This window comes from Salmonella sp. SAL00670 (assembly GCF_046552235.1).
GTDB classification, from domain to species: Bacteria; Pseudomonadota; Gammaproteobacteria; order Enterobacterales; family Enterobacteriaceae; genus Salmonella; species Salmonella enterica.
Genome location: NZ_JBGDUO010000005.1, coordinates 55,929 through 171,271 on the forward strand (window position 1 = coordinate 55,929; position 115,343 = coordinate 171,271).

The 115,343-nt window shown below is 51.9% G+C and carries 101 protein-coding genes, 1 tRNA gene and 2 pseudogenes (1 of these 104 only partly in view); 47 read left to right on the plus strand and 57 right to left on the minus strand.

Annotated elements, in window-relative coordinates:
• The 3 genes and pseudogenes from misL to ACLJRS_RS16620 form a co-directional block, all read right to left on the minus strand.
• Positions 1–1,698, minus strand: partial view of an intestinal colonization autotransporter adhesin MisL gene (misL, locus tag ACLJRS_RS16610; protein WP_001143038.1) — the 5' portion only. Its footprint begins 1,170 nt before the window's first position; only the first 1,698 of its 2,868 coding nucleotides appear in the window; its start codon is at positions 1,696–1,698; its stop codon lies off the left edge, out of view.
• Between the two features lie 74 nt (positions 1,699–1,772).
• A complete protein-coding gene (locus ACLJRS_RS16615) occupies positions 1,773–2,390 on the minus strand; it encodes a helix-turn-helix transcriptional regulator (RefSeq protein WP_000984807.1) in 618 nt (205 codons plus the stop codon).
• A 722-nt stretch (positions 2,391–3,112) separates the two neighbouring features.
• Positions 3,113–3,256, minus strand: a pseudogene (locus ACLJRS_RS16620) (transposase); the annotation flags it as partial.
• 380 nt (positions 3,257–3,636) lie between these two features.
• Here ACLJRS_RS16620 and ACLJRS_RS16625 point away from each other — a divergent pair.
• Positions 3,637–3,976: pseudogene (locus ACLJRS_RS16625) on the plus strand (transposase); the annotation flags it as partial.
• 35 nt (positions 3,977–4,011) lie between these two features.
• On the opposite strand, the gene ACLJRS_RS16630 reads toward ACLJRS_RS16625, so the two are convergent.
• Positions 4,012–4,106: transfer RNA gene (locus tag ACLJRS_RS16630), tRNA-Sec, on the minus strand.
• Positions 4,107–4,393: 287 nt separating this feature from the next.
• Between ACLJRS_RS16630 and ACLJRS_RS16635 the strand changes: the two genes are divergently transcribed.
• Positions 4,394–5,776, plus strand: a complete 1,383-nt coding sequence (locus ACLJRS_RS16635; protein WP_000834261.1) for a glycoside-pentoside-hexuronide family transporter — start codon at positions 4,394–4,396, stop codon at positions 5,774–5,776.
• 11 nt (positions 5,777–5,787) lie between these two features.
• Positions 5,788–8,106: an alpha-xylosidase gene (gene yicI / locus ACLJRS_RS16640; protein ID WP_000702994.1), complete on the plus strand. Its 2,319-nt coding sequence runs from the start codon at positions 5,788–5,790 to the stop codon at positions 8,104–8,106.
• Positions 8,107–8,208: 102 nt separating this feature from the next.
• On the opposite strand, the gene ACLJRS_RS16645 is transcribed toward yicI, so the two are convergent.
• Both ACLJRS_RS16645 and xanP read right to left on the minus strand, forming a co-directional pair.
• Positions 8,209–9,918 (minus strand): AsmA family protein, encoded by a 1,710-nt coding sequence (locus ACLJRS_RS16645; protein ID WP_000766668.1) that lies wholly within the window; start codon positions 9,916–9,918, stop codon positions 8,209–8,211.
• Between the two features lie 120 nt (positions 9,919–10,038).
• Positions 10,039–11,430, minus strand: a complete 1,392-nt coding sequence (gene xanP, locus ACLJRS_RS16650; protein ID WP_000115428.1) for a xanthine/proton symporter XanP — start codon at positions 11,428–11,430, stop codon at positions 10,039–10,041.
• A gap of 227 nt (positions 11,431–11,657) precedes the next feature.
• Here xanP and gltS point away from each other — a divergent pair, with 227 nt between their 5' ends.
• Positions 11,658–12,863 carry a sodium/glutamate symporter gene (gene gltS, locus ACLJRS_RS16655; protein WP_000462247.1) on the plus strand — a complete coding sequence of 402 codons (1,206 nt, stop codon included), beginning with the start codon at positions 11,658–11,660 and terminating at the stop codon, positions 12,861–12,863.
• Positions 12,864–12,898: 35 nt separating this feature from the next.
• On the opposite strand, the gene recG is transcribed toward gltS, so the two are convergent.
• Genes recG through gmk form a run of 5 tightly spaced genes read right to left on the minus strand, consistent with a single transcriptional unit; the run spans position 12,899 to position 18,763 of the window.
• A complete protein-coding gene (gene recG, locus ACLJRS_RS16660) occupies positions 12,899–14,980 on the minus strand; it encodes an ATP-dependent DNA helicase RecG (RefSeq protein WP_000016748.1) in 2,082 nt (693 codons plus the stop codon).
• A gap of 5 nt (positions 14,981–14,985) precedes the next feature.
• Entirely contained in the window at positions 14,986–15,675 is a 690-nt protein-coding gene (gene trmH / locus ACLJRS_RS16665; protein WP_001068436.1) for a tRNA (guanosine(18)-2'-O)-methyltransferase TrmH, read from the minus strand.
• A gap of 4 nt (positions 15,676–15,679) precedes the next feature.
• On the minus strand, positions 15,680–17,791 hold the full coding sequence (gene spoT, locus ACLJRS_RS16670; RefSeq protein WP_000280481.1) for a bifunctional GTP diphosphokinase/guanosine-3',5'-bis pyrophosphate 3'-pyrophosphohydrolase: 2,112 nt from the start codon (positions 17,789–17,791) through the stop codon (positions 15,680–15,682).
• 18 nt (positions 17,792–17,809) lie between these two features.
• Positions 17,810–18,085, minus strand: coding sequence for a DNA-directed RNA polymerase subunit omega (gene rpoZ / locus ACLJRS_RS16675; protein WP_000135058.1), 276 nt, complete (start codon positions 18,083–18,085; stop codon positions 17,810–17,812).
• Positions 18,086–18,139: 54 nt separating this feature from the next.
• Complete coding sequence (gmk, locus tag ACLJRS_RS16680; RefSeq protein WP_000046966.1) at positions 18,140–18,763, minus strand: guanylate kinase; 624 nt, start codon at positions 18,761–18,763, stop codon at positions 18,140–18,142.
• 256 nt (positions 18,764–19,019) lie between these two features.
• Between gmk and ligB the strand changes: the two genes are divergently transcribed.
• A complete protein-coding gene (gene ligB, locus ACLJRS_RS16685) occupies positions 19,020–20,705 on the plus strand; it encodes an NAD-dependent DNA ligase LigB (protein WP_001241829.1) in 1,686 nt (561 codons plus the stop codon).
• Here ligB and ACLJRS_RS16690 read toward each other — a convergent pair.
• Together ACLJRS_RS16690 and ACLJRS_RS16695 are read right to left on the minus strand one after the other, a co-directional pair.
• Positions 20,702–21,319, minus strand: a complete 618-nt coding sequence (locus ACLJRS_RS16690) for a trimeric intracellular cation channel family protein (protein ID WP_000924334.1) — start codon at positions 21,317–21,319, stop codon at positions 20,702–20,704. The genes ligB and ACLJRS_RS16690 overlap by 4 nt on opposite strands.
• Before the next feature lie 250 nt (positions 21,320–21,569).
• Complete coding sequence (locus ACLJRS_RS16695) at positions 21,570–22,451, minus strand: HARLDQ motif MBL-fold protein (RefSeq protein WP_001082982.1); 882 nt, start codon at positions 22,449–22,451, stop codon at positions 21,570–21,572.
• 73 nt (positions 22,452–22,524) lie between these two features.
• Between ACLJRS_RS16695 and ACLJRS_RS16700 the strand changes: the two genes are divergently transcribed.
• Positions 22,525–23,427, plus strand: coding sequence for a LysR family transcriptional regulator (locus tag ACLJRS_RS16700; RefSeq protein WP_001050861.1), 903 nt, complete (start codon positions 22,525–22,527; stop codon positions 23,425–23,427).
• 49 nt (positions 23,428–23,476) lie between these two features.
• On the opposite strand, the gene ACLJRS_RS16705 is transcribed toward ACLJRS_RS16700, so the two are convergent.
• Complete coding sequence (locus tag ACLJRS_RS16705) at positions 23,477–24,340, minus strand: YicC/YloC family endoribonuclease (protein WP_000621352.1); 864 nt, start codon at positions 24,338–24,340, stop codon at positions 23,477–23,479.
• Between the two features lie 125 nt (positions 24,341–24,465).
• On the opposite strand from ACLJRS_RS16705, the gene rph reads away from it, so the two are divergent.
• Together rph and pyrE are read left to right on the plus strand one after the other, a co-directional pair.
• Complete coding sequence (gene rph, locus ACLJRS_RS16710) at positions 24,466–25,182, plus strand: ribonuclease PH (RefSeq protein WP_001247078.1); 717 nt, start codon at positions 24,466–24,468, stop codon at positions 25,180–25,182.
• Positions 25,183–25,260: 78 nt separating this feature from the next.
• Positions 25,261–25,902: an orotate phosphoribosyltransferase gene (gene pyrE, locus ACLJRS_RS16715; protein ID WP_000806167.1), complete on the plus strand. Its 642-nt coding sequence runs from the start codon at positions 25,261–25,263 to the stop codon at positions 25,900–25,902.
• A gap of 77 nt (positions 25,903–25,979) precedes the next feature.
• On the opposite strand, the gene slmA is transcribed toward pyrE, so the two are convergent.
• The 3 genes from slmA to coaBC all read right to left on the minus strand — a co-directional run bounded on the left by slmA (position 25,980) and on the right by coaBC (position 28,340).
• Complete coding sequence (gene slmA, locus ACLJRS_RS16720; protein ID WP_000818607.1) at positions 25,980–26,576, minus strand: nucleoid occlusion factor SlmA; 597 nt, start codon at positions 26,574–26,576, stop codon at positions 25,980–25,982.
• A 107-nt stretch (positions 26,577–26,683) separates the two neighbouring features.
• Entirely contained in the window at positions 26,684–27,142 is a 459-nt protein-coding gene (gene dut, locus ACLJRS_RS16725; RefSeq protein ID WP_000976078.1) for a dUTP diphosphatase, read from the minus strand.
• Complete coding sequence (gene coaBC, locus ACLJRS_RS16730; protein WP_000050176.1) at positions 27,120–28,340, minus strand: bifunctional phosphopantothenoylcysteine decarboxylase/phosphopantothenate--cysteine ligase CoaBC; 1,221 nt, start codon at positions 28,338–28,340, stop codon at positions 27,120–27,122. The genes dut and coaBC overlap by 23 nt, the downstream gene beginning before the upstream one ends.
• 175 nt (positions 28,341–28,515) lie before the next feature.
• On the opposite strand from coaBC, the gene radC reads away from it, so the two are divergent.
• The 4 genes from radC to mutM all read left to right on the plus strand — a co-directional run bounded on the left by radC (position 28,516) and on the right by mutM (position 30,730).
• The gene (gene radC / locus ACLJRS_RS16735; RefSeq protein ID WP_000380125.1) at positions 28,516–29,181 is read left to right on the plus strand and encodes a RadC family protein; all 666 of its coding nucleotides are present in this window, start codon (positions 28,516–28,518) and stop codon (positions 29,179–29,181) included.
• Between the two features lie 217 nt (positions 29,182–29,398).
• The gene (gene rpmB / locus ACLJRS_RS16740) at positions 29,399–29,635 is read left to right on the plus strand and encodes a 50S ribosomal protein L28 (RefSeq protein ID WP_001519051.1); all 237 of its coding nucleotides are present in this window, start codon (positions 29,399–29,401) and stop codon (positions 29,633–29,635) included.
• A gap of 20 nt (positions 29,636–29,655) precedes the next feature.
• Positions 29,656–29,823 (plus strand): 50S ribosomal protein L33, encoded by a 168-nt coding sequence (gene rpmG / locus ACLJRS_RS16745; protein WP_001051798.1) that lies wholly within the window; start codon positions 29,656–29,658, stop codon positions 29,821–29,823.
• Positions 29,824–29,920: 97 nt separating this feature from the next.
• Positions 29,921–30,730: a bifunctional DNA-formamidopyrimidine glycosylase/DNA-(apurinic or apyrimidinic site) lyase gene (gene mutM, locus ACLJRS_RS16750; RefSeq protein ID WP_001114512.1), complete on the plus strand. Its 810-nt coding sequence runs from the start codon at positions 29,921–29,923 to the stop codon at positions 30,728–30,730.
• Between the two features lie 27 nt (positions 30,731–30,757).
• Here the strand turns inward: mutM and coaD are convergent, their stop codons facing one another.
• Positions 30,758–31,237, minus strand: a complete 480-nt coding sequence (gene coaD / locus ACLJRS_RS16755; protein ID WP_001171884.1) for a pantetheine-phosphate adenylyltransferase — start codon at positions 31,235–31,237, stop codon at positions 30,758–30,760.
• An 8-nt stretch (positions 31,238–31,245) separates the two neighbouring features.
• The gene (waaA, locus tag ACLJRS_RS16760) at positions 31,246–32,523 is read right to left on the minus strand and encodes a lipid IV(A) 3-deoxy-D-manno-octulosonic acid transferase (RefSeq protein WP_000891580.1); all 1,278 of its coding nucleotides are present in this window, start codon (positions 32,521–32,523) and stop codon (positions 31,246–31,248) included.
• A gap of 408 nt (positions 32,524–32,931) precedes the next feature.
• Between waaA and rfaQ the strand changes: the two genes are divergently transcribed.
• The 10 genes from rfaQ to ACLJRS_RS16810 all read left to right on the plus strand — a co-directional run bounded on the left by rfaQ (position 32,932) and on the right by ACLJRS_RS16810 (position 43,017).
• Positions 32,932–34,002 (plus strand): lipopolysaccharide core heptosyltransferase RfaQ, encoded by a 1,071-nt coding sequence (rfaQ, locus tag ACLJRS_RS16765; RefSeq protein ID WP_001526672.1) that lies wholly within the window; start codon positions 32,932–32,934, stop codon positions 34,000–34,002.
• Positions 33,999–35,123 carry a glycosyltransferase family 4 protein gene (locus tag ACLJRS_RS16770; RefSeq protein ID WP_001261577.1) on the plus strand — a complete coding sequence of 375 codons (1,125 nt, stop codon included), beginning with the start codon at positions 33,999–34,001 and terminating at the stop codon, positions 35,121–35,123. Before rfaQ ends, ACLJRS_RS16770 begins: the two co-directional genes overlap by 4 nt.
• A complete protein-coding gene (gene rfaP, locus ACLJRS_RS16775) occupies positions 35,116–35,913 on the plus strand; it encodes a lipopolysaccharide core heptose(I) kinase RfaP (protein WP_000229828.1) in 798 nt (265 codons plus the stop codon). The genes ACLJRS_RS16770 and rfaP overlap by 8 nt, the downstream gene beginning before the upstream one ends.
• A gap of 55 nt (positions 35,914–35,968) precedes the next feature.
• Positions 35,969–36,949, plus strand: a complete 981-nt coding sequence (locus ACLJRS_RS16780; RefSeq protein WP_410957864.1) for a glycosyltransferase — start codon at positions 35,969–35,971, stop codon at positions 36,947–36,949.
• Between the two features lie 13 nt (positions 36,950–36,962).
• Positions 36,963–38,042, plus strand: a complete 1,080-nt coding sequence (waaB, locus tag ACLJRS_RS16785) for a lipopolysaccharide 1,6-galactosyltransferase (RefSeq protein ID WP_000683972.1) — start codon at positions 36,963–36,965, stop codon at positions 38,040–38,042.
• Positions 38,043–38,047: 5 nt separating this feature from the next.
• Positions 38,048–39,061, plus strand: a complete 1,014-nt coding sequence (waaO, locus tag ACLJRS_RS16790) for a lipopolysaccharide 3-alpha-galactosyltransferase (RefSeq protein WP_000088485.1) — start codon at positions 38,048–38,050, stop codon at positions 39,059–39,061.
• A 17-nt stretch (positions 39,062–39,078) separates the two neighbouring features.
• A complete protein-coding gene (gene rfaJ / locus ACLJRS_RS16795) occupies positions 39,079–40,092 on the plus strand; it encodes a lipopolysaccharide 1,2-glucosyltransferase RfaJ (RefSeq protein ID WP_000376855.1) in 1,014 nt (337 codons plus the stop codon).
• A 22-nt stretch (positions 40,093–40,114) separates the two neighbouring features.
• Positions 40,115–40,813 (plus strand): lipopolysaccharide core heptose(II) kinase RfaY, encoded by a 699-nt coding sequence (gene rfaY, locus ACLJRS_RS16800; RefSeq protein WP_000582817.1) that lies wholly within the window; start codon positions 40,115–40,117, stop codon positions 40,811–40,813.
• Positions 40,814–40,962: 149 nt separating this feature from the next.
• The gene (gene waaZ / locus ACLJRS_RS16805) at positions 40,963–41,772 is read left to right on the plus strand and encodes a 3-deoxy-D-manno-oct-2-ulosonate III transferase WaaZ (protein WP_000536017.1); all 810 of its coding nucleotides are present in this window, start codon (positions 40,963–40,965) and stop codon (positions 41,770–41,772) included.
• A gap of 99 nt (positions 41,773–41,871) precedes the next feature.
• A complete protein-coding gene (locus ACLJRS_RS16810; protein WP_000591831.1) occupies positions 41,872–43,017 on the plus strand; it encodes a lipopolysaccharide N-acetylglucosaminyltransferase in 1,146 nt (381 codons plus the stop codon).
• Between the two features lie 56 nt (positions 43,018–43,073).
• Here the strand turns inward: ACLJRS_RS16810 and rfaL are convergent, their stop codons facing one another.
• Genes rfaL through rfaD form a run of 4 tightly spaced genes read right to left on the minus strand, consistent with a single transcriptional unit; the run spans position 43,074 to position 47,262 of the window.
• Positions 43,074–44,288 (minus strand): O-antigen ligase RfaL, encoded by a 1,215-nt coding sequence (gene rfaL, locus ACLJRS_RS16815; protein WP_000958450.1) that lies wholly within the window; start codon positions 44,286–44,288, stop codon positions 43,074–43,076.
• Between the two features lie 39 nt (positions 44,289–44,327).
• Positions 44,328–45,281 carry a lipopolysaccharide heptosyltransferase RfaC gene (gene rfaC, locus ACLJRS_RS16820; RefSeq protein WP_001264621.1) on the minus strand — a complete coding sequence of 318 codons (954 nt, stop codon included), beginning with the start codon at positions 45,279–45,281 and terminating at the stop codon, positions 44,328–44,330.
• Entirely contained in the window at positions 45,281–46,327 is a 1,047-nt protein-coding gene (rfaF, locus tag ACLJRS_RS16825; protein WP_000699192.1) for an ADP-heptose--LPS heptosyltransferase RfaF, read from the minus strand. The genes rfaC and rfaF overlap by 1 nt, the downstream gene beginning before the upstream one ends.
• Positions 46,328–46,329: 2 nt before the next feature.
• A complete protein-coding gene (gene rfaD, locus ACLJRS_RS16830; RefSeq protein ID WP_000587773.1) occupies positions 46,330–47,262 on the minus strand; it encodes an ADP-glyceromanno-heptose 6-epimerase in 933 nt (310 codons plus the stop codon).
• 202 nt (positions 47,263–47,464) lie between these two features.
• On the opposite strand from rfaD, the gene kbl reads away from it, so the two are divergent.
• The 3 genes from kbl (at position 47,465) to ACLJRS_RS16845 (ending at position 51,024) form a co-directional block, all read left to right on the plus strand.
• Positions 47,465–48,661 (plus strand): glycine C-acetyltransferase, encoded by a 1,197-nt coding sequence (kbl, locus tag ACLJRS_RS16835; RefSeq protein ID WP_410957865.1) that lies wholly within the window; start codon positions 47,465–47,467, stop codon positions 48,659–48,661.
• A gap of 9 nt (positions 48,662–48,670) precedes the next feature.
• Entirely contained in the window at positions 48,671–49,696 is a 1,026-nt protein-coding gene (gene tdh / locus ACLJRS_RS16840; protein WP_000645987.1) for an L-threonine 3-dehydrogenase, read from the plus strand.
• Between the two features lie 293 nt (positions 49,697–49,989).
• A complete protein-coding gene (locus tag ACLJRS_RS16845) occupies positions 49,990–51,024 on the plus strand; it encodes a glycosyltransferase (RefSeq protein WP_000798203.1) in 1,035 nt (344 codons plus the stop codon).
• On the opposite strand, the gene ACLJRS_RS16850 is transcribed toward ACLJRS_RS16845, so the two are convergent.
• Genes ACLJRS_RS16850 through gpmM form a run of 3 tightly spaced genes read right to left on the minus strand, consistent with a single transcriptional unit; the run spans position 51,011 to position 54,814 of the window.
• Positions 51,011–51,973: a divergent polysaccharide deacetylase family protein gene (locus ACLJRS_RS16850; protein WP_001135522.1), complete on the minus strand. Its 963-nt coding sequence runs from the start codon at positions 51,971–51,973 to the stop codon at positions 51,011–51,013. The two genes, ACLJRS_RS16845 and ACLJRS_RS16850, sit on opposite strands and share 14 nt — an antisense overlap.
• A gap of 3 nt (positions 51,974–51,976) precedes the next feature.
• Entirely contained in the window at positions 51,977–53,236 is a 1,260-nt protein-coding gene (gene envC / locus ACLJRS_RS16855) for a murein hydrolase activator EnvC (RefSeq protein WP_228770042.1), read from the minus strand.
• 33 nt (positions 53,237–53,269) lie between these two features.
• The gene (gpmM, locus tag ACLJRS_RS16860) at positions 53,270–54,814 is read right to left on the minus strand and encodes a 2,3-bisphosphoglycerate-independent phosphoglycerate mutase (RefSeq protein ID WP_000116576.1); all 1,545 of its coding nucleotides are present in this window, start codon (positions 54,812–54,814) and stop codon (positions 53,270–53,272) included.
• A gap of 247 nt (positions 54,815–55,061) precedes the next feature.
• Here gpmM and ACLJRS_RS16865 point away from each other — a divergent pair, with 247 nt between their 5' ends.
• The 5 genes from ACLJRS_RS16865 to cysE all read left to right on the plus strand — a co-directional run bounded on the left by ACLJRS_RS16865 (position 55,062) and on the right by cysE (position 58,259).
• Positions 55,062–55,493, plus strand: coding sequence for a rhodanese-like domain-containing protein (locus tag ACLJRS_RS16865; protein ID WP_001156179.1), 432 nt, complete (start codon positions 55,062–55,064; stop codon positions 55,491–55,493).
• A gap of 85 nt (positions 55,494–55,578) precedes the next feature.
• Positions 55,579–55,830: a glutaredoxin 3 gene (gene grxC / locus ACLJRS_RS16870; protein WP_001273795.1), complete on the plus strand. Its 252-nt coding sequence runs from the start codon at positions 55,579–55,581 to the stop codon at positions 55,828–55,830.
• A 43-nt stretch (positions 55,831–55,873) separates the two neighbouring features.
• Complete coding sequence (gene secB / locus ACLJRS_RS16875) at positions 55,874–56,341, plus strand: protein-export chaperone SecB (RefSeq protein WP_000003370.1); 468 nt, start codon at positions 55,874–55,876, stop codon at positions 56,339–56,341.
• A complete protein-coding gene (gene gpsA, locus ACLJRS_RS16880) occupies positions 56,341–57,360 on the plus strand; it encodes an NAD(P)H-dependent glycerol-3-phosphate dehydrogenase (protein ID WP_001076596.1) in 1,020 nt (339 codons plus the stop codon). The genes secB and gpsA overlap by 1 nt, the downstream gene beginning before the upstream one ends.
• A gap of 77 nt (positions 57,361–57,437) precedes the next feature.
• On the plus strand, positions 57,438–58,259 hold the full coding sequence (gene cysE / locus ACLJRS_RS16885) for a serine O-acetyltransferase (protein WP_001112113.1): 822 nt from the start codon (positions 57,438–57,440) through the stop codon (positions 58,257–58,259).
• A gap of 82 nt (positions 58,260–58,341) precedes the next feature.
• On the opposite strand, the gene ACLJRS_RS16890 is transcribed toward cysE, so the two are convergent.
• Both ACLJRS_RS16890 and ACLJRS_RS16895 read right to left on the minus strand, forming a co-directional pair.
• Positions 58,342–59,652, minus strand: coding sequence for an MFS transporter (locus ACLJRS_RS16890; RefSeq protein ID WP_001092104.1), 1,311 nt, complete (start codon positions 59,650–59,652; stop codon positions 58,342–58,344).
• A gap of 73 nt (positions 59,653–59,725) precedes the next feature.
• On the minus strand, positions 59,726–60,922 hold the full coding sequence (locus ACLJRS_RS16895; RefSeq protein ID WP_001218249.1) for an L-talarate/galactarate dehydratase: 1,197 nt from the start codon (positions 60,920–60,922) through the stop codon (positions 59,726–59,728).
• Positions 60,923–61,240: 318 nt separating this feature from the next.
• Here ACLJRS_RS16895 and ACLJRS_RS16900 point away from each other — a divergent pair, with 318 nt between their 5' ends.
• Positions 61,241–62,245, plus strand: coding sequence for a LacI family DNA-binding transcriptional regulator (locus ACLJRS_RS16900; protein ID WP_001537635.1), 1,005 nt, complete (start codon positions 61,241–61,243; stop codon positions 62,243–62,245).
• Between the two features lie 67 nt (positions 62,246–62,312).
• On the opposite strand, the gene trmL is transcribed toward ACLJRS_RS16900, so the two are convergent.
• The 7 genes from trmL to ACLJRS_RS16935 all read right to left on the minus strand — a co-directional run bounded on the left by trmL (position 62,313) and on the right by ACLJRS_RS16935 (position 72,676).
• Positions 62,313–62,786 (minus strand): tRNA (uridine(34)/cytosine(34)/5-carboxymethylaminomethyluridine(34)-2'-O)-methyltransferase TrmL, encoded by a 474-nt coding sequence (gene trmL / locus ACLJRS_RS16905; RefSeq protein ID WP_000932335.1) that lies wholly within the window; start codon positions 62,784–62,786, stop codon positions 62,313–62,315.
• A gap of 64 nt (positions 62,787–62,850) precedes the next feature.
• Positions 62,851–64,041, minus strand: a complete 1,191-nt coding sequence (gene lldD, locus ACLJRS_RS16910; protein WP_000586980.1) for an FMN-dependent L-lactate dehydrogenase LldD — start codon at positions 64,039–64,041, stop codon at positions 62,851–62,853.
• Positions 64,038–64,814: a transcriptional regulator LldR gene (gene lldR / locus ACLJRS_RS16915; RefSeq protein WP_000636696.1), complete on the minus strand. Its 777-nt coding sequence runs from the start codon at positions 64,812–64,814 to the stop codon at positions 64,038–64,040. The genes lldD and lldR overlap by 4 nt, the downstream gene beginning before the upstream one ends.
• Positions 64,811–66,466: an L-lactate permease gene (lldP, locus tag ACLJRS_RS16920; protein WP_001055304.1), complete on the minus strand. Its 1,656-nt coding sequence runs from the start codon at positions 66,464–66,466 to the stop codon at positions 64,811–64,813. The genes lldR and lldP overlap by 4 nt, the downstream gene beginning before the upstream one ends.
• A gap of 298 nt (positions 66,467–66,764) precedes the next feature.
• Positions 66,765–71,099 carry a trimeric autotransporter adhesin SadA gene (sadA, locus tag ACLJRS_RS16925; RefSeq protein WP_001750184.1) on the minus strand — a complete coding sequence of 1,445 codons (4,335 nt, stop codon included), beginning with the start codon at positions 71,097–71,099 and terminating at the stop codon, positions 66,765–66,767.
• A gap of 43 nt (positions 71,100–71,142) precedes the next feature.
• Complete coding sequence (locus ACLJRS_RS16930; protein WP_000549457.1) at positions 71,143–71,826, minus strand: DUF3251 domain-containing protein; 684 nt, start codon at positions 71,824–71,826, stop codon at positions 71,143–71,145.
• 487 nt (positions 71,827–72,313) lie between these two features.
• Positions 72,314–72,676 carry a YibL family ribosome-associated protein gene (locus ACLJRS_RS16935; protein ID WP_000665687.1) on the minus strand — a complete coding sequence of 121 codons (363 nt, stop codon included), beginning with the start codon at positions 72,674–72,676 and terminating at the stop codon, positions 72,314–72,316.
• A 289-nt stretch (positions 72,677–72,965) separates the two neighbouring features.
• Here ACLJRS_RS16935 and ACLJRS_RS16940 point away from each other — a divergent pair, with 289 nt between their 5' ends.
• A complete protein-coding gene (locus ACLJRS_RS16940) occupies positions 72,966–73,175 on the plus strand; it encodes a hypothetical protein (protein WP_001062558.1) in 210 nt (69 codons plus the stop codon).
• Positions 73,176–73,184: 9 nt separating this feature from the next.
• Here the strand turns inward: ACLJRS_RS16940 and mtlR are convergent, their stop codons facing one another.
• The 3 genes from mtlR to mtlA all read right to left on the minus strand — a co-directional run bounded on the left by mtlR (position 73,185) and on the right by mtlA (position 77,057).
• The gene (gene mtlR, locus ACLJRS_RS16945) at positions 73,185–73,775 is read right to left on the minus strand and encodes a mannitol operon repressor MtlR (RefSeq protein WP_000193201.1); all 591 of its coding nucleotides are present in this window, start codon (positions 73,773–73,775) and stop codon (positions 73,185–73,187) included.
• Positions 73,772–74,920 carry a mannitol-1-phosphate 5-dehydrogenase gene (gene mtlD / locus ACLJRS_RS16950; RefSeq protein WP_000645391.1) on the minus strand — a complete coding sequence of 383 codons (1,149 nt, stop codon included), beginning with the start codon at positions 74,918–74,920 and terminating at the stop codon, positions 73,772–73,774. The genes mtlR and mtlD overlap by 4 nt, the downstream gene beginning before the upstream one ends.
• 220 nt (positions 74,921–75,140) lie before the next feature.
• Positions 75,141–77,057, minus strand: a complete 1,917-nt coding sequence (gene mtlA, locus ACLJRS_RS16955) for a PTS mannitol transporter subunit IICBA (RefSeq protein WP_000093287.1) — start codon at positions 77,055–77,057, stop codon at positions 75,141–75,143.
• Positions 77,058–77,532: 475 nt separating this feature from the next.
• On the opposite strand from mtlA, the gene ACLJRS_RS16960 reads away from it, so the two are divergent.
• From ACLJRS_RS16960 to selB, 3 genes are all read left to right on the plus strand, one after another.
• Positions 77,533–78,141 carry a glutathione S-transferase gene (locus tag ACLJRS_RS16960; protein ID WP_000766681.1) on the plus strand — a complete coding sequence of 203 codons (609 nt, stop codon included), beginning with the start codon at positions 77,533–77,535 and terminating at the stop codon, positions 78,139–78,141.
• A 98-nt stretch (positions 78,142–78,239) separates the two neighbouring features.
• Positions 78,240–79,631 (plus strand): L-seryl-tRNA(Sec) selenium transferase, encoded by a 1,392-nt coding sequence (gene selA, locus ACLJRS_RS16965; RefSeq protein WP_000200188.1) that lies wholly within the window; start codon positions 78,240–78,242, stop codon positions 79,629–79,631.
• On the plus strand, positions 79,628–81,478 hold the full coding sequence (gene selB / locus ACLJRS_RS16970; RefSeq protein ID WP_000582403.1) for a selenocysteine-specific translation elongation factor: 1,851 nt from the start codon (positions 79,628–79,630) through the stop codon (positions 81,476–81,478). The genes selA and selB overlap by 4 nt, the downstream gene beginning before the upstream one ends.
• 284 nt (positions 81,479–81,762) lie before the next feature.
• On the opposite strand, the gene ACLJRS_RS16975 is transcribed toward selB, so the two are convergent.
• Entirely contained in the window at positions 81,763–82,644 is an 882-nt protein-coding gene (locus tag ACLJRS_RS16975) for an ROK family protein (protein ID WP_001188273.1), read from the minus strand.
• 168 nt (positions 82,645–82,812) lie between these two features.
• Between ACLJRS_RS16975 and aldB the strand changes: the two genes are divergently transcribed.
• Complete coding sequence (gene aldB / locus ACLJRS_RS16980) at positions 82,813–84,351, plus strand: aldehyde dehydrogenase AldB (RefSeq protein WP_000183988.1); 1,539 nt, start codon at positions 82,813–82,815, stop codon at positions 84,349–84,351.
• A gap of 173 nt (positions 84,352–84,524) precedes the next feature.
• Here aldB and ACLJRS_RS16985 read toward each other — a convergent pair whose 3' ends face one another.
• Positions 84,525–86,480, minus strand: coding sequence for a glycoside hydrolase family 127 protein (locus ACLJRS_RS16985; RefSeq protein WP_001101518.1), 1,956 nt, complete (start codon positions 86,478–86,480; stop codon positions 84,525–84,527).
• Positions 86,481–86,743: 263 nt separating this feature from the next.
• On the opposite strand from ACLJRS_RS16985, the gene ACLJRS_RS16990 reads away from it, so the two are divergent.
• Positions 86,744–87,559 carry a helix-turn-helix domain-containing protein gene (locus tag ACLJRS_RS16990; RefSeq protein WP_000891816.1) on the plus strand — a complete coding sequence of 272 codons (816 nt, stop codon included), beginning with the start codon at positions 86,744–86,746 and terminating at the stop codon, positions 87,557–87,559.
• Between the two features lie 160 nt (positions 87,560–87,719).
• Here ACLJRS_RS16990 and araD read toward each other — a convergent pair whose 3' ends face one another.
• From araD to yiaK, 10 genes are all read right to left on the minus strand, one after another.
• Entirely contained in the window at positions 87,720–88,415 is a 696-nt protein-coding gene (gene araD / locus ACLJRS_RS16995) for an L-ribulose-5-phosphate 4-epimerase (RefSeq protein WP_000893332.1), read from the minus strand.
• Positions 88,409–89,269: an L-ribulose-5-phosphate 3-epimerase gene (locus ACLJRS_RS17000; RefSeq protein ID WP_001244044.1), complete on the minus strand. Its 861-nt coding sequence runs from the start codon at positions 89,267–89,269 to the stop codon at positions 88,409–88,411. Before ACLJRS_RS17000 ends, araD begins: the two co-directional genes overlap by 7 nt.
• Positions 89,262–89,924, minus strand: coding sequence for a 3-keto-L-gulonate-6-phosphate decarboxylase UlaD (ulaD, locus tag ACLJRS_RS17005; protein WP_000089522.1), 663 nt, complete (start codon positions 89,922–89,924; stop codon positions 89,262–89,264). The genes ACLJRS_RS17000 and ulaD overlap by 8 nt, the downstream gene beginning before the upstream one ends.
• Complete coding sequence (locus ACLJRS_RS17010) at positions 89,921–91,417, minus strand: FGGY-family carbohydrate kinase (RefSeq protein WP_000074085.1); 1,497 nt, start codon at positions 91,415–91,417, stop codon at positions 89,921–89,923. The genes ulaD and ACLJRS_RS17010 overlap by 4 nt, the downstream gene beginning before the upstream one ends.
• 3 nt (positions 91,418–91,420) lie before the next feature.
• Positions 91,421–92,407 (minus strand): 2,3-diketo-L-gulonate TRAP transporter substrate-binding protein YiaO, encoded by a 987-nt coding sequence (gene yiaO, locus ACLJRS_RS17015; RefSeq protein WP_000766337.1) that lies wholly within the window; start codon positions 92,405–92,407, stop codon positions 91,421–91,423.
• 11 nt (positions 92,408–92,418) lie between these two features.
• Positions 92,419–93,696, minus strand: coding sequence for a 2,3-diketo-L-gulonate TRAP transporter large permease YiaN (gene yiaN, locus ACLJRS_RS17020; RefSeq protein WP_000301818.1), 1,278 nt, complete (start codon positions 93,694–93,696; stop codon positions 92,419–92,421).
• 2 nt (positions 93,697–93,698) lie between these two features.
• The gene (gene yiaM, locus ACLJRS_RS17025; RefSeq protein WP_000832315.1) at positions 93,699–94,172 is read right to left on the minus strand and encodes a 2,3-diketo-L-gulonate TRAP transporter small permease YiaM; all 474 of its coding nucleotides are present in this window, start codon (positions 94,170–94,172) and stop codon (positions 93,699–93,701) included.
• A gap of 128 nt (positions 94,173–94,300) precedes the next feature.
• The gene (locus tag ACLJRS_RS17030; RefSeq protein WP_001750186.1) at positions 94,301–95,242 is read right to left on the minus strand and encodes a DUF4862 family protein; all 942 of its coding nucleotides are present in this window, start codon (positions 95,240–95,242) and stop codon (positions 94,301–94,303) included.
• Positions 95,243–95,265: 23 nt separating this feature from the next.
• Entirely contained in the window at positions 95,266–95,730 is a 465-nt protein-coding gene (locus ACLJRS_RS17035; RefSeq protein ID WP_000576108.1) for a YhcH/YjgK/YiaL family protein, read from the minus strand.
• A gap of 11 nt (positions 95,731–95,741) precedes the next feature.
• Positions 95,742–96,740 (minus strand): 3-dehydro-L-gulonate 2-dehydrogenase, encoded by a 999-nt coding sequence (gene yiaK, locus ACLJRS_RS17040; RefSeq protein WP_000861183.1) that lies wholly within the window; start codon positions 96,738–96,740, stop codon positions 95,742–95,744.
• Between the two features lie 229 nt (positions 96,741–96,969).
• Here yiaK and yiaJ point away from each other — a divergent pair, with 229 nt between their 5' ends.
• Together yiaJ and ACLJRS_RS17050 are read left to right on the plus strand one after the other, a co-directional pair.
• Entirely contained in the window at positions 96,970–97,770 is an 801-nt protein-coding gene (yiaJ, locus tag ACLJRS_RS17045; protein WP_000081341.1) for an IclR family transcriptional regulator YiaJ, read from the plus strand.
• 116 nt (positions 97,771–97,886) lie between these two features.
• Positions 97,887–98,360, plus strand: coding sequence for a 4Fe-4S dicluster domain-containing protein (locus ACLJRS_RS17050; protein WP_001078814.1), 474 nt, complete (start codon positions 97,887–97,889; stop codon positions 98,358–98,360).
• Between the two features lie 36 nt (positions 98,361–98,396).
• On the opposite strand, the gene avtA is transcribed toward ACLJRS_RS17050, so the two are convergent.
• Complete coding sequence (gene avtA / locus ACLJRS_RS17055) at positions 98,397–99,647, minus strand: valine--pyruvate transaminase (protein WP_000144384.1); 1,251 nt, start codon at positions 99,645–99,647, stop codon at positions 98,397–98,399.
• Positions 99,648–99,820: 173 nt separating this feature from the next.
• Positions 99,821–101,848 carry an alpha-amylase gene (locus ACLJRS_RS17060; RefSeq protein WP_410957866.1) on the minus strand — a complete coding sequence of 676 codons (2,028 nt, stop codon included), beginning with the start codon at positions 101,846–101,848 and terminating at the stop codon, positions 99,821–99,823.
• Positions 101,849–102,163: 315 nt separating this feature from the next.
• Here ACLJRS_RS17060 and ACLJRS_RS17065 point away from each other — a divergent pair, with 315 nt between their 5' ends.
• On the plus strand, positions 102,164–102,988 hold the full coding sequence (locus tag ACLJRS_RS17065) for a protein bax (RefSeq protein WP_001575119.1): 825 nt from the start codon (positions 102,164–102,166) through the stop codon (positions 102,986–102,988).
• 60 nt (positions 102,989–103,048) lie between these two features.
• Here ACLJRS_RS17065 and xylR read toward each other — a convergent pair whose 3' ends face one another.
• Positions 103,049–104,227: a D-xylose utilization transcriptional activator XylR gene (xylR, locus tag ACLJRS_RS17070; protein ID WP_000459824.1), complete on the minus strand. Its 1,179-nt coding sequence runs from the start codon at positions 104,225–104,227 to the stop codon at positions 103,049–103,051.
• Positions 104,228–104,589: 362 nt separating this feature from the next.
• Between xylR and xylA the strand changes: the two genes are divergently transcribed.
• The 3 genes from xylA to ACLJRS_RS17085 all read left to right on the plus strand — a co-directional run bounded on the left by xylA (position 104,590) and on the right by ACLJRS_RS17085 (position 107,994).
• Positions 104,590–105,912 carry a xylose isomerase gene (gene xylA, locus ACLJRS_RS17075; RefSeq protein ID WP_001149561.1) on the plus strand — a complete coding sequence of 441 codons (1,323 nt, stop codon included), beginning with the start codon at positions 104,590–104,592 and terminating at the stop codon, positions 105,910–105,912.
• 99 nt (positions 105,913–106,011) lie between these two features.
• On the plus strand, positions 106,012–107,466 hold the full coding sequence (xylB, locus tag ACLJRS_RS17080) for a xylulokinase (protein WP_000275328.1): 1,455 nt from the start codon (positions 106,012–106,014) through the stop codon (positions 107,464–107,466).
• Between the two features lie 174 nt (positions 107,467–107,640).
• Complete coding sequence (locus ACLJRS_RS17085) at positions 107,641–107,994, plus strand: YiaA/YiaB family protein (RefSeq protein WP_000340935.1); 354 nt, start codon at positions 107,641–107,643, stop codon at positions 107,992–107,994.
• A gap of 22 nt (positions 107,995–108,016) precedes the next feature.
• Here the strand turns inward: ACLJRS_RS17085 and ACLJRS_RS17090 are convergent, their stop codons facing one another.
• Positions 108,017–109,012 carry an acyltransferase gene (locus tag ACLJRS_RS17090; protein ID WP_001182577.1) on the minus strand — a complete coding sequence of 332 codons (996 nt, stop codon included), beginning with the start codon at positions 109,010–109,012 and terminating at the stop codon, positions 108,017–108,019.
• A gap of 165 nt (positions 109,013–109,177) precedes the next feature.
• Between ACLJRS_RS17090 and ACLJRS_RS17095 the strand changes: the two genes are divergently transcribed.
• The 3 genes from ACLJRS_RS17095 (at position 109,178) to glyS (ending at position 112,609) form a co-directional block, all read left to right on the plus strand.
• Complete coding sequence (locus tag ACLJRS_RS17095; protein WP_000605592.1) at positions 109,178–109,480, plus strand: YsaB family lipoprotein; 303 nt, start codon at positions 109,178–109,180, stop codon at positions 109,478–109,480.
• A 138-nt stretch (positions 109,481–109,618) separates the two neighbouring features.
• On the plus strand, positions 109,619–110,530 hold the full coding sequence (glyQ, locus tag ACLJRS_RS17100; protein ID WP_001168556.1) for a glycine--tRNA ligase subunit alpha: 912 nt from the start codon (positions 109,619–109,621) through the stop codon (positions 110,528–110,530).
• A 9-nt stretch (positions 110,531–110,539) separates the two neighbouring features.
• A complete protein-coding gene (glyS, locus tag ACLJRS_RS17105; RefSeq protein WP_001291751.1) occupies positions 110,540–112,609 on the plus strand; it encodes a glycine--tRNA ligase subunit beta in 2,070 nt (689 codons plus the stop codon).
• Positions 112,610–112,659: 50 nt separating this feature from the next.
• On the opposite strand, the gene cueP is transcribed toward glyS, so the two are convergent.
• The 3 genes from cueP to ACLJRS_RS17120 form a co-directional block, all read right to left on the minus strand.
• Positions 112,660–113,199: a copper-binding periplasmic metallochaperone CueP gene (cueP, locus tag ACLJRS_RS17110; RefSeq protein ID WP_000047142.1), complete on the minus strand. Its 540-nt coding sequence runs from the start codon at positions 113,197–113,199 to the stop codon at positions 112,660–112,662.
• A 173-nt stretch (positions 113,200–113,372) separates the two neighbouring features.
• Positions 113,373–113,585 (minus strand): RNA chaperone/antiterminator CspA, encoded by a 213-nt coding sequence (gene cspA, locus ACLJRS_RS17115; RefSeq protein WP_000014594.1) that lies wholly within the window; start codon positions 113,583–113,585, stop codon positions 113,373–113,375.
• 287 nt (positions 113,586–113,872) lie between these two features.
• Complete coding sequence (locus tag ACLJRS_RS17120) at positions 113,873–114,163, minus strand: HTH-type transcriptional regulator (RefSeq protein WP_000455790.1); 291 nt, start codon at positions 114,161–114,163, stop codon at positions 113,873–113,875.
• A 438-nt stretch (positions 114,164–114,601) separates the two neighbouring features.
• Between ACLJRS_RS17120 and ACLJRS_RS17125 the strand changes: the two genes are divergently transcribed.
• Positions 114,602–115,312, plus strand: coding sequence for a DUF3053 domain-containing protein (locus ACLJRS_RS17125; RefSeq protein WP_000190524.1), 711 nt, complete (start codon positions 114,602–114,604; stop codon positions 115,310–115,312).
• Positions 115,313–115,343 lie beyond the last annotated feature (31 nt).

Here is a 115,343-nt window from a genome sequence, read left to right on the forward strand (position 1 = left end):
AGGAATAATCGGTTCGTCCGGCTCAATGTAGCTGGTCAGATACCAGTTTTTACCTTTCTGCACCACGTTGTAGTCATAGGCTCCGGCAACAATACGGCTTGCTTTTTCGAAAGTACCGTTGGAATTGCCAGCAACGTTAACAATTTCAATACCTTCAATGGTTTGCGCCCCGGCTCCTCCAATATTATTTACTGCAACAAATGTGTTGCCTGAAGTATTGCCGAGAACCTGCAGCCTGTCCGTTTCGGAATCATCATCGTTGAGCACAGTATTAAAGACCAGCTTACCGCCGTTGCCTACATAATCTTCATTGATGGTGAGCGTTTGCCATGGTTCGCCATCTTCATGGCTGAAGTTAATGGTTGCGCCACTATCCAGCGTCAGGTCAGTGAGCGTTGAGCTGCTGGTCATATTCCAGGTCGCATCGCTCATTTGTACAGAGATAACGCCTGTGCCCGCCGTAGCGCTGGTGATGTACGACGCCCCGTCCCATCGCGAGTTGTCCGTCATATTGAGCTTAATTGTACTGTTCTGCTGCGGTAGCGTACCGCTGGCAGCGGTGGCGCCAGCAGCACGAATATCACCGTCGATGACGAAACGACCTCCTGAAGAACCGTCAACAATGCCGCCAGTCTCCGTGCTGATGGCGTAACTTTCGCTACTGTTATCGCCCGCCATAGTAATAGCCGCACCGCCTGCCAGATTAATGGCGCCTCGGGAGAGGGCGTATAAACCGGCAGGAGCTTTACTATAGGATGCAGCCTTACTGGCGCTGTTAACGCTAATAGTGGCATTCTCTCCCAAATTAACGGTAGCGTTAGTTGCATATACCGCGTGTGCGCTGGCACCGTTCACCGTAATAGTAGCGTTGTTGCCAAGCTCGGTTCTGGAGGAGGATGCTGCGTAAATCCCCGTTGAGGATGCGCCGGAGGTTTCGATGGTTGCATCGTCACCCAGACGAATCAACGAACCGCTTTGTCCGGTACGCAGCCCCTCCGAACTGTCGCCGGTAGTAACAATATGTGCACGATTGCCGACGACAATCGTATTTTTGGCACGTGACGCATCCCGCATGGCGTTAGCTGTAATGCCACGTCCCTGGCTACCGGTCGTTTTGATATACAGATCGTCGCCGACGTAAATATTGGCCGATCCGGTCCAACCCTGGCCCAGTGAGTTATATCCGGCGTTAATACCGTCACCATCCTGACCATCCACGTAGATGTTGGTACGGTCACCGGTAATAATAAATACCGGGTTATCCGGAGTATTTGCGCCGTGAGTACGGATGCCATCGACGTCTCTACCATTATTCGCGGCATTCGCCGACTGCGTCCGAATGGTCAGGTCGTTGCCAAAAATCACGCCCGGACTTCCCGTCCCGCTGTTCTGAATAACCGTGACAGTGTGTTCAAACGCCTCCGCGCCCGGCCCATTAAGCGTGAGGCCATTGCCATAAACCGGGATGGTGCCGGTGTTCCACTGATAAACGTAGTTGGGCATAGTACCGACTTTGGTGAAACCGGTACTGGCCTGAGCGGGAATAATAGCCTGTAATTCCGGCGGCAACTGGCTGACCAGCCCACTGGATGGCAGACTATCAACGTCAACCCAGGCCGCCTGGGAGGGAAATACCATAGAGGCTAACGCTGCTGATACCGCTATGGCGATGAATGAGTAATTTTGGGGAGTTGGCATTCTGCCTCCTGCATTATGGCGTAAAGCGTCTTCCACATCGCAATAATATGGAAATAATAAAAATGGAAACGGATCTATAAAATATTTGATATTATTTTCTGAATGCTATGCCCTAGCTTATTTTCAAGCCGCAGCTTATGCACATAAAGTTTCTTAATATCAATATTGTCAATATTTACAATCTGCTGAATACTTATTCCTGATACAAAGCGCTTCAGTAATATAAATTCCGTATAGTTAAGCGTTCGTCCACGTTTACTGTTGGCGAGCCGACCGGTAAACAAGCGGTGCATCTTTTGCTGTTGCACAATATCATCGTCATCGGAATAAATAATTCCTTGTATTTTATTGCTTTTCAAAATCCAGTAATTGGCCAGCGGAGTTAAACTTCTGTCAGAAATCAGGACAATATGCATGCCACTGTCTGCCAGACTGTCAGCCCATTGCAGATCGGTAAATCGTCGAAGATTCGGGAAAGAAAAATCAACAAAGATAAAACCGCTGGATAAATGGTTGTGTCTATCAAGCAATAACTTTTCAATAAACCCTTTTTTCAGGAAAGCATTACCATCTGGCCAGATGGAAAATGCCGCATTATGACAGTATTGCACCCGTACTGCGCTGTCAGGGAATAATTGACAGGATAAATCGCAACTAATGCAATGGACAATTTGTGAAGGCTTTCTCATCATCCTGAACGACTCCCGTCGATGTTTCTATTAATATTTCATTGGTAAATAAATGTGTCAATCCAGATAATATACTGTGCTACGGCTGTCAAAAGTCGCGAAATATTGTCAGTGTCATAAACTCCTGGAAAGACCTAAAATACAGCTTTAAGGAACCATGACAGATCCGACAGTCGTAATACATCATTTCGGATTTGTATTTCACCCATTGGGATTTTTATACAGTATCTCCAATATCATAAAAAGTCTTAAAACAGCACTATTTGCTAAATCATGAGAGTGATAAATAATGGTTCTCAATACCATCTGTCTGCTGTCTTCGTCACTATCGGGGTGATGTGATGAAATATAAAAGTAATTCCTGTAAACCTGTAATGAATTCTTATTATTAAAACCTAATTTAAGATTTTTTCTTTTATTGCATTGTTATTCAATGACTTAATGGTGACATTTGTGCTCTCATCAACTTCTTATATACAAATTTAAGACTATTTTATAGAGACGCATGTAAACTTTAAGGGGGGTAATGCTAATGCCATGAGAACATTTTGTAACTTAATGCCGGGAGTTATACCTTGCCAATAAGTTGATCTGACTTAATTCTGATCGTGACAGTCTGAGCAACCGACAGACTTATCGGTCGAAACAACTTCAGCTTCTGGCTTCTCTTTTCAATTGCTCATCTGATGAAAACTCTTTCCCGGAGCACATTAGTGAGAAACAGGATGTGGTGAAACCCAATGTCCATAGATATAGTCAGTCACTTCAGAAATATCCGCCTCCTGGCAGATATTTTTAACCGCTCGCCCAGCTTCGACCAACTTAATTACGGCGATGTTCTGATGCTCAGTAAGACGGACTTTACGCATAGAGATTCCTTCGTTAGCAGATCGATGACGTGATCTCTAAATGTGAATAGCACGATTATGTGGAGTAATATGAGCACATGGTATAAGAATGTATACGGATATTTTACTGCTGAAATATAATAATGGGAGGGGTTATGAATAAACAGGACGTATGGGAGAGAAAGGGTATAAAGATAAAATGCTTGCAGTATCTAATAGATAACAATGAAAAATCAGGTAATTGAGAAACTATTCAGTGTTTAGGTTGATGTGATATTAAGTCATTCAGCCGCTACAGCGCATTATCAGGATAATTTCGTCTGGATAAAACGGAGGAGGGAATCGCCACAGGTTTAACAGACACCGCTGAGTCATTTAAGATGACTTAAAGAGAGGAGCCCATGAGCGGTAAATGTTATCCCGAAGCGTTTAAAATTAAAGTGGTAAAACAGGTTATTGAGCGCGGCCATTCTGTTTCCAGCGTCGCAACACGTCTTGATATTACTATCCATAGTCTTTACGCCTGGATAAAGCCGCCACATTCACGACGGCATCATGTTGACCTGAATCTGACGGGGCATACAGGCAGTTCTGGCTGGAATCGGGCTGTGTTTATGGTTATCGCACGATCTGTCTCGATCTGCTGGATATCGGGAACAATGCGGTGTAAACAAAGTCTGGTGGTTGATGCAACGTGTGGAGATAAAGGCTCAGGTCGGATACCGAAGTCCACGGGCGCGTGGCGATTCATTTTATTGAGGTCAGAAGAGGCTAATTGGCGGAAGATCACAGGAGTCGAACCTGCCCGGGACCGCTGGCGACCCCAACTGGATTTGAAGTCCAGCCGCCTCACCGGAGACGACGATCTTCCGCGCCTCGATTGCTACATGGAGGCGCGCGCATTATAGCTACTTCCTGGCGTTTCCACATCCCCTCCCGTGCTTTTTTAACTTCCCTTTCCTTCTGCCATGATCGGTTTCATATAAACCCCCATAAAATCCATTAGTTACATTTCATCACACTTTTTGGCGCTACCCTGATCACAGAAAACAAGAATCGTAATTTGATAACCAAATAACGGAATATTCACGCTCGCAGGGAAGGTTTACAAAAACTGTAACCGGTATCAGTGAGCGTTGTGAGCGTTAAGGATGCGTAATGAAAAGTGAAATTCTCTCCGTTAAGGAGAAGATTGGCTATGGTATGGGCGATGCCGCGAGCCACATCATCTTTGATAACGTCATGTTATATATGATGTTCTTCTATACCGATATTTTCGGCATTCCCGCTGGTTTTGTTGGCACCATGTTTTTACTGGCGCGTGCGCTTGATGCCATCTCCGACCCTTGCATGGGCCTGCTGGCCGACCGTACCCGCTCTCGCTGGGGCAAATTCCGACCCTGGGTGCTGTTTGGCGCGTTGCCGTTTGGTATCGTTTGTGTGCTGGCTTATAGCACGCCGGATCTCAGTCTGAACGGCAAAATGATTTATGCCGCCATCACCTACACGTTGCTCACCCTTCTGTACACTGTGGTCAACATCCCTTACTGCGCGTTGGGGGGTGTAATAACCAATGACCCAACGCAGCGTATCTCCCTGCAATCCTGGCGCTTTGTGCTGGCAACGGCGGGCGGAATGCTTTCTACCGTACTGATGATGCCTCTGGTGAAACTGATTGGCGGCGAGAATAAGGCGCTGGGCTTCCAGGGGGGTATCGCAGCGCTCTCGGTGGTGGCGTTCCTGATGCTGGCGTTCTGCTTCTTTACCACCAAAGAGCGCGTTGAAGCGCCTGCCACCCATACCTCCATGCGTGAAGACCTGCGTGATATCTGGCACAACGACCAGTGGCGCATAGTCGGCCTGCTCACCATCCTGAATATTCTGGCGGTATGCGTGCGCGGCGGGGCGATGATGTATTACGTCACCTGGATATTGGGCAAACCGGGCGTGTTTGTCGCCTTCCTCACCACCTATTGCGTCGGCAACCTGATTGGCTCGGCGCTGGCAAAACCGTTGACCGACTGGAAATGCAAAGTGAGCGTTTTCTGGTGGACCAACGCCTTACTCGCAGTAATCAGCGTGGCGATGTTCTTCGTACCGATGCACGCCACGATCGCTATGTTCGTCTTTATCTTTGTGATTGGCGTATTGCACCAGTTAGTCACGCCTATCCAGTGGGTGATGATGTCTGACACCGTCGACTACGGCGAATGGTGTAACGGCAAACGCCTGACGGGGATCAGTTTTGCCGGCACGTTGTTCGTACTGAAACTGGGTCTTGCCCTCGGCGGGGCGCTGATTGGCTGGATGCTGGCAGGCGGCGGTTACAACGCGGCGGCGAAAACGCAAAACAGCGCCACGATCAGCATCATCATCGCTCTGTTCACTATCGTCCCGGCCATCTGTTATCTGCTGAGCGCCGCGATCGCTAAACGCTACTACACCCTGAAAAGCCCGTTCCTGAAAACCATTCTGGAGCAACTGGCGCAGGGCGCACACCGCAACGAACAAGAATTTACCCATAAAGAATTGCAAAACTAAAGGAACAGACTATGAAAATTAGCGACGGAAACTGGCTGATCCAGCCTGGCCTTAATTTGATTCACCCGGTTCAGGTGTTCGACGTTGAACAGCACGGGAATGAGATGGTGATCTATGCCGCGCCGCGCGATGTCCGCGAACGAACCTGGCAACTGGATACCCCGTTGTTTACCCTGCGCTTTTTCTCGCCGCAGGAAGGAGTGATAGGTGTACGGATGGAACACTTCCAGGGCGCTTTGGATAACGGCCCACATTATCCGCTCAATGTCTTGCAAGATATCAACGTAGAGATGCAGAACAACGCTGAATTTGCCGAACTCAAGAGCGGCAGCCTGAGCGTGCGCGTCACCAAAGGCGAGCTCTGGTCTCTGGATTTTCTGCGTAACGGTGTACGTATCACCGGTAGTCAGTTGAAAAATAACGGCTATGTGCAGGACACCAATAGCGGGCGCAACTACATGTTCGAGCGTCTGGATCTCGGCGTGGGCGAAACCGTCTACGGGCTTGGCGAGCGCTTTACCGCGCTGGTGCGTAACGGTCAGACGGTGGAGACCTGGAACCGCGACGGCGGCACCAGCACCGAGCAATCGTACAAGAATATCCCGTTCTATATCACCAACCGTGGCTACGGTGTGCTGGTGAATCATCCGCAGTGCGTGTCGTTTGAAATTGGCTCCGAGAAAGTCTCCAAAGTCCAGTTCAGCGTTGAGAGCGAGTATCTGGAATACTTCGTCATCGACGGCCCGACCCCGAAAGACGTGCTGAACCGCTATACCCAATTTACGGGTCGTCCGGCGCTGCCGCCCGCCTGGTCGTTTGGCCTGTGGCTGACCACCTCATTCACCACCAACTACGACGAAGCGACCGTTAACAGTTTTATCGACGGTATGGCCGAGCGCAATCTGCCGCTGCACGTCTTCCACTTCGACTGTTTCTGGATGAAAGCTTTTCAGTGGTGCGATTTTGAATGGGACCCGGTGACTTTCCCCGATCCGAAAGGGATGATTCGCCGCCTGAAAGCGAAAGGGCTGAAAGTCTGCGTGTGGATTAACCCCTACATCGGCCAGAAATCCCCGGTCTTCCAGGAGCTGAAAGAGAAAGGATATTTGCTAAAACGCCCGGACGGCTCCTTGTGGCAGTGGGATAAATGGCAGCCGGGACTGGCGATTTACGACTTCACCAACCCGCAAGCCTGCGAATGGTATGCCGACAAGCTGAAGGGCCTGGTGGAGATGGGAGTGGACTGCTTCAAAACTGACTTCGGCGAACGCATTCCAACGGATGTGCAGTGGTTTGATGGTTCAGATCCACAGAAAATGCACAACCATTATGCCTACATCTACAACGAACTGGTGTGGAACGTGCTGAAAGAGACCGTCGGCGTTGAAGAGGCGGTGCTGTTCGCCCGTTCCGCCTCGGTGGGCGCGCAACAGTTCCCGGTGCACTGGGGCGGCGACTGCTACGCCAACTACGAATCGATGGCGGAAAGCCTGCGCGGCGGGCTGTCCATCGGCCTGTCAGGGTTTGGCTTCTGGAGTCATGATATTGGCGGATTCGAGAATACCGCGCCGGCGCATGTCTACAAGCGTTGGTGCGCATTCGGCTTGCTCTCCAGCCACAGCCGCCTGCACGGTAGCAAATCCTACCGGGTTCCGTGGGCCTATGACGACGAGTCCTGTGACGTGGTGCGCTTCTTCACCGAACAGAAGTGCCGGATGATGCCGTATCTGTATCGGGAAGCGGCGCGCGCCAACGAAGCCGGTACACCAATGATGCGGGCGATGATGCTGGAGTTCCCGGACGATCCGGCGTGTGATTATCTTGATCGCCAGTACATGCTGGGAGATGCGGTCATGGTAGCGCCGGTATTTAGTGAAGCGGGCGACGTGGAGTTCTACCTGCCAGAAGGCCGCTGGACGCACCTGTGGCGCAACGATGAAGTGCAGGGCAGCCGCTGGCATAAACAGCAGCATGACTTCCTGAGTCTGCCAGTGTACGTGCGTGACAATACACTACTGGCGCTGGGCAACAATAGCCAGAAGCCCGATTACGCCTGGCATGAGGGTACGGCCTTCCAGTTATTCCATCTGGATGACGGCTGCGAAGCGGTCTGCGAAGTCCCTGCTACGGATGGTTCGACAATCTTTACGCTGCAGGCGAAACGCACAGGCAATACTATTACGGTGAGCGGCGAAGGCAAGGCGCGCAACTGGACGCTGTGTCTGCGTAATATTACGCAGATTAGCGGTACCAAATGCGGCTCATATGCGGGAAGTGAACTGGGCGTAGTGGTCACCCCGCAGGGAAATGAAGTGGTGATTACGCTTTAAATCTGAATCGCCGGATGGCGCCGTGAGCTGCGCTTATCCGGCCTACAAATGAGCAAGAACCGTAAGCCCGGTAAGCGCCATCGCCACCGGGCAAGCCCTCAATTACAGCGTTGGCTCCGTTGACGTAACTTCCCCGCCGGACACCACGCCCGCTTGCATCGTCTGTGTTATCTGCTGCTTTTGTGCGTTGACCGCGTGTAATTGCCCGTTTACCGTCGGTTTCAACGGCGCATCGGCCTGAATATTGCCGCTGGCCGTGAGCTGAATATTGCCATCGCCAGCAATCGGTAATGCCGGCCAGCCCCACTGCTGTAGCACATCCATTGGTACGCCGCGTCCGTTCAGGCTGATTTGCGTCTGACGCTGCGGCAGTTGCGATACGCTGGCAGTGGCTTCCAGTATCCCTTTTCCAGTAAACGCGCTCAGATCGCTGATGTTGACCGTGCTGGCATTAGCCGTCAACGACAGCGACGGGCGGCGCACGTCCACACGGTTAAAGGTTGCCGCTGCGGCGTTGAGGGTCGCATTGCCGCTCCAGACGCCCCATTGATGATGTTGTACCAGCTCCAGGTTTGCGCCGTAGCCGTCCAGAGCGGTGATTTGCCACGGGAAGGCCGGGTCGATATCGATCACCAGATTGCGGCTGGCGCTGAATTTTTTCAGCGTCAGGCTGTTCAACCAGTCGGGCAACGGCTTCATCCATAACTGCTTCCAGTTTTCCGGCAGCGTATACTCCAGCCCGGCGATAGCGGTATCGTCCAGAATCAGCGCTTTGCTCTCGCGTAACCAGGCGCCGGAGGTTCTGACCATACCGCCTTCCCAGCGGGTGGTGAACTGGCGTAGCGCAACGCCCTGTGGTGAAAATTCGGCGTTCAGGATTGGATCGAGCAAGTGCAGTGAGCCGTAAATAAACTCGCTGGCGTTCATCGATAATTTACCTTCCCGACTTTGCCAGTCTTCTTTGCGCAGAGTCAGATTGCGCAAACTCAGGTCAAGATCGGTGACTGCCCAGTCTGGTCCTTGCAGGCTGGAGTCCGTCACTTCAAGACGACCAATCTGCAAAGATGGAACCGTAGTCAGCGGCGCGAAAAACTCGCTCAGGGATTTATCGCTTTGTAACCGAATATCATTCAGCCGCAGATTTTCAACGACCCAACTACCATCAGCGTTACGTCGGGCGACGCCGGTTAACGCTCCGCGCGCCATATCGGCGCCGACGGTGTTTAACATCACCTGATTATGGTCGATACTGCCTTCAATAAGCACATTAGTGGCGGGAACGTCGTTTAACGTCAGCGAACCGGCGCTCAGTTGGATCTGGGCTTTATTGCCCAATACCCGACCGGCTTCGGGGCGCCAGGGCATAACGCCGCCGTTAACGCGCTGGGCGCTCAACCGCCATTCGCTGCCGGGACTATTGAGCGCCATATTGCGAAGTTGCAGGCGGTCGGCCTCAAACGGGAAAGGGGCGGTTTGCACTGAAATATTCAGCGTGCCGTCCTGTAACAGAATCGTGTCGACATGCAGCGGCGCGGTTAACTGGCGAATGCTCAGACCGATATCTACGGTTTTCGCGACCAGGGTAGCAGGCTGACCATCACGACCAAAGGTCACATTCTCCAGTAAAAGATGGGATGGGGCGGAAAAACGATGATCCATCACGTCGAATGTGAGGTGATAGCCGCTGTTCTCTGATACCCAGTTGCTGACATGATCTGCGCCCCAGCGCGTTTGCAGCAGAAAATAAAAGCCGAAAATCACCACTAAACAGGCGATCAGCACGTAGAGAAGCAACCTCCCAATCAATTTCATGGTCTTCCATCCCGTGAAATGTACATAGGGGATTTATGCACGATTTGCGTGCAATCCTCAAGACAGGAATGGTGAAAGAGCGTTACAGCAGCGGCGAATCGTGTCGCCGCCGCAGGGTTTTTACGGTTTTTCCGGCGGGAGAATCAGGTTCAGCACGATAGCCGTGATGCCGCCAGCGGCAATTCCGGATGAGAGCAGATTTTTCACCCATTCCGGCGCGAACTGCAGGATCTGCGGCTGTTGCGAAACGCCAAGACCCACGGCCAGCGACAGGGCGATGATCAGAATCGCGCGGCGGTTCAGCGGCTCACGCGAGACAATACGCACCCCGGAGGCGGCAATGGTGCCGAACATCACTAACGTGGCGCCGCCGAGCACCGGTTCCGGGATATGCTGCACAAAACCGCTTACCGCCGGGAACAGGCCGAGCACAATCAGCATCAGCGCGACGACAAATCCCACATAGCGACTGGCGACGCCGGTCAACTGAATGACGCCGTTGTTCTGACCGAAACAGGAATTAGGGAACGTATTAAATACCGCTGAAACAAATGAGTTCAGGCCGTTAGCCAGTACGCCGCCCTTTAGCCGTTTCATGTACAAGGGGCCGGATACCGGCTGCTCGGAGACATCAGAGGTGGCGGTGATGTCGCCGATGGTCTCCAGCGACGTAATCATAAAGACCAGCATCAACGGCAGTAACAGGTTCCAGTCAATGCCCAGACCATAATACAGCGGGGTCGGCACCATCAGGATGTCCTGTGAGACCGGCGCGTTATTCTCAGGCAACATGCCCATAAACCAGGCCAAAAGATAGCCTGCCGCCATGGCAATAACCAAAGAAGCCACGCGCAGGTAGGGATTACGCTGCCGATTCAGCAGGATAATAATGGCCAGGACGACGCCGGCCAGCAGCAGGTTTTTCGGTGCGCCAAAGGTGTTGTCGCTCATGGCGGCATAGCCGCCGCCGATGGAGGTTAGCCCCACCTGAATCAGCGACAGGCCAATAATCATCACCACTACGCCGGAGACTAACGGCGTGATAATCCGGCGCGCCAGATGTAGAATGCGAGAAAGCACCATCTCGGTGCAGCTTGCCAGCATCAGCGTGCCGAACAGCGCCGCCATCATCGTCGGGACGTCCGCGCCGCCGGTTTTCAGCGCGGTACCGCCCATAATCAGCGGGGCGACAAAGTTAAAACTGGTTCCCTGGATGGATAACAGCCCCGATCCTACCGGCCCCCACGCTTTGATTTGAATAATAGAGGCTACGCCGGAGGCGAACAGCGACATGCTGATAATGTGCTGCGTATCCTGCGCCGGTAAACCCAACGCCTGGCAGATTAACAGCGCTGGCGTGATTACCGCGACAAACATGGCCAGCAGATGCTGACAAGCGGCAAAAAGGGTTTGAGGGAGCGGCGGGCGATCTTCAAGACGGTAAATTAATTCGCTGTTTTGCGTCTGCGCAACCGGTTGCGCATCTGCCGGCTCGATGGCGTTAACGGACATCAGGGACATTCTCGTGGTGGAAAAGCGGTGATTTTATCTGACCAGATGGTAAAAGCAAACGATTGCGAGCGAATATTCTTAATATTTAAAAAAGATAAATGCACCTTTTTATATAACTTTTTGCCTTTTTCTGCTTAAAATCCATGCCGAAGACTCGCAAAGAGCTAAAAAACTGACTCAGGAAATGATTTGTGCGCACGTGTCACAGCGCACTACAGGAGCTTTAAATGTTTGAACTCGATACCTTATCGACCCTTGTCGCCGCCACGCTGGTGCTGCTACTGGGTCGCAAGCTGGTCCAGTCTGTCTCCTTACTGAAGAAATATACGATTCCGGAGCCGGTGGCAGGGGGGTTACTGGTCGCGGTTGCTCTGCTTGTGCTGAAAAAAAGCGTCGGTTGGGAAGTCAACTTTGATATGACCCTGCGCGATCCGTTGATGCTGGCGTTTTTCGCGACGATCGGCCTTAACGCTAACCTTGCCAGCCTGCGCAAGGGGGGACGCGTTGTTGGCGTCTTCCTGGTCGTCGTGGTCGGATTACTGCTGATGCAGAATGCCATCGGTATCGGCATGGCGAGTCTGTTGGGGCTGGACCCGTTAATGGGGCTGATTGCCGGGTCAATTACGCTGTCCGGCGGACACGGTACCGGCGCGGCGTGGAGTAAACTGTTTGTCGAACGTTATGGTTTTGCCAATGCCACCGAAGTTGCGATGGCATGTGCAACCTTTGGCCTGGTGCTGGGCGGGTTGATTGGCGGCCCGGTAGCGCGTTATCTGGTGAAACACTCCACCACGCCGGATGGAATGCCTGACGATCAGGCCGTGCCGACAGCCTTTGAAAAGCCGGATGTGGGCCGTATGATCACCTCTCTGGTGCTAATCGAAACCATCGCCCTGATTGCTATCTGTCTGACCGTGGGCAAAATCGTAGCGCAGCTACTGGCGGGAACGGTGCTTGAACTGCCGGTCTTCGTTTGTGTGCTATTTGTTGGGGTGATCCTCAGCAATGGCCTGGCGCTGTTGGGTTTTTATCGCGTATTTGAGCGTGCTGTTTCGGTGCTGGGGAACGTGAGTCTGTCACTGTTCCTGGCAATGGCGCTGATGAGCCTGAAGCTGTGGGAACTGGCGTCGCTGGCGCTGCCGATGCTGGCGATTCTGGTGGTACAGACCATCTTCATGGCGCTGTACGCGATCTTCGTTACCTGGCGCATGATGGGGAAAAACTACGATGCGGCGGTGCTGGCGGCGGGTCACTGTGGTTTTGGCCTGGGCGCAACGCCGACCGCCATTGCTAATATGCAGGCGATTACCGACCGTTTTGGCCCCTCGCATATGGCGTTCCTGGTGGTGCCAATGGTCGGCGCGTTCTTTATCGATATCGTCAATGCGCTGGTGATTAAGCTGTACCTGATGTTACCGATTTTCGCGCAATAAGGGTTTGTACGGCGGCATTAAAGCCGCCGTGCTCACTAGGCGTTGGAATAACGTTCGGTTTCCGGCATCCAGCGCTCAATCAGCGCTTGTGCCTGCTGCGGATAACGTTCGTGAATATGACGGGCAATACGCTGAACTTCGGGAATCATGGCTTGATCGCGCAGCAAATCAGCTACTTTAAATTCGGCGTTACCCGTCTGGCGCGTGCCCAGTAATTCCCCCGGGCCGCGAATCTCTAAATCTTTTTGTGCAATCACAAAGCCGTCGTTGCTGTCGCGCAATACCTGTAAACGCTTCTGCGCCGTTTTCGACAGCGGCGATTTATAGAGCAGCACGCAGTGCGATGCGACCGCGCCACGGCCAACGCGCCCTCTGAGCTGGTGTAACTGCGCCAGGCCCAGTCGCTCCGGGTTTTCAATAATCATCAGGCTGGCGTTAGGAACATCGACCCCCACCTCAATCACCGTAGTGGCGACCAGCAGATGCAGTTCACCCTGCTTAAAGGCCTGCATCACCGCCTGTTTTTCGGCGGGCTTCATGCGGCCGTGTACCAGGCCGATATTCAACTCCGGTAACGCCAGCTTGAGCTCCTCCCAGGTGGCTTCCGCCGCCTGCGCTTCCAGCAGGTCGGACTCTTCAATCAGCGTACAGACCCAGTAGGCCTGACGGCCTTCGGTTGTGCAGGCGTTGCGCACACGATCAATGATTTCATGGCGACGGGTATCCGGAATAGCAACGGTAGTGACAGGGGTACGGCCCGGCGGTAGCTCGTCAATCACCGAGGTATCGAGATCGGCGTAGGCAGTCATCGCCAGGGTGCGAGGAATGGGCGTTGCGGTCATAATCAACTGATGCGGATGAAAGCCCTGCTGCTGGCCTTTTTCCCACAATGCCAGCCGCTGGTGGACGCCAAAGCGGTGCTGCTCATCGATAATGACCAGCGCCAGCCCGTTAAACTGCACCTGTTCCTGGAAGATAGCGTGGGTGCCGACAATCATCTGCACCTGACCGCTGGCAATAGCCTCTTGCTGCGCCTGACGCGCTTTACCTTTTTGCTTACCGGCCAGCCAACCCACTTCAACGCCCAACGGTTCGAACCAGTTGCGGAAATTATTTGCGTGCTGTTCAGCCAGCAGTTCGGTCGGCGCCATCAACGCCACCTGCTTACCGTGGGCAATAGCGCGCAAGGCGGCAAGCGCCGCAACCAGCGTTTTCCCTGAACCGACGTCGCCCTGAACCAGACGCATCATCGGCACATCCAGCGCCATATCACGTTCGATCTCTGCCACCACCCGCGCCTGCGCGCTGGTGGGTTTAAACGGCAACGACGCCAGCAGCTTGTCTTTCAATATGTTGTTGGTACTTAGCGGCTGAGCGTGATAGCGCTGCGCGCCTGCGCGAAGCGCCAGCATACTGAGATTATGCGCCAGTAGCTCTTCAAGAATAAGCCGCCGCTGCGCCGGGTGTTTGCCGGTTTCTAAATCGGCGAGCTGGAGCGTCGGCGGCGGGCGATGCAAGGTACGTAGCGCCTCCGGCAGGCTCATCATACCCTGCGCCAGTTCCGGCGGCAGTAGTTCGGCAATGGCGCAGGTGTCGAGCAACTCCAGCGCCTGATCGGTAAGCTTGCGCAGTGTCGCTTGCTTCACGCCCTCGGTGGTCGGATAGACGGGGGTGAGCGTTTCCTGAAGTTCCGGCGTGCTGAGATCGCCCTGCAGGCGATATTCCGGATGGATCATCTCTGCGCCATACTTGCCGCGCTTCGCTTCCCCGTAGGCCAGCACACGTCGTCCCGTCGCCAGGCTGTTTTTCATCGCCGCGTTAAAATTGAAAAAGCGCATGGTAAGAATGCCGGAACCGTCGCTAATCTGGCAGGTCATCATCCGACGACCGCCGAAAGTGATATTGCAGTTCAGCACTTCACCTTCAACGGTGGCGTAGATGCCAGGCAGCAGTTCGCCAATAGGGTAGAGATGGGTACGGTCTTCGTAACGCAGAGGGAGGTGGAGCAGGAGGTCCTGCACGGTATGCAGGCCAATTTTCGCCAGTTTACTGCTTTGCGCTGCGCCGACGCCTGTCAGGGAATTGAGCGGAACAGCGTCTAACAAGCGGCCTGACATGGTGATTACCCTGCCGCCTGCATCGTCGCCCACCAGTCAGCATCGGCGTCGATTTCGCCCTGCTGATTGACGCGAGGATAAGGCAGACCTTTACGTTTAGCGACTTTCGCCAGCACCGGATAACCACCCTCAAACAGCAGGCGCTGCTGTTCATCTTCCGGCAACATGCTATTTTCACGCAGATACATGCCCGCGTTCTGACGCTGGCGCTGGGCTTCATAAAGAATGAGCGCGGAGGCGACGGAAACGTTCAGCGACTGTACCATACCGATCATCGGAATGATGATATCCCGATCCGCCAGGTCTAATGCTTCCTGCGTAATACCGGTTTTCTCCTGACCCATCAGAATACAGGTCGGGCGCGTGTAATCAATCTCGCGAAAGTCTACGGCTTTATCAGAAAGATGGGTTGCCAGAATCTGCATTCCCCGTCCTTTCAAATGGGCTACCGCATCGCCAATGGTACGGTGAGTTTTCACCTGTACCCAACTGTTGCTGCCCGCCGCCGCGGAAGCCATGGTGCGCATCCGGCTACCTGGCCAGATAGCATGGACTTCATGGACGCCAACGGCATCTGCGGTACGAATGATTGCAGAAACGTTATGAGGTTTGTGGACTTGCTCCATGCAGACCGTGAGATCAGGCTGACGCCTGGCGAGCATTTCGCATATACGCGCATAACGTTTTGGATTCATAGCGCTAGTTTCGGTTACGGGTGACTTTAATAACGTCTGGCATCACGCGGATTTTGCGCATGATATTCGCCAGATGTACGCGATCGCGTGCGGTAAGGCGAATAAAGGTACTATAGACGCGACCATCTTTCTCTTCAGTATTCAGGCTTTGAATATTGGAGGTGGTGGTATTAATCGCCGCCGTCAGGTTAGCCAGCGCGCCCTGATGGTTAAACATTTCCACCTTGATTTCGGTAATGAATTCCTGCTCCGTCTCTTTGTCCCATTCGACCGCCATAAATTTCTCTGGCTCTTTCTGGTATCCACGGATATTACGGCAGGATTCATGGTGGATCACCAGTCCTTTACCTGGGCTGACGTGAGCGATGATCGGGTCGCCTGGGATCGGACGACAACACTTCGCAAAGGTGATAAGCACACCATCCGCGCCTTTAATCGGCAGGTGGCCGTGATTCGATTGCGCAACGGTCGGCACCACGGCTTCGCCTTGCTGCAGATTTTTCGCGACCACTACGCTCATCGCGTTGCCGAGACCGATTTCTGCCAGCAGATCGTCAAGCGTTGCCAGCTTCATACGATCCAATTCGCGCTGAATATTTTCCTGCGGAATTTCCGCCAGCTTACGACTACCGCCTAAGGCATGGTTAAGCAGACGACGGCCCAGGCTTACGGAGTCATCACGTTTGAGGTTTTTCAGCAACTGACGAATTTTAGCGCGCGCTTTAGAGCTGACGACAAAGTTCAGCCAGGCGGCGTTGGGACGCGCGCCCGGCGCGGTAATAATTTCGACGGTCTGACCGCTGCTAAGCGGCTGCGACAGCGGATAAGGCTGGCGGTCGACACGCGCGCCGACGCAGGCGTGACCGATGTCGGTATGCACTGCATAGGCAAAATCCACCGGCGTAGCGCCAGCGGGCAGTTCGACAATACGCCCTTCCGGGGTGAAAACGTAAATCTCATCCGGGAAGAGATCGGATTTTACGCTTTCGATAAATTCAAACGAACTACCGGCGCTCTGTTGTAGCTCCAGCAGGCTCTGCATCCAGCGCTGGGCGCGGATCTGCGCCGTGGTGCTGGTCTCACCGTGTTCTTTATACGCCCAGTGCGCCGCGACCCCCATTTCCGCCATCTGATCCATGTCTTCGGTACGGATCTGGACTTCAACAGGAACGCCGTGCGGGCCGATCATTGAGGTGTGCAAAGACTGATAGCCGTTCGCTTTGGGAATGGCAATATAGTCTTTCACCCGTCCCGGACGCGGCTTATAGAGACTGTGCATCTGGCCGAGTACGCGATAGCAGGTATCGGAGTCATGAACGATGACGCGGAAAGCGTAAATGTCCATGATCGAGTGAAAACGCTGCTCTTTGAGCACCATTTTGCAGTAGATCGAGTAAAGATGTTTTTCGCGACCGCTAACGCGACACGGAATTCCCGCCTCTTGCAAACGTCCTTCGATTTCAGAGAGGATTTTTTGGATCATCTCCTTACGGTTGCCGCGCGCCGCTTTTACCACTTCTTTGATGACGCGGTAACGATTGGGATACAGCGCTTCAAAGCCCAGCTCTTCCAGCTCGGTTTTGATGTGATGAATACCTAAACGGTGCGCCAGAGGACTGTAGATTTCCAGCGTTTCACGGGCAATACGACGACGTTTATCCGGGCGTAACGAGCCCAGCGTGCGCATGTTATGGGTACGGTCAGCAAGCTTAATGAGGATGACGCGGATATCCTGCACCATCGCCATAATCATTTTGCGAAAGTTTTCGGCCTGCGCCTCTTTCTTATCGCGGAATTTGAGCTTATCAAGTTTCGACACCCCCTCTACCAGCTCGGCAACGCTTTTACCGAAAAGCTGTTCCATGTCCTGATAGGTGGCGGGGGTATCTTCAATCACGTCATGCAGCAGAGCGGCCATCAGCGTTTCGTAGTCGAGTTTCATCTCGGCCAGAATACAGGCCACCGCTACCGGGTGCGTGATATAGGGTTCACCGCTTGAACGTGTCTGGCCCTCGTGAGCGTCACGTGCAACGAGATACGCCTGCCGAAGACGCTTAATCTGGTCTTCCGGCAGGTAGGTTTGAATCAGTTGATTCAGGCTTTCAAACAGATACAAGGGCGACCCGCTTTGTGATTAACGACGACCTTCAGCAATAGCGGTAACGGCTTGTAATTCAGCGGCTTCCTGCTCTTGCTGTTCCTGGCGCTCGCGGACGTCGAGGATCTGGTTGTTAATCAGACCTTCTTCGATTTCGCGCAGCGCGATAACGGTAGTTTTATCGTTTTCTTCCGGTACCAGCGGATCCTTTCCGCCTACCTGCATCTGACGAGCGCGACGCGCGGCGACCAGTACCAGGTCAAAACGGTTACCAATTTTCTCTACAGCGTCCTGAACAGTTACGCGTGCCATACTTAAAATGCTCCACAGGTGAAGAAATGACTGGGCATGATACTGAAAGTGGGTTCAGTCTGCCAACAATTTGCTGATTAAAGCGTCATGACGCTGCTTTTGGCGGCTCATACGCAGACGTTCAGCGCGAATGATGGTTTTCAAGTCGCTTAACGCGGTATCAAAGTCGTCATTCACAATAAGATAATCATATTCGGCGTAATGGCTCATTTCTGCAACCGCTTGCGCCATTCGTTTGGCAATGACTTCTTCGCTATCTTGCCCGCGGCCGCGTAAACGGCGATCCAATTCGATCTTTGATGGCGGCAAAATAAAAATGCTGCGTGCTTGCGGCATCTTTTCGCGAATTTGCTGGGCGCCCTGCCAGTCGATATCCAGAAAAACATCAACGCCAGTTGCCAGCACTTGCTCAATGGTTTCGCGCGAAGTGCCGTAGTAATTGCCAAACACTTCCGCGTGCTCCAGAAACGCCTCCCTGCCAATCATGGTTTTAAACTCATCATGATTTACAAAGAAATAGTGCTCACCGTGCACTTCACCCGGACGCGGCGCGCGCGTGGTATGTGAAACGGAAACCTGAGTGTCGTACAACGGTTGGGTTTTTAATAAAGCCTGAATCAGGCTGGATTTACCCGCGCCACTGGGGGCAGAAACAATATAAAGCGTACCTTGAGCCATGAGTATCTTACGTCTGTGATTATCGAAATAGAGCCTTGATACGGGCTTATTATACACATCGCCGTTATGCGACGTAGTCTTTGTCACACTTTTTGCGCCAGATTATTGCATTTTGCGTCCCTTTTTCCGCTTTTATCGCGTCGTTGCAGCAACCCACCAAAAAATCTGGAAAGCGGCTCGGATGATGCATTTTTACCTGTCGGTTTTTATTCACTAAAGCGCTATACCTGCCGGGCAATGTGCGCAGGAGGTCGTGATGAGATTATGGAAAAGTATGGCGTGGGGAATTTTATTGTGGCATTCGCAGAGTGGGGCGCTTTGCCCGGCCTGGCCGCCAGCAAGGGCCGCTGAAGAAATCGCCCGTTTACAGCAACAGCTCGCTGACTGGAATGACATCTACTGGAAACAAGGTGTTAGCGCGGTTGACGATAGTGTGTACGACCAACTCAGCGCAAGGCTGGTTCAGTGGCAACGCTGTGTTGGTCAGGATGTTTCATCTACTCCGGTTTCACCGCCGTTAAACGGTACAACAATGCACCCTGTTGCGCACACGGGCGTACGTAAACTCGCGGACCGACAGGCGGTAGAACAGTGGATGCGCGGGCGCAGCGAGCTTTGGGTACAACCAAAAGTGGATGGCGTAGCGGTAACGCTGGTTTATCAAAACGGTAAACTGACCAGGGCTATCAGCCGGGGTAACGGACTACAAGGCGAGGACTGGACGCCAAAAATTCGCCTGATCCCCTCTATACCGCAGTCAACACAAGGCGCGCTTGCTAACGCGGTGTTGCAGGGCGAAATCTTTCTACAGCGCGAGGGACATATCCAGCAACGGATGGGCGGGATGAATGCGCGCTCGAAAGTCGCAGGAATGTTAATGCGCCAGGATAACGCCTCCGCGCTAAATTCGTTGGGTATTTTTATTTGGGAGTGGCCGGACGGTCCGGCAAAAATGCCCGAAAGATTAAGCCAACTTGCTAAGGCTGGATTCAGTCTGACGAAGAAATATTCTCTGGCGGTAAACGATGCCAGCGAGGTCGAGCGGGCGCGCCAGTCATGGCTGACGTCAGCATTACCCTTTGTGACGGATGGCGTAGTGATACGCATGGCTAAAGAACCCGCGTCACAATACTGGCGACCCGGGCAGGGCGACTGGCTGGCAGCATGGAAATATCCGCCAGTAGCGCAGGTCGCGCAAGTGAGCGCTATTCAGTTCTCGGTGGGGAAAAGCGGCAAAATTACTGTAGTAGCGTCGCTTGTCCCCGTTATATTGGATGATAAGCGGGTTCAGCGGGTCAATATCGGTTCTGTGAAGCGTTGGGAAGCGTGGGATATCGCGCCGGGCGATCAGATCCTGGTGAGTCTGGCGGGGCAAGGCATTCCCCGGCTTGATGAGGTCGTCTGGCGGAGTCGTGAGCGGAGTAAGCCTGTACCGCCTGATAGCCATTTCAACTCGCTGACCTGCTTTTACGCGTCGGAAACGTGTCAGGAACAGTTTATCTCCAGGCTGGTATGGCTGGGGTCACGGTCGGCGTTGGGTCTGGACGGAATGGGCGAAGCCAGCTGGCGGGCCTTGCATCAGACGCATCGCTTTGAGCATATCTTCTCCTGGCTTGCCCTGACGTCAGCGCAAATAGCCAACACGCCAGGCTTTGCTAAAGGAAAAAGCGAGCAGATATGGCGGCAATTTAACCTGGCGCGCCGGCAGTCGTTTACCCGCTGGATCATGGCGATGGATATCCCCTTAACGCAAGCTGCATTACAGGCCAGCGGCGATCGTTCATGGGAGCAGTTATTAATGCGAACAGAGCAACACTGGCGGCAGTTACCAGCGACGGGCGAGCGTCGTGCCGGGAGAGTCATCGACTGGCGGAATAATCCGCAGATCAAAACGCTGAGCAGATGGCTGGCTGCTCAGCATATTCCCGGATTTGGGTCTTAGTGCCCTTCATGGCGGTAATAAAATACCGGCAGGCCAAGTTTAAGACGTAGCGCTAATAACCTTGCTGTAAAGCCAAACAGTAGCGTAGAGATAACGACGACATCCGGATTCATGACGTAATGTTGCAGCGCAATATAGAGCACCGCCGAGGCGAACGAAATGCCGGCATATAGCTCTTTTTGAAACACCAGTGGAATGCGTTTGCAGAACATATCGCGGAGCACGCCGCCAAAGACGCCGGTAGTGACGGCGGCTACCACGGCGATAATTGGCCCTTCGCCCATATCAAGGGCTATCTGAGCGCCAATAATAGAGAAAACCACCAACCCCAGCGCGTCAAGTACCAGGAAAAGCTTGCGTAAATAGGGCATGACGGGGGCAACAATGGTGGTCAATACAGCGGCAGTCGCCACAATAATGACATATTCGGGATGCTTCACCCAACCCAGCGGATAGTGACCGAGCAGAATGTCGCGAACCGAGCCTCCACCAATGGCGGTGGCGGTAGCAATAATAATTACGCCGAATGTATCCATGCGACGACGACCCGCAGCGAGTGCGCCCGTCATGGCCTCGGCAGTGATGCCAATTAAATAAAGAACGTGCAACAGCATGATTTCCCCCTAATTTACTGGGGGCGAAGATTAACGATTTGTGCGCTGTATCACGATTGAGATTTTCTAAGGCATTACGCGATTAATAAATTTTAGTAATGATTTTAAATTTATGATTAATAATTATTTATTATAAATATCAATAAATTGAGCATCATTTTTGTGGTTTATTGTATGCGAGGTTTTTCTGTTTTGACTTAGATAATTTAAAAGAACGGCGCCCTGGACGCGCCGCCGGTGAGTCATTTCATTATGGCTGCTGTGCGGTAAGTTGTGTGATGAAGCGCTGACGCGAGCGTTCCACATACTGTTGCAACCCATTGGAATCAAAGAATGCGTGTGTATCGCCGTTGCGAAGTTGCTGTCGTTTCTCCAGTAGCCCGAAGCGGTCACCTTTGTTGGCAATAAAGATATCAACATGCTGGGCGGCCAGTGTCTTAAAGCTACTCTGAATATCAGTAACCAGGTCAGGGTAATTTTTGTTGTTAATCAGCAGATAGTCAGGTGTGGCGAGACTATCTGCGTAAATTAGCGTCTTGCCGTTGCGGAGCGTTACGCGCCAGGAAGTTGAGCCGGGCAGATGTCCAGGCGTGAATAGTGCTGTCACGCTTATCCCTCCGAGGCTGATGCTTTCCTGGTTGTGGATAATTTTATCAGTGGTGACGGGCGGGAAGGGGAGCGCATCGCCAAGCGCAAAATCCTCTCGTCCACCCCTCGCCATCTGATCGGCGTTGGGTTGGCTGGCGACCAATTGTGCGCCGCTCCACGCTTTCAAACGTGCCATGCCCCCCGCTTGATCCAGCCGCGCATGGCTATTCAACAGATAGCGCACGTCTGTGAGGCGGAATCCTGCCGCTTCAATATTCTCTTTAATTTGCGGTGCGCTTTCATCCAACCCCGCATCAATAAGAATATGCCCTGCCGGAGTGGTCAGCAGAATAGAAGAGAGATTTTTCGTGCCGACATACCACACGCCTTCTGTGATTTGAAACGGCTTTATAGGCTTAGCCCACGCTTTAAACAGTGATAACGGAGGCGCGGGTGATAACGGTTGTGAAGGATCTAATGCCGCCATGGCAGGAAGTGCTGATGTTGAAAATATACATACAAGGAATAATGCATAGCGATTCATAATGTTCTCCTGATTGAAGCGCCCGCAGTATACTTGGCAGTAATTTAGCCAGGTTCAATAAGAGAGACGTTTAATGAACTTGCTGCAAATGGATATGAACCTGTTAAAAGTACTGTATGTGCTGCTGGAGACGAGCTCTACGGGGAAAACGGCGCAAAAGCTGGCTTTATCGCCTTCTGCGGTAAGTCATGCGTTAATGAGATTGCGCGATGCGCTAAACGACCCGTTGTTTCGACGGGAAGGGAACCGCCAGATTGCTACGCCTTATGCGCAGGCGCTGCGTGACAAATTGGCGCCTGTGTTTGTTTCGCTTAATGAGGAGCTGTTTGGCGATAAAGAGAACGGCTCCCGTTGTTTCCGGGTGGTACTTCCTCCCGCATTGAACGCGCTGCTTACGCCCGTTCTCGCAGAGAAAGGTCATCTTCATCAGGCGGTGATCGAGTGCCTTCCTTTTGCCCGCCGACCCTGGCGTGATGAACTGTTGGATAGCTCGGTTGATTTGGTGCTGGCAATTGGCGACCATCAAAAGCAGGTCAGCGCTCTGCATTACGAGCGGGTGGGGACGACGCGTTTGATCGCGGTTTATGGCGCGCCATTGCGTTCACGTCTGGAGAATGCCGCAGCGTTGAATTTTGCTGATCTGCAGCATTATCAACACATTTACTGTTTGCCGTGGACAAAAGAGAACAACGAACTGGACAGGCAGCAGGCTCGTGCCGGGTTTGAACGTCCGCTGGCGTTTGTTTGTCATGATTACAGTCAACTGGCGCCTGCTGTCCAGTCGGCGCCGCTAATGGCGATTGTACCGCGCCCCTGGTATGAAAATTTATCCGATAAGCGCGGTCTTTTTGTCCTGCCGCTTGCCGGGGAGCAGGCGGAAGGCGCTATTTTTATGCAGTATCGGGCTTCAACGGTAGAGTGGAAGCGGCGCCTTATCGACGCTATTCGCCGGAAATTAAAAACGTACTACCGATAAACGCGAGAGCCCGCATAAGGCGGGCTCTATGACATATTGAGCGCCAGAATTATTCAATATTCTGGATTTGCTCGCGCATTTGCTCGATCAACACTTTTAATTCAATAGCGGAGTTAGTTACATCAGCGTTGATGGATTTGGAGGCCAGGGTGTTCGACTCACGGTTAAATTCTTGCATCATGAAGTCCAGACGGCGACCTACCGCCTCTTTTTTCTTCAGAATGTTGTAAGTCTCTTTGACGTGCGCTTCCAGACGATCCAGCTCTTCCGCCACATCAATGCGCTGCGCCATCATCACCAGCTCTTGCTCCAGACGGTTGTTTTCCAACTGAACCTGAGCATCTTCCAGCTTCGCGACCAGGCGCTCACGCTGCCATTGCAGGATTTCCGGCATATGCGCGCGGACTTTCGCTACTTCGGCGCTGACGCCTTCCAGACGTTGTTCAATCAGCGCTTTCAGCGCCTGGCCTTCCGTTTCGCGCGCGACGATAAAGTCATCCAGGGTACCGTCCAGCGCGGCTAAAATTTCTGCGGCAATCGCGTCCAGATCCTGCTCTTGCGCCGCCATGACACCTGGCCAGCGCAAAATATCAACCGGATTGATTTCCCCTTCGTCGCTCTGCATTTTGACCCAGTTTGCGGCGCTAACTAATTGTTTCGCGAGCTTTTCATTCAGAATAAGCTCGCCTTGCGCGCTGGCATCGGGTTCAAAACGCAGCATACATTCGACTTTGCCACGCGTCAGGCGTGTACGAATGCGTTCGCGCACGACGGGTTCAAGACTACGGAACTGTTCCGGCAGACGAAAGTAAGTTTCCAGATAACGCTGGTTTACCGAGCGCATTTCCCAGGTCGCGCTACCCCATTCACCCTTGATTTCACGCCGGGCGTAGGCGGTCATACTGCGGATCATAGATGTTCCCGTTTTTAAAGGAGAGATGAGGGGATTATAGCTATCCATGCCTTGTCAGGATAGGAATAACCATCGGAAGTCCGTATAATGCGCAGCCACATTCGTTTTAAGCCGGAGATCTCAATATGCGTCCAGCAGGCCGTAGCGCTAATCAGGTGCGTCCCGTAACCCTGACCCGTAACTATACAAAACACGCTGAAGGCTCGGTACTGGTCGAATTTGGAGATACCAAAGTGTTGTGCACCGCCTCCATTGAAGAAGGCGTCCCTCGTTTTCTGAAAGGGCAAGGCCAGGGGTGGATCACCGCAGAGTATGGCATGTTGCCTCGCGCTACCCATACCCGTAATGCGCGTGAAGCGGCAAAGGGTAAGCAGGGCGGCCGTACTATGGAAATTCAGCGTTTGATCGCGCGTGCGCTGCGTGCGGCGGTCGATCTGAAAACGCTCGGCGAATTTACCATTACGCTGGACTGCGATGTAATCCAGGCCGATGGCGGTACGCGTACAGCGTCTATTACCGGTGCCTGCGTGGCGTTGGCGGATGCGCTGAATAAATTGGTTGCCAACGGTAAGCTGAAAACCAATCCGATGAAAGGCATGGTGGCGGCGGTTTCCGTAGGCATCGTTAACGGCGAAGCGATCTGCGATCTGGAATATGTTGAAGATTCCGCCGCAGAAACCGACATGAACGTCGTGATGACTGAAGACGGCCGCATTATTGAAGTACAGGGTACCGCGGAAGGCGAGCCGTTCAGCCATGAAGAACTTCTCACTTTGTTGGCGCTGGCCCGAGGGGGAATTGAATCCATTGTGGCGACGCAGAAGGCGGCGCTAGAAAATTGATTTTAAGGCGACTGAAAAGTCGCCTTTTTTTTGTCCGTAAATTTCGTAAATGATGAAAGTAAGAAAAGGAGCGAATCCATGAAACCGTATCAGCGCCAGTTTATTGAGTTTGCGCTTAACAAGCAGGTACTAAAGTTTGGCGAGTTTACGCTGAAATCCGGGCGCAAAAGCCCCTATTTCTTCAACGCCGGGCTGTTTAATACCGGGCGCGACCTGGCGTTGTTAGGCCGTTTTTATGCCGAAGCGCTGGTGGATTCCGGTATTGAATTTGATCTGCTGTTTGGCCCCGCGTACAAAGGTATTCCGATCGCGACGACGACGGCGGTTGCGCTGGCGGAACATCACGATAAAGACCTGCCGTACTGCTTTAACCGCAAAGAGGCAAAAGATCATGGCGAAGGCGGGAGTCTGGTGGGCAGCGCGCTACAGGGCCGCGTGATGCTGGTGGATGACGTGATTACCGCAGGTACGGCGATTCGCGAGTCGATGGAGATTATTCAGGCGCACGGGGCTACACTGGCTGGCGTACTGATTTCGTTGGATCGTCAGGAACGTGGCCGCGGCGAGATTTCCGCGATTCAGGAAGTGGAGCGCGACTATGGTTGTAAGGTTATCTCCATCATTACGCTGAAAGACCTGATTGCCTATCTGGAAGAAAAACCTGATATGGCTGAGCATCTGGCGGCTGTGCGAGCATACCGGGAAGAATTTGGCGTGTAAGCGAATTGCCCGGTGGCGCTTTACCGGGCTTATGTTTCTGTCGCCTGGATAAGGCGTGAGCCACTATCCAGTCAGCGTTACTGTAGCTGAGCGGCAATGAGCGGCCAGCGGGCGTCGAAATCGTCCGTTGGGCGGTATTTAAATTCGCTACGCACGAACCGTGAAAGCATCCCTTCACAGAAGGCTAACAGCTGGCTTGCCAGCAGATTTTCATCCGTCGTGTAGCCTTCGCCTTCACGCATTCTTTTTTCTCGTAGCACCTGGCGGAGCTGCGCTTCGATGCGTTCAAAAAGCTGATTAATGCGCCCCTGCAGGCGATCCTGTTCAAACATCAGCGCGTGCCCGGTAAGAATGCGCGTCAGGCCAGGGTTGCGTTCGCCAAAACCCAGAATCAGCAACACAATCAGGCGCAAACGCGTGCTGGTGTTTTTTTCATCTTTTAAAATCAGATTGATACGGGTAATCAGACTATCTTCGATAAACTCAATCAGGCTATCGAACATGCGGGTCTTGCTGGGAAAATGGCGGTATAGCGCCGCTTCGGAAACGCCGACCGAGGCCGCCAGTTTTGCCGTCGTGATGCGTTGGCTTCCATCGCTGGATTCAAGCATCAGCGCCAGTGACTGAAGTATTTCTTCGCGACGATTCCTTTTCGCAGTTTGTTTTTCTGCCATGTTACAAAATACCCCTGAAAATAAGCACTTGCCAGGCGAGCACCCACGCTATAACCGCAAACTCAGCGCTTGCGGCAGTATTATGACGTTATGGGGATGCGTAAAATTTACTTACGGCCAGAATGACCGAAGCCGCCCTCGCCACGTTCGGTGGCGTCAAATGCTTCCACCAGATTAAATTCGGCCTGAACGACCGGAACAAACACCATTTGCGCGATACGTTCGCCCGGTTCAATGGTAAAACTGTCCTGACCACGGTTCCAGATCGAAACCATCAGTTGCCCCTGATAATCGGAATCAATCAGCCCGACCAGGTTGCCCAGCACGATACCATGTTTATGGCCCAGGCCCGAACGCGGCAACATGACTGCCGCCAGTGATGGATCGGCGATATGAATGGCCAGTCCGGTAGGTACCAACGTCGTTGCGCCAGGCGCCAGTTCTACGGCGTCGTCGAGACAGGCGCGCAGGTCAAGCCCGGCAGAACCAGAAGTAGCATAAGTCGGCAGCGGAAACTGCTGACCAACACGCGGGTCCAGAATCTTAACGTCGATTTTTTTCATCATAACGGGTCACGATCTCGTCGAGTAATAATTGGCCCAGGAGTTCTTTCCGCTCAAGCGGTAAGACTTTATCTCCATCCTGCCAGAAAAGGTGTAAAGCGTTTTTATCGCTATTAAATCCCTGATTTGAAAGAGAAACATCATTTGCACAAATCAGGTCAAGGTTCTTACGGATACGTTTTTGCCGGGCGTATTCTTCCACATTATTCGTTTCCGCGGCAAACCCAACAACGTAGGGTCGATTGTCACTGAGTGCGGCCACCCCGGCGACAATGTCCGGGTTTTTGACCATTTTTATTAGTAATTCATCACCTTGCGCCGCCTGTTTTTTGATTTTTTCACTGGCGATAGTCTCTGCGCGATAGTCAGCCACGGCGGCGCAGCTAATGAAAATGTGCTGCTGTTGAACGGCGGCCTGAACAGCGGCTTCCATGTCCAGCGCGGTTATGACATCAACCCGTTTTACAAAAGGCGGCGTCGGTAACGAAACGGGACCGGAGACCAGCGTGACATTTGCGCCGCGACGCGCTGCGGCCGCCGCAATAGCGAAGCCCATTTTACCGGAGCTGTGGTTGGAAATATAACGCACCGGGTCGAGCGGTTCGCGCGTCGGACCTGCCGTAATCATGATATTAAGATGTCGCAAATCGTTGACGGCAGCGAAATGCGCGGCGGCCTTATCAACGATAACTAATGGGTCCAGCATTCGGCCTGGGCCTACGTCGCCGCACGCCTGACTGCCGCTATCCGGCCCCCAAATGAACAGGCCGCGAGAGGCGAGCACCTCCAGATTATGTTGCGTGGCGGCAGCGCGGTACATCTGTTGGTTCATGGCCGGAAGAACGGCCACCGGGGCTGGCGTCGCCAGGCAGATGGTGGAGACTAAATCATTGGCCATACCCGATGCTACACGGGCGATCAGATCGGCGGTCGCGGGGGCAAGAATCACCAGGTCGGCCCATTTCCCCAACTCGATATGCCCCATCGCGGCTTCGGCGGCAGGGTCAAGCAGACTGTCGGATACGGGATAACCCGACACTGCCTGTAAGCTCAGGGGGGTAATAAAGGCTTTTGCCGCCTCGGTCATTGCCACGCGCACGTCAGCGCCGCGCTCACGTAAACGGCGCACCAGTTCCGGCGTTTTATACGCAGCGATACCGCCGCTAACGCCGAGAACAATTTTTTTACCGGCCAGGCTCATCATGTCTTTCCTGTTGGGTGACTTTGAAAGGCGGCTATTTTATCACAATCTCTACGGCGTCGTGTCTTTGCCTGCGCTCCACTTTGCGAGGCGCTACGCAAGAGCAAAATCGGGGCGTCGATCTCTCCCAAAGGCTGTGCCACTATGCCGCTTCCTTAAAAAAGGAGGTGCGCGTATGGATACGTTGGACGAATTATTACCGCGTGAAAAAATGCTCAGATCCGGCATTGCTTCCCTCAGCGACGTGGAGCTGCTGGCGCTTTTTTTACGTACCGGCACGCCGGGAAAAGATGTTATGACGTTGGCAAAAGAGATATTGCAGCACTTTGGGTCGCTGTATGGCCTGCTGTCGGCGGACTTTGCGCAGTTTCGCGGCGTAAACGGCATCGGCCTGGCGAAATTCGCGCAGTTGAAAGGCATTGCTGAGCTGGCAAGGCGCTATTACAGCGTGCGCATGAATGAGGAAAGTGCGTTGCTGAGTCCGGAAATGACGCGGGAATTTCTGCAAAGCCAACTGACGTGCGAAGAGCGTGAGATCTTTCTGGTGATCTTCCTTGATGCCCAGCACCGGGTGCTTCAGCACAGCCGCCTGTTTTCCGGCACGCTTAACCACGTAGAGGTGCATCCGCGTGAGATTGTTCGGGAAGCGATTAAACTCAATGCTTCAGCGGTCATTCTGGCGCATAACCACCCTTCAGGCTGCGCAGAGCCAAGTAAAGCAGATAAACTTATCACTGAGCGCGTGATAAAGTGTTGCCAGTTTATGGATATCCGGGTGCTCGATCACCTGATAATTGGGCGCGGAGAGTACGTTTCTTTTGCCGAACGCGGCTGGATTTAAGATTCTTTGCGCGATCCATCGGGATCTTTGTCTGTTCGGGACTTGAGCATATCGCCGGGTCAGCGTATACTACGCCACCTTTGAGAATCTCGGGTTTGGCATTTGGGCCTGGCAATCGAGAGTTCAATAGAACTGCGCGATGACCAGGCTGTAAAGCCTGACGAGGCGCCGATACCCCATACGAAGCTCGAGCTAATTTGATTTTTGGAGAATAGACATGTCCCGAGTCTGCCAAGTTACTGGCAAGCGTCCGGTGACCGGTAACAACCGTTCCCACGCACTGAACGCGACTAAACGCCGTTTCCTGCCTAACCTGCACTCTCACCGTTTCTGGGTTGAGAGCGAGAAGCGTTTTGTCACCCTGCGTGTATCTGCTAAAGGTATGCGTATCATCGATAAAAAAGGCATCGAAACAGTTCTGTCTGAACTGCGTGCCCGTGGCGAAAAGTACTAAGTACTAAGAGGAAATAAATCATGGCTAAAGGTATTCGTGAGAAAATCAAGCTGGTTTCTTCTGCTGGTACTGGTCACTTCTATACCACTACGAAGAACAAACGTACTAAACCGGAAAAACTGGAACTGAAAAAATTCGATCCAGTTGTCCGTCAGCACGTGATCTACAAAGAAGCGAAAATCAAATAATTCTCGCTTTGATGTAACAAAAACCTCGCTTCGGCGGGGTTTTTTGTTTTCTGGCCGTCCCCATATTAATGAGACCTGCCACACAGCCGGAGACGTTATGCCTGAATTACCCGAAGTTGAAACCAGCCGCCGGGGTATTGAACCCCATTTAGTTGGCGCTACTATCCTGCACGCCCATATCCGTAACGGCCGTCTGCGCTGGCCGGTTTCAGACGAAATTTATCGTCTGAGCGATACACCCGTCCTTAGCGTTCAGCGTCGTGCTAAATATTTACTGCTGGAGCTGCCTGACGGCTGGATAATTATTCACCTGGGGATGTCGGGAAGCTTGCGGATATTGTCGGAAGCGCTGCCGGCGGAAAAGCACGACCATGTCGATTTGGTGATGAGCAATGGCAAAATTCTACGTTATACCGATCCTCGCCGCTTTGGCGCCTGGTTATGGACCAAAGAGCTGGAAGGGCATAACGTACTGGCGCATCTGGGACCGGAGCCGCTAAGCGATGAGTTTAATGGCGAATATTTGCAGCAGAAATGCGCGAAGAAGAAGACGGCGATTAAACCCTGGCTGATGGATAACAAGCTGGTGGTCGGCGTGGGGAATATCTACGCCAGCGAGTCGCTGTTTGCCGCTGGTATTCACCCTGACCGCCTGGCGTCGTCACTCTCGACAGCGGAGTGCGACCTGCTGGCACAGGTGATTAAAGCCGTTTTGCTGCGCTCTATTGAACAAGGCGGGACAACGCTGAAGGATTTTCTGCAAAGCGATGGGAAACCGGGCTATTTTGCCCAGGAGTTGCAGGTGTACGGGCGCAAAGGCGAGCCGTGTCGGGTATGCGGTACGCCGATAGTCGCAACGAAACACGCACAGCGTGCGACGTTCTATTGCCGTCACTGTCAGAAGTAAAACGCCAGGCCCGGCAGGGAAGGAAACTTATTTCAACTTATCCATTAGCGCCTGATGCACATTGTCCGGCAGAAAGTGGGTCACATCGCCCTGATGGCGTGCCACTTCTTTGACCAGCGACGATGAAATAAACGACCACTCTTTGGACGGCATCAGGAAAACGCTTTCCAGTTGCGGCATCAGATGGCGATTCATATGCGCCAACTGCATTTCATATTCAAAATCCGCCACCGCGCGCAGACCACGAATCAGGATATTCGCCTGTCTGTCGCGGGCGAAATTGGCCATCAGGTCGCTAAAGCCCACCACCTCTACGTTACCCAGGTGTGCGGTCGCTTTTTGCGCCAGCGCCACACGTTCGTCCAGGGTGAACATGGGTTTCTTGCCGGGGCTGGCGGCGATAGCCAGAATGACATGGTCGAACATCTGCGTTGCGCGCGTCACAATATCGAGATGACCGTTAGTAATCGGATCAAACGTACCTGGATAAATCGCCCGTTTTTGCATGACAGTCCTCAATGCGTTTTCGGTGGCAGATAAGGTTCCAGCAGTTGCAGCAGACGCTGGAGCGCGCCCTGATTTTGATATAGCACTTCAACTGCGTGACGTCCGTAGAAATTACGATAATCAGCGTCGGTCAGTAAAGAGGAAACTTCTTTTGCCAGCGTAGCCGCATCGGTAATCGTGATAAGTCCGCTCGCCTGATCCAGACGGGCGCAAATATCTTTAAAGTTAAAGGTATGCGGACCCATCAGTACCGGAATCGCATGAGCGGCGGCCTCCAGCGGGTTATGACCGCCGCGTTCAACCAGCGAACCACCAACAAAGGCGAGATCGGCAATGCCATAGAGCAACATTAATTCGCCCATGGTATCGCCTACCACGACCTGGGTGCTGGCGGACGGTACTTCGCCCGAAGAACGAGTGATGTAGCTTAACCCTGCCTGACGCACAAGATTGATAGCATCCGGGAAACGCTCCGGATGGCGGGGCACCAGAATCAGTAATAAATTCGGGAATTGATGTAATAACGCCTGGTGAGCGGCGATAACGATACTCTCTTCGCCATCGTGGGTGCTGGTGGCAATCCAGACCGGACGGTGCGGCGCCCACTGGCGGCGTAGCGTAACGGCTTTAGCCGCCAGCTGCGGCGTAACTGAAATATCAAATTTCAGACTGCCGGTGACCGTGACCTGATTGTTCTTCGCGCCCAATGCCACAAAGCGTTCGCCATCTTCTTCGTTTTGCGCGGCAATCAGGGTGATACGGCGCAGGAGCGTACGGACAAACTTGCCAAGCTTCGCATAACCCGCGGCGGAGCGGGCGGAAAGCCGCGCATTAGCGATAACCAGTGGAATATGACGTTTGTGCAGCGCAGCAATCAGATTTGGCCAGAGCTCAGTCTCCATGATCAATACCAGCTTAGGATCAATCTCATTGAGGAAACGATTGAGCGCATCGGGCAAATCATAAGGCAAGTAAACGTGCTGAACATCGTTGCCAAAGGCGGACTGGACGCGCTCCGACCCGGTCGGCGTCATGGTCGTTACGGTAATAGGCAGATCGGGATAGCGATGACGTAGAGCGCGGACCAATGGGATGGCCGCCAGAGTTTCGCCCACCGAGACGGAATGCAGCATGATTCCGCCCGGTTTCAACGGACGGCGGTAGAATCCGTAGCGTTCACCCCAACGTTTACGATAGGCCGGCGCTTTACGTCCACGCACCCAAAGCCGTATCCAGATCAGAGGCTGAATAAGGTAGAGAAGAGCGGTGTAAAGCAATTCGAGCATAGTAAATAGCTGACTTATGGATGTGCTGGGGATTCTATGTATTTAGCCTGGGCTTTACCATTACTTTTCCCATTTTTGCGCCAAATTGGCTCAGAAGCGAGGATTCCAGGCGCTGAACCCCATTATTTTTGCATTTTTACGCAATCCATTGAAATTTGCCGCTCTTGTCGCCCCAGACAATGGGAATGACCATTCACAAGAGAGGGATAAATTATTATCTCTTTGAATTTATAACTAAAAAAATGATTGTGTATAAAAATTATTCGTATCGGATTGCTGCGAAAGAAGTGTTACACTAGCGCATCTAAAATGAGTGCGGTATTAGCCATCGGGTTGCTGTGAAGCCTGGGGCGGTAGCGTGCTTTTTTCTGCTTATTTATCCGGACAATTTCAACCAAAGAGTCGCTTGTGGAAAAGCCATTTCGAAGAATTCTGATTATAAAAATGCGTTTTCATGGAGACATGTTACTTACCACTCCTGTCATCAGCACGCTGAAGCAGAATTATCCCGATGCAAAAATCGATGTGCTTCTTTACCAGAACACCATACCGATATTGTCGGAAAATCCGGAGATTAATGCACTCTACGGCATCAGTAACAAAGGCGCAGGAACAAAAGAGAAGATCAAAAACGCGCTATCGCTAATCAAAAAATTGCGTGCTAACTCGTATGATCTGGTCGTCAACCTCACCGATCAGTGGAGCGTGGCGCTTATTGTGCGTTTTTTAAACGCAAAAATAAAAATCTCGCAGGATTTCGGTAATCGTCAGTCTGCTTTATGGAAAAAGAGCTTTACGCATTTAGTACCTTATGCGGGAGAACATGCTGTTGAGCGCACATTATCCGCGCTAAAGCCGTTAGCGCTAAAACAGTATGTCACGGAAACCACCATGAGCTATCGCCCGGAACATTGGGAAAACATGCGACAACAGCTCAAACAACTTGGTGTGACCCGACAATATGTTGTTATTCAGCCTACGGCACGGCAGCTATTTAAGTGCTGGGATAATGATAAATTCTCGCAGGTTATTGATGCCGTGCAGCGCCGCGGTTATCAAGTTGTACTGACGTCAGGCCCGGCCGCAGACGAGATGGCCTGCGTGGATGCTATTGCACGCGGCTGTGAAACAAAACCGGTTACTGGTCTGGCGGGTAAAACTCGCTTTCCTGAATTGGGCGCGTTGATTGACCATGCGGATCTCTTTATCGGCGTTGATTCGGCCCCTGGTCATATTGCCGCAGCAGTCAAAACGCCGGTCATTTGCCTTTTCGGCGCGACGGATCATGTGTTCTGGCGTCCCTGGACCGACGACATCATTCAGTTTTGGGCAGGAAATTATCAGCCGATGCCTGAACGGCATGAGCTTGATCGTAATAAAAAATACCTTTCCGTGATTCCGGCTGAAGATGTTATCGCCGCGACGGAAAAAATGCTGCCGCATGAGGCACGCACCATAGATTTGGACAGCCTGCTATGAGAGTTGCCTTTTGCTTATATAAATATTTTCCTTTTGGCGGTCTGCAGCGTGATTTTATGCGCATTGCCCAAACCGTGGCGGCGCGAGGTCATCAGGTTCGTGTTTATACTCAGTCATGGGAAGGGGAATGCCCGGATAATTTTGAATTAATCCGCGTGCCGGTTAAATCCCGGACGAACCACGGTCGTAACGCAGAATATTATGCCTGGGTGCAACACCATTTGCGTGACCATCCTGTCGATCGGGTGGTTGGATTCAATAAGATGCCGGGCCTTGATGTGTATTACGCCGCAGACGTGTGTTATGCCGAAAAAGTCGCACAGGAAAAAGGTTTTTTCTATCGCCTGACATCACGCTATCGGCATTATGCTGCTTTTGAACGCGCCACGTTTGAACACGGCAAGCCGACGCAACTATTAATGCTGACGAATAAGCAGATTGCTGACTTCCAAAAACATTATCAGACTGAAGCGGAGCGTTTCCATATTCTTCCTCCGGGGATTTACCCGGACAGAAAATATAGCCAACAGATCCCGAACAGTCGTCAAATTTATCGTCAGAAAAATGGTATCTCAGAACAGCAAAAATTACTGTTGCAAGTAGGGTCTGACTTTACCCGTAAAGGTGTGGATCGCTCTATTGAAGCGCTGGCATCGCTACCCGAATCTTTACGGCAAAATACGGTGCTCTATGTTGTCGGGCAGGATAAGCCGAAGAAGTTTGCAGCACTGGCTGAAAGAAGCGGCGTCGGCACGAATGTGCATTTTTTCTCCGGACGTAATGATATCGCGGAGTTAATGGCGGCAGCCGACCTTTTACTGCACCCAGCCTATCAGGAAGCTGCTGGTATTGTTTTGCTGGAAGCCATTACTGCTGGTTTGCCGGTGCTGACAACCGCGGTGTGCGGTTATGCACATTATATTGTGGATGCAAACTGTGGCGAAGCGATGACTGAACCATTCCGCCAGGATGCGTTAAATGAGGTTTTACTCAAAGCGCTGACACAGCCTTCCTTACGCAACGCCTGGGCTGAAAATGCGCGGTATTATGCTGATACCCAGGATTTATACAGCTTACCGGAGAAGGCCGCAGATATTATTACAGGTGATTTAGATGGTTGAGCTGAAAGCGCCGTTAACCACACTATGGCGCGGTAAAGATGCTTTTGAGGAAGTGAAAACGTTACAGGGCGAAGTGTTCAGAGAGCTGGAGACGCGTCGAACATTGCGGTTTGAGCTGGACGGTAAAAGCTACTTCCTGAAGTGGCATAAAGGCACTTCGCTGAAAGAAATTGTGAAGAACCTGATTTCGTTACGTATGCCTGTTCTGGGCGCTGACAGAGAATGGCACGCTATTCATCGTCTACATGAGCTGGGCGTTGATACGATGCACGGCGTTGGTTTTGGTGAAAAAGGCGTAAACCCGCTAACCAGAACATCATTTATTATCACCGAAGATTTAACGCCTACCATTAGCCTTGAAGACTACTGTGCTGACTGGGCTGTTAATCCACCGGACGCGCAGGTGAAGTGGATGATCATTAAGCGTGTTGCGACTATGGTACGTAAAATGCACGCCGGGGGAATTAACCATCGCGACTGTTATATTTGCCACTTTCTTCTGCATTTACCTTTCACTGGTCGCGAAGAGGATTTAAAAATCTCCGTAATCGACCTGCATCGCGCGCAGATACGTCAGCGCGTTCCCCTTCGCTGGCGTGACAAAGATTTAATTGGGCTTTATTTTTCTTCAATGAATATTGGCCTGACTCAGCGGGATATATTCCGGTTTATGCGTGAGTATTTCTCTCTCCCCCTGCGAGAGATTTTGCAAAAAGAATCGGGGTTGATTCACTTGGCGGATGTTAAAGCCGCTCGAATCAAAGAAAGAACAATAAGAAAAAATCTGTAATTATAATAATTATGCACTCAGTGAGTAATTTATGAGTGAGACAAGGATAGACAGAATGTCTGACATTAAAAGTTATATTTCAAACCAAAAAAACATAATTCAACATGATGATTTTTTTGGAAGAAGACTGGACATTGCTCTTTGCTTTGATCATGGTTTTATAATGCCGGCAGGTGTGGCAATATATTCCATTATCGAAAATAATAAAGATATTGACTTGCATTTTCATTTATTGATATCGGGTGTGTCGGAGTATGATTTATTACCTTTTCTTGAATTGAAACAACCTAATGTATCAATTACAGCATATCATATTAACAATAATTTCGATATTAATCCGGAAACGTTAATTCTGGGTATTCCATTATCTACATGTCTTCGTTTTTTAATTCCGGATGTTGTTAATAAAGGAATTTCAAAAATTTTATATTTGGATTGCGATATTATTTGTCATGGTTCATTATCTGAGTTAATTGATATTAATCTTGAAGGGGAAATCGCAGGAGTGATCTTAGACTCGCCGGATATGCAAAAAAGAGTAAAACAATTAGATTATGGGGTGGATTTTAATGGGTATTTCAATGCAGGCGTGATGTTAATTAATAACTATGAGTGGAGAAAAAATAACGTAACTCAAGAATCTTTGTCTATGATTAATTGTGGTAAGATTTTTAGATATGCCGATCAGGATGTTTTAAATATTTTACTCAATGGAAAGGTGAAGTATCTCCAAAGAAAATTTAACAATAAAACGACATTATCTGTTAACTTTGATGCTGAAGCTAAAAATATAGATAATACTATTATTATGCATTATGTGACTCCAAATAAACCATGGTATAAGATATTTAAAGCAAGATATTTTGATCGATACTTTAATGAATCCCCATGGAAAAATAACAGGAGGTTTTTTTCACCATCCCCAAGAGAAATACGCCTTAAAGCAAAAAGAGAAATGTCAGGTAAAAATTACTCTATAGGATTATATTACTATTTTTGCTATTTAATATCTAAAGTCTTTAGATTAAGGTTTTAACTCTGGGGTATATATGAAAATAGCATTTATTGGCGAAGCGGTATCTGGTTTTGGAGGGATGGAAACCGTTATTAGCAACGTTATCCATACGTTTGAAAATAGCTCTCTGAAAATCAACTGTGAAATGTTTTTCTTTTGTCGTAATGACAAAATGGATAAAGCATGGCTAAAAGAGATTAAATATGCGCAATCATTCTCAAATATAAAATTAAGTTTTCTTCGTCGAGCTAAGCATGTTTATAATTTTAGTCAATGGTTGAAAGAAACGTCACCAGATATTGTGATATGTATTGATGTCATCTCATGTCTTTATGCCAATAAAGCACGAAAGAAAAGTGGTAAACAGTTTACTATTTTCTCGTGGCCGCATTTTTCGCTCGACCATAAAAAACATGCAGAATGTATAACGTACGCGGATTATCATCTGGCCATCAGTAGTGGTATTAAAGAACAGATGATGGCACGGGGTATCTCAGCGCAAGATATTAGCGTCGTTTATAATCCTGTCTCTATTAAAACAATCATTGTGCCGCCGCCTGAGCGCGATAAACCCGCTGTATTTCTCTATGTAGGGCGTCTTAAATTTGAAGGGCAGAAAAGAGTTAAAGATTTATTTGATGGCTTAGCTCGTACGACAGGGGAATGGCAGCTACATATTATTGGTGATGGCTCAGATTTTGAAAAGTGCCAGGCCTATAGTCGGGAGCTTGGTATTGAGCAGCGTGTGATCTGGTATGGTTGGCAAAGCGCGCCGTGGCAAGTCGTACAGCAAAAAATAAAAAATGTCACCGCGTTACTACTTACCTCTGCATTTGAGGGATTTCCTATGACCCTGCTGGAAGCAATGTCATATGGAATTCCGTGTATTAGTTCTGATTGTATGTCTGGTCCGCGCGATATGATTAAACCCGGCTTGAATGGTGAGCTTTACACCCCGGGGGCTATAGATGATTTTGTAGGACACCTTAATCGCGTTATTTCTGGTGAAGTAAAATATCAGCATGATATTATTCCCGGCACGATTGAGAGATTTTACGATGTGCTATATTTTAAAAATTTTAATAATGCGATATTCTCGAAATTACAAAAGTGATCACTATGAGCAGAAAATATTTTGAAGAAGAAGTCATTCAACAGACTTTAGATTATAACTATGCACAACATAGTGATGCTGATAAATTTAATATAGCTTATGGGATTGATAAAAACTTTCTTTTTGGCTGTGGTGTCTCTATTGCATCGGTTCTCCTCGCTAACCCAGAGAAGGCGTTAGCTTTCCATGTTTTTACCGATTTCTTTGACTCTGAAGACCAGCAACGATTTGAGGCATTAGCAAAACAGTACGCTACGCAGATCGTTGTTTACCTAATCGACTGTGAGCGCTTAAAATCGCTACCCAGTACCAAAAACTGGACCTATGCAACATACTTTAGATTCATTATCGCCGATTATTTTTCAGATAAAACAGATAGAGTACTTTATCTGGATGCAGATATTGCATGTAAAGGGAGTATTCAAGAACTTATTGATCTTAATTTCGCTGAAAATGAGATTGCGGCGGTTGTTGCTGAAGGCGAGTTGGAGTGGTGGACTAAGCGCTCGGTTAGCCTGGCAACGCCTGGGCTGGTTTCTGGCTATTTTAATGCCGGTTTTATTTTAATTAACATACCTCTTTGGACCGCAGAAAATATCTCTAAGAAAGCGATTGAAATGCTAAAAGATCCGGAGGTAGTACAGCGCATAACGCACCTTGATCAGGATGTATTAAATATATTGTTAGTGAATAAAGTGCGTTTTGTTGATAAAAAATTTAATACACAATTTAGTCTTAACTATGAATTAAAAGATTCAGTTATTAATCCAGTCGATGCTGAGACTGTATTTGTTCATTATATCGGACCAACGAAGCCCTGGCATAGTTGGGGGGCTTACCCTGTGTCACAATATTTTTTACAGGCTAAGAGCAACTCACCATGGTCTCATTGTGCACTTTTAAATCCAGTGACTAGCCATCAGTTACGTTATGCGGCAAAGCATATGTTTAATCAGAAGCATTATACTTCGGGTATAAATTATTATATAGCCTACTTTAAACGTAAACTTCTTGAATAAAACCCATAGGTGATGTAATGGATTCATTTCCTGAGATAGAAATAGCTGAATATAAAATTTTTGATGAAAGTAATAATAATAATGATGATAACGTATTAAACATTTCTTATGGCGTTGATGAAAACTATCTTGATGGTGTGGGGGTGTCAATTGCTTCAGTTGTACTAAACAATAATATCCCGCTCGCTTTTCACATTATTTGTGATTCATACTCTCCGTGTTTTGTAAAATATATAGAGCGTTTAGCCGTACAGCATCACATAAAAATTTCTCTTTATCTTATTAAAGTAGAAAGCCTTGAGGTATTGCCTCAAACTAAAGTATGGTCGAGAGCAATGTATTTTCGTTTATTTGCTTTCGATTATCTCAGTAAGAAGGTAAACACACTACTTTATTTGGATGCCGATGTTGTATGCAAAGGATCTTTGCAAGATCTTCTACAGCTTGATTTGACAGAGAAGATTGCTGCGGTCGTAAAAGATGTTGATTCCATCCAGAATAAGGTAAATGAGAGATTAAGCGCTTTTAATTTACAAGGTGGTTATTTTAACTCCGGCGTGGTTTTTGTTAACCTGAAATTATGGAAAGAGAATGCCTTAACTGAAAAGGCATTTTTACTTCTGGCAGGTAAAGAAGCTGACTCTTTTAAATATCCCGATCAGGATGTTTTGAATATTCTCCTACAGGATAAAGTCATTTTTCTACCGCGACCGTATAATACTATTTATACTATTAAAAGTGAGTTGAAAGATAAGTCACATAAAAAATATAGCAATATAATTAATGATAATACTATTTTAATTCATTATACGGGCGCTACAAAACCATGGCATGCCTGGGCAAATTATCCTTCAGTTATCTATTATAAAAATGCACGACTGAACTCGCCCTGGAAAGATTTTCCCGCAAAAGATGCGCGTACCATAGTCGAATTTAAGAAGCGATATAAACATCTTCTCGTGCAAGGTCATTATTTTAAAGGCCTTCTGGCTGGAAGCGCATATCTTTATCGTAAACTTTTCCACAAATAATTCCCTTCCCTAAATCTCCATTATGATTATTGAAAAAAAGGTTAAAAACTATACCGTCTTTGTCAAAAAAGACGGTGAAAAATACATTGAGATATTCAAAGATTTTCTATCTTATAATCATCAGGTTATTAAAGTCTTTCGTAATATAGAAGATACAAAAGTTGTATTGATTAATACAGACTACGGAAAATATATTCTCAAAGTATTTAGCCCAAAAGTAAAAAATACTGAACGCTTTTTCAAATCGTTAGTAAAAGGAGATTACTACGAAAAGCTTTTTCATCAGACAGATCGTGTGCGGCGTGAAGGGTTTGCGGCGCTTAATGATTTTTACCTGCTGGCGGAAATTAAAACATTACGCTATGTAAAAACATACGTGATGATAATTGAGTATATTGAAGGTATTGAACTTGTTGATATGCCAGAAATTTCTGACGAGGTGAGAGGGAAAATCAAACAGTCGATATATTCTCTGCATCAGCATGGTATGGTTTCGGGCGATCCCCATAAAGGTAACTTTATCCTGCAAGGCAATGAGATCAGAATTATCGATTTGTCCGGAAAAAGACCTTCCAGACAACGAAAAGCAAAGGATCGTATTGATTTAGAAAGACATTATGGTATCAAAAATAATATGAGAGATATCGGATTTTACTTATTGATTTATAAGAAAAAACTTCGAAATTTCTTGCGTCGTATTAAGGGTAAGGAAAAGCGCTGATCAATGTAGCACGTTTGGTTTAATTTAAGGGGCTGACTGACTTTTATTTGCTGCAGCGTTATGACATACTTGAGAGAATTTGAGATGTAATATTAGTTATTGAATATAACATTTATTTATAGGTTGCATGATAAACATACGAGTTTTTTATGGGCAGCGTTAACTTCATAACTCACGCCGATGTTCTGCAACTTATTGCGAAAAGAACGGCTGAAGATTGTATTATTTTTCTTTCTGGTCCTACGTCCAGAAAGACGCCGCTGTCCTTGTTACGAATGAAAGATGTCATTGCAGTCAATGGTTCTGTTCAATATTTGCTAAACAATAACGTCAAGCCATTTTTGTACCTTCTGACGGATGTTCGCTTCCTCCATCGTCGGCGCGAAGATTTTTATAACTTTAGCCGTAACAGTCAGTTTACTATCGTCAATCTTGATGTGTACGAACAGGCTTCAGTGGATGATCAAAAATATATTGAAGAAAACTGTTTAATTATTCGCTCCTTTTATCGCCGAGAAAAAGGGGGCTTTTTAAAGAAAATTAAATTTAATATCCTCAAGCGGGTTCATAAAGCATTACTTATTTCAGTTCCCCTTTCGAAAAGAGGGCGACTGGCTGGATTTTGCAAGGATATCAGCATCGGGTATTGCTCTTGCCATACTATTGCTTATACCGCTATTCAGGTTGCCTATTCCCTCAAGTATGGCCGTATTATATGTTCTGGGCTTGACTTAACAGGGAGTTGCCCACGTTTCTATGACGAATCTACCAGCCCTATGCCATCTGAGCTTAGTAAAGACCTGTTTAAAATACTGCCATTTTTTACTTTTATGAGAAAAAATGTGAGTGATTTAAATATCTTTAATTTATCAGATGATACTGCAATTCATTACGATATTATTCCATATATTACAGCCTCGGAACTTGAGGATGAAATATATTACGATAAAATTGTCTAGACACTAGATAAATCATTATTTTGCGTTGCTTCGGCACGCATTTCTTTTTCTATAACATTTCTTTTTCTATAAAGTTAACTATTCTGGATTATAGCTATTATGATTAAAAAAATCATATTTACTGTTACTCCTATATTTTCAATTCCTCCTCGTGGTGCGGCTGCGGTAGAAACCTGGATTTACCAGGTTGCAAAACGACTATCAATACCGAGTGCTATTGCTTGTATAAAGAATGCTGGCTATCCTGAATATAATAAAATAAACGATAATTGTGATATTCATTACATTGGGTTTAGTAAAGTTTATAAGCGTCTTTTTCAGAAATGGACTCGTCTCGACCCACTACCCTATTCCCAGCGCGTCCTTAATATTAGAGATAAAGTGACTACCCAGGAAGATAGCGTCATTGTTATTCATAATAGTATGAAACTGTATCGGCAGATCAGAGAGCGCAATCCGAATGCAAAACTGGTTATGCACATGCATAACGCATTTGAACCAGAACTTCCTGATAACGATGCAAAAATTATCGTGCCCAGTCAGTTTCTTAAAGCGTTTTATGAAGAAAGATTGCCTGCCGCTGCTGTTAGTATTGTGCCTAATGGTTTTTGTGCTGAGACTTATAAAAGAAACCCACAAGATAATCTTCGTCAGCAATTAAATATTGCGGAAGATGCCACCGTTCTCTTATATGCCGGGAGAATTTCGCCTGATAAAGGCATCCTGTTGCTTTTGCAGGCGTTCAAACAATTACGTACCTTAAGAAGTAATATTAAACTTGTCGTTGTTGGCGACCCTTATGCAAGCCGCAAGGGTGAAAAAGCAGAGTATCAAAAGAAAGTACTGGACGCCGTAAAAGAGATTGGAACGGATTGTATTATGGCAGGGGGGCAATCTCCCGACCAGATGCATAACTTCTATCATATAGCCGATCTGGTTATTGTGCCATCTCAGGTTGAAGAAGCATTTTGCATGGTAGCTGTAGAAGCGATGGCAGCAGGAAAAGCGGTTCTTGCCAGCAAAAAAGGGGGGATTAGCGAATTTGTGTTAGATGGCATAACGGGCTATCACCTCGCAGAGCCTATGTCGAGCGACAGTATAATTAATGATATTAAACGTGCGCTTGCTGATAAGGAACGCCACCAGATTGCCGAAAAAGCAAAATCCCTGGTGTTTTCAAAATACAGTTGGGAAAATGTAGCGCAGCGTTTCGAGGAACAAATGAAAAGCTGGTTTGATAAGTGATTGAGTTCTGATGATGAAAAACGCGCTGATACCGTAATAAGTATCAGCGCGTTTTTTTATCTATTTCTTAGCGCCAGCAGAAAACCAGTAATGATACCAGTTTGAGCAATATCGACCTGTTCAAAATTGCCACGAACGATATAAAAACCGACGAAAGATAAAAATAGCAAGAGATGAGCATTGTAGGGACTTATCTCTACTTTCCTGAAGGTAGAGCTGGCTGTTTCCCTGATGATAGCGCCATATAAATAGGCCAAGCTCGCCAGACCTAATATGCCTGCACTAAACCAGATGTACAGAATGGTATTATGCGGACCGATAGATTCTTTAAAGGTCCACGTTGGATAATCGACAACGCGTTTATTATAAACACCATCATACACATCATTACCATAGCCGTAGCCCTTGATCGGGTTTTCCTGAATCAGTATCCACGCGGTGCCCTGGGTTCCGTTAGTATAACGAGATGAGCTATCTGTCTGCTGTAATTTATAAAGTAAATGTTCTGAATCTGATTGGTTATTATGTTGAGTGATAACCAAAGCGCCGATGATGGCTAATAAAATGGCACCGACTCCTATTAACTTCCATTGGCGATTCAGTATTGCCCACAGCGCACCTACTATGAGCACCGCCAACCATGCCCCTCGCGATAGGGTTCCCAGGATAAAGAAAAGATAGATAGCGCTAAGCACCAAAAAAACCAACTTAAGTGCATTTTTTCTAAACAGCCAAATATTCAATAATGCTGGAAATAAGAAAACCATGGAATCGGACATATGTCGATGCGCATAGCTCATGAATGGCATAATCCCTTTATTATAGTCCTCGATATATAGAATACTCTCTGCAAGGCAGCGAAGTCCTAAACTTGTTAAAAAGGAGAAAAGTACTACTTTCGCAACCGTTTCTTTTGTTTCATCTTTTAATAGTACGGGAATTAATAAAGTATATAATAAGAAACCCTCCAGTACCGTATTTTCAAATTCCTTGAAACTTTCTTTCATATCTGGCGATATGAGTATGGAATAAACAAGGATTAATGATAATACTGCTACGCTATAAAATATGCTATTTTTGAAAAGAGGGGGGAAACTTTTCGGTGAGCGTGAGACCTGATAAATCGCGGTGATAACCATAAGTATGATTATCAAATGTTTATAACGCGTAATACCATCCAGAAAATACGTGGCAACAAAAAGAAAAACCAGCGCTTTATTCCAGATCGGTTTCCATTTCTCTTTATTTAACGTTAATGATGTGGTTAGCATCTTTTCTCCACAATAGGTTTGGGATGAGACAGTGTCTCTTTAATGAATCTTTCCGAATACGCTTGTGGCATCTAAATTCGCCAGGTTTTTTTCTGGTGAGCAGCATGCCATTTGGTTCTTCCCATAACCTCCAATTAACCCAGGGTCCGTTGGGCCATATAGCGTAATATTCGGTCTGTCGAGCGCGGCGGTGAGATGGCTCAGGCCGGTATCAACCGATACGACAAATTTTGCGCCAGCCAGCACTCTGGCGACCTCCTCCAGGCTCATGCGCGGTAACACATCCACATAGTCAAAGCCTTCGGCCAGTCGTTTAGCCCGGGCCTCCTCATGAGGCGCGCCCCAGGGAAGTTTTATCCGTAATCCGGTGTTGCCCACCAGGCCGATAAGCTCGCGCCAGTTTGCTTCCGGCCAGTGTTTATCATCGCGGGTCGTGGCATGTAAAAACACCGCATACGGATCGCTAACCGCCTGCTGGCAATGCAGAAAATGTTTTGCGATGGCATAATCGCCCTGCGACTGCGGTTTATCGTATCCCAGGCTTTTGGCGAACAGCTCGCGCGTCCGTTCAACCGCATGTTGTTGCTTTGCGATATGGTGTTTACGGTTATAGAACAGGCTGGCCAGCGGTTCGCGGGCGGTACTCCAGTCCATACCGTGCTTTATCCCATGCGCCAGACGCGTCACCAGCGCCGCGCTTTTTACCAGCCCCTGCGCATCAATCACAGCGTCGTATTGGTTTGCGCATACCGCCCGACGAAAGGCTGTGCGTTCCGCTTTGATGGGCGCGGAAAACCAGGCTTTGCGCCAACGGCGAATAGCGACGGGAATCACGCGATCGACAGCACTGTGCCAGGACGGAATTTGCGCAAACCCTTCTTCGACAACCCAATCAAATTGAATCCCCGGAATCGCCTGTTGCGCGTCGGTAAGCGCAGGCAGGGTATGTAATACGTCGCCCATCGATGATGTTTTAACGATCAAAACCCGCATTAAACGCCCTCTTCCGACAACAGCGAATGAAGCTCTTCCAGAACCCGCTGCGGCGTGATATCGATCAGGCTCTGGTGATAGCCTTGCGCCGTATCACCTTTACGCACTTTGTGATAACCCGTAATGAGACGAATCACCCGGGCCTTATGAGACAGCGGCGGCGTGAAATCCGGGCTACTTGGGCCATACAAGGCGACCAGCGGGCGGTCGAGCGCCGCCGCGACGTGCATCAGTCCGGAATCGTTGGTGACGATGGCTTTACAGGCGGCTATCAGAATGACGGCCTGTTCCAGCTGGGTTTCCCCCGCCAGGTTGCGACACCATGCCTGCTGCTCGCTATTCAGCGCCGCCAGGATCTCATTTCCGGCTTCATGGTCTTTTGCCGAGCCAAACAGTACGACCTGATACCCTTCGTTAATGAGCTGCTTTGCCAGTTCGGCGTAGTGATAGTGCGGCCAACGTTTTGCCGGGCCAAATTCCGCGCCGGGGCAAAAGCCGATCAGAGGACGTTCAGAAGATAGTGAAAAGTCGCTGCATATCAGCGACTTTTCACCCTCGCTAACCTGGAGCTGCGGCCAGAGCAGCGGCTGCGGCAGATCTTTCGCCGTGCGCATCACGCCCTTGTCATAGGCCAGCGCCACGTAGCGCTCCACCATCAGCGGCCAGGCGTCTTTATCAAGGACGCGCGCATCGTTCAGCAGGCCATAGCGCATTTCGCCGCGCCAGCCGGTACGGTGCGGGATATTGGCAAAGAAAGGAATCAGCGCCGATTTAAACGAATTTGGCAACACCCAGGCGCGATCGTAGCGCTTCTCTCGCAGGCTATGGCCCAATCTGCGGCGCTCGCCGATTTCCAGCGCGCCGTGGCCCAGCGGCATGGGTATCGCCTCGTTAACTTCCGGCATACGCGATAACAACGGACGACACCAGGCTGGCGCCATCACGTCGATTATCGCCTGGGGATAGCGCGCTTTAAGCGTGCGATAGAGACTTTGCGACATCATCATGTCGCCCACCCAGGACGGGCCAATGACCAAAATTTTCATACTTACGCGTCGCGGTTCAGCCAGTCCATATACTCCGTGACGCCTTCGGCGACGGTCTTAAAGGGTTTGTCGTAGCCCGCGTTGCGCAGATTGGTTAAATCCGCCTGCGTAAACGCCTGATAGCGGCCTTTCAGCTTATCCGGGAACGGAATGTATTCAATGCTGCCTTTTTTATGGTATGCCAGCGTCGCGTCGGCGACGGCCTGGAAAGATTCCGCGCGGCCTGTGCCCAGGTTAAAGATGCCGGACTTACCGCTTTCCAGGAACCACAGGTTAACGGCGGCCACATCGCCCACGTAAACGAAGTCGCGCTTGAAGTTTTCGCTGCCTTCAAACAGTTTCGGGCTTTCGCCGTTGTTTAACTGTGTATTCAGATGAAATGCCACGCTTGCCATGCTGCCTTTATGGCCTTCACGTGGTCCATAGACGTTGAAATAGCGGAAACCGACAATCTGCGAGTTCGCTTCTGGCAGGATCTGGCGCACATATTCATCAAACAGGAACTTAGAATAGCCGTAAACGTTAAGCGGTTTTTCGTATTCGCGCGATTCGATGAAATCAGACGTGCGACCGCCATAGGTGGCGGCAGAAGAGGCATAGAGGAACGGGATTTCGCGCTCAAGACAATAGTGCAGCAGCTCTTTGGAGTATTGATAGTTATTATCCATCATATACTTGCCGTCCCACTCGGTGGTGGAAGAGCAGGCGCCTTCATGGAAAATAGCTTCGATATCGCCGAGCTCTTCTCCGGACATAATCTGGATCAGGAAATCTTCCTTATCCATATAGTCAGCAATGTTCAGATCCACCAGGTTTACAAACTTGGTGCCGTCTTTCAGGTTATCCACCACCAGAATATCGGTGATACCTTTATCATTCAGGGCCTTAACGATATTGCTGCCGATAAAGCCCGCGCCGCCGGTAACGATGATCATAACTGTAACCTTTGAATTATGGTGTCAGAGACTGTCTCAGACATGAATGCTCTTATCATAACACTATTCATCCATTCACTGATAACCCGTGAGGATACGCGTGATTTATGCTGCATTTTAAAGAAGTGATGACGCGTCATCTCGTATCAACGTATCGCTTTGGGTAATATGTGCTGAAATTTGCCCAGTCTGGAGAATCGCAATGCGTGGGGATTTTTACAAACAGTTAACCAACGATCTGGAAACCGCTCGGGCGGAAGGATTGTTTAAAGAAGAGCGCATTATTACGTCTGCGCAGCAGCCGGATATCACCGTGGCGGATGGAAGCCACGTTATTAACTTTTGCGCCAATAACTATCTCGGGCTGGCGAATCACCCTGAGCTGATTAATGCCGCAAAAGCGGGCATGGACAGCCACGGTTTCGGTATGGCGTCCGTGCGTTTTATCTGCGGCACCCAGGACAGCCACAAAGCGCTGGAGCAAAAGCTGGCAAGCTTCCTCGGCATGGAAGATGCGATTCTGTATTCCTCCTGTTTCGACGCTAACGGCGGCTTGTTTGAGACGTTGCTGGGCGCGGAAGACGCTATTATTTCCGACGCGCTGAACCACGCGTCTATCATTGACGGCGTGCGTTTGTGTAAAGCGAAGCGCTATCGCTATGCCAACAACGATATGGCTGAGCTGGAAGCACGGCTGAAAGAGGCGCGTGAGGCCGGCGCGCGTCATGTCCTGATCGCCACCGACGGGGTGTTCTCAATGGATGGCGTCATCGCCAATCTGAAAGGCGTCTGTGATCTGGCCGATAAATACGATGCGCTGGTGATGGTTGATGATTCTCACGCGGTAGGCTTTGTCGGCGAAAACGGTCGCGGTTCCCATGAATACTGCGACGTAATGGGCCGCGTAGATATTATTACCGGTACGCTGGGCAAAGCGTTAGGCGGCGCATCCGGCGGCTATACCGCGGCGCGTAAAGAGGTCGTTGAGTGGTTGCGTCAGCGTTCCCGCCCATATCTGTTCTCCAACTCCCTGGCGCCGGCGATCGTGGCGGCTTCTATTAAAGTGTTAGAGATGGTGGAAGCGGGCGCAGAACTGCGCGAGCGCTTGTGGGCGAACGCCCGGCAGTTCCGTGAGCAGATGTCTGCCGCGGGATTTACGCTGGCAGGCGCGGATCACGCCATCATCCCGGTAATGCTGGGAGATGCGGTTGTCGCGCAGAAATTTGCCCGCGAACTGCAAAAAGAGGGCATTTACGTTACCGGTTTCTTCTATCCGGTCGTACCAAAAGGTCAGGCGCGTATTCGTACCCAGATGTCTGCGGCGCATACGCCTGAGCAAATTACGCGTGCGGTAGACGCGTTCACGCGTATTGGTAAACAACTGGGCGTGATTGCCTGAGGATGTAAGATGAAAGCGTTATCCAAACTGAAAGCGGAAGAGGGCATCTGGATGACCGACGTTCCGGAACCGGAAGTCGGCCATAACGATTTGCTGATTAAAATCCGTAAAACAGCCATCTGCGGCACTGACGTTCACATCTATAACTGGGATGACTGGTCGCAAAAAACCATCCCGGTTCCGATGGTCGTGGGGCATGAATATGTCGGCGAAGTGGTCGGCATCGGTCAGGAAGTGAAAGGCTTTAAAATCGGCGATCGCGTCTCCGGCGAAGGTCATATCACCTGCGGTCATTGCCGCAACTGCCGTGGCGGTCGTACTCACCTGTGTCGCAACACCACCGGCGTGGGTGTCAATCGTCCCGGCTGCTTCGCGGAATACCTGGTCATCCCGGCGTTCAATGCGTTTAAAATCCCGGATAACATTTCTGATGATTTAGCCTCTATTTTCGACCCGTTTGGTAATGCGGTGCATACGGCGCTGTCTTTCGATCTGGTCGGCGAAGATGTACTGGTATCGGGGGCGGGGCCAATCGGCGTAATGGCCGCCGCGGTGGCGAAACATGTCGGCGCGCGTCATGTGGTGATTACTGACGTCAATGAATACCGTCTGGAACTGGCGCGTAAAATGGGCGTCACCCGCGCGGTCAACGTCGCGAAAGATAGCCTGAACGACGTCATGGCGGAGTTGGGAATGACCGAAGGGTTCGATGTGGGTCTGGAGATGTCCGGCGCGCCGCCGGCGTTTCGTACCATGCTGGACACCATGAATCACGGCGGTCGTATTGCGATGCTGGGGATTCCGCCATCAGATATGTCTATCGACTGGACAAAAGTTATCTTTAAGGGCTTGTTCATTAAAGGTATTTATGGTCGTGAGATGTTCGAAACGTGGTACAAAATGGCGGCGCTGATCCAGTCCGGTCTGGATCTGTCACCGATTATCACCCATCGTTTCTCTATTGATGATTTCCAGAAAGGTTTTGACGCCATGCGTTCAGGCCAGTCAGGAAAAGTTATTCTGAGCTGGGATTAATATGTATAGAGACCCGATGATATTTATCGGGTCTGATATACGTGTCATCGTAAAAGGTTGGTGTCATTCGCCAACCTTTTTTGTTAGGGAAAATCTGGAAAGCCGTAAAGAATTGTCATAGACATCAAGCATTCGTAATTGCGCTTTACTCTTATTTTACTCGCTAACGTCACGCTCTACTCTGAGTTTTGTGCTTGCTTTTTACTATAAAAATTAATTATGGCGGCTTAATAGTTTCTTAATAGAGCCACAGTATAAAGGCAGGGTAAATTAAGGTTTTTCTGGTAATCGTTATGAAAAATAGTAAAACCAAAGTGAGTATCATTGTCCCGTTATATAATGCGGGAGCGGATTTTAATGCTTGCATGGCGTCGTTAATCGCGCAAACGTGGTCGGCGCTGGAAATTATTATTGTGAATGATGGATCGACGGATCATTCCGTTGAGATAGCAAAACATTACGCGGAACATTACCCGCATGTTCGACTGCTTCATCAGGCCAATGCTGGCGCATCTGTCGCCCGTAATCTTGGCCTGCAAGCAGCGACCGGCGATTATGTCGCCTTTGTCGATGCAGATGACCTGGTCTACCCGAAGATGTATGAAACGCTGATGACCATGGCGCTTAACGATGATCTGGACGTTGCGCAGTGCAACGCGGACTGGTGCGTCCGAAAAACCGGGCACGCCTGGCAATCTATTCCGACCGATCGTCTGAGTTCCACCGGGGTATTAAGCGGACCGGATTGGTTGCGTATGGCGCTGGCCTCGCGGCGCTGGACGCATGTTGTCTGGATGGGCGTTTATCGACGTGCGCTGATTATCGATAACAATATTACTTTCGTTCCCGGACTACATCATCAGGACATATTATGGTCGACGGAAGTTATGTTTAATGCCACGCGCGTACGTTATACCGAAGAATCATTATATAAATATTTCCTGCATGATAATTCGGTAAGCCGTTTGCAAAGACAAGGCAATAAAAATATTAATTATCAGCGGCATTATATTAAAATTACGCGGTTATTAGAAAAGCTCAATCGTGATTATGCCCGGCGTATTCCGATTTACCCGGAGTTTCGCCAGCAAATTACCTGGGAAGCGTTACGCGTTTGTCATGCGGTACGTAAAGAGCCTGATATTTTGACCCGCCAGCGTATGATTGCCGAAATTTTTACTTCTGGCATGTATAGACGGATGATGGCTAACGTCCGCAGCGCGAAAGCGGCTTATCAGACGCTGCTCTGGTCTTTCCGGCTGTGGCAATGGCGCGACAAAACCTTGTCGCACCGTCGTATGGCCCGTAAGGCGCTCAATCTGTCTTAGCGCTCACGTTTTTAGGCGCGGCGATTTTCCCCCAGCCTTGCCACTGATGCTGAAACCAGACAACCACGGAACTTTGCGTAATGCTCTCGCCGATGACGCTGAAAAAGCGCGTAGCGTAGACCGGTTGCAGCGGTTTTTTCGGCTTGCACATCTTCACGCCGCGGAAGGGATTGCGCGGTGCGTCAATTTTCTGCGGCGTTACACCAGGTCGGGACGTATCTACCTGCGGTTCGTTGAGCAGGCTGCCTGGACGTACCAGGGTGATATCCGCCGGCAGGCGATAAACCATCTGTTGCAGCACGCGAACCGTTGCGGGATGCGGATGTCCAATCGCGATAGCGGAACCGTTGCGACGGGCCAGTTCGATAGCGCGATTAAACTGACGGCGGATATCCGCCTCGTTTTGCGTATCGTCGAGGAACACTTTGCGCTTGATCACTTTCACACCCGTACCGGATGCCGCGCGCATCGCCTGGCTATTGCCAATCGTCATGCTGTCGAGAAAATAGAGATTGTAATGTTCCAGCACCTGCATAACTTTTTGCATACCGAACAGGCTGGAAGTCATTGCGCTGCCCATGTGGTTATTAAGCCCGACGGCATACGGCACGTTGTTTACCGCCTCGCGGATAATGCGCTCGATCTCATCGCTGCTCATATCTGGTCGCAGCGTATCCTTCTCCAGCGGCTGTTTGCTTAGCGGCGCCATCGGCAGGTGGATTAACACCTCATGCCCGCTATTGTGCGCTTTAGTTGCCATTTCGCGCGCGTGCGGCGCGTTGGGCAGTACGGCGACGGAGATGTTTGGCGGCAGCGCCAGAACCTGGTTTTCCGTATGCGGGCGATAGCCAAAATCATCAATCACGATGGCGAGCTTGCCAGCGAAAACGGGATGTGCAAACGCCAGCAAAGTGGCCAGCGTGAGAATGGAGCGACGAAACTGAGGCAAAACTTATCTTCCCAACCACGGCTGTGGATTGACGGCCTGACCCTGGCGACGAATTTCGAAATAAAGCGAAGGTCTGCCCTGACCGCCGCTACTGCCCACAAGGGCGATAGGTTGTCCGGCGCGCACCTGCGCGCCTACGCTGACCAGCGCGCTCTGGTTATAGCCGTAAAGGCTCATATCACCTTTACCATGCTCCACGACCACCACCAGGCCATAGCCTTGCAGCCAGTCCGCCAGAATCACCCTGCCGTCGGCGATGGCTTTGACCTCGGTGCCTTCCGACGCGCCGATCACCATCCCCTTCCAACGTAGCTCACCCTGCAGCCGTTCGCCATAGCGATGCAATATCGGGCCGCGTACCGGCCAGTATGCCTGACCGCGAGGCGCGCCCAGACCGCCGGTGCGGGACATTAGCGAACGCTCGCTTTCCGTCGGCTTATAGGTGCTGCCTTTACGCGAGGCTTCCTGCTGCTTATCGCGTACCGCCTGCGCTTCGCGGGCTTCACGCTCCGCTCGCGCTTTGGCCGCCGCTTCCGCCCGCGCGATACTGTTGCGTAGGCGTGATTCGTTGGCGCGTAGTTCGCTTAACTGTTGCTGGCCTTGCTGAATAGACGACTCCAGTCCGGCAAGCGTTTTCTTACGTTCATTACGCGCCTGCTCCAGCTTCGCCTGCTGGGCGCGCTGTTCATACAGCAACGTTTGTTGTTGGCTTTGCTTCTCTTCCAGCTCGGCTTTTTGCGTGGCGACCTGTTCGCGAGTCTGCTTCAGTTCGGCGATAGTCTCCTGGCGCGCCTGGTTCAGATAGCCGAAGTAGGCCTGCAGGCGTTGCCCACGCTGGCTTTCTTCTCCGCTAAGAATAAGCTGAATGCCGGTGTGTTCGCCCTGGCGGAAAGCGGCGTCCAACTGTGCGGCGAGATTACGCTCCTGGCTGGCTTTTTGCTGCTCCAGTTTGGCAATTGAGGCGTTCATCTCATCAATTTGCGCGTTTAACTGATCCAGGGTGCTTTGCGTTTCGCGCAGCTTACGCGCTGCGGCCGAGATGGCCTCTTCCTGGGCTTTCAGTTGTGCCAGGAGGCTGGCGCGCTGTTGCTGCTGCTGGCGTACGTCGCGTTCTTTCGCGGCGATATCGGCCTGAATAGATTTGAGTTGATCACGGTCATCCGCGTGGGCGGAAAAGGCGCACAACAATACGCCAGCGCTAAGTACGCTGGCGTAGAACAAAGGCCTGACTGAAAACGTTTTTAGTTTCACGGCCTGTTGAATGGTGTTAATCGCCTTTCCCCTCATGGGGAGGGATTATTCCACGATGAACAGCGGCTTACCAGTCATCTCTTGCGGGATTTCCATCCCCATCAGCGACAGCATGGTAGGCGCAATGTCTGAAAGTTTGCCGCCTTCAACCGCCTTCACGTTTTTCTCGCCGACATAAATCAGCGGCACCGGCAGGTTGGTGTGGGCGGTATGCGCCTGACCGGTCGCCGGATCGCGCATCTGCTCCGCGTTGCCGTGGTCCGCGGTAATCAACAGTTGTCCACCAACGGACTCAACCGCTTTTGTTACCTGTTCAATGCAGTTATCCAACGCTTCCACCGCTTTGATGGCGGCTTCCATCACGCCGGTATGACCGACCATATCGCCGTTTGGATAGTTACAAATGATGGTGTCGTACTTACCGCTTTCGATCGCCGCGACCAATTTTTCAGTCAATTCTGCAGAGCTCATTTCCGGTTGCAGGTCATAAGTGGCCACTTTCGGTGAGTTGATCAGAATACGCTCTTCACCAGCAAACGGTTCTTCTACGCCGCCGTTAAAGAAAAAGGTTACGTGCGCATATTTTTCCGTTTCGGAAATACGCAACTGAGTTTTGTCGTTTTTCGCCATCCATTCGCCAAAGGTATTCGCCAGCGACGCTGGTGGGTAGGCAACGGCAGTTTTGATGTCGGCGGCGTATTCGGTCAGCATCACGAAGTTCAGATTAACCACTTTCTTACGCGCAAAGCCGTCGAAATCAGCGTTAACGAAAGCGCGGGTAATTTCGCGCGCGCGGTCAGCGCGGAAGTTCATGAAAATCAGCGTGTCGCCGTCTTCCATCGCCGCATCAGCCTGGCCCTCGGCGCGGATAACGGTCGCTTTGACAAACTCATCGTTTTCATCACGAGCGTAAGCGGCCTGCAGGCCAGCCACAGCGGTATCTGCCTGGAATTCGCCCTGCGCCAGGGTCATCAGATCATACGCTTTTTCCACGCGATCCCAACGGTTGTCGCGGTCCATAGCGTAGTAACGACCGACGATAGATGCCACGCGGCCTTTGCCCAGCGCGGCGAATTTGTCTTCGAATTTTTTCAGCGAGGCTTCAGCGCTGCGCGGCGGCGTGTCGCGACCGTCGAGGAAGGCGTGCAGATAGATTTTTTCTGCGCCTCGCTCTGCGGCCAGCTCCACCATCGCCATAATGTGATCTTCGTGGCTGTGGACGCCGCCCGCGGACAGCAGACCCATAATATGAACCGCTTTACCGGCGTTTTTCGCCTGGTCTACCGCATTGGTCAGGACTGGGTTAGCAAAGAAAGTACGCTCTTTAATTTCAACGTCCAGACGCGTCAGGTCCTGATAAACGATGCGGCCTGCGCCCAGGTTCACGTGGCCCACTTCGGAGTTGCCCATCTGGCGGTCAGGCAGACCCACTTCCAGACCGGATGCGTCGATCAGGGTATGCGGACGTTTTGCCCACAGAGCATCCATCACCGGGGTTTTGGCGTTTAAGATAGCGTTATCCTGCTGTTCTTCACGGTAGCCGTAGCCATCCAGAATCACCAGTACCATAGGTTTTTTAGAAACCGACATTGCGACAACCTCATACTCAATAGACAAAATAATTGCGTAATTTTACTACAGCTGAATCGATAAAATAGCCTCAGAAGATCAAAGAAAGGGATCGCGCTGGCGTGAGAAGGCAAGTAATAGCGTGATTTTTTTTCGTAGCGCCCCGCAAAAATGCATTCCAGTGCACGCTCTGGCTGTATTTGCGCCACTGCACAGGTATACTCCTTTCCTGGTTTTTTAATCACTACGTCGGGAGTTGTTACCCCCCATGCAAGAAATTATGCAATTTGTTGGCCGTCATCCCATACTGAGTATCGCCTGGATTGCGTTACTGGTGGCGGTTTTATTTACCACGTTCAAAGGTCTGACTTCAAAAGTTAAGGTGATTACACGCGGCGAAGCCACGCGCCTTATCAACAAAGAGGACGCCGTTGTTGTGGATTTACGTCAACGTGACGATTTCCGTAAAGGCCATATCGCTGGCGCGACCAATTTGCTGCCGAGCGAAATCAAAGCCAACAATGTTGGCGAACTGGAAAAGCACAAAGACAAGCCGATTATCGTGGTCGACGGTTCTGGTATGCAGTGCCAGGAATCCGCTAACGCGCTGACAAAAGCCGGCTTTGAAAAGGTCTTTGTGTTGAAAGAAGGCGTAGCAGGCTGGAGCGGCGAGAATCTGCCTCTGGTGCGCGGTAAGTGATTACCCGTCGTTTTCATGACGCAAGGGGAATGACTTGCCCTTGCGTCGACATGAAATCCATCGGGTAAAAAACAGGAGCGAAGTCATGGCCAATATTGAAATCTACACCAAAGCAACCTGCCCGTTTTGCCATCGTGCAAAGGCGCTGTTAAACAGCAAGGGCGTGAGTTTCCAGGAAATTGCGATTGACGGCGACGCCGTGAAGCGTGAAGAGATGATCAAACGTAGTGGCCGAACGACGGTTCCGCAAATTTTTATTGATGCACAGCACATTGGCGGTTGTGACGACTTGTATGCGCTGGATGCGCGTGGTGGACTGGATCCGCTGTTGCGTTAAGGCGTACTCAAGTATTTAAGGACAACACTAAAGGGTTTTACACATGTCAGAACAAAATAACACTGAAATGGCTTTCCAGATCCAACGTATCTATACCAAGGATGTTTCTTTCGAAGCGCCAAACGCACCGCATGTTTTCCAGAAAGATTGGCAGCCAGAGGTTAAACTGGATCTTGATACGGCATCTTCCCAACTGGCGGATGACGTTTATGAAGTTGTGCTGCGTGTTACCGTAACGGCTTCCCTGGGGGAAGAAACCGCGTTCCTGTGCGAAGTTCAGCAGGCCGGTATTTTCTCCATCAGCGGTATTGAAGGCACTCAGATGGCGCATTGCCTGGGCGCATACTGCCCGAACATTCTGTTCCCGTATGCTCGCGAGTGCATCACCAGTCTGGTTTCACGCGGTACGTTCCCGCAACTGAACCTTGCGCCGGTCAATTTTGATGCGCTGTTCATGAACTATTTGCAGCAGCAGGCTGGCGAAGGTACTGAAGAACATCAGGATGCCTGATGAACCAAAGTAATGCGTCAATGACAGTCATCGGTGCCGGCTCGTACGGCACCGCTCTTGCCATCACTCTGGCGAGAAACGGCCACCAGGTTGTCCTGTGGGGCCACGACCCAAAACATATCGCGACCCTGGAGCACGATCGCTGCAACGTCGCGTTCCTTCCCGATGTGCCTTTTCCCGATACGTTACACCTGGAAAGCGACTTAGCAACCGCGCTGGCGGCCAGTCGTAACATTCTGGTGGTGGTGCCAAGCCATGTTTTCAGCGACGTGCTGCGGCAGATTAAACCGCTGATGCGTCCGGATGCGCGTCTGGTATGGGCGACCAAAGGCCTGGAAGCGGAAACGGGGCGCCTGTTGCAGGATGTCGCTCGCGAGGCGTTAGGCGATCAAATCCCGCTGGCGGTGATTTCCGGTCCGACGTTCGCTAAAGAGCTGGCGGCGGGTTTGCCGACGGCAATCTCGCTGGCCTCAACCGATGAGACCTTTGCCGACGATCTCCAGCAACTGTTGCACTGCGGAAAAAGTTTTCGCGTCTATATCAATGCGGATTTTATCGGCGTGCAGCTTGGCGGCGCGGTGAAAAACGTGATTGCGATTGGCGCGGGGATGTCTGACGGCATCGGCTTCGGCGCGAACGCCCGCACGGCGCTAATCACGCGTGGACTGACCGAAATGTCGCGGCTTGGCGCAGCGCTTGGCGCCGATCCCGCCACCTTTATGGGGATGGCGGGTTTAGGCGATCTGGTGCTGACCTGTACCGACAACCAGTCGCGCAACCGTCGTTTTGGCATGATGCTTGGCCAGGGCATGGACGTTAAAGGCGCGCAGGATAAGATTGGCCAGGTGGTCGAAGGCTATCGCAATACGAAAGAAGTTCGTGAATTGGCGCACCGTTTTGGTGTTGAAATGCCAATAACCGAGGAAATTTATCAAGTATTGTATTGCGGAAAAAACGCGCGCGAGGCAGCATTAACGTTATTAGGTCGCGCCCGCAAGGAAGAGCTGAGTCGCCACTAGCCGTAAGGAACTGTTTGCATAAACGACCCAACCCGCACAGAACGGGTTGGTCGTTTTCTGCCCGTCTGGAGTAAGCCATGCCGTGTGAAGAACTGGAAATCGTCTGGAAGAATATTAAAGCTGAAGCCCGCGCTTTAGCTGACTGTGAGCCTATGTTGGCCAGTTTTTATCACGCCACGCTACTCAAGCATGAAAATCTGGGCAGTGCGCTGAGCTATATGCTGGCAAATAAACTGGCTTCGCCCATCATGCCCGCTATCGCTATCCGTGAAGTAGTTGAAGAAGCCTATGCCGCCGACCCGGAAATGATCGCGTCGGCAGCCTGCGATATTCAGGCCGTGCGCACTCGCGATCCGGCGGTGGATAAATACTCCACGCCGCTGTTATATCTGAAAGGCTTTCATGCGCTACAGGCCTACCGCATTGGTCACTGGTTGTGGAATAAAGGTCGCCGCGCGCTGGCTATCTTCCTGCAAAATCAGGTTTCGGTCTCGTTTCAGGTGGATATTCACCCGGCAGCGAAAATTGGCCGCGGGATTATGCTCGACCATGCCACCGGTATTGTGGTGGGGGAGACGGCGGTTATTGAAGATGATGTGTCGATCCTGCAATCCGTCACCCTGGGCGGTACCGGGAAAACGAGCGGCGATCGCCATCCTAAAATCCGCGAAGGCGTGATGATTGGCGCGGGCGCGAAAATTCTCGGCAATATCGAGGTGGGGCGCGGCGCGAAAATTGGCGCAGGTTCCGTCGTTTTACAGCCTGTCCCGCCGCACACTACCGCCGCAGGCGTTCCGGCGCGTATTGTCGGCAAGCCGGGCAGCGATAAGCCGTCGATGGATATGGACCAGCATTTCAACGGGATACACCATACGTTTGAGTATGGCGACGGCATCTGAATTGCGCGGTACAACTAAAAAACGCTGTTCCGATGGAGTGCAATCCCGGAACAGCGGAGCGAAGAATTCGCAATGTGGACAATCAGGCTGCGGATGATGTCAGCGTGATGCGATCCAGCGGGCCGACGATAAACAGATATGAAATGAGACCAATAAGTCCCATCGAGCCAACGTATAAAATGGCAAAGTCGAACGACTGAGTATTGGCAAGAATCACGCCGATGACCAGCGGCGTAACGATGCTTGCCATATTGCCGCACATGTTAAATACGCCGCCGGCAATACCCAGAACTTCCTTCGGCGAGGTGTCGCTGAGTACGCACCAGCCCAGGTTACCAAACCCTTTGGCAAAAAAGGCCAGACTCATCGCCGCAATGACCACAAATTCTGAAGAGGTGTAGTTGGCGATCACAATTACGCAAGAGAGCAACATACCGCAGATAACAGGCAGTTTCCGCGCGACGGTAAGGCTATAGCCGCGTTTGAGTAGCCAGTCGGAGAACACGCCGCCGAGCAGGCCGCCAATAAAACCGGCAATGGCTGGAATACTGGCCACAAAACCGACTTTCAGAATCGACATGCCTTTCGCCTGGTACAGGTAGGTCGGGAACCAGGTCAGGAAGAACCAGGTGATAGAGGTGACGCAGAATTGCCCGATGTAAACACCGATCATCATCCGGTTAACACAGACGGTTTTAATCTGCGCGAACGTTATTTTCTGCGGCTCCTTTTTACAGCCCAGAGAGGGCTCGCCACCACCGCTACGAATATAGTCAATTTCCGCTTGATTAACTTTTGGATGGTGCATCGGATCTTTGACTTTCATTAACCAGAATATACCGAGCATCACGCCAATAGCGCCAATATAATAGAAGACAAAATGCCAGCTTAAATTATGCAGAATGATCGTCATTAGCGGGGTGATAATGCCCAGCGAGATATATTGCGCAGCCTGATAAACTGAAGTAACGAAACCTCGTTCATTATTGGGAAACCATTGTACGCTTAAACGACTGTTCGCCGGAAAGGCAGGCGCTTCAATCGCGCCCATCAGCAGACGTAGAATAACCAGTACAATTAATGGGCTGCCATACAGATAGATCGTTCCCTGAAACATGGTTACTAACGACCAGCCAATCAATGCGCAACCGTAAACCAGTCGTGAACCGTAGCGGTCTAATAGCCAACCACCGGGTAGTTGCATAATGACATAGGCGATACCAAATGAGGAGAAGGCCAGGCCCATCGCTTCCGGATCAAAACCTAATTCTTTACTCATTATTGGGGCAACTACGGATAGAGTTGCGCGATCCGCATAATTAAATACGGTAGCAAGAAATAAAAATATAAGAATGGTATGACGCACTTTTGTGCGCTTTATTATTGTGTTCATTATCTACTCCTCAGATAAGGGCAGAATGCATCCTGTAAGGTAAGAGAGGCGGGACGGATTCCCGCCAGTCGGGTTAAGGGCGTTTGCCAAATTCACATGTTAATTGTGTCCAGCGGCGCGCTTGTTCACTGAGCGTAAAACCCAGACCATGACGATCGGAAATCCACATGCGGCCATCGCGCAGCTCAAGTTGCTCGTTGAATAATGGGTTCAGCCACTCGAAATGTTCCAGCCACGGCTCCAGGGGATACGCTGCGGAAAGGTGCAGGTGTACTTCCATCGCAAAGTGCGGCGCCAGCTTACGCCCGTGTTTCGCCGCCAGATCCATAATCTTCAGGAACGGAGAGATACCGCCGACACGCGGCGCATCTGGCTGAACGAAATCGCTGGCATTGCCCAGAATCAACTGCTCGTGTTCCCGGAAACTGGTCAGCATTTCCCCGGTGGCGATAGGCGTATCCAGCGCGGCAGCAAGCTGGGCGTGGCCTTCGATGTCGTAAGCATCTAGTGGTTCTTCAATCCAGATAAGATTGAACTGTTCCATTTTACGCCCCATGCGGATAGCCGTTTCGCGATCCCACTGCTGGTTAGCGTCAACCATTAACGGGAACTCATCCCCAAGCGCTTCACGTACTGCGGTTAAGCGGCGAATATCCTCAGCGCAGTTGGGTTGTCCGACTTTCAACTTAATACCGCCAATGCCATTTTCGCGGGAAATCACCACATTTTTCAGCACTTGATCGAGCGGTGTATGCAAGAACCCCCCTGAGGTGTTGTAACACTGAACGGAGTCGCGGTGCGCGCCCAACAGTTTTGCCAGTGGCAGACCGGCACGTTTAGCCTTCATATCCCATAAGGCGATATCGATAGGGGAGATAGCCTGTACCGCCATCCCGCTACGCCCCACCGAGGCTCCGGCCCACAGCAGCTTGGTGTATATTTTGTCGATATCATTGGGGTCTTCGCCCAGTAGATTGTCGGCTATCTCTTTGGCGTGAGCATAAATACCCTGGCCGCCAGCACGTTTGGAGTAGCTAAAACCAACGCCCTCAAAGCCATCGCGACTGCGGATTTCGGCAATGATGATTGCCACTTCGGTCAAAGGTTTCTGGCGACCGGTCAGTACCTTCGCGTCACTCACTGGCGTCGCCAGCGGTAGAAAAGCCAGTGATAGCTTCACCCATTCGATACGATCGCCGGTTTCTGCCGCGGTTCTGGTATTCGCCGCTTTTGCATACGTTACGGCGTCGGAATTCGCGCTTAAAGCCATTTTTTTTCTCCTGATAAACACAAAATGATTGCGCTAACATTTTTATTATTAAGCGAACGCAGGATCCAGAAAGTTGATGTTGATTTGAACATTTGATCACATATGTCGTATAAAAAGCAGGATTTATTGCAAAATGGATCACGATCCAAAAATATCTGGGGAAATGCATAATACAAAATGATGGCGCTATCATTTTGTAATGACTGAGCTTGATAAGCTACTGTATTTACGGCCTTTCCTGATGCGAAGCTGGCAATAGCCGCAGGCATGATGAATAATGCGCGGATAAATCAGCCAATCTTTGCAGGGGCATCAGACGTGAAGAGAACCAAATCACCTCGTGCGCCGACGCTGGAAGATGTAGCACGTAGCGCCGGGCTGTCTCCGATGACAGTCAGCCGGGCATTGAATTCGCCACAACTGGTTCGCCCCAAAACGGTTGAGAAAGTCATGCAGGCGGTTCGCGTCACAGGCTACATACCCAACGCGTTAGCCGGTGGTCTGGCGTCGCGACGGAGTAAATTAATCGCTGTCGTCGTGCCGCAAATTAACAACAACATGTTTGTCGATACCATCCAGTCGCTGAGCGATGAACTGGCCCGACGCGGATATCACATATTGCTGTGCGTGGCGGGATATACCGAACAAACGGAAGCGGAATTGGTGGCGACACTGCTTTCCCGCCGCCCCGATGGCGTGGTGCTTACCGGGATCCATCACACGATAGAACTGAAAAAGGTCATCCTGAACGCGGCTATTCCGGTGGTGGAAATTTGGGACTTAACGCCCACGCCGCTTGATATGCTGGTCGGTTTTTCCCATGAAAAAGTCGGGCAGGCGACGGGGGAGTATCTTCTGAGTAAGGGCTATCGTCGTCCCGGCTTGTTGTGGACCGCCGATCGCCGAGCCGCGCAACGTAAGCAGGGGTTATGTAGTGTTCTTCAACGCCACGCTATTCATGCCGTACCGCAGGTAGATGTCCCCCTTCCGGCATCGCTTTCGCTGGGGCGCAGCGGTTTAAGCCAGCTTTTTGACGAAGGGACGTTTGATGTCATTGTTTGCAGTTCTGATACCCTGGCACAGGGTGCGATGATGGAGGCGGAAAGCCGTGGTTTGCGCATCCCGCATGATTTAGCGGTTATTGGTTTTGGCGACCTTGATTTTGCCGCCAGCAATCGACCGTCAATTACTACCGTAAGCGTTGACAGACGCGCCATTGGTCAGCGCGCCGCTACGCTGTTGGCCGATCGTATTGAACAGAAACCGTGCGCAGAAGCTATTGTGGATATTGGCTTTCATTTGATTGAGCGAGAGTCCGCATAAACGGGAACATGCCATCGGGATCGGCCAGGCCGGATCAGGCGTCAGCTGCCATCCGGCATTGAATATATTACGACCGCAATACCGCGCCGGGATATCCTAACTGGCGCCACGCTTCATACACCACCACCGACACCGCATTCGACAGGTTCATGCTACGGCTATCCGGCATCATCGGAATGCGAATCTTCTGCTCTTTAGGCAACGCATCGAGAATGCTGGCGGGCAGGCCGCGCGTTTCCGGGCCAAACATCAAATAATCGCCATCCTGATAGCTTACGGCGCTATGGGCGGGCGTGCCCTTTGTCGTCAACGCAAACAGGCGCTGCGGATTTTCGGCGGCGACAAAGGCGGCATAATCGTGATGGCGCTGAACCGCGGCGAATTCGTGATAGTCCAGCCCTGCGCGGCGTAAGCGCTTATCATCCCAGGTAAACCCCATCGGTTCGATGATGTGCAGACGAAAGCCGGTATTGGCGCAAAGACGAATGATGTTGCCGGTATTCGGCGGGATTTCTGGTTCGAAGAGTACGATGTTAAGCATGATGCCCCCTTAAATGCGGGGGGCAGAATAGCAGAAATTTACCGGGCTCTCACGCGCCAGGCGTTCAGGCGGCATCGTCTTTGCTCATTGGCGCCAGCGCGGCGGGCAAACTTTTCCCCAGTTCTTGCACCAGTGAATCGCCACTGATTTCGCTAATGGATTTCGCGCCGGTCAGGGTCATGGCGACTTTCATCTCTTTCTCGATCAGATCCAGCAGGTTGGCTACACCCGCTTTTCCTGCCGTCGCCAGCGCGTAGAGATAGGCCCGACCCAGCAGTACGGTGTCGGCCCCCAACGCAATCATACGCACGACATCCAGCCCGTTACGAATCCCGCTATCCGCCAGAATGGCGATATCGCCTTTCACCGCATCGGCAATGGCGGGCAGGGCGCGGGCGGAAGAGAGCACGCCATCGAGCTGGCGGCCGCCGTGATTCGACACCACGATACCGTCAGCGCCGAAACGTACCGCATCGCGGGCATCTTCTGGATCGAGGATCCCTTTGATCACCATTGGGCCGTCCCAGAATTCGCGTATCCACTCCAGATCTTTCCAGGAGATGGACGGATCGAAGTTATTTGCCAGCCAGCCGATATAGTCCTCAAGGCCGGTCGGTTTACCCAGATAGGCGGAAATATTGCCTAAATCATGCGGGCGACCGTTCAGGCCGACATCCCACGCCCATTTAGGGTGCATCACCGCCTGCCAGTAACGGCGCATGGCGGCGTTTGGGCCGCTCATCCCGGAGTGGGCGTCACGGTAGCGCGCGCCCGGCGTTGGCATATCCACGGTAAAGACCAGCGTGGAGCAGCCCGCCGCTTTCGCACGTTCAAGCGCGTTGCGCATAAAGCCCCGGTCACGCAGCACATAAAGCTGGAACCACATCGGGCGCTTAATGGTTGGTGCAACTTCTTCTATCGGACAGACGGAGACGGTGGAAAGGGTGAACGGAATGCCCTTTGCGTCTGCGGCGGCGGCGGCCTGTACTTCGCCGCGACGGGCGTACATGCCGCACAGGCCTACCGGCGCTAATGCCACCGGCATCGACAACGTTTCGTTAAACAGGATCGTTTCCAGGCTTAAATCGGACATATTTTTCAGCACGCGCTGGCGCAGAGCGACTTGCGACAGGTCTTCCACATTTCGGCGCAGGGTATATTCCGCATACGCGCCGCCGTCGATGTAGTGGAAGAGGAAAGGAGGCAACGTGCGCTGAGCTGCGGCGCGATAATCGCTGGCTGCTGAAATAATCATGATTTATTCTCCCTGGTCATCTCATTATGGTCGCCGGGCAGGCGGGTAATACGCGCCTGGCGGGCCTGGTCTTCATCAAATCGTTTAATCGTGGTGTGGACAAAACTGAGGTGCGCCATCATCGCTTTACGCGCGCCCTCGGCGTTACCGTCCAGAATGGCGTCCATCACCGCCTGGTGTTGTTCCGTCAGCTTTGAGAATACGGGCGGAACGAGATACATACGCTGGCGACTCTGTTTGACGGAGGATTGCAGGACGTCGAAGAAACCGCGCATGGTTTGCAACAGCACCACATTGTGCGAGGCTTCCGCGATCGCCAGATGAAAGCGCACGTCGGCCTGGGAGGCGAGATCCGGGTCTTCGCTGAGCGTCGCATCAAAGCAGAGTCTGATTTTCTCTTTGTCGGCAGCGGTGGCACGCATGGCGGCGTGCCAGGCCGTACTGGCTTCAATGGCGTGGCGGGCCTCCAGAATGTCGAAACTGTAGTCCGGATCGTTCGCCATCAGCATTTTCAGCGGTTGCACGATATTCTGTTCAGACCAGGTTTCGTGCTGCCAGCGGACAAATGTCCCGCCGCCGCGACGACTCACCAGCACGCCTTCACTGACCAGCTTCGCCAGCGCTTCGCGTAAAGAGTTGCGTGATACGCCAAGCTGTAGAGCCAACTGGCGCTCGGCGGGCAATTTCATGCCCGCTTCCAGGTTTTGTTCTTCAATCAGCGCCCGCACGCGAGAGGCAATCTCGTCTGACAGGCGTTTTGGCATCACAATCACGGAATCATCCAGGTTAAAACATAGGCCTGAAGCGTAGTGATCACGCCCACCATACAGGTGAAGATCAGGCTGTGTTTGACGGTAAAACGGAACAGATCGGACTCTTTCCCTACCAGTCCCACCGCCGCGCAGGCGATGGCGATAGACTGCGGCGAGATCATCTTCCCGGTTACGCCTCCAGTGGTGTTCGCCGCCACCATCAGCACATCAGAGACGCCGATTTGCTGCGCCGCGGTAGCCTGTAGAGAGGCAAACAGCGCGTTAGATGAGGTATCCGAGCCGGTCAGGAAGACGCCCAGCCAGCCGAGGAACGGCGAGAAGAACGTGAAGGCGCTGCCGGTGTGCGCCAGCGCTAACGCCAGCGTGGAAGAAAGCCCGGAATAGTTCGAGATAAACGCGAACGCCAGCACCATGCCGATGGAGTAAATCGGCAACGCCAGCTCTTTCAGCGTGCTGCCAAAGGTCTGGATTGCGGCTGAGGGCTTCATTTTCAGCCAGACGATAGACAACAGCGCGGCAAACAGGATCGCCGTGCCGGTGGCGGAGAACCAGTCAAATTTATACACCGCCGCGTAAGCGGTCGCTTCGTGTACGACCGGCGGCATACGGGCGACCAGTTTATCGAGATACGGTACCGGAACGTTAATTACCCAGTCATACAGCGCGCCGCCGGGGGCAAACAACGCTTTAAACGGCGGTATGCTCCAGAGCGTGACTGTGGCGGTCAGGAACAGAAACGGCGACCAGGCGCGAACAATTTGCCCTGTCGTATAGCGGGTGCGGGCCAGCGTCTGATCGACCTGCGACGCGCCCATATCGCCGAAGCGGAAGATGCGTACCGGCTGCCAGCGTTTGAGGAACAGCGTCAGACACACCAGAGACACCAGTGAAGAGATGATGTCCGGCAGTTCCGGCCCGATAAAGTTGGAGCTGAGATACTGGGCGATAGCAAACGAGCCGCCAGCGACCATCACCGCAGGCCAGGTTTCTTTCACGCCGCGCCAGCCGTCCATAATCGCCATAATCCAGAACAGGACGATAATGGTCAGGAACGGTAGCTGACGACCGACCATCTGACCGATTTCAAAGCTGTCCAGGCCCGTGACCTGTCCGGCAACCAGAATCGGGATCCCCATCGCGCCAAAGGCGACTGGCGCGGTGTTTACAATCAGGCACAGCCCTGCCGCATACAGCGGATTAAAGCCCAGACCCACCAGCAGCGCGGCGGTTATCGCCACCGGCGCGCCGAAACCTGCCGCGCCTTCAAGGAACGCGCCGAAGCAGAAGCCGACAATCAGCATTTGCAGACGCTGGTCGGGGGTAATCGACAGAATTGACGAGCGAATAATGTCAAACTGCCCGGTCTTGACCGAAATTTTATAGACAAAGACCGCGGCGATGATTATCCAGGCTATCGGCCATAGCCCGTAGAAGAAGCCATACACGACCGATGCCAGCGCGTGATCGACCGGCATTTTATAGAACAGCAGCGCAACGGCGAGCGCGATAACCACCGTCCACGAAGCGGCAACGTAGCCTTTCAGCTTGAGTTTAATCAGGGCGAAGAAAAAGAACAGGATTGGGAGTGATGCGATCAGGCTGGAAAGCCAGATATTACCCGCCGGGTCATAGTTTTGTTGCCAGAGGTTCATTGCAGGTCTCCTGAGAACCACACGCATAATGGGATGAATCTTTGCTCATCTCGTTGGGGTCACATTATGTGTAAAAGTGGTCCTGCCAATATTGTTGTGTATGGATAATGACAACAAATAGTTAACCAGATGTTATTTATTGGCAACGGTATTGTAGAGTTAATTTAGTGAAATGTGAGTAGGCTGTGGTAACGGGCTAAAATTGGTAGGGCCAATTGAGGGGAGAGGACAGCAAAGGGAAGTGAAAAGGCAATGGCATTATGCCATTGCCTTTGATGTCGGGAGTGTTGTTACTTCATTACCACTGGAAGCCCGCGCCAATGGCCGCAGAGTAATCGCCCTGGCTGTTGCTGGTTCCTTGCAATTTATACACCCAGCCCCCGCTTTCACTTACCATGGAGACACCAATGGCGACGGCACTTTCACCATTAAACGTACCGCCAGCAATCGAGGTCATGTTGGCGCCCGGGGCGTAGGCTTGTGGCAGACCGGCCATCGCCATCGCTGAAGCGATACCGCCGCTCATCTTGTTTTCTACCCCTTTGATTTTGCTGTTCATTTCCCCCATTTTCTGGTCGGTATAGGTGTTTGCTTCTTCGACGCTGCGTTTCAATTGCGCATAGTTAACCGCATCCGTATCATTCACCGCCGCTGAAACATTGCCGATCCGAGTGGTGCCGCCACTCCCGTCTCCCAGGTTGAGCACGCTATAGTTAACCGAGCCATCTGCATTGGTTTCATAACGCACGGAGCCTGCTTCTGAGGCTTTCAGTTGCGCCACATTAACCGCGTCAGTGTTGTTCACCCCTGCGGCAACGTTGGTAATACGGCGTTGTTGAGTAGAAGAGCCGACAGACACAGTATTAGCTTCATCTGCGACGGAATTTGTGCCTAACGCCACGCTGTTTTCAGCGGCAGCAATAGAGCCAGAGCCAATCGCGACGCTGTCCGCACCCTGGGCATTTGCATCTGCGCCATCGGTGTTGGTCTTGAAGTACTTGGTGCTACCGGTAGTGACGATATCGCCAATACCGTTTTCAATATTGGTGACGCGAGTATCCAGATTCGATACCTGAGTATTCAGGTTAGTAATGCTCTGGGTATTCCTGGAAACCTGCGCGTCCGTTACTTTCAATTGACCAACGTTAACGGCATCGGTATCTGCCGAACCCGCTGCGACGTTAGTGATCTGACGTTGACCGTCTTCACTGCCGACAGAGAACTCACCGACAGAGTTCTGCGGTGTGTCCATGTTGTAGGCGGTGTAGTCAGTCTGTGCGCCGCGAGTGGTCTGAGAACCATTACCCATTGCAATACTGTTTGCATGGTTGGCGCGTGCGTTAGAACCGATAGCAATACCGTTGATGGCATCAGCCATCACCAGTGTATTCAGACCAATACCAATACCTGCATCAGCATTGACGATGGTCTTCGCACCCATTGCCAGTGAGTCAGTTCCGACAGCCAGTGAATCTTCTTCCGTTGAGTTTGCGTGGTAGTACTTGGTCGGTGTAGTAGTGACCGCACCAATGGCATTTTGTAACTGACGAACTGTTACCGCATCTTGCGCTTCAGAGCCGTCAGCAACGTTGGTAATTTGACGATAGCTTTCTCCATCCGTCCCCAATGACAACGCGCCCAGCAACTCTCTGTCTGTTGTATTGTAGCCAATGACGACGCCATCGCTTGTTGCGCTCGTTTCTCGTATACCGGTTGTAATAGCGCGGTTAGAGGTGGAGCCACTGCCCAAAGCGATACTGCCCTCAATGCTGCTGCTGCTGTTTTGGCCAAGAGCCAGACTGCCAGCGCCAGAGGCGACGGCGTCGTAACCTACTGCCGTTGCGCCGTTACCCGTTGCGTATGCATCCTGGCCTTCAAGCCCGTTATCATTCGTACGGATGTATTTCACGCCGGTACCATTTTCCGTGATATAGGTTTCGCTGGTATCGCCGGCTAGTTGGCTAATAGATTCATTATACTGAGAAATCAGCATGTTAGTTTCATAGAGCTGAGAGCCATTAACGGCGTCAGTACTGTCACTGGCGATTTCACCTGCTGCTACATTGGTTATCTTATTGGTACCGCTGGTACCGTGGCTGGCGCTGAACGCGCCTTCTTCGTCATCCCAGCTCAGTGCATCGGTACCAAGATTAGTGATGGACGTATTGATATCCGCGATAGCAGAAGTGTTTTGATCCACCTTCTGGTTGGTTTCATACAACTGTGAGCCGTTTACCGCGTCTGTACTGTCCTCAGAAAGCGCCCCGGCGGCGACATTGGTTATTTTACTGGTGCTTCCACCGTGGTTTGCGCTGAAAGCGCCGATGTCTTCGTCCCATAACAGAGCGTTATCAGTGAGGCCGGTAATGGACGTATTAATGTCGGAGACAGAAGTATTCAGGTTCTCAATCGCGGTGCTGTTCTGAGTGATGTTAGTGGTATTGGCGGCGATATCGGTCGTGTTCTGATCCACTTTTTCATTGGTTTCGAACAACTGCGATCCGTTAACCGCGTCGGTACTTTCTTCAGACAGCTCTCCGGCAGCAACGTTGGTGATTTTGTTTGTCGTACTACTTCCGTGGCTGGCAGAGAACGAACTCGTTGTTTCATTCCAGCTCAGTGCATCAGTGCTAAGGTTGGTGATCGTCGTATTGATATCTGCAATATCTGATGTGTTTTGATCCACCTTCTGGTTGGTTTCATACAGCTGTGAACCGTTCACCGCATCGGTGCTGTCCGCGGCCAGGGTGCCTGCCGCCAGATTGGTGATTTTACTGGCGCTTCCGCTACGGCTGGCGCTGAATGTGCCAGAGTCAGCATCCCAAAGCAGTGCATCGTCAGTGAGCGTGGTGACGGAATTGCTCAGGTTGTTGATACTGGTGGTGTTGGTGGCGATATCAGTGGTGTTCTGATTGATGCTGGTGGTGTTGGCAGCGATATCAGTGGTGTTCTGAGACACATTTTCGTTGGTGGCAAACAGCTGAGAGCCGTTAACGGCGTCGGTGCTGTCCGCGGCCAGGGTACCCGCCGCCAGATTGGTGATTTTGCTGTCGCTTCCGTTGTGGTTAGCGCTGAATGCGCCAGAGGTCGCATCCCAAAGCAGGGCATCATCGGTGAGCGTGGTGACGGAGTCGCTCAGACTGTTGATACTGGTGGTGTTGGTGGCGATGTCAGTGGTGTTCTGCGACACATTTTCGTTGGTGGCAAACAACTGAGAGCCGTTAACGGCGTCGGTGCTGTCCGCAGCCAGGGTGCCTGCCGCCAGATTGGTGATTTTGCTGTCGTTTCCGTTGTGCTTAGCGCTGAATGCGCCAGAGGCTGCATCCCAAAGCAGTGCATCATCGGTGAGCGTGGTGACGGAGTCGCTCAGACTGTTGATATTGGTGGTGTTGGTGGCGATATCAGTGGTGTTCTGATTGATGCTGGTCGTATTGGCGGCGATATCGGTTGTGTTCTGATTGATGCTGTCGGTATTGGCGGTGATATCAGCGGTGTTCTGGTTAATGCTGTCGGTATTGGCGGTGATATCAGCAGTGTTCTGATCCACTTTCTCGTTCGTATCAAACAACTGGGAGCCGTTAACGGCGTCGGTGCTGTCCGCAGCCAGGGTGCCTGCCGCCAGATTGGTGATTTTGCTGGCGTTTCCCGTGTGGCTAGCGCTAAAGGCGCTGGTGCTGTCATCCCACAACAGCGCGTCTTCGGCTAATCCTGCGACAGAGGCCTCTGTGTTAGTGATAGAAGTGTTAAGTGCGCTTAATGCACTGCCTACGTTATTGTAGATGCCTGTGCCTACCTCGTAGAGGGGCGCATTCACTGTACCATCAGAATTAACGGAAGCCCCTCCGCCGAGTCGATCGGCGACGGATTGACTTAAAGAATAAATTTGCGCACCTGTAACGGCATCGGTACTGGTGGAATTGATGTCGCCTTTAGCAACGTAGGTGATCTGCCGCTGAGTGGTGCTGTTACCCACGGCGACGGAATTGTCTTCCTGGGCGATAGAGCCCGAGCCAAGGGCAACTGAGTTGGTGCCTACCGCTTTTGCGCCATTACCAAAAGCAGCGCTGTCGTCGCCGCTCGCAGTAGCTTGATAACCTAATGCAGAGGAAGTTGCTCCGCTCGCGACAGATCTATAACCTAATGCAACCGATTTTGCGCCGCTCGAATTGGCATACACACCCATTGCCATTGAATAACTTCCACTGGCAGAGGATGAGGCGCCCATCGCAATGGCCCGGTCACCGGCAGAAACCGATTTTACGCCAAGCGCTAACGAAGAGTCGCCGGTGGACTGGCTGTATGAACCAATGGCGGTACTCCATTTCCCCATTGCGGAGGCATGATAACCCATTGCGGCGCTTGCGCCATCAACGTTGGTGTAAGTATTGGCTGTGGCATCAGTACCAATTGCAATCCACCCGCTTCCCGTTGTGCCTGATACTGTAACACCGCTGCCGGTATCGTTCCCAGCGTTGGCCAGCGCATCTGCGGCCATAATACTGCTAAGACCGACGAGTGCGGAAACTGCCAGCTTTCTGCGGCCGTTTTTTTTGCCGCGGCTTTTTGCGGTTTCGCTGGTGACAACAAATGTTCCCGTAGCGGCATTCCAGAGGACTTTAAATATTCTATTCATGAATGAGTAATTTCCTTTTCTAAAATAATTGTATCAATGGCTATTATTTTTTTGGCTTCTTTTTTGTATCGTTAATAGGTTGTATGCTGTCGAATATGACATTCTCCATGTCAATACCTATTTTTAGATACTTAAGATTATTGGGCGATACGCCTTTTAATGTTAGCGTGACGTTTGTCCATGCTCCCGGTAAGAGTTCGATTGTCGAGTCCATTTTCGTGTTGAGCAGGAGTTGTTTCCAGCGAGGCAGATCTTTTGCCTCGGAAGGTTTTTTCGTACCCCATGTCATATTAAACGCAAGGTTTGATACCGGAATGCTGAGTAAGTTAACTAAATCAAGATGAATAACACTTCCATTATCTATTGGCTCAATAGATAGAATACGCCCGGCTAATCCGATATTGCCGTTGTTAATAATAAAATAGTGCGTTTGTGATGGGTCCAGTTCTGTATAGTCGAATAGCCGTTGTTTGCGTTCAACGCGGCCAACGACTTCGGTGACCTTTTTGGTTGTGTTGATAATCGTAGCTTGTTGTTTTTCTAACAGATTTATCTTTGCTTCTTGTTCTTTTTGTTGTTTTTCTAACAGGTTTATCTTTGTTTCTTGTTCTTTTTGTTGTTCTTTCATTTCTTCAACAAGGTGTTTATCTGCGAAGTAATCACAACCAGATAAAAAGAATGTGAATCCCAACGCAAGCAGGGGGATAAATTTTCCATTTTTGTGCATATGAAATATCCTTGTTAATAATTTATATAATATAAATAGTTAACCTGTTATTTATACAACTAGCTCATCATTCAGCGAGTATTGCCAATAACTCATTAACGTATGGTTAGAATGAAAACATTCGTCGCTTCTATAGAAGCGCGCAAAAATCCGACGTTATTTATCAATTGCTCATAGCAATGCTTTATAAAAATATAATTATAATGTTTATGTATGGGGATTTTTTTCAGGGATGATAATGTTATTTAATTTTGCGGGTCAATCATATTCTGCGGGGTATGAGAAAAGAGGATGAAAAAATTCATTGTATAAATACAAACAGGCACGATAGTGGGATTTTTCATCCTGAAAAAGCAGGGATTACCGTTAAAAATGAACTTGTATATAATCGGTGTAAATACTTCCATGAAAAATTCGGAATATAGCCCGATGCTCTCAAGACATCCTCCGTACAACGGGTGTCCTGAGAGCCTGGGATGCGGAAGGTTTAGAACTCGCTCTTCGCGAAACCTGTCATCTCTTTGAGCCCCATTTCCCGGCCCAGCGCCGTCATCGGGTGGACAACAATCAGGCCACGCACGCTTTTCTTCAACTTGCCCATGTCGGCCTGCTCTTTTTTAGTGATCGCGCGGCGAAACGGCAGGTTCATCAGCTTCTGCGCTTCTTTACTCAGTTTCTGGCTGTGTACTTCGCGCAGACGGATAATTTCTGCTTCTAGCGTCTCTTTTTCTTTTTCCAGCTCCGCGTATTTATCGGCGGATTCAACCAGAGAGAGACCTGCCTGCTGGTGGCGAATAGCGTCAAGACGATCGCTCAGGCGTTTAATTTCGTTTTTTTCGACTTCTTTCATGGGATAGCTTCTGATAGAAATGGGATAGATATCCTATAGTATGCGCGCAGTGAGTGATTCTTCACAACTCATGACGTAAAGATAATCAATTACGGCAAGTATTACATCGCTAATTATTTATTTATCTCATTGATAATAAAATATTTTTTTCGAAAGAAAAGATGAAGCGCCTTTTTGCCGACAAGAAAAGCGATTAAGCACATTTTCCTCAATGACAACGCTAAATTGATCCTAAACTCAAATAAGCGACCGCGGGAGTCAGACGCGGGTCCCACATGGAGGATCTATCATGGCAAAAATAGGTGAGAACGTACCACTTCTTATTGATAAAGCCGTCGATTTTATGGCGTCCAGCCAGGCGTTCCGTGAATACCTGAATAAAACGCCGCCGCGTGATTATGTTCCTTCCGAGGTGCCGTCGGAGAGCGCGCCCATTTATTTGCAGCGTCTGGAATATTACCGGCGGCTGTACCGACCAAAAGAAGAAGAAAGAGGTTAACGGCGGGATTTACTTTTGAAAGGCCTTTTTTAAGCTGATTTTAGAAATCAGCTCGGTCAGAGAGAGGACCATCGTCGAACGCACCGCCTGCTGGTAGCGCTGAATTTGCATGGCGTATAGCGCCGCGTCGGACGTATCAAAATGCGGCGGCGGCGGTAGCGCCATGACGCAGTGCAGTTCGCCAAACGGCCCGAGGATTTCATCGTCGGTAAAGGCGTACTCATTGCCGTCGTGATTCAGCTCTTCGCGCAGCGCCATTAACAGCTCCGCATCTTCATATTCGGTGCGGCTGAGTACGCCAAGGCCATAGATAAGTTTCAGACGTACCGAAAGATCGCCCAGCGGCCCGTCGCCATCCAGCAACGGTTCCACAGCGTATTTCACGGCATAGTCGTCTTTGCGAAACACCTGGAGCACCAGAATATTCACCGCCTCGGTCAATAACTCGACGGCGGTAATCAGGAAGCTCCGTACGGTTTTGCCAGCATTCAGACGCTCAAGCACACGATTTTCAAAGGCCTGGGTTTGTTCCATTATTGCCTGCATATCTGACAATCTGTTATTTGGGCGCAGGCTAACCTGCGCCGGATTCTGCGTCATTTGGTCGCGTTATATGCGTTAACCGCCTCCGCCACCACATCGCTATTGGCATCCAGCCCGGAAATTTGCGCCAGCGCGGCCTGCGGGCCTTTTTCGGTAATCAGCGCCGCCAACTCTTGCGCCTGCGGATCTTCATCGCTACGGAAATGCATCGCCGCCGCGATCCCTTTCACCAGATTCACATGCGGCAGACCATATTCCAGGGTGCCAAGCAGCGGTTTGATCAGACGGTCGCCCGCGCTGAGTTTGCGTAGCGGCTGACGACCTACGCGTTCGACGTCATCTTTCAGATACGGGTTTTCAAAACGACCGAGGATTTTCTGAATGTATGCCGCATGTTTGTCGGCATCAAAACCGTAGCGTTTGATCAGCACCGCGCCGCTTTCTTCCATCGCGCCTTTCACCACCGCGCGAATACTCTCATCGAGAATAGCGTCGCGAATGGTTTGATGACCGGCTAATTTGCCGAGGTACGCGGTTATAGCATGACCTGTGTTCAGCGTGAAGAGTTTACGTTCGACAAATGCCATCAGGTTATCCGTTAACTCCATCCCCGGAATGTTTGGCAACGCGCCTTTAAACTGGGTTTTATCGACAATCCACTCGCTGAACGTTTCTACCGTCACTTCCAGCGGATCGTTGGTCGCAGAAGCAGATGGCGGCACAATACGGTCAACGGCGGAATCGACAAAACCGACGTGCTGTTCAACCCAGGCTTTATCGCCATCCGCCAGCGCGTTCATTACGTGGCCTTTCAGCTGCGTGGTGCCGCGCACCATATTTTCACAGGCGATGATATTCAGCGGGGCATCCACGCCCTGCGCCTTACGTTTTACCAGCCCTTTAGCGATAGCCGGAGCGATACGCTCAAGCACCACCGGGCCCACGGCAGTGGTGATTAAATCAACGTGGGCAATCAGGTCGACAACATCATCGCCGATGCTGCTGACAGCGTTGACGCCGGAAACGGTATCCACCTGCTCATTTTCACCCACAACATGAACCTGATAGCTATGACGGGCATTCAGGGCATCGAGTACGACCTGGTTTACATCCGCAAACGTCAGTTGTATCCCCGCGTCAGCCAGCAATTTGCCGATAAAGCCACGACCGATATTACCTGCGCCAAAATGTAATGCTTTCATAGTATTAACCTTCATTAATGTTTTTACCCGAGAGGGCTGGGGTGAGGCTTTTCCCTCAACCTAACCCTCTCCACAAGGGAGAGGATATCGCCTTCATATTTCGAACTGCAGATGCGTTGGCTCTCCTCGCTCACCCCAGTCACGTACTTATGTACGCTCCTGGGGATTCACTGCGTTGCCGCCTTCCTGCAGCTCGAACTATTTTGGGGATGCTTAACTGTTAAGCTTTTTTACCTGCCAGCAGTTCCAGCACTTCATCCACGCTGGTGGTGTGCGCCAGACGTTCGATCACGGATTCATCATCCAGCGCGTTGGTCAGGCTAGTGATGACCTGGATGTGCTCATTGTTACGTGCGGCGATACCAATGACCAGACGGGCAATATCGTCTTCTTCTTCACCGAAGCGTACGCCTTCCGGATACTGGCAGAACACCACGCCGGTTTTCAGCACGCGATCTTTAGCTTCCACCGTGCCGTGCGGAACTGCGATGGATTCACCGAGGTAAGTCGGCGTCAGCTTTTCGCGGTCCAGCATCGCTTCGACGTATTCCGGCTCAACATAGCCGCCTTTCACCAGTTGTTCACCGGCAAAGCGAATCGCCTCTTCTTTGTTAGCGGCTTTACGGCCCAGGAAGATATTCTCCGCGCCCAGCTTGAACAGGTTGTTATCACCCTCCTCAAAGCTGTCTTTCAGATGGTCGCGTACTTTCTCTTCATTAGTATTGTGGCGCTGTGCGGCAACCAGACGTTCGGTCAGGCTGGTGTACAGGCCGCTATCCAGGAAGTTGGTCAGCGAAATATGCTGCGCCTGCGGTACCTGACGCATCGCGCGCTCGGTCAGGTCACGGTGAGTAATGACTAGATCCACATCCGGCGGCAGATTGTTAATGGCGCTGTTGGTGACGGAGATCTGGCTCAGGCCTGCATCCTGTACTTTCTTACGCAGTACCCCTGCGCCCATCGCGCTGGAACCCATACCGGCATCGCAAGCCACGATGATTTTACGCACATGGCTCAGGTCGTTGGTCACGTCGCCAGCCGCCAGCGGAGAGGCGCCTTTAGATTCCGCTTTCATGTCATGCATACGACGGGTGGCCGCTTCAATGTCATCTTCTTCTTTCACTTTGCTGGTTTTCAGCAGAATTGCAGAAACCACGAAGGAGACCGCCATTGCCGCCACGATGGCAGCGATGTTAGCGAAGTAAGCGCCTTTTGGCGTCATCGCCAGTACCGCCAGAATGGAACCCGGAGACGCCGGAGAGACCAGACCGCCGTTCAGGATGGTCAGGGTGAATACGCCGGTCATACCGCCAAGGATAACGGCCAGAATCAGGCGTGGGTTCATCAGCACGTACGGGAAGTAAATTTCGTGGATACCGCCCAGGAAGTGGATGATGGCCGCGCCGCCCGCAGACTGTTTAGCGCTGCCGCGACCGAAGAACATGTACGCCAGCAGGACGCCCATCCCCGGACCCGGGTTAGCTTCAATCAGGAAGAAGATGGATTTACCCATCTCATGGGACTGCTGGATACCCAGCGGTGAGAAGATGCCGTGGTTAATCGCGTTATTGAGGAACAGGATTTTCGCCGGTTCAACAAAAATGGACGCCAGCGGCAGCATATCGTGCGCCACCATGAAGTTAACGCCCGCCGCCAGAATTTTGGACAGGACTTCAACCGCCGGACCAATACCGAGGAACGCCAGGATGGCGAGGATCATACCGATGATGCCAGCGGAGAAGTTGTTCACCAGCATCTCAAAACCGGATTTGATCTTACCGTCTACCCAACTGTCGAATTTCTTAATGCAGTAGCCGCCTAATGGACCGGCGATCATCGAGCCGAGGAACATCGGCATATCCGCGCCGACAATAACGCCCATGGTAGTGATAGCGCCCACTACGCCGCCGCGTTCGCCGCCAACCAGACGACCGCCGGTATAACCGATGAGCAGCGGCAGCAGGTAGGTGATCATCGGACCAACCAGTTTCGCCAGCGTTTCGTTAGGCAACCACCCTGTTGGAATAAATAATGCGGTGATAATACCCCACGCGATAAACGCGCCGATATTAGGCATCACCATATTGCTGAGGAATCGACCAAAGCTTTGCACTTTGATCTTAATATCGGATGACATAAAAACACCCCTTCTTATGTTGCTGTCGCGCAGGCTGAAAGCCCGAGGTTTGTTAATGTAGCGGCAGAGGTAGCCGGACCCTGTAGTGTAGATACTGCGCAATCTGGCACTGAATCGTTCAACTGTCCAGACAGGGACAATTAATGTGATTTATGTCACATAAATATAGGGGGTAGAGAGGTAATTGATGTGATATTGATCACAAAGTTGCTGTGTAAAAAAACAACGAATCTAATTTTTAGCCCTTAAAAGACCATTTTATGTGAGATGTTTCACATTTTTATTTTGGTGCTTTGTTGAATTTTTGTGATCCTCTTCACAAGAAATTTTAAGCCCGGGTAACGTCAATACGATCCGACAAACATTTTGTCGCGAGCCCTCTCACGTTATGTCATTCAGCAACCTCCTTTTGTGTCTCTTTTCGTCTTATTTGAGCCATACTATGATTTTTACTGGTTGGCAAAAAGGACACGGCATGAAACTCATCGGTAGCTACACCAGCCCTTTTGTGCGCAAAATCTCTGTTCTGCTGCTCGAAAAAGGCATCACCTTCGAATTTATTAATGAACTACCCTACGAGGCGGATAACGGCGTGGCGCAATACAACCCTCTGGGTAAGGTGCCAGCGCTGGTGACGGAGAAAGGGGAGTATTGGTTCGATTCGCCGATCATCGCGGAATATATTGAACTGCTGGATATCGCGCCAGCGATGCTCCCGCGTGACCCGATGGCAGCGCTTAAAGTTCGCCAGCTCGAAGCGTTGGCTGACGGCATTATGGATGCAGCGTTGGTTTCTGTACGCGAACAGGCGCGCCCGGCGGCGCAACAATCGGAAACGGAACTGCTGCGCCAGCGGGAAAAAATCAACCGCAGCCTGGATATGCTCGAAAGTTATCTGAGCGACGGGACGCTAAAAACGGATACGGTCAATCTGGCGACTATCGCGATTGCCTGTGCGGTAGGCTATCTCAACTTCCGCCGGGTCGCGCCTGGCTGGTGCGTTAGCCGCCCCCACCTGGTCAAACTGGTCGAAACACTTTTTCAGCGCGAAAGCTTTGCCCGCACCGAAGCGCCAAAGGCTTGACGCGCATTATGTCCGCCTGAGCAAACTCACGTTACAATCCCCCTTATGTCGATATCCCTCTCCCGCCAGGAGAGGGCCACCAACAGCCAGGCATTTTCATGACAAGCGAAACGCGTACACTCTACAGCCAGCTTCCTGCTATCGATCGTTTATTGCACGATAGCGCTTTTCTTTCTCTGCGCGATCGGTATGGCCATACCCAGGTGGTTGATCTGCTTAGGCGGATGCTTGACGACGCGCGCGACGTCATCCGGAATACGCAAACACTTCCCGACTGGTACGCAGACTGGGCGCAAGAGGCGAAACTCCGGCTGGAAAATGCGGCGCAAAGCGCGCTGCGCCCGGTGATTAACCTGACGGGGACGGTGTTGCACACCAATCTTGGCCGCGCATTGCAGGCGCAAGAAGCGATTGAGGCGGTAACGCAGGCGATGCGCGCGCCGGTGACGCTGGAATACGATTTGGATGGCGCCGGGCGGGGGCATCGCGACCGGGCGCTGGCGACGCTGTTATGCCGTATCACCGGGGCGGAGGACGCCTGTATCGTCAATAACAATGCGGCGGCGGTATTGCTGATGCTGGCGGCGACCGCCAGCGGCAAAGAGGTGGTGGTTTCGCGTGGCGAGCTGGTCGAAATCGGCGGCGCGTTTCGTATTCCGGATGTTATGCGCCAGGCGGGCTGTACGCTGCATGAAGTGGGCACCACCAACCGGACGCACGCGAAAGATTACCGTCAGGCGGTAAATGAAAATACCGGGCTGTTGATGAAGGTGCATACCAGTAATTACAGCATTGAGGGCTTTACCAAAACGGTAGAGGAAGCGGAACTGGCGGAAATCGGGCGAGAGCTGGATATTCCGGTGGTGGCGGATCTGGGCAGCGGTTCGCTGGTGGATTTAAGCCAATATGGCTTACCCAAAGAGCCGATGCCGCAGCAGCTCATTGCCGCAGGCGTCAGCCTGGTAAGCTTCTCCGGCGATAAGTTGTTGGGCGGGCCGCAGGCCGGGATCATCGTCGGCAAAAAAGCGATGATTGCCCAACTGCAAAGCCATCCGCTGAAACGCGCCCTGCGTGCGGATAAAATGACGCTGGCGGCGCTGGAGGCAACGTTACGTCTGTATCTGCACCCGGAAGCGTTGGCGGAGAAATTACCCACCCTGCGTCTGTTAACTCGCAGTGAAGCGTCGATTCGCGAACAAGCGCAGCGGTTACAGGCGCGGCTGGCGGCACGTTACGGCGATGAATTTGCGCTGGAGGTTAAACCCTGCCTGTCGCAAATCGGCAGCGGTTCATTACCAGTAGACCGCCTTCCCAGCGCCGCCATGACCTTTACCCCGCACGACGGGCGCGGTAGTCGGCTGGAGGCGCTGGCGGCCCGCTGGCGCACGCTGCCTGTACCGGTCATTGGCCGAATTTATGATGGCCGTTTATGGCTGGATATGCGCTGTCTTGAAGACGAAAGCCGGTTTATGGAGATGATGCTGAAATGATTATTGCAACTGCCGGACACGTAGACCACGGTAAAACGACGTTGCTCCAGGCGATTACCGGGGTCAATGCCGATCGCCTGCCGGAAGAGAAAAAACGCGGGATGACTATCGATCTGGGCTACGCCTATTGGCCGCAGCCGGATGGTCGTGTGCTGGGCTTTATCGATGTGCCTGGGCATGAAAAATTCCTCTCTAACATGCTGGCGGGCGTAGGCGGTATCGATCACGCTTTGCTGGTGGTCGCCTGTGATGACGGCGTCATGGCGCAAACGCGCGAGCATTTACAGATCCTACAACTGACGGGTAATCTCCAGCTCACCGTCGCGCTGACCAAAGCCGATCGCGTGGACGAGGCGCGTATCGGTGAAGTACGTGAAGAGGTACTGGCGGCGCTCGACAACTATGGCTTCACCGATACCGTTTTATTTGTCACCGCCGCCAATGAAGGACGCGGTATTGCAGAACTTCGCGCTCATTTACAGCAGCTTCCTGCACGTTCGCACGCCGCGCAGCATCGTTTCCGTCTGGCTATCGACCGTGCGTTTACGGTGAAAGGGGCGGGACTGGTGGTGACCGGAACGGCGTTGAGCGGAGAGGTAAACGTGGGCGATACGCTATGGTTGACCGGCGTTAATACGCCGATGCGCGTACGAAGTCTACACGCGCAAAATCAGCCCACTGACCATGCGTATGCCGGGCAACGTATTGCGCTCAATATTGCGGGCGATGCGGAGAAGGAGCAGCTTAACCGCGGCGACTGGCTGCTTTCCGATGCGCCGGTGGGGGAGGCTTTTTCCCGGGTGATCGTTTCTCTGGCGCTTCATGCGCCGCTTTCCCAATGGCAGCCGTTACATATTCACCATGCCGCCAGCCATGTGACCGGTCGCGTCTCTTTGCTGGAAGGCGGGCTGGCCGAGCTGATCTTTGATACGCCGTTGTGGCTGGCCGATAATGACAGACTGGTGCTGCGTGATATTTCCGCACGCGCCACCCTTGCCGGCGCACGCGTGGTGACGCTTAAGGCGCCGCGTCGCGGTAAACGTAAACCAGATTATTTGCACTGGCTTTCAACGCTTGCCGACGCGCAGGACGATAGCGCGGCGTTGGCCATTCATCTGGAACGCGGCGCCGTCAACCTGCCGGATTTCGGTTGGGCGCGTCAGCTTAATCCTGTCGGTATGCGTCAGCTTATTGAGCAACATGGTTTTATCCAGGCCGGAGACAATCTGTTAAGCGCGCCCGTCGCCGCCCGCTGGCAGCGTAAGATTCTTGATACGCTGGCGACCTACCACGAACAGCACCGCGATGAACCGGGGCCGGGACGCGAGCGTTTACGCCGCATGGCCCTGCCAATGGAGGATGAAGCGCTGGTCCTGATGCTGATCGAGCGGATGCGCGACGACGGCCTGATTCATAGCCATCACGGTTGGTTGCATCTGCCGGATCATAAAGCGGGATTTAGCGATGAGCAGCAGGCCGTCTGGCAAAAAGTCGAACCGCTATTTGGCGATGAGCCCTGGTGGGTACGCGATCTGGCGAAAGAGACCGGAACGGAAGAACAATTGATGCGGCTGGTGCTGCGACAGGCGGCACAGCAAGGCATCATTACCGCGATCGTAAAAGATCGGTACTATCGTAACGATCGGATTGTCGCTTTCGCCAACATGATCCGCGAGCTGGATCAAGAGAGAGGATCAACGTGTGCGGCGGATTTTCGCGACAGGCTGAATGTAGGGCGGAAACTGGCTATTCAGATCCTTGAATATTTTGACCGGATTGGATTTACACGACGTCGTGGGAATGATCATTTATTACGTGATGCGTTATTATTTCCGCAAAAAGAATGAAATGGTTAAATTAAATCAGAAATGAAGCAATACAATTATTGCGTTGCTTTATAAAAAGCACATCAGGAAATGAACCAGATGTGCTTTTTATTTTTCTGGCTTCTTAAAATAGCCAGCGTGAACCTATTATCAGAATAGTTTTGCCCATATTCTTTGCGCCTTAGTCAGGCGACTCACGATGAGATTGTGGAAATTTATCGCGCGGCGATGTAACGCCTTTGCCCGGTGGCGCGGACGCTTACCGGGCCTGCGTAGACGATGCAGGCCGGATAAGGCGTAACTCGTTAGCTTCGGGCGAGCTTTTGCTGCGCCAGCCAGACGGCGCCCAGCCTGCCCGCCTGATTTCCCAGTTGGCAGGGCTGAATCGGCACCTGGAGCGCCTCCCACATTTCAAACGTTTCAAGATGCCGCGTCAGGAGCGGGTAGAGCTTTTCCTGTTCGCTTATTCCTCCGCCGATCAGCACCACGCCCGGATCAAACATAGAGATCACGCTGTAAACGCCGCGTGACAGATAACGCGCCCAGTCATTGACCGCCTCACGCAGATGAACATCGGTCGCCATTCGTTCGAAGATCACATCCGCAGGCGGCATCTCTTCGGCAGGCAGCGCCAGCGCCTGGCGGCACGACGCCATTAATCCGCTGGTTGACGCGATTTTATGCATACTTTCGCCATTGTTCCCGACCGGCATGACGCCGAATTCACCGGCGTGAAAATGCGCGCCGCGATACAGTTCTCGTCCGACGATAATACCGCCGCCAATGCCGGTTCCAATGGTGATACAGACCATGTTTTCATAATGCTGCCCGGCACCTCGCCACATTTCGCCCAGCGCCGCGCAGTTCGCGTCGTTCTCCACGACCAGCGGCAGATCGGTCAGCCCGCTGAACAACTCCATCAGGTTGACGTCATCCAGGTAAGCCAGCGCGCCCGCTTTTGCCGCATGACCGTTATGGGGATTAATATGGCCGGGGAAACTAACCCCGATTGCCGCAATGTCATAGTCCTGTTGGCAACGCGCCACCACATCCTGCCATTTGCGGGTAAACGTGGAGGCGTCCTCTGGCGTATCGAATTGATGATGGGTTAATTCTTCGCCGTCACTGTTAATCACGCCATATTTGACGTGAGTTCCTCCCACATCAATACCGATATATTGCTGCATAGTGTTCTCCGTACGTTAAACAGGCACCTGTTTAGTATGGCTAAAACCAGACGGAGAAACGTAAAGGAAAGTAATTCGTGATTGCTGTCGTAAAGCGGGAAATCATTGGCGAAAAATTCACCAGCACCGTCTACCCTTGTGGAGTACCTTTACAATAAGGAGTTGGTCATGACGAACAATCCCCCTTCAACACGTATTCAGCCAGGTGAATACGGGTACCCACTGAAGTTAAAAGCCCGCTATGACAATTTTATTGGTGGTGACTGGGTTGCGCCCGCCGACGGCGAATATTATCAAAACCTGACGCCAGTGACCGGCCAGCCGCTATGTGAAGTCGCTTCCTCCGGTAAAAAAGATATCGATTTAGCGCTCGACGCCGCGCATAAGGCGAAAGATAAGTGGGCGCATACGTCAGTACAAGACCGTGCCGCTATCTTGTTTAAGATCGCCGATCGGATGGAACAAAACCTCGAACTGTTGGCGACAGCGGAAACCTGGGATAACGGTAAACCGATTCGTGAAACCAGCGCCGCCGACGTACCGCTGGCGATCGATCATTTCCGCTATTTCGCCTCCTGTATACGTGCGCAGGAGGGCGGGATTAGCGAAGTTGATAGCGAAACCGTGGCCTACCATTTTCACGAACCGCTTGGCGTCGTGGGGCAGATAATCCCGTGGAACTTTCCGTTGTTGATGGCAAGCTGGAAAATGGCGCCAGCGCTGGCGGCGGGTAACTGCGTGGTGCTTAAACCGGCACGCCTGACGCCGCTTTCCGTTCTGCTGTTAATGGAAGTCATTGGCGATCTGTTACCGCCGGGCGTCGTCAACGTCGTGAACGGCGCGGGCGGCGAGATTGGCGAATATCTGGCGACCTCGAAACGTATCGCGAAGGTGGCGTTTACCGGTTCGACGGAAGTGGGTCAACAGATCATGCAGTACGCCACGCAGAATATTATTCCAGTGACGCTGGAGTTAGGCGGCAAGTCGCCCAATATCTTCTTCGCCGACGTGATGGATGAGGAAGATGCGTTCTTTGATAAAGCGCTGGAGGGATTTGCCCTGTTTGCCTTTAACCAGGGCGAGGTGTGTACCTGTCCAAGCCGTGCGCTGGTCCAGGAGTCCATCTATGAGCGCTTTATGGAGCGGGCTATTCGCCGGGTAGAGAGCATTCGCAGCGGGAACCCGCTAGATAGCGGTACACAGATGGGGGCGCAGGTCTCCCACGGCCAGCTTGAGACTATCCTCAATTATATCGATATCGGTAAAAAAGAGGGGGCCGATATTCTGACCGGTGGGCGACGCAAGGAACTGGATGGCGAACTTAAAGAGGGCTATTACCTTGAGCCTACCATTCTGTTTGGTAAGAATAATATGCGCGTCTTTCAGGAGGAGATCTTTGGCCCGGTGCTGGCGGTAACCACCTTTAAAACCATGGAGGAGGCGCTGGAAATCGCTAACGATACCCAATACGGCCTGGGCGCTGGCGTCTGGAGCCGCAACGGCAATCTGGCCTATAAGATGGGGCGCGGCATTCAGGCCGGGCGCGTATGGACCAACTGCTATCACGCCTATCCGGCACATGCTGCGTTCGGCGGCTATAAGCAGTCGGGCATCGGGCGTGAAACGCATAAGATGATGCTGGAACACTACCAGCAAACCAAGTGCCTGCTGGTGAGCTATTCCGATAAGCCTCTGGGGCTGTTCTGACGCAAGAGGTAATGCCCGATGGCGCTGCGCTTATCGGGCCTACCGCATTGATATCAGCCTGGTGGTAATGCCCGATGGCGCTGCGCTTATCAGGCCTACAAAAATTCATCGCAATATACTGATATTGCAAATCTTGTAGGCCGGATAAGGCGCAGCCGCCATCCGGCACAGTATTACCGCTCGTTAACCCAAATCCGCATTTCGCCCTCGCCACGGTTGGCCCAGCTAAACCACGGAATGAACGTTAGCGTCTGCGGCTGGCGCGATGACGGCGCGTTATCGTAGTGCCACAACGCCTGATGCTGCGCATCTGGGGCGCTTTGCTTCTCGCCTTCAGCCTGAATCAGCATCTTATGCGCAAAAAGCCCTTTGCCCTCAAAGACCCGGAACTCACTCTCTTTCGGTAACCACAGATTATGCAGTTCTTCGCCGTTATCGGCCTGCTCAAGGCAATAGACCAGTGGCCCGCGCTGAATGGCGACCTTACCGGCGACGTGACGCGCCAGCGGATTGCCATACACGCGGCGAACCGGCATCGGCAGCGTCAGGGTTATCGTATCGCCCTCCTGCCAGGTTCGACGGATATGCAGATAACCTTTGCGAATATCCTGCTCCACATCCAGCCCGTTGAGCGTCACTTTTGCCTCAGGGCACCAGTCCGGCAGACGTAGCGCCAGCGTGTGACGTACCGGCTGCACAGAGTCGATGGCGATCTTCACCTGCTCATGCCACGGGTAGTTCCCGCTGATTCGCAGTTTGAGCGCGCCATTTTCAACCGGTATTTCCATGCTGTTACCCACGTACATATTGATGTACAGCGCATCCGCACGCGGCGTGTAGATGTAGTGACCAAGGGAGGTGAGCACGCGGGCGATGTTCGGCGGGCAGCAGGCGCAGCCAAACCAGCGCTGGCGGATGGGCTTAACGTGATCGTAAATATGGTTGAATTTTAACGATTTTGGATGCACTTCCAGCGGGTTGACGTAGAAGAAATGCTTGCCATCCAGCGCCATACCACCGAGGACGGTGTTGTACAGCGCGCGCTCCATCACGTCGGCGTACTGGCTATCGGCTTCCATTTCCAGCATCCGGCGGGCGAACATCATCAGGCCGATTGAAGCGCAGCTTTCCGCATAGACCGAATCATTCGGTAAATCGTAATCGCTGCTAAAGGCTTCGCCGCTGCTCTGCGAGCCAATCCCGCCGGTGATATACAGCTGACGCTGCGCCATATTTTTCCACAGGCGCAGGCAGTCCTGGCGTTTGCCTTCATCGTTGCTCAGGCGAGCGAGATGCGCCACGCCAGTCATCAGATAGACAAAACGTACCGCGTGGCCAATGGCCGTCTGCTGCTGCGAAATTGGCAGATGCGCCTGGCTGTAGGCTTTGTCTTTGACCATCCACGCCGGGCCGTAGGTATGCCAGTACGAGGTCTGGCCGCGTTTTTCGTACTCTTCGTCGTAGAAGTGCGGTTGGACGCCGCGCTGCCCGATAAAGTAGCTTGCCAGCGCCATATAGCACGGCTGCTCTGTTACCTCATACAGACGCATCAGCGCCAGCTCAATTTCCGGGTGGCCCGGATAGCCGTGCAGCTGATTTTCGCCAGGGCCGAAAGTGCTGTCGATATGATCGGCCAGGCGACAAACGACGTCTAGCAGCCGACGCTTGCTGGTGGCCTGAAAGAAGGCGACGCCCGCTTCAATCAGATGCCCGGCGCAATAAAGCTCATGGCACTCCGCCAGGTTGCTCCAGCGTTCTTGCGGGGCTTTTGCCGTAAAGTACGTATTGAGATAGCCATCGTCACACTGCGCGGCGGCCACCAGTTCAATCACCTCATCGGCGGTTTTCTCAAGCGCTGGATCGGGCTTCTGGCACAGTGACCAGGCAACCGCTTCCAGCCATTTCGCCACGTCGCTGTCCTGAAAGACCATGCCGTAGAAGTCGCCCGTCTGCTGGCCTGCGGCAATGCGGAAATTTTCAATGGCATGGCTGGGTTCAGCCTCTGGAATACGATCGTTTAACGCATCCCACTGGTAAGGAATAACCACATCGCGAACCAGTTGTTGATACTGTCCGAGGAACGGATCGCTGACCGTCAGTTTATGCAGATCGACTTCCAGTACGTTCATTTCGTGCTCCTTAAGGCTGTAGAGGTCATAGATATTCCTCGCTGACGGGGTATTTTATGGCAGTAATTTTTATTTTCGCGTTATGACCTGATTCATTTTGCCCAGATAGCGGTGAGCGACAAGGCGATAAAAGAGTAAAAAAAGATGACGATTCCGACCCGTATTTAAAAATGTGAGATGGATCGAGTGAAATGACTATTTTTAGTTAATAATCAAAAGGTAATATGAAATACGGTGCTGAATGTGCGGGAAATGACATATTAATGCTCGAACTATCCATGACATTACCGATTAAAGTCCAAAACGGCGGATTATTTATTTCTCGCGGCATTGGGCGTCATCCTGCCAGGCGTCTGCAATCGTGGGAAATTATATTTGTGGAAAAAGGCTGCCTGAAAATTCAGGAAGAAGAATGTGTTTTCTGTGTCGAAGCCGGGGAAAGCCTGTTGCTTTGGCCGCATCGCCGCCATATTGGCGTTGAGGAGTTTCCCGCCGATCTTAAATTTTACTGGCTCCATTTTGAGGTCAAAGCGCCGGACAGCGACCCGCGCTGGCTGACGCATCTTTCCGTGCCGCAGCATACCCAGGTTGCCGATCCGCAGGCGCTGATTGCGCTTTTTCGCCAGTTTATGAACGAGCAGGAAAAGCACCAGCGCAGCCCGGCGCTGGAGTTCATCGTGCTGCTGATTTTGCAGCAGCTCACCGTTGATGCCCGGCAGAATGAAAACGCCGAGGCCGCTGGCGTGTCGCTGGCCTGGAAAGTGCAGCAGCTGATTCGAACGCACTATCACCTGCCGCTTTCCAGCTCGGTTCTGGCGAAAGAACTGCATTGCAATGTGGATTATCTGGGACGCGTTTATCGGCGGGTATTTCACCTTACGCTAACGGAAGCCATCCACCGCCAGCGGGTGCGCGAGGCGGAAAAGTTGCTGATTAGCGACGCGCGTTCGTTAAAAGAGGTGGCGGAGCGGTGCGGTTTTAATGACGTTGGTTATTTTCGCCAGATCTTCCGCAAGCACACCGGCCTGACGCCTACCGCCTGGAAGCGGCGCTACAGTAAGGAACACGTTAATTCTTGAGTATAATCTTTGGCCCTCTGACAACGCGGTTGCAAACTGAATGTCCGATGGCGCTTTGCTTATCGGTCCTACAAGAGTTCATCACAACGTATTGATATTGAAAATCTTGTAGGTCGGATAAGGCGCAGCCGCCATCCGACACAGGCTGTGACTGTCGGCATTACTGCCCGTAATAGGCATTCGCGCCGTGTTTACGCAGATAGTGTTTATCGAGCAATTCAGGCTGCATATCCGGTAGCTGCGGGGCCAGCTGGCGCGAGAACAGCCCCATATAGGCGCACTCCTCAAGCACCACGGCGTTGTGGACGGCATCGGCGGCATTTTTACCCCAGGCAAACGGGCCGTGTGAATGAACCAATACCGCCGGGATTTGCGCCGGATCCAGACCGCGCTCTTCAAAGGTTTTAATAATCACCTCGCCGGTCTGATACTCGTACTCGCCGTTAATTTCCTCAACGGTCATCAGTCGGGTACAGGGGATCGCGCCATAGAAATAGTCGGCGTGGGTGGTGCCCCAGGCGGGCAGATCGAGCCCGGCCTGCGACCAGATCGTCGCATGGCGGGAATGGGTATGCACGATCCCGCCGATCTGCGGATAGCGGCGATAGAGCGCCAGATGGGTCGCGGTATCGGACGACGGTTTTTTATGGCCTTCAACGACCTGACCGCTGGCGATCTCTACCACCACCATATCGTCGGCGGTCATCACCTCATATTCGACGCCGGAAGGCTTGATGACCATCAGCTTGCGCGTCTCATCGACCGCGCTGACGTTGCCCCAGGTAAAGGTGACCAGCCTGTGCGCCGGGAGCGCGAGGTTGGCCGCCAGCACCTCGGCTTTCTGTTGCTCTAACATGTGAAACCTCCTTCCTGCATCCGTGATTCAATCCAGCGGCGGGCCTGGATAATTTCCAGCACCGGCTCACTGGCTTTCTCTGTCCACATCTCAATCAGAAATGAACCGCGATAATTCAGCTCATGCAGCGTTTTAAAAATGCCCACAAAATCAACGCATCCTTCGCCAAACGGCACGTCGCGGAACTGGCCGGGGCTATCGCCGGTCACCGGCAGCGTATCTTTCAGATGAATTGCGGCGATACGGTCGATACCCAGCTTCAGCTCGGCGGTCACGTCGTTCCCCCAGGCGCTGAGGTTGCCGACGTCTGGATAAACGGTGAACCACGGTGACGAAAGCATCTCGTCCCACTTTTTCCACTTGCTGATGGAGTTCATAAACGCGGTATCCATGATCTCCACCGCCAGCATCACCTGCGCCGCTGCGGCCTGTTCCACCGCCCACGCCAGCCCTTCGGCGAAACGTTGCTGGGTGCCTTCGTCGTGCTCTTCGTAATAGACGTCGTAACCTGCCAACTGGATGGTGCGGATACCGAGATCGCGCGCCAGGCGAATGGCTTTGGTCATGATTTCACGCGCCCGCTGGCGTACCGCTTCGTCGCGGCTGCCAAAAGGGAAGCGACGATGGGCGGAGAGGCACATCGACGGGATGGCGACGCCGCTTTCCAGCATCGCGTTCACCAGCGAAGCGCGTTGGGCCGAGGTCCACTCCAGGCGTGAGAGACGTTCGTCGGTTTCATCCACCGACATCTCAACAAAATCAAAACCGCAGCTTTTTGCCAGCACCAGCCGCTCTGTCCAACTGAGATCTTTCGCCAGTGCTTTCTCGTAAATACCTAATGGATGATTACGCATGCTTTTCTCCCCAAATGGCGTCAATTTGGGCGTGGAATTCGGCGGCGACCTGCGCCGGATGGGCGGCACCTGCCAGCGCGCGTCCGGCGATAAATGCCTTGACGTTAATGTCGCGGAACAGCGGCAGATCGGCAGGGGTAATGCCGCCGGTAATCGATAGCTCAAGGCCGATGTCGGACAACGCCTTCATGCGCGCCAGATCCGCCTCGCCCCACTGCTGCCCGCTGGCCTGCGCGTCGCGTCCGCGGTGGTAAATCGCCTGGCGAACCCCGACGTGGTACCAGTCTCGGGCGTCGTCCAGCGTCCAGTTGCCGAACAGCTCCATTTGAATTTCACCGCCGCAGGATTGCGCGACGGCGTGGCCTTTCTCGACGGTCGCGAGCGGCGCGGCGCAGATGATAGTCATCCAGTTGGCGCCAGCGCCAAAAGCCTGCTGCGCCAGGGTTTCACCAGCATCGGCCACTTTCCAGTCGGCGACGATGATTTTTTCCGGGCACTGCGCTCGCAGGGCTTTCACCGCGCTAAGGCCTTCGGTTAAACAGAGGATAGTGCCAGCCTCAACGATATCGACATGGTCCTGTAGCAGGGCAACATCGCGCTGCGCGGCCTGAAGTTGGGTATGGTCGAGCGCCAGTTGCAGTAATGGTCGGCTCATAATACGTGCTCCTTAATACGGGCGTGATAGCCCTGTAGTGCGGTAATCAAATCCTGGTATTGGCGGTATTTGCGCTGGTAGAGGGCGTGCGCGGTCATGTCCGGCAGCAGCGTGCGCACCGGGTGCTGCAGGTCGCGTTGGGCCTCGCGGAAATCGCGATATACGCCGGTGCCGACGCGGGCTGCCAGCGCCGCGCCGAAGCAGCCGGTCTCCTCCACCTGCGGCAGCTCGATGCGTAAACCGCTGACGTCCGCCAGCATCTGCATCCAGACGTCGGAGTGGGCCGGGCCGCCGGTAACGCGCAGGGCGCAAACGTCGGTAAAACGTTCACGCATGCGGTTGAGGTGGGTCATATGGCTGAACACCACGCCTTCATAAATCGCCTGCAGCAGGTGCGCGCGGGTGTGCAGCGCCTGCATGCCGTAAAAACCGCAGGTCATCTCCAGTCCGGCATTGCTGCCGTAGAGAAACGGCAGAAAAAAGAGGTCGCTACCGGCTTTCGGCAGGCTGGCAACCGCCTGGTTGATCTCATCAAAAGAGAGGTCGCCCCACTGGGCGGTGAACCATTCAAGGTTGCCGGAAGAGGTCGGGCTGGCTTCGTGAACGATATACTGCCCGTCATTGACGTAGCGGCCATAGACGTAAGGGTGGGCCTCATGGTCGCGCAGGCCGTGAGCGATGCCGCTGGTGACGGCCCAGGTACCCATCACCGCATTGAGGGTCGATTCATCCTCAATACCGGCGCAAAGGGCGGTGGAAACCACGTCAAACAGGCCGCCGACGACGGGGATACCCGCCGCCAGACCGGTGATGGCGGCTGCCTGAGCGGTGATCTCCCCGCATATTTCGGCTGAACCCACCACGGGGGGCAGCGCGCTGTCGATTTCACTGATGCCCAGCCACTCGGTCAGACGCGGGTCGTACTGGCCCGTCGCCATGTTGTAGAGGTTGGACTCGGAGATGTTGCTCTCCTCACAGCCTTTCACGCCGGTTAAGCACCAGCGCAGATAGTCATGCGTCATCATGACGCTGCCTATCTGCGCGTAGCGCTGCGGCTCATTCTCTTTTACCCAGCGTAAAAGGGAGACTGGATGCCCGGTCCACAGGGTTTGCCGGGTCAGCGGGTAGAGTTTTTGCGGAACCGCTTCTTTTTGCCAGCGCTGGACAATTTCCATGGCGCGACGGTCGGAAGAGAGTATCGCTTTACCTAATGGCCGATCGCTTTTATCTAACAGGAACAGGCCCTTACCCTGAGCGGAAATACCCAGACCGCGGATTTGTGAGCCGCTCACCCCGGTGTGCGCCAGCAGTTTGCTGATGACCGAGCCGCACTGTTGCCACAGTTCGGTCATATCGCGTTCAACCCAGCCTGGCTGCGGGCTTAAAGCGTGCAGCGGCAGGCGTTGCACCGCTACTTCCCGGCCTGCGCCATCGTACAACCCGGCTTTTAGCCAACTCCCACCACAATCTAACCCCAGCCAGTAGTTGCTCATGACTTATTGCACCTCGTCCACGGCTTTCAGGAGGTCAGCGCCCTGCGGGTTGTCTTTCAGGAACATATCGCGCACCTGGCTGCCCAGCGCATCGCTGAAGGCTTTACGGTCGATATCGGTCAGGACTTCAACTCCGGCTTCTTTCATGCCATCGATAATTTTTTGCTGATCTTCGGCGACCAGTTTGCGCTGATAGTCACCCGCTTCTTTGGCGGAACTCAGCAGTGCCTCCTGGAACTGCGGGCTTAAAGCGTCGAATTTGGCTTTATTGATCACCAGCAGCAGAGGCGAATAGGCGTGATGAGTGAGGGAGAGGTATTTCTGTACCTCATAGAATTTCGCTGACCACACGACGTTGATAGGGTGTTCCTGGGCATCAATCGTACGGGTTTCGAGGCCGGTATAGACTTCGGAGAATGGCATCGGAATAGGGTTCGCGCCGAAGATTTTAAAGGCCGCGATATTCATTGGGCTGTTGTTAGTGCGGATTTTTAAGCCTTTCAAATCGCCCGGCGTTTTTACCGGCGCGCGGGAGTTGGTGACGTCGCGCCAGCCGTTTTCCCAGTAGGCGAGGACTTTTAACCCTTTTGAATCGAGTGATTTTTTCAGTTCATCGCCGACTTTACCGTCGAGCGTTTTATGCGCATGCGCGGTATCGCGAAACAGGAAGGGGACATCAAGTAAGTTGAATACAGGGGCCAGACCGGTGAAATTGTTCGAACCGGACATTTCCATATCAATGGTTCCGCCGCGCACCCCGCTGATCATTGCCTGGGCGTTACCTAATGTGCTGTCAGGAAAGAGTTTTAGCGTTAATTCGCCGTTAGTTTTTTCTTTTAATAATTCGTTAAATTTTTTCGCGGCAATATGTTGGGAGTCAGTTTGCGGTGTTTCATAACCAAAACGTAAAGATTGCGCCGCCAGAGACGACACGCTGAAAACCGTCAGACCAGCTATCAATAATGAACGAGCAATAACGTGTAATTTCATAATATTATCCTTTAATTAATCCATTTAAGCGGTGTGATAATTAGCTCGGGAATAAAAATAAATAAAACCAGCAGCGACATCAGTACGACAACGTAAGGGAATACGCCTCTTACCGCGTCATCAAATTTCAATTTTGCTACCCCGGAAATAACGTTGAGGACGTTGCCAACGGGCGGTGTGATTAATCCAATGGAGCAGTTAATAATGAACATGACGCCGAAATAAATTGGGTCAATATTGGCTTCTTTAACTAATGGCAATAATACAGGGGTAAGAATTAACACCGTTGGCGTTAAATCCATCACCATACCGACGACCATAATTGAGATCATAATGACGATAAATAAGAGTCGCGGAGAGTCGACCAGCGGCTGCAGCAAATCTGACACCATCATGGGTAATTCCGCGATCGTAATCAGCCAGGCGGATACCTGAGCCGCGGCCACCAGAAACATGACGACTGACGTCGTTTTGGCGGCATTGACCAGCACGTGGTAGAGACTGGAAAACGTTAATTCCCGATAGATAACCACGGCGACAAAGAGGGCGTAAAACGCGGCGACCGCCCCTGCCTCCGTTGGCGTGAAAAGTCCGGAACGGAAGCCGCCGATAATAATCACCGGTAGAAACAGCGCCCAGATACCTGAAACCAATGATTGCCAGATTTCACGCGGTGTTGCTTTGAGCTGAGAAGGGAGATTTAATCGCCCGGCCTGCCACCACCAGGTGAGCATAAGCGCCGCGCCCATCATGATGCCCGGTGCGATCCCGGCCATAAACAGCTTGCTGATCGACAAGCCGCTGGAAACGCCGAAGATAATAAAAGGAATCGAGGGGGGAATAATTGGCGCAATGATCCCGCCGGAAGCGATTAACCCAACGGAGCGGTTGATCGGGTAGTTTGCGGAGCGCATCATCGGCACCAGCAGCGCGGCGACCGCAGCGGTATCTGCTACCGCAGAGCCGGAAAGGCTGGCCATAATCATTGCCGCAATAACACCCACGTAGCCCAGGCCGCCGGGCTTATGGCCGACCAGCTTCATCGGCAGGTCGACAATTCGCTTTGACAGGCCGCCCGCGTTCATGATTTCACCGGCCAAAACAAAAAAGGGAATGGCCAGTAGGGAGAAACTGTCCGCGCCGTTAACCAGGGTTTGCGCCATAATCTGCACGTCAAACATATCCAGGTATGCCATCAGAGCAGCGCCGCAAAGCAGCAGCGACCAGGCGATGGGTAAACCTATCGCGATCCCGCCGAGCAGGCAGCAGAGAAATATCACCACGGCCATGATTAGGCTCCTTGCTGTGGTTGTTGAAAGGAATCGTTATGCGTTATTAAGTGATAAAGCCGACGCAGCTCGATTAACGCGATGGCAACGCTTGTGGGCAGACAGGCGATATACATCAGGCCGATCGGTAAACCGAGGATTGGCGAGTGATCGCTCCAGTCCTGCAACGCTTTTTGCAGGCTGCCCCAGCCTAATGCGAGGCATAACAATAAAATCAGCGAATGTGTCAGCAGCGAGAGTCGACGCTGATTCGCTGGCGAAAGTTTTTCCACCACAAAAGTAACCTGAACGTGAGCGTTATCCATAAATGCAACGATGGCGCCAATAAACGTCAGCCATACAAATAGATAACGTGATAGTTCATCTACCGACAAAATACTGCTCTCAAAACCGTAACGTAAAATAACATTAATAAATACAATGCAGGAAAGTACGGCAATTAATACCGCAAGTATGCCCTCAAGTACCCGCTTCATAACGACTCCATCAGGTTATAGAAACTTATTTCTTTCGATGCTGAATAGTGGAACTTAATTTCTTATGTTTGGTTTATATTAGGTCGGCGCAACGTTGAGTTGCAGGCCGAGAATTAAGGTGATGATGTTTAATTCAGGTTAGCTGCGTGTGGCCTTTTCATCATGTTAATACCATCGCGTAATATATTGATGCGGTGATTAATATCGGCGCTGGCATTGATTTCCAACAATTTAATACCGGTAAACTGCAACAGTTCGGGAGCGGCGGAGGTAATGAGTTCTTTAACATGTTTCTCCGTCATCAGACTTTGTGGACAGAAAGGTGCAAACGGAGCATGGAGGTCCTGCCATTCGCCGTATTCTCCATCCAGCGTTGTACCGGAGAACATCAGCGCCCCGAGTTTTCCAGCCTGTTTGGCCTGCTGCGTGTGGATCAGCGGTAGAGAGGTATCCCGCCCTTCAATAGCCGAGCGCGCCCAGTTAATGCAGACGCTTATGTCATAGTCGGCAATAGTTTCCAGTACGTTTACCAACGGTAAGAATCCTTTGCGCGGTGCGGGGCCGGTCATCGCGTCGCAGTGTTCAAGCACCAGGTCGCAGGACCAGTCCCAGTTGGCAATCTCTTTTAATGAGCGCGCAAAGGCGTCGGTTGCCTGCGCCACGTTCGGATTGCCCCCCAGCGGGGCGGCATGAAGCTCAAGGGCTATGACTTTGCCGGTATTGTTCCCATTGATTTTATTGATCTTCTGATGCAGATGACGATAGTACTCCACGCAGGCTTTACGCTGTTCCTCGTCACTGGACGCTAATCCAAAACCGCCGTTTTCGCTACGGCGGCGCATGGTTTCCATTATCGCGGTGACCACGATTTGCCAGTTCCCTGGTGTATGGCGCAATAACCACTCGTCGCCGAGCGGGTGAAGATGTTCAAGACAAGGCTGCTCCAGCCCCCGGATATCCGGAGTATCAGAGAGTTGCCGCCAGAATTCCGTCTCTTCCTCTTCACTCTTCTGGTGAAATGAGGGTGCACAAGGGTACGCACCGATAATATAACCGGTATTATTTTTCATTTTGTGCTCCAGTAAACTCTATTTTATAAAACGTCTATGGCGACTTTTACGACTATTTTCCGTATCGGCGTAGCAATGCTTTTATTACAACCGGGACGATGAACATCCTGCGGGAAAAACAGGGCATAACTTCCCGGTATCATTTCAATGAATGATTCATGTTCACTGTCGTGATAAAAAATAATATCGCGCTGTTCTAATAATGACTCGCTGATTTGATTATTACCGGTATCAATGGCAACCCCAATTGTCTCTTCGCCCCATGCCAGAAACTGAATATCCAGATAGCGGCGATGGACTTCCGGACGATTTTCAGCAGCATCGCGGGTGGTCATATCGATAATCTGCGCGAAGATATTTTTGCCGTCGATTTCCACTACGCCAGGTTCCAGCGTGCGAAAGTCCGTAGTACGCAGGAAATCGAGCGCCTGCTCTATGGCCGACGGTAGCCGGCACGGATTAGGCTGCGCAATATGTCCAAAAATCATGATGTGGCTCCTTACAGCGCCTGAATTTTGGCCCAGACGCTGTCGTCAATGGTGATACCGTGACGGCGGTTGTCATCCAGCAATTTGGTAAATTCGTGGCCGGGCAGCCGAATCGCGACGTTGTCGTCGGCGCGTTCAGCAGTGGTGATGAAATCCATAATCCGCTGCAGTTTGGCATCGCGGGTTGCGCCATCGATCAGCTTATCCACTTCTATGGCGATGAAGATCTGCGAAACGCCATACTCATCGCTGTTTTCCTGGGTCACTTCGGCAACGGAAGAACCGTTAGAAAGCAGGGTGGCAATCATGTCCAGCACAATCGACAGACCAGATCCTTTCCAGTAACCCATTGGTAAAATGCGGCGATTTTTCTCGATAACGCCCGGTTCTTTGGTCAACTGACCGTTATCGTCGAAACCGCCATCCACCGGCAGTTCGCGGCCCGCCAGACGGTTAACTTCTAACATTCCGTAGGAGAACATCGACATCGACATATCCACCATCGTGATCGGCGTAGACGGGATGGCGACGATCAGCGGATTGGTACCGATACGGCACTCTTTCGCCCCCCACGGCGGCATGACGGCGATGGAGTTGGTCCAGCAAATGCCGATATAGCCTTTTTCCGCCGCCTGCCAGCCGTAGCTGCCGCCGCGCATCCAGTGGTTAGCATTACGTAACGCCACCAGGCCAATACCATGATCGGAAGCCAGCTCGATGGCCCGGTCCATCATCTTTTTCGCCGTCAGGTTGCCGATAGCGCGCTGAGCATCCCACTGTTCGATGGCGCCGAGGCTGGTAACTCGCTGCGGTTTAGCATCAGGAATAATGTCGCCGTTATCCAGTTGCTGGATGAAGCGGGGAAAACGGTTCACGCCGTGGGAATAGACACCGGACTCGGTGGTGCGAGCGAACATTTCCGCGCACTCGTCGGCGGTATCTTCCGCAATATTCCGCGACCGCAAGACGCGGTAGAAGGCCCCTTTTAACTCTTCGAAAGCTACTTTCATCCCTGTTCTCCTGGTCGATTGTTAGAAAATTTAGTATGTTTTTTTGTCGATAAATTTCATAATGCGAAATGTAGTTCCAAATATATAGATCGAAAATTGACATGGCAACGCCAGAGAAGGTTTTTAAAAACGATTAAAATCATCGGGTTATGTTTTTTATGCTGATATCGTGAACTGCAACACACTTTGAGCTACCATCTGATCGCCCAAGAAAGGAGAGAGTTTTCTGATGAGCCAGAACAACGATAAAGAGAAGCCTGCGGGGAGTCAGAGCCTGTTTCGTGGCCTGATGTTGATAGAAATTTTGAGTAACTACCCGAACGGTTGCCCGCTGGCGCACCTGTCGGAGCTGGCGGGGTTGAACAAGAGTACCGTCCATCGTTTGTTGCAGGGGCTTCAATCCTGCGGATATGTGACGCCAGCGCCGGCGGCCGGGAGCTACCGTCTGACGACAAAGTTTATTGCCGTCGGCCAAAAAGCCCTGTCATCGCTGAATATCATCCACGTTGCGGCACCGCACCTTGAGGCGCTCAACCTGACCACCGGCGAGACGGTGAATTTTTCCAGCCGTGAAGATGACCACGCTATCCTGATTTATAAGCTGGAACCGACCACCGGTATGCTGCGCACGCGTGCCTACATTGGCCAGCATATGCCGCTGTACTGCTCGGCGATGGGGAAAATTTATATGGCGTTTGGTCAGCCGGATTATGTGGCGTCTTACTGGGAAAGCCATAAAGAACAGATCCAGCCGCTGACTCGTAATACCATTACCGATTTACCAGCAATGTACGATGAGCTGGCGCAAATTCGTGAAACCAGCATGGCGATGGATCGCGAAGAAAATGAACTGGGCGTTTCCTGTATTGCTGTGCCTGTGTTTGATATTCACCATCGAGTGCCTTACGCCATTTCTATTTCACTGTCGACGTCACGGCTAAAACAGATCGGCGAGAAAAATCTGCTCAAACCGTTGCGTGAAACCGCACAGGCTATCTCTAATGAGCTGGGATTTACCGTTCGCGAATAAGACAGCTCGCCAGGTTTTATCAGGCATCTGACAAAATTTGTCCGTTTGCGTAGTGGGATCAAAGCGGCGGGGAATGGCTCTCTGGCATTCTGGCGTTTTAACGCAGGGGGACAACAATGAACCGGTTTATTATGGCGGATGCGTCGGCGTGTATCGGGTGTCGTACCTGCGAGGTCGCCTGCGTGGTGTCGCATCAGGAGCAGCAGAATAGCGCGGCGGTGACGACGGCGGACTTTGTGCCGCGTATCCGGGTGATAAAAGAGGATTGCTTCACCACGGCCACGGTCTGCCATCAGTGTGAGGACGCGCCGTGCGCGAATGTCTGCCCGGTACAGGCGATTCGCCGTGATCGGGGGCATATCTTCGTGACGTCATCGCGCTGCATTGGTTGTAAAAGCTGTATGCTGGCTTGCCCGTTTGGTGCGATGACCGTGGTGGCGTCCGCGTCAGGCGCGCAGGCGATTAAATGCGATCTTTGCTGGCATCGTGAAGCGGGGCCGGCGTGCGTGGAAGCCTGCCCGACCAGTGCGTTACAGTGCGTTGACGCAGCACACGTGCAGCGCCAGCGCCTCTATTCTCAACCTTTCTGAATGTCGTTCCGGCCTGCATGATGGCCGGAATAGCCGTCAGCCTTCACGCCAGGCGCGTTCTATCTCTTCTGCCAGAATTTTTACGCCCGCCTCGATTTTATCCGGTTCAGGCACGTAGTTCATCCGCATACACTGGTGTGTGTGCGGCCAGGGTTTATCCAGTCCGGGAAAGAAATAGTGGCCTGGCACCATCAGCACGCCGCGCGCTTTCAAGCGTTGATAGAGTAACTCGGTGGTAATCGGCAGATCTTTAAACCACAGCCACAAAAATATTGCGCCTTCTGGTTTATGAATCAGGCAGCGTTCTTCGGATAAATAGCGACGAATGATCGCGATCGTCTGTTGAACGCGCTGATAGTAGAAAGGTTTGATAACCGTTTCCGACAGCCGCAGCAGATCGTTACGCTTAATCATTTCGCACATCATCGCCGGGCCCATGCCCCCGGGCGCAAGGCTGATGATGCCGTTCATGTTGGCAATGGCGGTAATCGTCTTATCATTGGCGATGATAATCCCGCAGCGGGAACCGGGCAGCCCCAGCTTCGAGAGGCTCATACACAGGATAATATTGGGGTTCCACAGCGGGCGCGCCTCGCTAAAGATAATGCCCGGAAACGGTACACCGTAAGCGTTATCAATCACCAGTGGGATGTTGTGCTGATTCGCCAGTCTGTCCAGCTTCATCAGCTCTTCGTCGGTGATAACGTTACCGGTTGGGTTGGTCGGGCGCGAGACGCAAATCATCCCCGTTTCTTCGCCGATGTGCAGATGCTCAAAATCGACGTGATACTTAAACTGGCCTTCCGGCAGCAGCTCAATATTCGGGCGCGCCGAAACGAAGAGGTCGTCTTCCAGACCGGAATCCGCATAGCCGATGTATTCCGGCGCAAGCGGGAATAGTACCTTTTTCGTACTGCCATCGGCGCGACGTCCGGCGAAGAGATTAAATAAGTAGAAAAACGCGCTCTGACTGCCATTTGTCAGCGCAATATTCTGTGGTTCGATATCCCATCCCAGCGTTTCACGTAGCAGTACGGCCAGTGCATTCAGTAGCGCCGTTTTTCCCTGGGGGCCGTCATAATTACAAAGCGCATCAGCGGCTTTGCCGCTTTCTACCATCTCTGTCAGTAGCGTCTGGAAATAATCCTGCATTGCAGGGATGTGTGCCGGGTTACCGCCGCCAAGCATGATGGCGCCTGGCGTGCGTAAGCCGTCGTTGAGATCCTCCATCAGGCGGGTAATGCCTGAATGGCGGGTAAATTTATCGCCGAAAAGTGAAAATGTCATAACGGGTGATCTATCGAACTGTCTGTCAAAGTGGATAACCATAACGCTACAAATGGCGGGGCGCAAATGGGGGTCAGGCGGTGGTATTGATGTTTTATGCTACAAATTTTTATCAGGTTAGTTTTTTATTTTGAAGGGGCTACCGGTACGCGAGGAGACCGGTAGCGCCACGATTAGCGGCGGCCCGCCCAGACGACCATCACCGTATCGTCGCCGTACTGGCGTACAAAACCGTACCCGTGTTTTAGCGTCAGCGTGGTTTGTTGGCCTGCGCCGATGGCGGGATGTCTGGCGCGGAACTGGCTAATACGCTGCCAGTGCGCGACGGCTGCGGCTGACTTTCCGCTCACGTCCTGCCAGTTCATATCTGAACGGGTGCCTTGCAGCGGGTCGGAGCCGGTGGGGCCGAAGGGACGAGCGGATTCATCGCCGTAAAAGATCTGCACCGCGCCCGGCGAAAGCAGCAGCAGTTCCGCCGCCTTATCACCGCCCTCACGGAAAAGGCGCGTATCATGCGAGGAGAGGTAACTTAATACGTTGAAATCCTGCATTTTATCCGCCATCTGCTGCCAGACTGGCCCCATTTCCGCCAGGCAATCGACCGCTTTCGCCGCCTGCTCCTGATAATCAAAATTGATCATCGCGTCGAAACCATAGCGATAATAATCACTTTTCATGACGCCGTGGCCCCACGCTTCGCCAGTCATCCAGAACGGGCTATCATCCAGCGCTTTGTCCGGATTGGCCTGCTTCCATTCACGTAACGCCGCGCTGGCCTGGGTTTTTAGCTGTTGCCAGGCAGGAAGCTCAACGTTTTTGGCAGTATCGACCCGGAACCCGTCAATGCCGTAATCATGTACCCACTGGCTTAACCAGTGAGTCAGATAATCCCGTGGCGTATAGCCCTCAATGAACTTTGCTTTAGTATCGGGTTTGTTGGCATAGAACGCGGGTAGACCGGAAGGCGTGGTAGATTCCGTTTTTATATCCGGCAGGAAGGCCAGCGACAGGGTTAAATCGTCAAATCCCGGACTGTCGTAGTCGCCAATATCGGTACGAATCCACTTTTTCCCCCACCATTTTTCCCAGGCGGCGCTGTCGCTGAAGTTGATGTAGTCGTTAAAGCTGTGCCAGCTTTGTCCGGCGGCGGGTCGCCAGTTTGTCCAGCGATCGCCGAGAATTTTTTGCCGTTCCGCGCCGGATAAATAGAGCGCGCCGAACTGATACTCCTGCATATCCGCCAGCGTGGCGTAACCGGCATGATTCATTACTACGTCAAATAAAATACGGATGCCGCGCTGGTGCGCGCCGTCGACCAGCGCGCGGAGATCGGCTTCGCTGCCCATATTGGCATCCAGCGTCGTCCAGTCCTGAGTGTAATAGCCGTGATAGGCGTAATGAGGAAAATCGCCTTTTGTCCCGCCGCCGACCCAGCCGTGGATCTGTTCAAACGGCGAGCTTATCCACAAGGCGTTCACGCCTAATTGCTGTAGATAGTCCAGTTTACTCGTCAACCCGCGTAAATCGCCGCCGTGGAAAGTGCCAATCTCTTGCATACCATCCTTATGGCGACCATAGCTGTGGTCGTTGGTTGGATCGCCATTGCGAAAGCGATCCGTAAGCACAAAATAAACGGTGGCGTTGCGCCAGTTAAAAGGCGCTGATGCATGGGTTTCCGCGTGTTCCAGCAATAAAAGCCCGTGGCTGTCGGCAGGTTGCAGCGTGATTTGCCCGTTTTGGACGGTATCGGTTTGACCACTGTAATAATCGCGCACTACCTTTCCTTCCGGAAAGGTCTGGCGAACATCCAGCGTGAGCGGCGAACCATCCCAGACGGGACACTGGTAGGCGAGCTGCGCGGTGCGTTCAGGTTCAGTTTTTATCGATAACAACAGGGTCGGCGTACCGGAGCGGGTATCTACCGTTATCGTATAGTCGCCATCTTTAAACAAACGCCATTGCGGTGGCGCGCCTTCGCAGGGTTTTAACGACAACATTTGGTTGAGTTTTATGGCGCCGGAGGGCTGCCAGCACTGCTGGTCAATATGGAGCGTTAACGCGCGTGTACCTTTTGTTAATGCAGCATGGCTGGTAAAGCGCCCGGTTTCCTGCGTCGAGAACGTCGGAAAACCGGGTGAGGTCCATGATGAGGCGATCGCGATACCGGGTATCAGCGTCAGAGCGAAGGCGGCAAGTTTCATCACGCTATCCTTTGTGGGCAATATTCATCAGCTTGCCTGGTTTTTAGGCGAATGAACTCCTCCTCAGCAGAGAGTCGCGCAGGAGGAGGCGCGAGGGTGAGCGACGAGGCGCAAAAAAACGCCTCTATTTGCGATAAGCACCACATTTTATTGGCATTATTGCTGCCTGTTATCGTTAATAGTTGACATAGTTTCGGATTAAGACTATTCCCTGAGGTGCTTTTTAAGCCTATTTTTGCTAGAATTTGGGGTTCAAACCTCAACTTCGTGAAAAATAAAAGGTGTTGGAATGTATCAATCCGACCAGGAGACCTAATGATATTGACTCCCATGCGACGATATGGGGCAATGATTCTTATGTTACTCACCATCGCATTTTCGGGTGAGGTGCTGGCAAAGACGCACGCAACACAAACGAGTCAAAAGTCCCACATAACTGAGACAAGTTATAAACAGGTTAGCAGTAAACAAGAGTATTCTCGCAATAGTGCAAAGAGCAGTTCACTTCCTGATTTGCGAAAATACCCTTCCGGAACCCCCAGAAAAAAAGCGTTTCTCCGGACCGTTATGCCTTACATCACCAGCCAAAATGCCGCGATTACCGCGGACCGTAATTGGCTGATCTCAAAACAGTACCAGAACCGCTGGTCGCCGTCTGAACGCGCGCGTATGAAAGATATCGCGAAGCGCTATAAAGTGAGCTGGTCCGGCAACACGCGTCGTATTCCGTGGAATACGTTGCTGGAGCGCGTCGACATTATCCCAACCAGCATGGTGGCGACGATGGCGGCGGCGGAAAGCGGCTGGGGAACCTCTAAACTGGCGCGTAGTAACAATAACCTGTTCGGCATGAAGTGCACGAAAGGGCGTTGTACCAATACGCCGGGTAAGGTGAAAGGTTACTCGCAATTCGCGTCGGTTGAGGAGTCGGTGAGCGCGTATGTCGCCAACCTGAACACGCATCCGGCTTATTCCTCTTTCCGCAAGTCGCGCGCCCAACTGCGTAAGGCGGATCAGGAAGTCACCGCCACGGCGATGATTCATAAGCTGAAGGGTTACTCTACCCAGGGGTCGCGCTATAACAACTACTTGTTCGCGATGTACCAGGACAACCAGCGTCTGATCGCCGCGCATATGTAATTCTGTGTGCCGGATGGCGCTACGCTATCCGGCTTACAAGGCGTCTGTAGGCTGGGTAAACTACAACAACGCTTCACTATGCTGGTCGCGATACTCCTTCGGCGTAGTGACGTACTCCTTTTTAAACACCGAATAGAAATATTGCAGTGACGGGTAGCCGCACATTTGCGAAATTTCGTTTATCGCCAACGTGGTAGAAATCAACAAACTACGCGCTTTTTCCAGCTTTTCGGCGTGGATCAGCGCATGTATCGTCTCGCCAACTTCTTCCTTAAAACGTTTTTCCAGGTTTGAACGTGAAATCCCAACCGCGTCCAGCACCTGCTCGACTTTAATGCCCTTACAGGCATGGTTACGAATAAAGTGCATCGCCTGGATAACCGCCGGATCGGTCAGGGAGCGATAGTCTGTCGAGCGGCGCGCAATGACGCGCACCGGCGGCACCAGAATGCGCTGTAAAGGCATCTCTTCACGCGCCAGCAAACGGTGCAGCAGCTTCGCCGCCTGATAGCCCATTTGCCGCGCCCCCTGCGCGACGGAGGAAAGCGCGACGCGCGACAGATAACGGGTTAACTCTTCGTTATCAATACCGATAACGCAAAGTTTTTCCGGCACCGGAATATGCAGGTGTTCGCAGGCCTGCAATACGTGACGGGCGCGGGCATCCGTTACGGCAATGATGCCGGTTTGCGGCGGCAGCGTCTGAAGCCAGTCGGCGAGGCGATTTTGCGCGTGCTGCCAGTTTTCCGGCGCGGTTTCCAGCCCCTGATAGACTACGCCGCGGTATTTTTCCTCGGCGACCAGCTGGCGAAAGGCGTATTCCCGTTCCGCCGCCCAATGTTTGCGGCTGGAGTCGGGCAAACCGTAAAACGCGAAGCGGTTAACGCCTTTTTCTTTTAAATGCAGGAAAGCGCTTTCAACGAGCGCATGATTATCGGTGGCGATGTAATGAACGGCGGGATAATTTTCAGCAAGATGGTAAGAACCGCCGACCCCGACAATGGGTACGTCGACATCGGCCAATAATTGCGCGATATCGTCATCATCGTAATCGGCAATAACGCCGTCGCCTAACCACTCTTTAATGTTATCGATACGGGCACGGAAATCTTCCTCAATAAATATATCCCATTCGGATTGCGAGGCTTGTAAATATTCACCCACCCCCTCCACTACCTGACGGTCATAGGCTTTATTCGCGTTAAATAACAGAGTGATGCGGTGACGTTTATCAAACATGAGGATATATCCTGCAAAAGTGAACCTGGACTCATGGATACTATCAAAACGGCTGACATAACGGTCTGGCGAATGATGACAAATTATTTTGCGCCTGAAACGTTATGCGAAATTCATCACAGCAAACGGCGGATGACAATTGTCATTTCTTATCTATATATTACGGTTTTTTGTTTATTTGCCAGGATTCGATCGCGATCGCTTTTTTCTTCTGTGGTTTTCAGCGTTTTTTTGAGAGCCAGAGCACATTTGGGGATTCTCTTAATAGCGGTGTGAAATAACGTAATTGAGCAATAAATCAGGAAATTCCAGTATGACGTTATGTCGTTTACTTGCCGTCTTATCTGATTATGGAGCTCACTATGCAGGCTTATTTTGACCAACTCGATCGTGTTCGCTATGAAGGCCCTCAATCGACTAACCCGCTGGCATTTCGTCATTACAATCCCGACGAGCTGGTTTTAGGTAAACGTATGGAAGATCACCTGCGTTTCGCGGCCTGTTACTGGCATACCTTCTGCTGGAACGGCGCGGATATGTTTGGTGTAGGCGCGTTTAATCGTCCGTGGCAGCAACCGGGCGAAGCGCTGGAGCTGGCGAAACGCAAAGCGGACGTGGCGTTTGAATTTTTCCACAAACTGAATGTGCCTTTTTATTGCTTCCATGACGTGGATGTGTCGCCGGAAGGCGCGTCGTTGAAAGAATATAAAAACAACTTCGCGCAGATGGTGGATGTGCTGGCGGCGAAACAGGAGCAGAGCGGCGTAAAACTGCTGTGGGGAACGGCGAACTGCTTTACCAACCCACGCTATGGCGCAGGCGCCGCCACTAACCCGGATCCGGAAGTCTTTAGCTGGGCAGCGACGCAAGTGGTTACGGCAATGAACGCCACGCATAAACTGGGCGGCGAAAATTACGTCCTGTGGGGCGGGCGCGAAGGTTATGAAACGTTGCTGAATACCGATCTGCGCCAGGAACGCGAACAGATTGGCCGCTTTATGCAAATGGTGGTCGAGCACAAACATAAAATGGGTTTCCAGGGCACGCTGCTGATTGAACCGAAACCGCAGGAACCGACTAAACATCAGTATGATTATGACGTTGCAACGGTTTATGGCTTCCTCAAACAGTTCGGCCTGGAAAAAGAGATCAAAGTGAACATTGAGGCGAACCACGCGACGCTGGCGGGCCATTCGTTCCACCATGAAATCGCGACCGCTATCGCGCTGGGTATTTTTGGCTCCGTTGATGCCAACCGCGGCGATGCGCAACTGGGCTGGGATACCGATCAGTTCCCGATTAGCGTTGAAGAGAACGCGCTGGTGATGTACGAAATCCTGAAAGCGGGCGGATTCACGACGGGCGGTCTCAACTTCGACGCCAAAGTTCGTCGCCAGAGCACCGATAAATACGATCTGTTCTACGGTCATATCGGCGCGATGGATACGATGGCGTTGTCGCTGAAAATCGCCGCGCGTATGGTTGAAGACGGCGAGCTGGATAAACGCGTGGCGAAGCGCTATGCCGGCTGGAATGGCGAGCTGGGTCAGCAGATTCTGAAAGGACAACTCTCCTTAGGCGAACTGGCGCAGTATGCGGAGCAGCATAATCTGGCGCCAGTACATCAAAGCGGTCATCAGGAGCTGTTAGAAAATCTGGTTAACCGTTATCTGTTTGATAAATAACCCTATCTACCGGGCGACTCCGCGTTAGCCCGGCCTGTAGTCGTGATTAGCCCGGTAAGCGTAGCGCTGCCGGGCGCTTTCAGTAAAGGAACCCACACTATGTATATCGGGATCGATCTTGGTACATCGGGTGTAAAAGCTATCCTGTTGAATGAGCAGGGCGATGTGCTGGCTACGCATACTGAAAAACTGACCGTATCGCGTCCGCATCCCTTATGGTCGGAACAGGAACCAGAGCAGTGGTGGCAGGCGACGGATCGTGCGGTTAAAGGTTTAGGTCGGCAACAGTCGTTAAGTGGCGTCCGGGCGTTGGGCATCGCCGGACAAATGCATGGCGCGACATTGCTTGATAGCCGTCAGCAGGTTCTGCGACCAGCGATTTTATGGAATGACGGACGCTGTAGCGAAGAGTGCGCCTGGCTGGAAAAACAGGTGCCGCAGTCGCGTGCGATAACCGGTAATCTGATGATGCCCGGTTTTACCGCGCCCAAATTAGTCTGGGTGCAGCGCCACGAACCGGATATTTTCTACCAGATAGACAAGGTTCTGCTGCCGAAAGATTTTCTGCGGCTGCGAATGACAGGCGTCTTTGCCAGCGATATGTCGGATGCGGCGGGAACGATGTGGCTGGACGTGAAAAAGCGCGACTGGAGCGACGTTATGCTCAACGCCTGTCATTTAACCCGACAGCAGATGCCAGCGTTATTTGAAGGTAGTGACATTACCGGAACGTTGCTGCCGGAGGTCGCCAGCGCATGGGGAATGCCAACAGTACCCGTGGTGGCGGGCGGCGGCGACAATGCGGCAGGCGCGGTCGGCGTAGGAATGATCGATGCCGGACAGGCGATGCTCTCGCTCGGAACATCGGGCGTCTATTTTGCCGTCAGCGACGGCTTTCTGAGTAAACCGGAGAGCGCAGTACACAGTTTTTGCCATGCGCTGCCGGAACGCTGGCATTTAATGTCTGTGATGTTGAGCGCCGCCTCTTGTCTGGACTGGGCGGCTAAACTCACCGGGCAGGAGAACGTCCCGGCGCTGATTGCCGCCGCACAGCAGGCGGATGAGCATGCCGATTCGATCTGGTTTTTGCCGTACCTGTCCGGCGAGCGCACGCCGCACAATAATCCGCAGGCAAAAGGCGTTTTCTTTGGTTTAACCCATCAGCATGGCCCGGCGGAACTGGCGCGGGCGGTACTGGAGGGCGTGGGATATGCTCTGGCGGACGGTATGGATGTGGTTCACGCCTGCGGCGTCAAACCCGCCAGCGTGACGCTTATCGGCGGCGGGGCGCGCAGCGAATACTGGCGTCAGATGCTATCTGATATTAGCGGGCTACAGCTTGATTATCGTACTGGCGGCGATGTAGGGCCAGCGCTGGGCGCGGCGCGTCTGGCGCAAATTGCGGTGAATAAACAGACTCCGCTCGCCGATGTATTGCCGCAGTTGCCGCTGGAGCAGGCGCATTATCCTGATGCGCAGCGTCATGCGGTTTATCAACAACGTCGTGAAACCTTCCGTCGACTTTATCAGCAGCTGTTGCCGTTGATGTCATAAGTCAGAATGCCTTTCGGTTTTGGCCGAAAGGCATTTCCCGTAAATATTAATTCTATTGAATTATATCGAAGTAAGTATGTGTGTTTTCTGATTTTTATATTATTGCTGGGCAGGCGCCTTTTTCATCGCTATTTCTTCGCTTAATGTGTCTCACACAACCACAAGGAGAGTGAGATGGACGATCACGTTGCGCGCAGGAAACGGATATTCGGCCTGGGAATGTTAGTTGTCGGTGCAGTGGTATACCTGGTGGGACTGTGGCCAGGCTGTCATACATTAAGCGAAAAGGGATATTTTTTTGCGGCAATCGTCATGTGTGGTTTTCCAGTCTTAATTCGCCAGGAACACACGGGAAATGGCCGCTTGCTTTCTCGTTGCAAATCTTTGCTGTTGCTTGGCATCGGCATGGTCGCGGTCGGCGTATTTAACCTGGCGCTGGCGGGCGCGCTGAAAATACTGTGTCTGGTGGCGCTGGGGGTCAGTATATATGGAACCGATCTTTACGCTTCCTACAGTGATGATGAATGATGGCCGGAGCCATCATTGTCGTTTAGCTAACCCATTTCCGTTTATCAATACGCTGTAACAGCATGGAAAGTAGCAGGCTTCCTGTCACCGTCGCGGCAAAAACCCACACGATGTCTAACGGCGGCCAACGTTTTAACTCCAGACCATTAGTACGTAGCGCATGGATAATCAGCGCGTGGAAACCATAAATACCCAGCGAGTGGCGGGAGATAAGCCCCAGTCCAGGTAACGTCCGCGCATTCAGCTTATTTTTAACTACCGTGAACAGTGAGACGGCGCAAATAAACACCATGGGACCGCAATACAGATACCAGGTATCGGCAAAATTTCCGCGCCAGCGTAATTCATGCAATGTGCCGCGAGAAATAACAAATACCGCGATGATGAACAGGGCAGCGCAGATAAGCGTCAGCGATGGCTTTTGCGTCTCCATCATGCCAATGGCGCGGCCCAGGATACCGTAGAGAATGTAGTAGAACGTGTCGCCGTTGATATACAGATTGATGGGCAACCATTCAACGCCGCCGATTTTTTGCGGCACAGTATTTGGGTTAGCAATAATACCAATGATCACCATCAGCATCAGGAGCATTTTGCCGCTCACGTTTTTTACCTGGATTAATGGCGATACCAGGTAGATCACCGCAATCGCAAAGAAAAACCACAGGTGGTAAAACACGGGTTTTTGCAGCACATTTTTTAGCGAAAGCTCGACGTTGATCGAAGTAAAAAGTGAAATGTAAGCCAGGGCGACAACGCTGTAAAAGATAAGGCACAGGGCGATACGTAAAAAATGCCGCGGTTGCGCGCAGCGCTCGCCAAAAAAAAGATAGCCTGAAATCATAAAAAACAGGGGAACGCTAACGCGCGAAGCCGAATTCAGGACATTCGCAATATCCCAGTTTAGCGGGCTGACGCTGTGGGCGTTGGTGATGTACCACGTTGTAGTATGGATCATCACTACCATTAAACAGGCGATCCCTCGCAGGTTATCAATCCAGTTAATTTTAGGCTGCATCAGTTCCTCAGCTTCCGTTTGAATAGAGTTCCAGCGCGGTGGCTCACTGGAAAAATCCGACTTTCTACGCTACATCTTGTGATGGCGTAAGGAGATTCGCACAATGTTTCTGTTACCCACAAACCTTAATAATAAGACTGACCAGCAAACCAGACGGTAATAAAAATGATAATGAAGTATTTCTGTACTGTGATGATAGCCATCGCTCTGGTGGGATGCACTGCGACACCGCCACCGACGCAAAAAGCCCAGCAGAGTAAAGTGAGCCCAACACGCACGCTGGATATGGAAGCATTGTGTAAAGCTCAGGCGGCGCAGCGTTACAATACTGGCGCACAGAAAATTGCTGTTACCGGTTTCGAACAGTTTCAGGGGAGCTATGAGATGCGGGGTAATACCTTCCGTAAAGAGAGTTTTGTCTGCTCTTTTGATGCAGATGGGCAGTTTTTACATCTTTCTATGCGGTAAAAGCCGCGCCTGGTGAGGTGTGATGCCGCGAAATCCGGCAATTTTCGCTAAACAAACCGGTTTCATACTGTATATCTCGCATCCAGCGGGTATACTGGCTCCTTCCTTTAAATCCACACGTATCCAGCACGAAATAATATGCAAAAGTTTGATACCAGGACCTTCCAGGGCTTGATCCTGACCTTACAGGATTACTGGGCTCGCCAGGGCTGCACCATTGTTCAACCATTGGACATGGAAGTCGGCGCGGGAACTTCTCATCCAATGACCTGCCTGCGCGCGCTGGGGCCAGAGCCGATGGCGACTGCCTATGTGCAGCCTTCTCGTCGTCCGACCGATGGCCGCTACGGCGAAAACCCGAACCGCTTACAGCACTACTATCAGTTCCAGGTAGTGATTAAACCGTCTCCGGAGAATATTCAGGAGCTGTACCTCGGTTCTCTGAAAGAGCTGGGTATGGACCCGACCATTCACGACATCCGTTTCGTGGAAGATAACTGGGAGAACCCGACGCTGGGCGCCTGGGGACTCGGCTGGGAAGTGTGGCTGAATGGCATGGAAGTGACGCAGTTCACCTACTTCCAGCAGGTCGGCGGCCTGGAGTGCAAGCCGGTGACCGGTGAAATCACCTACGGTCTGGAACGTCTGGCGATGTATATCCAGGGCGTGGACAGCGTTTACGACCTGGTCTGGAGCGATGGCCCGCTGGGTAAAACCACCTACGGCGACGTGTTCCATCAAAACGAAGTGGAGCAGTCCACCTATAACTTTGAATACGCCGATGTGGATTTCTTATTCACCTGCTTCGAGCAGTATGAGAAAGAAGCCCAGCAGCTGCTGGCGCTGGAAAACCCGCTGCCGCTGCCAGCCTACGAACGTATTCTGAAAGCCGCCCATAGCTTCAACCTGCTGGATGCGCGTAAAGCTATCTCCGTCACCGAACGTCAGCGCTACATTTTGCGTATTCGCACCCTGACCAAAGCAGTGGCAGAAGCTTATTATGCTTCCCGTGAAGCCCTCGGCTTCCCGATGTGCAACAAAGACAAGTAAGAGGCGGCCATGTCTGAGAAAACTTTTCTGGTGGAAATCGGCACTGAAGAGCTGCCACCAAAAGCACTGCGCAGTTTGGCTGAGTCCTTTGCTGCGAACTTCACTGCGGAGCTGGATAACGCCGGCCTCGCGCACGGTAACGTTGAATGGTTTGCCGCCCCGCGCCGTCTGGCGCTGAAAGTGACGAATCTTGCTGAATCTCAGCCCGATCGCGAAGTCGAAAAACGTGGTCCGGCGATTGCTCAGGCGTTTGACGCCGAAGGCAAACCGAGCAAAGCGGCAGAAGGCTGGGCGCGCGGCTGCGGGATCACCGTTGATCAGGCCGAGCGTCTGAAGACCGACAAAGGCGAATGGCTGCTGTATCGTGCCCACGTGAAGGGCGAAAGTACCGAAGCGCTGGTGCCGAACATGGTAGCCACCTCGCTGGCGAAACTACCGATCCCGAAACTGATGCGCTGGGGCGCGTCTGACGTACACTTCGTGCGTCCGGTGCACACCGTGACCCTGCTGTTGGGCGATAAGGTCATTCCGGCGACTATTCTGGGTATTCAGTCTGACCGCGTCATTCGCGGCCACCGCTTTATGGGTGAGCCGGAGTTCACTATCGACAATGCTGACCAGTACCCGCAAATTCTGCTGGAGCGCGGTAAAGTCATTGCCGACTACGAAGCGCGTAAAGCCAAAATCAAAGCGGACGCTGAAGAAGCAGCACGTAAGATTGGCGGTAATGCCGACCTGAGCGAAAGCCTGCTGGAAGAAGTAGCTTCGCTGGTGGAATGGCCGGTGGTATTGACGGCGAAATTCGAAGAGAAATTCCTCGCCGTGCCTGCCGAAGCGCTGGTGTACACCATGAAGGGCGACCAGAAGTATTTCCCGGTTTATGACAACGCGGGCAAGCTGCTGCCGAACTTTATCTTCGTCGCCAACATCGAGTCGAAAGATCCGACCCAGATTATCTCCGGTAACGAGAAAGTGGTGCGTCCGCGTCTGGCAGATGCTGAATTCTTCTTCAATACCGACCGTAAAAAACGTCTGGAAGACCATCTGCCGCGTCTACAAACCGTGCTGTTCCAGCAACAGCTGGGCACGCTGCGCGACAAGACCGACCGTATTCAGGCGCTGGCGGGCTGGATTGCCGGTCAGATTGGCGCTGACGTCAACCACGCCACTCGTGCGGGCCTGCTCTCCAAGTGCGACCTGATGACCAACATGGTCTTCGAGTTCACCGACACCCAGGGCGTGATGGGGATGCACTACGCGCGCCATGATGGTGAAGCGGAAGATGTGGCTGTGGCGCTTAACGAGCAGTATCAGCCGCGCTTTGCCGGTGATGACCTGCCGTCTAACCCGGTGGCCTGCGCGCTGGCGATCGCCGATAAGATGGACACTCTAGCGGGTATCTTCGGTATCGGCCAGCATCCGAAAGGTGACAAAGACCCGTTTGCGCTGCGTCGTGCCGCGCTGGGCGTGCTGCGCATCATCGTTGAGAAGAACCTCGCTCTTGATCTGCAAACGCTGACCGAAGAAGCGGTGCGTCTGTATGGCGACAAGCTGACCAATGCCAACGTAGTCGATGATGTGATCGATTTTATGCTGGGTCGCTTCCGCGCCTGGTATCAGGATGAAGGTTACACCGTCGACACTATCCAGGCGGTACTGGCGCGTCGTCCGACCCGTCCGGCAGATTTTGATGCCCGCATGAAGGCGGTGTCTCATTTCCGCACCCTGGAAGAAGCCTCTGCGCTGGCGGCGGCGAACAAGCGCGTCTCCAACATCCTGGCGAAAGCCACTGAGCCGCTGAACGATATCGTCCACGCCTCCGTACTGAAAGAAGCGGCGGAAATTGAGTTGGCCAGACATCTGGTTGTGCTGCGTGATAAGCTTCAGCCGTACTTTGCCGATGGTCGTTATCAGGAAGCGTTGATTGAGCTGGCTGCTCTGCGCGCTCCGGTGGATGAATTCTTCGAAAATGTCATGGTTAACGCGGAAGAGAAAGATATCCGTATCAACCGCCTGACGCTGTTGTCGAAACTTCGCGAACTGTTCCTGCAGGTTGCGGATATTTCGTTACTGCAATAAGCGTTCAGTTAAATAAACAAAAACCTGCTCTCGGGCAGGTTTTTGTATTTTTAACGTAATGGTAATTCCGTCAGACAGGTCTGGCTGTCATCTCTGGTGGCAATGGCATGTGACGCCGTTTTACCGTTGTAGCTTACTTCCAGCGTCCCTTCCATATTGCGCGGTAGCCAAACACCGATAAATCCGTTTCGATAGCTTTGCATCTCTTTTTGTACGATGACAGCGCCTTTACTGTCTGTCACTTTTACAGTGAACGGTTTATTCGGCATTTCTCCCTGACAGCCGGAAAGGCTGTGGTTAAAACAGGGGTGTGTCCGCCATTCATAGGGCGCAAAAGAGAGATAGAATTTGTCGCCTAACGGCAGCGTATAAATCTGCTTTCCGTCAGATAATTTGAGTTCGGTACTGGTAATCGACGCGGAGTAAGGCAAAGGACGGCTCTGCGGCGTCTGATCAATCGAATCCACGATCTGCTCAACCGTTTTTCCCGCCAGCCCATGTTGCGCCAGAAAAGCGGATTCTGAGGATGCCGCAAGCGCGGAGCCGCTGGCGCATAAACCCAAAAGTAATAACCATGATGATTTCGACATAACTTCAATTCCTTGTGAACAATCTCCTTGCCTACTATAGGGGTTCCCCTAAGGGAAAGGTCAAAGGGACACAGGGTAAAGTAATGCAAAGTTATGCTGGCGGGAGAGGGGGAATTGGAATAAAAAAAATCCCCGCCATCAGGCAGGGATTCAAAATTCTGAGCTTTTTAAGCTTACAGGCTGGTTACGTTGCCAGCTGCCGGGCCTTTAGCGCCGCTTTCGATGGTGAAGGAAACTTTCTGACCTTCGTCCAGAGATTTGTAACCATCGTTCTGAATAGCGGAGAAGTGTACGAACACGTCTTTAGAACCGTCATCAGGAGTAATAAAGCCGAAGCCTTTATCAGCGTTGAACCATTTTACGATACCAGTCATTTTACCGGACATAGTGTATTACCTTTTAAAAAATAAGTGTGCCTTTCGGCGTTATGGCGTGCTTTACAGATTTTTTAAGCGTTAAGGAAATGCGCACTACGAGGGGTATCTAATGGATAACTCTTGAAGGGACTTGCCTTACTAAACTGCTTTAATGGTCTGTACGTCAAACCGTTGAGCACATTAACTCATGTAATGCCGGGCGATGCAACTTTTATTTTACTTTATTTCTCCAGGTCAGGAATCGGGCGGGGAAAACGGTCCTTACGCAGGACCGTTAAAACAGAAAGGGGTAAAAATTACTCCATCAATTGCTTACTTAAGCGTGGGTTCGCCTGTATCAGGCGCATCAATTTAAGCTCTGCTGGCGTGGGTTTTTCGCGTTTCGATTCCCATTCCTGAACCATGGCAACCGTTACGCCCAGCGCTCTGGCGAATTCATCTGTTTTTAGTCCCGTTCCTCTCCGTAACTGTTCAAATTCGGTAAAAGGATTGGGTTTTTGCGTCAGGGTGATCTTTCGCGTTTCATCTTTAAAAACAATTTGTTCCAGGCTGCTCAGCAGCTCAAACATCGGATCTTTATATTCCATTGAGAACTCCTGTAAATCACACAGCGGGATCGTGAAGTGCATCGAAGCCTCTTAAGAATAGTCGGGAAACTTGCGGGTGGGGGGCGACGCGCCGCCAGGAAGCGCTATCGATTCGTTTCGATGCCTTACGCTACGCGACTTTTAGGACGCTAACAATTTGATCCAGGAAGGTATATCCGTCTTTCAGAAAATAATTGTAAAGATTAAAAAAATATTACATCCCCCGCTGGAAAGCTTTCTTGCCGCGTTTTTTATCGCAGTGTCAGACCAAAAATTAACAATAAAATAACAAATTAAGCATTGATGCAGATAAACATAATTTTCCGCTACAAGATCGCGTGGAAAGGGTATCCTGCAAGCCTGACCTGGACTATCCTTGTAAGCCGTCAGGCACGCAGGTGTCGTTGTGCGCATTTTTGGGTGAAAGGAGTATTAACAATGGCGACAGGTAAGTCCTGCTCTCGCTGGTTTGCGCCTGTTGTGGCGTTATTAATGGTGTTTAGCCTGAGCGGGTGTTTTGATAAAGAAGGCGATCAGCGCAAAGCGTTTGTCGATTTCCTGCAGAATACAGCAATGCGTAGCGGAGAGCGTTTACCAACGCTGACGGCCGATCAGAAAAAACAGTTTGGTCCGTTCGTGTCTGATTACGCGATACTGTATGGCTACTCGCAGCAGGTAAACCAGGCGATGGATTCCGGTCTGCGCCCGGTGGTCGATAGCGTTAACGCCATCCGCGTTCCGCAGGATTATATGACGCAACGCGAGCCGCTGCGGCAGGCAAATGGTTCGTTAGGCGTGCTGGCGCAACAGTTGCAGAATGCAAAACTGCAGGCTGATGCCGCGCATGGCGCGTTAAAGCAGGCCGATGACCTGAAACCTGTGTTTGATCAGGTCTACAAAAAAGTAGTCACCGTGCCGGCAGATGCTTTGCAGCCGCTGATCCCGGCGGCGCAGATCTTTACGCAGCAGTTGGTACAAGTGGGCGATTATATTGCGCAACAGGGCGAGCAGGTGAGCTTTGTCGCGAACGGCATTCAGTTCCCGACCTCACAGCAGGCCAGCCAATATAATGCGCTGATTGGGCCGTTGGCCTCGCAGCATCAGGCGTTTAATCAGGCCTGGACGGCGGCGGTAAACGCGACCCAGTAATGACAGTCTGCCCGATAAGCGCAAGCCAGCG

Excerpts from the sequence above, each read along its gene's own strand:
- ACLJRS_RS16615 (WP_000984807.1), bottom strand. The coding sequence starts at position 2,390 with ATGATGAGAAAGCCTTCACAAATTGTCCATTGCATTAGTTGCGATTTA.
- ACLJRS_RS16635 (WP_000834261.1), top strand. The coding sequence starts at position 4,394 with ATGAAAAGTGAAATTCTCTCCGTTAAGGAGAAGATTGGCTATGGTATG.
- yicI (WP_000702994.1), top strand. The coding sequence starts at position 5,788 with ATGAAAATTAGCGACGGAAACTGGCTGATCCAGCCTGGCCTTAATTTG.
- ACLJRS_RS16645 (WP_000766668.1), bottom strand. The coding sequence starts at position 9,918 with ATGAAATTGATTGGGAGGTTGCTTCTCTACGTGCTGATCGCCTGTTTA.
- xanP (WP_000115428.1), bottom strand. The coding sequence starts at position 11,430 with ATGTCCGTTAACGCCATCGAGCCGGCAGATGCGCAACCGGTTGCGCAG.
- gltS (WP_000462247.1), top strand. The coding sequence starts at position 11,658 with ATGTTTGAACTCGATACCTTATCGACCCTTGTCGCCGCCACGCTGGTG.
- recG (WP_000016748.1), bottom strand. The coding sequence starts at position 14,980 with ATGTCAGGCCGCTTGTTAGACGCTGTTCCGCTCAATTCCCTGACAGGC.
- trmH (WP_001068436.1), bottom strand. The coding sequence starts at position 15,675 with ATGAATCCAAAACGTTATGCGCGTATATGCGAAATGCTCGCCAGGCGT.
- rpoZ (WP_000135058.1), bottom strand. The coding sequence starts at position 18,085 with ATGGCACGCGTAACTGTTCAGGACGCTGTAGAGAAAATTGGTAACCGT.
- gmk (WP_000046966.1), bottom strand. The coding sequence starts at position 18,763 with ATGGCTCAAGGTACGCTTTATATTGTTTCTGCCCCCAGTGGCGCGGGT.
- ligB (WP_001241829.1), top strand. The coding sequence starts at position 19,020 with ATGAGATTATGGAAAAGTATGGCGTGGGGAATTTTATTGTGGCATTCG.
- ACLJRS_RS16690 (WP_000924334.1), bottom strand. The coding sequence starts at position 21,319 with ATGCTGTTGCACGTTCTTTATTTAATTGGCATCACTGCCGAGGCCATG.
- ACLJRS_RS16695 (WP_001082982.1), bottom strand. The coding sequence starts at position 22,451 with ATGAATCGCTATGCATTATTCCTTGTATGTATATTTTCAACATCAGCA.
- ACLJRS_RS16700 (WP_001050861.1), top strand. The coding sequence starts at position 22,525 with ATGAACTTGCTGCAAATGGATATGAACCTGTTAAAAGTACTGTATGTG.
- ACLJRS_RS16705 (WP_000621352.1), bottom strand. The coding sequence starts at position 24,340 with ATGATCCGCAGTATGACCGCCTACGCCCGGCGTGAAATCAAGGGTGAA.
- rph (WP_001247078.1), top strand. The coding sequence starts at position 24,466 with ATGCGTCCAGCAGGCCGTAGCGCTAATCAGGTGCGTCCCGTAACCCTG.
- pyrE (WP_000806167.1), top strand. The coding sequence starts at position 25,261 with ATGAAACCGTATCAGCGCCAGTTTATTGAGTTTGCGCTTAACAAGCAG.
- slmA (WP_000818607.1), bottom strand. The coding sequence starts at position 26,576 with ATGGCAGAAAAACAAACTGCGAAAAGGAATCGTCGCGAAGAAATACTT.
- dut (WP_000976078.1), bottom strand. The coding sequence starts at position 27,142 with ATGATGAAAAAAATCGACGTTAAGATTCTGGACCCGCGTGTTGGTCAG.
- coaBC (WP_000050176.1), bottom strand. The coding sequence starts at position 28,340 with ATGAGCCTGGCCGGTAAAAAAATTGTTCTCGGCGTTAGCGGCGGTATC.
- radC (WP_000380125.1), top strand. The coding sequence starts at position 28,516 with ATGGATACGTTGGACGAATTATTACCGCGTGAAAAAATGCTCAGATCC.
- rpmB (WP_001519051.1), top strand. The coding sequence starts at position 29,399 with ATGTCCCGAGTCTGCCAAGTTACTGGCAAGCGTCCGGTGACCGGTAAC.
- rpmG (WP_001051798.1), top strand. The coding sequence starts at position 29,656 with ATGGCTAAAGGTATTCGTGAGAAAATCAAGCTGGTTTCTTCTGCTGGT.
- mutM (WP_001114512.1), top strand. The coding sequence starts at position 29,921 with ATGCCTGAATTACCCGAAGTTGAAACCAGCCGCCGGGGTATTGAACCC.
- coaD (WP_001171884.1), bottom strand. The coding sequence starts at position 31,237 with ATGCAAAAACGGGCGATTTATCCAGGTACGTTTGATCCGATTACTAAC.
- waaA (WP_000891580.1), bottom strand. The coding sequence starts at position 32,523 with ATGCTCGAATTGCTTTACACCGCTCTTCTCTACCTTATTCAGCCTCTG.
- ACLJRS_RS16770 (WP_001261577.1), top strand. The coding sequence starts at position 33,999 with ATGAGAGTTGCCTTTTGCTTATATAAATATTTTCCTTTTGGCGGTCTG.
- rfaP (WP_000229828.1), top strand. The coding sequence starts at position 35,116 with ATGGTTGAGCTGAAAGCGCCGTTAACCACACTATGGCGCGGTAAAGAT.
- ACLJRS_RS16780 (WP_410957864.1), top strand. The coding sequence starts at position 35,969 with ATGTCTGACATTAAAAGTTATATTTCAAACCAAAAAAACATAATTCAA.
- waaB (WP_000683972.1), top strand. The coding sequence starts at position 36,963 with ATGAAAATAGCATTTATTGGCGAAGCGGTATCTGGTTTTGGAGGGATG.
- waaO (WP_000088485.1), top strand. The coding sequence starts at position 38,048 with ATGAGCAGAAAATATTTTGAAGAAGAAGTCATTCAACAGACTTTAGAT.
- rfaJ (WP_000376855.1), top strand. The coding sequence starts at position 39,079 with ATGGATTCATTTCCTGAGATAGAAATAGCTGAATATAAAATTTTTGAT.
- rfaY (WP_000582817.1), top strand. The coding sequence starts at position 40,115 with ATGATTATTGAAAAAAAGGTTAAAAACTATACCGTCTTTGTCAAAAAA.
- waaZ (WP_000536017.1), top strand. The coding sequence starts at position 40,963 with ATGGGCAGCGTTAACTTCATAACTCACGCCGATGTTCTGCAACTTATT.
- ACLJRS_RS16810 (WP_000591831.1), top strand. The coding sequence starts at position 41,872 with ATGATTAAAAAAATCATATTTACTGTTACTCCTATATTTTCAATTCCT.
- rfaL (WP_000958450.1), bottom strand. The coding sequence starts at position 44,288 with ATGCTAACCACATCATTAACGTTAAATAAAGAGAAATGGAAACCGATC.
- rfaC (WP_001264621.1), bottom strand. The coding sequence starts at position 45,281 with ATGCGGGTTTTGATCGTTAAAACATCATCGATGGGCGACGTATTACAT.
- rfaF (WP_000699192.1), bottom strand. The coding sequence starts at position 46,327 with ATGAAAATTTTGGTCATTGGCCCGTCCTGGGTGGGCGACATGATGATG.
- rfaD (WP_000587773.1), bottom strand. The coding sequence starts at position 47,262 with ATGATCATCGTTACCGGCGGCGCGGGCTTTATCGGCAGCAATATCGTT.
- kbl (WP_410957865.1), top strand. The coding sequence starts at position 47,465 with ATGCGTGGGGATTTTTACAAACAGTTAACCAACGATCTGGAAACCGCT.
- tdh (WP_000645987.1), top strand. The coding sequence starts at position 48,671 with ATGAAAGCGTTATCCAAACTGAAAGCGGAAGAGGGCATCTGGATGACC.
- ACLJRS_RS16845 (WP_000798203.1), top strand. The coding sequence starts at position 49,990 with ATGAAAAATAGTAAAACCAAAGTGAGTATCATTGTCCCGTTATATAAT.
- gpmM (WP_000116576.1), bottom strand. The coding sequence starts at position 54,814 with ATGTCGGTTTCTAAAAAACCTATGGTACTGGTGATTCTGGATGGCTAC.
- ACLJRS_RS16865 (WP_001156179.1), top strand. The coding sequence starts at position 55,062 with ATGCAAGAAATTATGCAATTTGTTGGCCGTCATCCCATACTGAGTATC.
- grxC (WP_001273795.1), top strand. The coding sequence starts at position 55,579 with ATGGCCAATATTGAAATCTACACCAAAGCAACCTGCCCGTTTTGCCAT.
- secB (WP_000003370.1), top strand. The coding sequence starts at position 55,874 with ATGTCAGAACAAAATAACACTGAAATGGCTTTCCAGATCCAACGTATC.
- gpsA (WP_001076596.1), top strand. The coding sequence starts at position 56,341 with ATGAACCAAAGTAATGCGTCAATGACAGTCATCGGTGCCGGCTCGTAC.
- cysE (WP_001112113.1), top strand. The coding sequence starts at position 57,438 with ATGCCGTGTGAAGAACTGGAAATCGTCTGGAAGAATATTAAAGCTGAA.
- ACLJRS_RS16890 (WP_001092104.1), bottom strand. The coding sequence starts at position 59,652 with ATGAACACAATAATAAAGCGCACAAAAGTGCGTCATACCATTCTTATA.
- ACLJRS_RS16895 (WP_001218249.1), bottom strand. The coding sequence starts at position 60,922 with ATGGCTTTAAGCGCGAATTCCGACGCCGTAACGTATGCAAAAGCGGCG.
- trmL (WP_000932335.1), bottom strand. The coding sequence starts at position 62,786 with ATGCTTAACATCGTACTCTTCGAACCAGAAATCCCGCCGAATACCGGC.
- lldD (WP_000586980.1), bottom strand. The coding sequence starts at position 64,041 with ATGATTATTTCAGCAGCCAGCGATTATCGCGCCGCAGCTCAGCGCACG.
- lldP (WP_001055304.1), bottom strand. The coding sequence starts at position 66,466 with ATGAACCTCTGGCAACAAAACTATGACCCGGCGGGTAATATCTGGCTT.
- sadA (WP_001750184.1), bottom strand. The coding sequence starts at position 71,099 with ATGAATAGAATATTTAAAGTCCTCTGGAATGCCGCTACGGGAACATTT.
- ACLJRS_RS16930 (WP_000549457.1), bottom strand. The coding sequence starts at position 71,826 with ATGCACAAAAATGGAAAATTTATCCCCCTGCTTGCGTTGGGATTCACA.
- ACLJRS_RS16935 (WP_000665687.1), bottom strand. The coding sequence starts at position 72,676 with ATGAAAGAAGTCGAAAAAAACGAAATTAAACGCCTGAGCGATCGTCTT.
- ACLJRS_RS16940 (WP_001062558.1), top strand. The coding sequence starts at position 72,966 with ATGGCAAAAATAGGTGAGAACGTACCACTTCTTATTGATAAAGCCGTC.
- mtlR (WP_000193201.1), bottom strand. The coding sequence starts at position 73,775 with ATGACGCAGAATCCGGCGCAGGTTAGCCTGCGCCCAAATAACAGATTG.
- mtlD (WP_000645391.1), bottom strand. The coding sequence starts at position 74,920 with ATGAAAGCATTACATTTTGGCGCAGGTAATATCGGTCGTGGCTTTATC.
- mtlA (WP_000093287.1), bottom strand. The coding sequence starts at position 77,057 with ATGTCATCCGATATTAAGATCAAAGTGCAAAGCTTTGGTCGATTCCTC.
- ACLJRS_RS16960 (WP_000766681.1), top strand. The coding sequence starts at position 77,533 with ATGAAACTCATCGGTAGCTACACCAGCCCTTTTGTGCGCAAAATCTCT.
- selA (WP_000200188.1), top strand. The coding sequence starts at position 78,240 with ATGACAAGCGAAACGCGTACACTCTACAGCCAGCTTCCTGCTATCGAT.
- selB (WP_000582403.1), top strand. The coding sequence starts at position 79,628 with ATGATTATTGCAACTGCCGGACACGTAGACCACGGTAAAACGACGTTG.
- ACLJRS_RS16975 (WP_001188273.1), bottom strand. The coding sequence starts at position 82,644 with ATGCAGCAATATATCGGTATTGATGTGGGAGGAACTCACGTCAAATAT.
- aldB (WP_000183988.1), top strand. The coding sequence starts at position 82,813 with ATGACGAACAATCCCCCTTCAACACGTATTCAGCCAGGTGAATACGGG.
- ACLJRS_RS16985 (WP_001101518.1), bottom strand. The coding sequence starts at position 86,480 with ATGAACGTACTGGAAGTCGATCTGCATAAACTGACGGTCAGCGATCCG.
- ACLJRS_RS16990 (WP_000891816.1), top strand. The coding sequence starts at position 86,744 with ATGCTCGAACTATCCATGACATTACCGATTAAAGTCCAAAACGGCGGA.
- araD (WP_000893332.1), bottom strand. The coding sequence starts at position 88,415 with ATGTTAGAGCAACAGAAAGCCGAGGTGCTGGCGGCCAACCTCGCGCTC.
- ACLJRS_RS17000 (WP_001244044.1), bottom strand. The coding sequence starts at position 89,269 with ATGCGTAATCATCCATTAGGTATTTACGAGAAAGCACTGGCGAAAGAT.
- ulaD (WP_000089522.1), bottom strand. The coding sequence starts at position 89,924 with ATGAGCCGACCATTACTGCAACTGGCGCTCGACCATACCCAACTTCAG.
- ACLJRS_RS17010 (WP_000074085.1), bottom strand. The coding sequence starts at position 91,417 with ATGAGCAACTACTGGCTGGGGTTAGATTGTGGTGGGAGTTGGCTAAAA.
- yiaO (WP_000766337.1), bottom strand. The coding sequence starts at position 92,407 with ATGAAATTACACGTTATTGCTCGTTCATTATTGATAGCTGGTCTGACG.
- yiaN (WP_000301818.1), bottom strand. The coding sequence starts at position 93,696 with ATGGCCGTGGTGATATTTCTCTGCTGCCTGCTCGGCGGGATCGCGATA.
- yiaM (WP_000832315.1), bottom strand. The coding sequence starts at position 94,172 with ATGAAGCGGGTACTTGAGGGCATACTTGCGGTATTAATTGCCGTACTT.
- ACLJRS_RS17030 (WP_001750186.1), bottom strand. The coding sequence starts at position 95,242 with ATGAAAAATAATACCGGTTATATTATCGGTGCGTACCCTTGTGCACCC.
- ACLJRS_RS17035 (WP_000576108.1), bottom strand. The coding sequence starts at position 95,730 with ATGATTTTTGGACATATTGCGCAGCCTAATCCGTGCCGGCTACCGTCG.
- yiaK (WP_000861183.1), bottom strand. The coding sequence starts at position 96,740 with ATGAAAGTAGCTTTCGAAGAGTTAAAAGGGGCCTTCTACCGCGTCTTG.
- yiaJ (WP_000081341.1), top strand. The coding sequence starts at position 96,970 with ATGAGCCAGAACAACGATAAAGAGAAGCCTGCGGGGAGTCAGAGCCTG.
- ACLJRS_RS17050 (WP_001078814.1), top strand. The coding sequence starts at position 97,887 with ATGAACCGGTTTATTATGGCGGATGCGTCGGCGTGTATCGGGTGTCGT.
- avtA (WP_000144384.1), bottom strand. The coding sequence starts at position 99,647 with ATGACATTTTCACTTTTCGGCGATAAATTTACCCGCCATTCAGGCATT.
- ACLJRS_RS17060 (WP_410957866.1), bottom strand. The coding sequence starts at position 101,848 with ATGAAACTTGCCGCCTTCGCTCTGACGCTGATACCCGGTATCGCGATC.
- ACLJRS_RS17065 (WP_001575119.1), top strand. The coding sequence starts at position 102,164 with ATGATATTGACTCCCATGCGACGATATGGGGCAATGATTCTTATGTTA.
- xylR (WP_000459824.1), bottom strand. The coding sequence starts at position 104,227 with ATGTTTGATAAACGTCACCGCATCACTCTGTTATTTAACGCGAATAAA.
- xylA (WP_001149561.1), top strand. The coding sequence starts at position 104,590 with ATGCAGGCTTATTTTGACCAACTCGATCGTGTTCGCTATGAAGGCCCT.
- xylB (WP_000275328.1), top strand. The coding sequence starts at position 106,012 with ATGTATATCGGGATCGATCTTGGTACATCGGGTGTAAAAGCTATCCTG.
- ACLJRS_RS17085 (WP_000340935.1), top strand. The coding sequence starts at position 107,641 with ATGGACGATCACGTTGCGCGCAGGAAACGGATATTCGGCCTGGGAATG.
- ACLJRS_RS17090 (WP_001182577.1), bottom strand. The coding sequence starts at position 109,012 with ATGCAGCCTAAAATTAACTGGATTGATAACCTGCGAGGGATCGCCTGT.
- ACLJRS_RS17095 (WP_000605592.1), top strand. The coding sequence starts at position 109,178 with ATGATAATGAAGTATTTCTGTACTGTGATGATAGCCATCGCTCTGGTG.
- glyQ (WP_001168556.1), top strand. The coding sequence starts at position 109,619 with ATGCAAAAGTTTGATACCAGGACCTTCCAGGGCTTGATCCTGACCTTA.
- glyS (WP_001291751.1), top strand. The coding sequence starts at position 110,540 with ATGTCTGAGAAAACTTTTCTGGTGGAAATCGGCACTGAAGAGCTGCCA.
- cueP (WP_000047142.1), bottom strand. The coding sequence starts at position 113,199 with ATGTCGAAATCATCATGGTTATTACTTTTGGGTTTATGCGCCAGCGGC.
- cspA (WP_000014594.1), bottom strand. The coding sequence starts at position 113,585 with ATGTCCGGTAAAATGACTGGTATCGTAAAATGGTTCAACGCTGATAAA.
- ACLJRS_RS17120 (WP_000455790.1), bottom strand. The coding sequence starts at position 114,163 with ATGGAATATAAAGATCCGATGTTTGAGCTGCTGAGCAGCCTGGAACAA.
- ACLJRS_RS17125 (WP_000190524.1), top strand. The coding sequence starts at position 114,602 with ATGGCGACAGGTAAGTCCTGCTCTCGCTGGTTTGCGCCTGTTGTGGCG.